71 protein-coding genes and 2 pseudogenes are annotated in these 88,255 nt (G+C 45.4%); 27 read left to right on the forward strand and 46 right to left on the reverse strand.

All coding sequences use genetic code 11. The annotated features are described in order from the left end of the window. A partial coding sequence (locus AB4384_RS16470) for a transposase domain-containing protein (RefSeq protein WP_214253394.1) occupies positions 1 to 144 on the forward strand: 144 nt, incomplete at its 5' end. A 34-nt stretch (positions 145 to 178) separates the two neighbouring features. Next, positions 179 to 721, forward strand: a pseudogene (locus AB4384_RS16475) (EamA family transporter); the annotation flags it as partial. 108 nt (positions 722 to 829) lie between these two features. On the opposite strand, the gene AB4384_RS16480 reads toward AB4384_RS16475, so the two are convergent. Genes AB4384_RS16480 through AB4384_RS16490 form a run of 3 tightly spaced genes read right to left on the reverse strand, consistent with a single transcriptional unit; the run spans position 830 to position 3,445 of the window. Then, entirely contained in the window at positions 830 to 2,011 is a 1,182-nt protein-coding gene (locus AB4384_RS16480; protein WP_372129825.1) for an MFS transporter, read from the reverse strand. Then, the gene (locus AB4384_RS16485) at positions 2,001 to 3,149 is read right to left on the reverse strand and encodes a phosphotransferase (RefSeq protein WP_372129826.1); all 1,149 of its coding nucleotides are present in this window, start codon (positions 3,147 to 3,149) and stop codon (positions 2,001 to 2,003) included. The genes AB4384_RS16480 and AB4384_RS16485 overlap by 11 nt, the downstream gene beginning before the upstream one ends. A gap of 11 nt (positions 3,150 to 3,160) precedes the next feature. After that, positions 3,161 to 3,445 carry a GNAT family N-acetyltransferase gene (locus AB4384_RS16490; RefSeq protein ID WP_004732803.1) on the reverse strand — a complete coding sequence of 95 codons (285 nt, stop codon included), beginning with the start codon at positions 3,443 to 3,445 and terminating at the stop codon, positions 3,161 to 3,163. Between the two features lie 274 nt (positions 3,446 to 3,719). On the opposite strand from AB4384_RS16490, the gene AB4384_RS16495 reads away from it, so the two are divergent. Then, positions 3,720 to 4,466 carry a flagellar brake protein gene (locus tag AB4384_RS16495; RefSeq protein WP_017065025.1) on the forward strand — a complete coding sequence of 249 codons (747 nt, stop codon included), beginning with the start codon at positions 3,720 to 3,722 and terminating at the stop codon, positions 4,464 to 4,466. Between the two features lie 163 nt (positions 4,467 to 4,629). On the opposite strand, the gene AB4384_RS16500 is transcribed toward AB4384_RS16495, so the two are convergent. After that, positions 4,630 to 6,990, reverse strand: coding sequence for a Lon protease family protein (locus tag AB4384_RS16500; protein WP_017061577.1), 2,361 nt, complete (start codon positions 6,988 to 6,990; stop codon positions 4,630 to 4,632). Positions 6,991 to 7,230: 240 nt separating this feature from the next. Between AB4384_RS16500 and AB4384_RS16505 the strand changes: the two genes are divergently transcribed. Continuing rightward, positions 7,231 to 7,725, forward strand: a complete 495-nt coding sequence (locus AB4384_RS16505) for a hypothetical protein (RefSeq protein ID WP_017068585.1) — start codon at positions 7,231 to 7,233, stop codon at positions 7,723 to 7,725. 12 nt (positions 7,726 to 7,737) lie between these two features. Continuing rightward, positions 7,738 to 9,366 carry an ABC transporter ATP-binding protein gene (locus tag AB4384_RS16510; RefSeq protein ID WP_372129827.1) on the forward strand — a complete coding sequence of 543 codons (1,629 nt, stop codon included), beginning with the start codon at positions 7,738 to 7,740 and terminating at the stop codon, positions 9,364 to 9,366. 196 nt (positions 9,367 to 9,562) lie between these two features. Here AB4384_RS16510 and AB4384_RS16515 read toward each other — a convergent pair whose 3' ends face one another. Further along, on the reverse strand, positions 9,563 to 10,576 hold the full coding sequence (locus tag AB4384_RS16515; RefSeq protein ID WP_372129828.1) for a LacI family DNA-binding transcriptional regulator: 1,014 nt from the start codon (positions 10,574 to 10,576) through the stop codon (positions 9,563 to 9,565). Positions 10,577 to 10,672: 96 nt separating this feature from the next. Continuing rightward, positions 10,673 to 13,747 (reverse strand): GH116 family glycosyl hydrolase, encoded by a 3,075-nt coding sequence (locus tag AB4384_RS16520; protein WP_372129829.1) that lies wholly within the window; start codon positions 13,745 to 13,747, stop codon positions 10,673 to 10,675. 64 nt (positions 13,748 to 13,811) lie between these two features. Between AB4384_RS16520 and AB4384_RS16525 the strand changes: the two genes are divergently transcribed. Continuing rightward, on the forward strand, positions 13,812 to 14,759 hold the full coding sequence (locus AB4384_RS16525; protein WP_372129830.1) for an aldose 1-epimerase: 948 nt from the start codon (positions 13,812 to 13,814) through the stop codon (positions 14,757 to 14,759). 46 nt (positions 14,760 to 14,805) lie between these two features. On the opposite strand, the gene AB4384_RS16530 is transcribed toward AB4384_RS16525, so the two are convergent. From AB4384_RS16530 to AB4384_RS16580, 11 genes are all read right to left on the reverse strand, one after another. Next, entirely contained in the window at positions 14,806 to 17,220 is a 2,415-nt protein-coding gene (locus tag AB4384_RS16530; protein WP_372129831.1) for a GH36-type glycosyl hydrolase domain-containing protein, read from the reverse strand. A gap of 108 nt (positions 17,221 to 17,328) precedes the next feature. Beyond that, positions 17,329 to 18,420, reverse strand: a complete 1,092-nt coding sequence (locus tag AB4384_RS16535; RefSeq protein WP_333008087.1) for a sn-glycerol-3-phosphate ABC transporter ATP-binding protein UgpC — start codon at positions 18,418 to 18,420, stop codon at positions 17,329 to 17,331. Next, complete coding sequence (locus AB4384_RS16540; RefSeq protein WP_261886635.1) at positions 18,420 to 19,769, reverse strand: GH1 family beta-glucosidase; 1,350 nt, start codon at positions 19,767 to 19,769, stop codon at positions 18,420 to 18,422. The genes AB4384_RS16535 and AB4384_RS16540 overlap by 1 nt, the downstream gene beginning before the upstream one ends. 17 nt (positions 19,770 to 19,786) lie before the next feature. Next, positions 19,787 to 20,635 carry a carbohydrate ABC transporter permease gene (locus tag AB4384_RS16545; RefSeq protein ID WP_017061568.1) on the reverse strand — a complete coding sequence of 283 codons (849 nt, stop codon included), beginning with the start codon at positions 20,633 to 20,635 and terminating at the stop codon, positions 19,787 to 19,789. Positions 20,636 to 20,681: 46 nt separating this feature from the next. Beyond that, the gene (locus AB4384_RS16550) at positions 20,682 to 21,668 is read right to left on the reverse strand and encodes a carbohydrate ABC transporter permease (RefSeq protein WP_102398449.1); all 987 of its coding nucleotides are present in this window, start codon (positions 21,666 to 21,668) and stop codon (positions 20,682 to 20,684) included. Between the two features lie 66 nt (positions 21,669 to 21,734). Next, a complete protein-coding gene (locus AB4384_RS16555) occupies positions 21,735 to 22,982 on the reverse strand; it encodes an ABC transporter substrate-binding protein (RefSeq protein ID WP_009846151.1) in 1,248 nt (415 codons plus the stop codon). Between the two features lie 18 nt (positions 22,983 to 23,000). Further along, the gene (locus AB4384_RS16560) at positions 23,001 to 24,008 is read right to left on the reverse strand and encodes a LacI family DNA-binding transcriptional regulator (RefSeq protein ID WP_012601182.1); all 1,008 of its coding nucleotides are present in this window, start codon (positions 24,006 to 24,008) and stop codon (positions 23,001 to 23,003) included. 435 nt (positions 24,009 to 24,443) lie between these two features. Continuing rightward, positions 24,444 to 26,462, reverse strand: a complete 2,019-nt coding sequence (locus AB4384_RS16565; RefSeq protein WP_372129832.1) for a methyl-accepting chemotaxis protein — start codon at positions 26,460 to 26,462, stop codon at positions 24,444 to 24,446. Positions 26,463 to 26,660: 198 nt separating this feature from the next. Beyond that, positions 26,661 to 28,001, reverse strand: coding sequence for a carbohydrate porin (locus AB4384_RS16570; RefSeq protein WP_372129833.1), 1,341 nt, complete (start codon positions 27,999 to 28,001; stop codon positions 26,661 to 26,663). A 373-nt stretch (positions 28,002 to 28,374) separates the two neighbouring features. Then, the gene (locus tag AB4384_RS16575; protein WP_372129834.1) at positions 28,375 to 30,435 is read right to left on the reverse strand and encodes a prolyl oligopeptidase family protein; all 2,061 of its coding nucleotides are present in this window, start codon (positions 30,433 to 30,435) and stop codon (positions 28,375 to 28,377) included. A gap of 11 nt (positions 30,436 to 30,446) precedes the next feature. Next, positions 30,447 to 31,364: a LysR family transcriptional regulator gene (locus AB4384_RS16580; protein ID WP_372129835.1), complete on the reverse strand. Its 918-nt coding sequence runs from the start codon at positions 31,362 to 31,364 to the stop codon at positions 30,447 to 30,449. A gap of 234 nt (positions 31,365 to 31,598) precedes the next feature. On the opposite strand from AB4384_RS16580, the gene AB4384_RS16585 reads away from it, so the two are divergent. The 3 genes from AB4384_RS16585 (at position 31,599) to AB4384_RS16595 (ending at position 37,650) form a co-directional block, all read left to right on the forward strand. After that, positions 31,599 to 33,293 (forward strand): L-lactate permease, encoded by a 1,695-nt coding sequence (locus tag AB4384_RS16585; RefSeq protein ID WP_017061561.1) that lies wholly within the window; start codon positions 31,599 to 31,601, stop codon positions 33,291 to 33,293. Between the two features lie 201 nt (positions 33,294 to 33,494). Then, positions 33,495 to 34,634: an FMN-dependent L-lactate dehydrogenase LldD gene (lldD, locus tag AB4384_RS16590; RefSeq protein ID WP_065583579.1), complete on the forward strand. Its 1,140-nt coding sequence runs from the start codon at positions 33,495 to 33,497 to the stop codon at positions 34,632 to 34,634. A 160-nt stretch (positions 34,635 to 34,794) separates the two neighbouring features. Further along, positions 34,795 to 37,650: an FAD-binding and (Fe-S)-binding domain-containing protein gene (locus AB4384_RS16595; RefSeq protein WP_372129836.1), complete on the forward strand. Its 2,856-nt coding sequence runs from the start codon at positions 34,795 to 34,797 to the stop codon at positions 37,648 to 37,650. Between the two features lie 134 nt (positions 37,651 to 37,784). On the opposite strand, the gene AB4384_RS16600 is transcribed toward AB4384_RS16595, so the two are convergent. The 7 genes from AB4384_RS16600 to AB4384_RS16630 all read right to left on the reverse strand — a co-directional run bounded on the left by AB4384_RS16600 (position 37,785) and on the right by AB4384_RS16630 (position 45,736). After that, positions 37,785 to 38,027 carry a hypothetical protein gene (locus AB4384_RS16600; RefSeq protein ID WP_102299817.1) on the reverse strand — a complete coding sequence of 81 codons (243 nt, stop codon included), beginning with the start codon at positions 38,025 to 38,027 and terminating at the stop codon, positions 37,785 to 37,787. A gap of 152 nt (positions 38,028 to 38,179) precedes the next feature. After that, positions 38,180 to 39,916: an ABC transporter permease subunit gene (locus AB4384_RS16605; protein WP_372129837.1), complete on the reverse strand. Its 1,737-nt coding sequence runs from the start codon at positions 39,914 to 39,916 to the stop codon at positions 38,180 to 38,182. Positions 39,917 to 39,920: 4 nt separating this feature from the next. Then, positions 39,921 to 41,432: an ABC transporter substrate-binding protein gene (locus AB4384_RS16610; protein ID WP_372129838.1), complete on the reverse strand. Its 1,512-nt coding sequence runs from the start codon at positions 41,430 to 41,432 to the stop codon at positions 39,921 to 39,923. Between the two features lie 48 nt (positions 41,433 to 41,480). Then, positions 41,481 to 42,332: an ABC transporter ATP-binding protein gene (locus AB4384_RS16615; protein ID WP_017065049.1), complete on the reverse strand. Its 852-nt coding sequence runs from the start codon at positions 42,330 to 42,332 to the stop codon at positions 41,481 to 41,483. Next, positions 42,329 to 43,087: an ATP-binding cassette domain-containing protein gene (locus AB4384_RS16620; RefSeq protein ID WP_372129839.1), complete on the reverse strand. Its 759-nt coding sequence runs from the start codon at positions 43,085 to 43,087 to the stop codon at positions 42,329 to 42,331. The genes AB4384_RS16615 and AB4384_RS16620 overlap by 4 nt, the downstream gene beginning before the upstream one ends. A 201-nt stretch (positions 43,088 to 43,288) precedes the next feature. Beyond that, entirely contained in the window at positions 43,289 to 44,623 is a 1,335-nt protein-coding gene (locus AB4384_RS16625) for an MATE family efflux transporter (protein WP_102561847.1), read from the reverse strand. Positions 44,624 to 44,866: 243 nt separating this feature from the next. Then, positions 44,867 to 45,736 carry a GyrI-like domain-containing protein gene (locus tag AB4384_RS16630; RefSeq protein ID WP_372129840.1) on the reverse strand — a complete coding sequence of 290 codons (870 nt, stop codon included), beginning with the start codon at positions 45,734 to 45,736 and terminating at the stop codon, positions 44,867 to 44,869. A gap of 115 nt (positions 45,737 to 45,851) precedes the next feature. On the opposite strand from AB4384_RS16630, the gene AB4384_RS16635 reads away from it, so the two are divergent. From AB4384_RS16635 to AB4384_RS16650, 4 genes are all read left to right on the forward strand, one after another. Further along, positions 45,852 to 47,000 (forward strand): PLP-dependent aminotransferase family protein, encoded by a 1,149-nt coding sequence (locus AB4384_RS16635; RefSeq protein WP_372129841.1) that lies wholly within the window; start codon positions 45,852 to 45,854, stop codon positions 46,998 to 47,000. 314 nt (positions 47,001 to 47,314) lie between these two features. Continuing rightward, entirely contained in the window at positions 47,315 to 48,304 is a 990-nt protein-coding gene (locus AB4384_RS16640; RefSeq protein WP_017089989.1) for a rhodanese-related sulfurtransferase, read from the forward strand. Positions 48,305 to 48,460: 156 nt separating this feature from the next. Then, on the forward strand, positions 48,461 to 48,718 hold the full coding sequence (locus AB4384_RS16645; RefSeq protein WP_010432560.1) for a YdcH family protein: 258 nt from the start codon (positions 48,461 to 48,463) through the stop codon (positions 48,716 to 48,718). 96 nt (positions 48,719 to 48,814) lie between these two features. Next, positions 48,815 to 49,339: an N-acetyltransferase gene (locus tag AB4384_RS16650; protein WP_108110861.1), complete on the forward strand. Its 525-nt coding sequence runs from the start codon at positions 48,815 to 48,817 to the stop codon at positions 49,337 to 49,339. Between the two features lie 44 nt (positions 49,340 to 49,383). Here AB4384_RS16650 and AB4384_RS16655 read toward each other — a convergent pair whose 3' ends face one another. After that, complete coding sequence (locus tag AB4384_RS16655) at positions 49,384 to 52,299, reverse strand: alkaline phosphatase family protein (protein ID WP_372129842.1); 2,916 nt, start codon at positions 52,297 to 52,299, stop codon at positions 49,384 to 49,386. A 398-nt stretch (positions 52,300 to 52,697) separates the two neighbouring features. On the opposite strand from AB4384_RS16655, the gene AB4384_RS16660 reads away from it, so the two are divergent. Then, on the forward strand, positions 52,698 to 55,379 hold the full coding sequence (locus AB4384_RS16660) for a hypothetical protein (protein ID WP_372129843.1): 2,682 nt from the start codon (positions 52,698 to 52,700) through the stop codon (positions 55,377 to 55,379). Between the two features lie 115 nt (positions 55,380 to 55,494). Here the strand turns inward: AB4384_RS16660 and manA are convergent, their stop codons facing one another. The 6 genes from manA to AB4384_RS16690 all read right to left on the reverse strand — a co-directional run bounded on the left by manA (position 55,495) and on the right by AB4384_RS16690 (position 62,736). After that, positions 55,495 to 56,700 (reverse strand): mannose-6-phosphate isomerase, class I, encoded by a 1,206-nt coding sequence (gene manA, locus AB4384_RS16665; protein ID WP_108117161.1) that lies wholly within the window; start codon positions 56,698 to 56,700, stop codon positions 55,495 to 55,497. Between the two features lie 295 nt (positions 56,701 to 56,995). Next, a complete protein-coding gene (locus AB4384_RS16670) occupies positions 56,996 to 58,336 on the reverse strand; it encodes an MFS transporter (RefSeq protein WP_017072383.1) in 1,341 nt (446 codons plus the stop codon). Positions 58,337 to 58,344: 8 nt separating this feature from the next. Next, positions 58,345 to 59,841: a signal transduction histidine-protein kinase/phosphatase UhpB gene (uhpB, locus tag AB4384_RS16675; protein WP_372129844.1), complete on the reverse strand. Its 1,497-nt coding sequence runs from the start codon at positions 59,839 to 59,841 to the stop codon at positions 58,345 to 58,347. After that, positions 59,841 to 60,449, reverse strand: a complete 609-nt coding sequence (gene uhpA / locus AB4384_RS16680; RefSeq protein WP_017061545.1) for a transcriptional regulator UhpA — start codon at positions 60,447 to 60,449, stop codon at positions 59,841 to 59,843. Before uhpA ends, uhpB begins: the two co-directional genes overlap by 1 nt. Positions 60,450 to 60,596: 147 nt before the next feature. After that, a complete protein-coding gene (uhpT, locus tag AB4384_RS16685) occupies positions 60,597 to 61,991 on the reverse strand; it encodes a hexose-6-phosphate:phosphate antiporter (RefSeq protein ID WP_017061544.1) in 1,395 nt (464 codons plus the stop codon). Positions 61,992 to 62,397: 406 nt separating this feature from the next. Next, complete coding sequence (locus tag AB4384_RS16690) at positions 62,398 to 62,736, reverse strand: DUF1840 domain-containing protein (RefSeq protein WP_017061543.1); 339 nt, start codon at positions 62,734 to 62,736, stop codon at positions 62,398 to 62,400. A 315-nt stretch (positions 62,737 to 63,051) separates the two neighbouring features. On the opposite strand from AB4384_RS16690, the gene AB4384_RS16695 reads away from it, so the two are divergent. Beyond that, positions 63,052 to 64,242 carry a GGDEF domain-containing protein gene (locus tag AB4384_RS16695; RefSeq protein ID WP_102321386.1) on the forward strand — a complete coding sequence of 397 codons (1,191 nt, stop codon included), beginning with the start codon at positions 63,052 to 63,054 and terminating at the stop codon, positions 64,240 to 64,242. A 25-nt stretch (positions 64,243 to 64,267) separates the two neighbouring features. Here AB4384_RS16695 and AB4384_RS16700 read toward each other — a convergent pair whose 3' ends face one another. Beyond that, positions 64,268 to 64,552 (reverse strand): hypothetical protein, encoded by a 285-nt coding sequence (locus AB4384_RS16700; protein ID WP_017061541.1) that lies wholly within the window; start codon positions 64,550 to 64,552, stop codon positions 64,268 to 64,270. 157 nt (positions 64,553 to 64,709) lie between these two features. Between AB4384_RS16700 and AB4384_RS16705 the strand changes: the two genes are divergently transcribed. Then, positions 64,710 to 65,582 (forward strand): pirin family protein, encoded by an 873-nt coding sequence (locus AB4384_RS16705; protein ID WP_372129845.1) that lies wholly within the window; start codon positions 64,710 to 64,712, stop codon positions 65,580 to 65,582. A 230-nt stretch (positions 65,583 to 65,812) separates the two neighbouring features. Here the strand turns inward: AB4384_RS16705 and AB4384_RS16710 are convergent, their stop codons facing one another. Further along, positions 65,813 to 66,094, reverse strand: coding sequence for a pyrimidine/purine nucleoside phosphorylase (locus AB4384_RS16710; protein WP_017089998.1), 282 nt, complete (start codon positions 66,092 to 66,094; stop codon positions 65,813 to 65,815). Positions 66,095 to 66,401: 307 nt separating this feature from the next. Here AB4384_RS16710 and AB4384_RS16715 point away from each other — a divergent pair, with 307 nt between their 5' ends. Both AB4384_RS16715 and AB4384_RS16720 read left to right on the forward strand, forming a co-directional pair. Then, on the forward strand, positions 66,402 to 66,866 hold the full coding sequence (locus AB4384_RS16715; protein ID WP_017094226.1) for a DUF2850 domain-containing protein: 465 nt from the start codon (positions 66,402 to 66,404) through the stop codon (positions 66,864 to 66,866). A 453-nt stretch (positions 66,867 to 67,319) separates the two neighbouring features. Beyond that, positions 67,320 to 69,854, forward strand: coding sequence for a glycosyl hydrolase family 18 protein (locus AB4384_RS16720; RefSeq protein ID WP_372129846.1), 2,535 nt, complete (start codon positions 67,320 to 67,322; stop codon positions 69,852 to 69,854). Positions 69,855 to 70,013: 159 nt separating this feature from the next. Here AB4384_RS16720 and AB4384_RS16725 read toward each other — a convergent pair whose 3' ends face one another. Together AB4384_RS16725 and AB4384_RS16730 are read right to left on the reverse strand one after the other, a co-directional pair. Then, positions 70,014 to 70,862, reverse strand: coding sequence for an alpha/beta hydrolase (locus AB4384_RS16725; RefSeq protein ID WP_372129847.1), 849 nt, complete (start codon positions 70,860 to 70,862; stop codon positions 70,014 to 70,016). 176 nt (positions 70,863 to 71,038) lie between these two features. Beyond that, positions 71,039 to 71,632, reverse strand: coding sequence for a TetR/AcrR family transcriptional regulator (locus AB4384_RS16730; protein WP_017072389.1), 594 nt, complete (start codon positions 71,630 to 71,632; stop codon positions 71,039 to 71,041). 161 nt (positions 71,633 to 71,793) lie between these two features. On the opposite strand from AB4384_RS16730, the gene AB4384_RS16735 reads away from it, so the two are divergent. Together AB4384_RS16735 and AB4384_RS16740 are read left to right on the forward strand one after the other, a co-directional pair. After that, a complete protein-coding gene (locus AB4384_RS16735) occupies positions 71,794 to 72,750 on the forward strand; it encodes an AEC family transporter (protein WP_017072390.1) in 957 nt (318 codons plus the stop codon). Between the two features lie 122 nt (positions 72,751 to 72,872). Next, on the forward strand, positions 72,873 to 73,913 hold the full coding sequence (locus tag AB4384_RS16740; protein WP_372129848.1) for an acyltransferase: 1,041 nt from the start codon (positions 72,873 to 72,875) through the stop codon (positions 73,911 to 73,913). A 125-nt stretch (positions 73,914 to 74,038) separates the two neighbouring features. Here the strand turns inward: AB4384_RS16740 and AB4384_RS16745 are convergent, their stop codons facing one another. Then, complete coding sequence (locus tag AB4384_RS16745; RefSeq protein ID WP_372129849.1) at positions 74,039 to 74,917, reverse strand: 6-pyruvoyl tetrahydropterin synthase family protein; 879 nt, start codon at positions 74,915 to 74,917, stop codon at positions 74,039 to 74,041. A gap of 232 nt (positions 74,918 to 75,149) precedes the next feature. Then, positions 75,150 to 75,604, reverse strand: a pseudogene (locus AB4384_RS16750) (helix-turn-helix domain-containing protein). A 110-nt stretch (positions 75,605 to 75,714) separates the two neighbouring features. On the opposite strand from AB4384_RS16750, the gene AB4384_RS16755 reads away from it, so the two are divergent. Next, positions 75,715 to 76,191 (forward strand): YHS domain-containing (seleno)protein, encoded by a 477-nt coding sequence (locus tag AB4384_RS16755; RefSeq protein ID WP_017067245.1) that lies wholly within the window; start codon positions 75,715 to 75,717, stop codon positions 76,189 to 76,191. Here AB4384_RS16755 and AB4384_RS16760 read toward each other — a convergent pair. Then, the gene (locus tag AB4384_RS16760; protein WP_017061529.1) at positions 76,188 to 76,310 is read right to left on the reverse strand and encodes a hypothetical protein; all 123 of its coding nucleotides are present in this window, start codon (positions 76,308 to 76,310) and stop codon (positions 76,188 to 76,190) included. The genes AB4384_RS16755 and AB4384_RS16760 overlap by 4 nt on opposite strands. A gap of 49 nt (positions 76,311 to 76,359) precedes the next feature. On the opposite strand from AB4384_RS16760, the gene AB4384_RS16765 reads away from it, so the two are divergent. After that, positions 76,360 to 76,995, forward strand: coding sequence for an START domain-containing protein (locus AB4384_RS16765; RefSeq protein ID WP_017065073.1), 636 nt, complete (start codon positions 76,360 to 76,362; stop codon positions 76,993 to 76,995). Between the two features lie 33 nt (positions 76,996 to 77,028). On the opposite strand, the gene AB4384_RS16770 is transcribed toward AB4384_RS16765, so the two are convergent. The 4 genes from AB4384_RS16770 to AB4384_RS16785 form a co-directional block, all read right to left on the reverse strand. Then, entirely contained in the window at positions 77,029 to 77,559 is a 531-nt protein-coding gene (locus tag AB4384_RS16770; protein WP_017094217.1) for a hypothetical protein, read from the reverse strand. 8 nt (positions 77,560 to 77,567) lie between these two features. Then, positions 77,568 to 77,954, reverse strand: coding sequence for an MAPEG family protein (locus AB4384_RS16775; RefSeq protein ID WP_004732742.1), 387 nt, complete (start codon positions 77,952 to 77,954; stop codon positions 77,568 to 77,570). A gap of 626 nt (positions 77,955 to 78,580) precedes the next feature. Then, entirely contained in the window at positions 78,581 to 79,048 is a 468-nt protein-coding gene (locus tag AB4384_RS16780; protein ID WP_004737023.1) for a YjiG family protein, read from the reverse strand. After that, on the reverse strand, positions 79,048 to 79,785 hold the full coding sequence (locus tag AB4384_RS16785; RefSeq protein ID WP_372129850.1) for a nucleoside recognition domain-containing protein: 738 nt from the start codon (positions 79,783 to 79,785) through the stop codon (positions 79,048 to 79,050). The genes AB4384_RS16780 and AB4384_RS16785 overlap by 1 nt, the downstream gene beginning before the upstream one ends. A gap of 529 nt (positions 79,786 to 80,314) precedes the next feature. On the opposite strand from AB4384_RS16785, the gene AB4384_RS16790 reads away from it, so the two are divergent. Together AB4384_RS16790 and nhaD are read left to right on the forward strand one after the other, a co-directional pair. Beyond that, positions 80,315 to 80,491 carry a hypothetical protein gene (locus AB4384_RS16790; protein WP_004732739.1) on the forward strand — a complete coding sequence of 59 codons (177 nt, stop codon included), beginning with the start codon at positions 80,315 to 80,317 and terminating at the stop codon, positions 80,489 to 80,491. A 298-nt stretch (positions 80,492 to 80,789) separates the two neighbouring features. Further along, entirely contained in the window at positions 80,790 to 82,229 is a 1,440-nt protein-coding gene (gene nhaD, locus AB4384_RS16795) for a sodium:proton antiporter NhaD (RefSeq protein ID WP_372129851.1), read from the forward strand. Between the two features lie 14 nt (positions 82,230 to 82,243). Here nhaD and AB4384_RS16800 read toward each other — a convergent pair whose 3' ends face one another. The 3 genes from AB4384_RS16800 to AB4384_RS16810 form a co-directional block, all read right to left on the reverse strand. Next, positions 82,244 to 82,630: a hypothetical protein gene (locus AB4384_RS16800; protein WP_017061522.1), complete on the reverse strand. Its 387-nt coding sequence runs from the start codon at positions 82,628 to 82,630 to the stop codon at positions 82,244 to 82,246. Between the two features lie 171 nt (positions 82,631 to 82,801). Continuing rightward, positions 82,802 to 83,284: a methylated-DNA--[protein]-cysteine S-methyltransferase gene (locus AB4384_RS16805; RefSeq protein ID WP_017061521.1), complete on the reverse strand. Its 483-nt coding sequence runs from the start codon at positions 83,282 to 83,284 to the stop codon at positions 82,802 to 82,804. Between the two features lie 25 nt (positions 83,285 to 83,309). Continuing rightward, the gene (locus AB4384_RS16810; protein WP_372129852.1) at positions 83,310 to 84,686 is read right to left on the reverse strand and encodes an AlkA N-terminal domain-containing protein; all 1,377 of its coding nucleotides are present in this window, start codon (positions 84,684 to 84,686) and stop codon (positions 83,310 to 83,312) included. 236 nt (positions 84,687 to 84,922) lie between these two features. Between AB4384_RS16810 and AB4384_RS16815 the strand changes: the two genes are divergently transcribed. Next, positions 84,923 to 85,126, forward strand: coding sequence for a hypothetical protein (locus AB4384_RS16815; protein WP_017061519.1), 204 nt, complete (start codon positions 84,923 to 84,925; stop codon positions 85,124 to 85,126). A gap of 183 nt (positions 85,127 to 85,309) precedes the next feature. Here AB4384_RS16815 and AB4384_RS16820 read toward each other — a convergent pair whose 3' ends face one another. Continuing rightward, positions 85,310 to 86,200, reverse strand: a complete 891-nt coding sequence (locus AB4384_RS16820; RefSeq protein WP_017061518.1) for a LysR family transcriptional regulator — start codon at positions 86,198 to 86,200, stop codon at positions 85,310 to 85,312. A 154-nt stretch (positions 86,201 to 86,354) separates the two neighbouring features. Between AB4384_RS16820 and AB4384_RS16825 the strand changes: the two genes are divergently transcribed. Both AB4384_RS16825 and nagB read left to right on the forward strand, forming a co-directional pair. Then, on the forward strand, positions 86,355 to 86,708 hold the full coding sequence (locus AB4384_RS16825; RefSeq protein WP_017061517.1) for a DUF413 domain-containing protein: 354 nt from the start codon (positions 86,355 to 86,357) through the stop codon (positions 86,706 to 86,708). 606 nt (positions 86,709 to 87,314) lie between these two features. Beyond that, positions 87,315 to 88,115, forward strand: a complete 801-nt coding sequence (gene nagB / locus AB4384_RS16830; protein ID WP_017057618.1) for a glucosamine-6-phosphate deaminase — start codon at positions 87,315 to 87,317, stop codon at positions 88,113 to 88,115. Positions 88,116 to 88,255: the final 140 nt, after the last annotated feature.

Here is an 88,255-nt window from a genome sequence, read left to right on the forward strand (position 1 = left end):
GCGAGCGCGATGCTTTACAGTATCGTCGAGACTGCAAAAGCCAACGGCCTTATCCTCTATGACTATATGGTCAAGTGCATGAAAGAGCTAGCAAAAGCAGAGCCCGATATCGATGCACTCCTGCCTTGGAACTTCAAACACTAGTAATATCGCCCTGTAGGTTCATGGGGCGGATACGATATTCGGGTTGATCGCTGCTGTTGTGAGCCTATGTCTAATCCTTGGTAATGAAATGCAGATGGGTGGCGATGACTACCTAATTGGCACGGTTTGCTTAGGCCTTGCTGTTGCGATTCACGCAGTGATGTATGTGCTGGTTCAAAAGCACTGCAAAGGCATTGAAGTACTAACCTACAACGCCGTACCGAGCCTAATTGCAGCTCTATTCTTGTTCGCTGTTTCAGCTATAGGTGAAAACGTGAATATTGAATCTTTCACTTGGGATTCAATCTCTGCTGTGGTTTACCTAGGCTTTGTGGCGAGTGTTGGCGGCATTGTTGCTTACTTTAAATTAGGTCAGGTTTCGACACCTTTCCAAGCATCTATCTGCTTCCTAATTTTCCCTGTGGTTGCACTACTGATCTCTTGTTACATCAATGGTGAGGTTCTATCTGAACAGTCACTTGTAATGATGATTCCTCTACTTTGCGGCATCCTGCTAACCAAAGCACCAAAGGGAATCTTCAAGCTGCGTACCGAATTAAAAACCGTAAGAAACTGATCCGCGTGAAACCTATTTTGCGGATTAGATATACATATCCCACATAAACAAAAAGCTCCAATATCACTATTGGAGCTTTTTGCTTATTTCATAATATCGAGACCAACATTAGCGCCAGCTAAACATTCGCACTTCGTTGCCCTCTTCAGGTTTCTTCGGAATGTTTAAAGATAGCGCTAGAGAAACCACGGCCATCACTGCACCAATATAGAAAACCGTTGCAGGAGAAGACAACCAAATCACACCAAACACCACTGGAATAACGACCGCTGCAATATGATTGATGGTGAAAGAGACACCAGCAGTTGATGCCATGTCTGCCGGGTCTGCGATTTTCTGGAAGTAAGTTTTGATCGCCAGCGCCAATGCAAAGAACAGGTGATCGATCACGTAAAGTGCCGCCGCCCATTCCGCGCTTTGCACCAAACCATAACCGACAAACACACCAATCAAGCCAACATACTCGAAGATCAACGCTTTACGCTCGCCAACCACACCGATAAATCGACCAATGCGCTTCGCAAACAAGAAGTTAAATAGGTAATTAACCAAGAACAACAATGTGACGTCGGCAGCCGAGTAACCAAACTTCTCTACCATCAAGAAGCCTGCAAACACAGTGAAGATTTGTCTTCTCGCACCGCTCATAAACGTTAGCGCGTAGTAGAGCCAGTAACGCTTTCGCAGCACCAACTTCTTATTCTGTGGCGTCTTGGTTTGAAATTCAGGGAAACCAAAGGTCATCACCAATATCAGAATAAAACCAATACCGCCAGTAATACCGTACACCCAAGCAAAGTCGAGCTTCAGCTGTTCTAGCATCACCCAGATAGATCCGTAAGTGATTAAGGATGCCAGTGCGCCGACTGAGATCATCTTACCTAGCATCTCTGGCGCTTCTTCTTTACTCAACCATTGCAGTGACAAAGACTGCTTCAGCGTTTCAAAATAGTGAAAGCCCGTCGACATTAAAATGGTAGTCAGCAACAATCCAGTGAGTGAGGGGAACAGACCCGTAATCGCGGTGCCTACAGTGAGCATCGCCAGCGATATCAACATGAAGCGTTGCTCACGAATGAATGCCAACACAAACACTACGGTAAATGCTAAGAAACCCGGGATCTCACGCACACTTTGCAGCAAGCCAATATCCGCACCATCAAAGTTCGCCTTCTCAATCACGAAGTTATTAAGTAAAGCCATCCAGCTCGAAAACGCGATCGGTACAACAATCGAAATCAGTAATAAAAAGTTTTGCGGCGTTTTCCAGCTCGCGGTTCTATCGAACATTGACGGACTCCTGTTCGTCTAATTGAGTGAGCACTCGTAAGGTCAACTGCTCAGTATAAGGGTTAATCTTCCAATGCTCTGGGCTCCAGCCTTTTACGAAACGTTGGAAATCGGCCCACGCCACGTAAAACATTGGTCGCCATGCTGCTTCTACCTCATCAAATGAAAGGTGTGGCTGATAGTACACCAATGCCTCTTTCAAGTAGTGGAAGTAAGCATCTAGTACTTCTGATTCAAGCTCTGCGCAATCTTGTGGCCTAATCGCGCTGCTCATGAACAAGGCGACGTCTTTCATCGCACAGCCGTAACCCACATATTGGAAATCGACCGCAGCTGCTCGCTCGCTTTCAGAATCAAAACAAAAATTGGCGAGCTTGGCATCGCCATGTACCAAGGTTTGATATGGACATTCTTTTAGTAAACGGTCGATGTGCTTGGCTTGGTTCTTCAATGGTAAATCAGCCAAGGCATTGAGCTCATCAGGACGTGTATCTAGATGCCAATAAGTACCGACTTGCCACAATGATGACAACTGCTCTTGATTGATATTGATGTGCTTTACGTGAAAGTTAGCGAGCCATTTAAGGCAAGCATTACGTTGTTTTTGCTCTTCTCGTGTGTAACTAGATACCTGATAGTCAGAAGCTGCAAGTACATCAAACTGAGAGGTTAACGGAAAACCTATATCCGCTAAGTCTTGCATCACTATCAGCCACTCATTCTCTTCTAGTTCACATTGCAGCCCAACAGGTACAGGGCAGCGCTCGTCCCATTGTTGGGTGAATGACTGATACCAAGCTGTTTCCACTTGGTAAGAGTGTACCTTTCGTTGGTGAGAGAGTTTGGTATTCCAACCCTTTGGGTGTTCAGCTTTATCTGGCAACGCGACATGTTTAACAATCACACTCTTGAGTTCCGCACTGCTTTCTTGAGAAAAGACTAAGCGAACTAACTCGCCATATCCACCCCATAGGCGTTGAATCACTTGGACATCAAACCCTTCATGACAACCCAGCGAGGTCGCTATTTTTTGATAAAGCTCATTTTGATAAAACTCTTGTTGATAAAGCTCTGGCTGATTTTGACTTGAACCCGCTTCAGGTTGAGCTCGATTATTCGACGATATTGATTGAGACATATTACTCGTTGTTATGCTTTATCGGATAGAAGGTGTGACCACTGTGGCTGCCTATTCATGTAGTGAACCACATAGCTACAAACCGGCACAATTTTGAAGCCCGCTTGTTCAATTTCAGGCAATACCGATTCCATCATCACCTTCCCAAAGCCCTTGCCTTGCAGTTCATCAGGAATGCGTGTCGACGTGATATGTAGTACATCTCCGTCCTTTTGATACTTAACGACCGCGAACTGGTTGGGTTCTAACTCTACCGTGATCTGGTTCACTTCTTGATCCCATTTTACTGCCTGCATTCTCAACTCCTGCAAATAATTGATACGACAAACAATAAAAGTTTGAAGTATGAGTTCCTTGTAATAGACTAGCGCAAGTGCATATAAATAAAACTAAGTACTTACAAACACAGCAAATAATTCAGTGCAATCGGCTTAATATAAAATCAGCAATGATAAAAGGCACTCTATAAATCTATGTGAGTACGTCCACTAAATCTAGCACGTAATAACCCCTTGTTAGCAAGTTACCAGTATAACTAACAGACGCATGTTGGCGCATGGAGAACATATAATGAACGCACCCCTGAAGAAGCCTTTGGAGCATAATCAGGCACTTCAAGACCCTCGTAATCGCACCGTTTCCACTATCAATAGCACTGATGCACTGGCCATGATTGAGCACGGCAGTGAGCTGACATTAAATGTCTCGACTCCCGTTGGCACGAAGTTTCTCGCCACCACCAAGTTTATCGGAACGCACAGTGATAACTGTATTGTGGTTGAGGTTCCCGAGGTATCCAATGAAGATCTGAACTTTTTCTTTCAAGAAGGTTTTTGGATGACCGCTCGTGCGTATTCTCTACGAGGTGAAGGCGCGCTTATCCACTTTAGAAGCCAAATTCACCATAAGATTGGTGAACCCTTCCCTATTCTAGTGCTGTCTACACCAAGCACGATGCAAGTGACACAGCTACGTAAAGAAACACGCTATGAAGTGAATCTGGCTTCAAGAATCATCTTCAACGACCAGCGAGCAAACTGTGAGATAAGAGACTTATCGAAAAGTGGTTGTCGTTTCGTTACCTCACCAACCTCTCGTGCTATTCAGATTGCCGATCGCGTGTCTATTGAGATAACCCCTGAGAACTACAACGGACCACTGATTCCGCCATTGCGCGGCATCGTCTGCAATCTACAGAAATCGACACACTACGCTCGATACGGTGTCGAATTTGATGATATTGGCCGAGCTAACGCCAAACACTTGTTGGCAAAACTGAAGTTCGATGGCACCAAGCTTTGCTTACGAAATGGGTAACGCCTTTTAACACGCGACTTTCACCGAATACAGCAAGCTGACCAACTACAATTAGTTCACTGGCAAACTAAACCTCAACCAACAAAAAAGCCATCGACTCTAGAATCGATGGCTTTTGCGTTTTGGCTGTTTGTTTATTTGTTTAGCTATCTAGATATTCAAACTATTTGCGCAGTGCGTTCAGTTTAGCTTGGGCGATACCAAAGATAGTATCAATTGGATAGCTACCCTCATCACTTGCTTCACCAGCGGCTTTGCCTGTGAACAGCTCAATCGCCTCTGTTACATGGTCAATCGCCCAGATATTAAACTCGCCCTTTTCAACCGCTTTCACGATATCGCTACGCAGCATCAGGTTGTGAACATTTGAACGCGGGATGATCACCCCTTGTTCGTTTGAACGCCCTTTGATTTCACACACATCAAAGAAACCTTCAATTTTCTCGTTCACACCACCAATTGGCTGAGACTCACCAAACTGGTTCATCGAGCCTGTAATTGCGATATCTTGACGGTTTGGTTGCTTAGAGAACGCTGACACCACCGCACAGAACTCGGCCATACTCGCACTGTCACCATCGACGCCACCATACGATTGCTCGAAGGTGATGTTAGTGGTGAGCGGGACTTTGGCTGTCTTACCAAATACGGAAGAAAGGTAAGCCGACAAGATCATCACGCCTTTTGAGTGAATACTGCCACCTAGGTCTACGTTTCTTTCAATATCAATCACTTCACCATCACCGTAAGCGGTGGTTGCCGTGATTCGGTTCGGCGCGCCAAACATATGATCCGTCGTGCTGAGTACAGACAGCGCATTCACTTGCCCAACCGCTTGACCATCAACATGGATTAGCGTTGTGCCGTTAGTGAAGGTTTCCATCACGCTGTCTTGCAGTCGTCCGACACGCATCTGTTGGTTAGATAACGCTTGGTCGACGTGCGTTGCACGAATCAGGTTCGATTTTGAGCCTCTCGCCACGTAGTTTGATTCACGAAGCAGATTAGCAATGTGAGCAGAGTGCAGAGACAATTTACCTTGGTCACCCGCCTGACGAGAGCTGTGCTCAATGATGCGAGCGATCGCTTTACGGTCACAATGCAGCATGTTGTTGTCGTGCACGATGCTCGAAATAAAGCGCGCGTAATGCATTTCAGAATCGGGAGTACGCTTCATCTCATCTTCAAAATCGGCCGTTACACGGAACAGTTCACCAAACTCTGCATCGTAGTGTTGCAGCAGTTGGTAAGTTCGGTAATCGCCAAACAGGATGATCTTAACATCCAATGGAATCGGTTCTGGATCAAGCGATACCGCCCCCGTTAAGGTCACCTCTTTTTCTAATGAAGTGAAGCTCAATTGACGTGAACGCAGTGCTCGTTTCAAGCCTTCCCAAACGTACGGCTGCTCAAGTACCTTCACCGCATCCATCAGTAATACGCCACCGTTGGCTCTGTGTAAGCTACCTGCACGAATCAATGAGAAGTCTGTAAAGACAGTGCCCTTGAACGTTGCCGTTTCTACATAGCCAAACAGAGAGTGATAATTTGGATTCTCTTCCACCACGATCGGCAGAGTCTCCTCCTTTTGGCTCACAATCACGTTAACCTTGTAGCGACGCGGCATTTTCTTATCCAAAGAAGCGGTTGCAACTTCTGCTTGCTCAGTGCTCTCTTCTAAGAAGATGTCAGCGTTGTCGACAATGTCTTTACGCAGTGCCGTTAGGTACTTTTTAATGTCTGGATATTGGCTGTAATCCTTCTTCAATTGCTTGATGAAGTGCGTGATCACGTCTCGCGCCGTATCATCATTCAGTTTTTGAATTTTCTCAGTGTACGTTTCTTCAAGTTCCGTCAACTCACGAGAAATGGTTCGCAGACCGACTTCCAATCCATCAATGGTTTTATCGAACTGGTCTTGCTCTTCTGGCGAAAGCAGATCGAAGCTCTCTTCGGTATGAAGATCATCCCCATTCATGGCCACAAACTGGTAATCACCCTGAGTGGTGATCGTCAGGTTAATGCCCTTGTCTTTCGCTTCTTGGCTAATGCTTTCTAACGCGGCTTGTTGCTTAGCTGCTAATTGGTTTTTAAGCCTATCAGCACGGCTAAAGTACATCTCGTTATCAAACGCTAGAGGCATACCTTTCAGCAATTTACGCATTAGCTTTTCAATATCTTGCTTTAAGCTGCTGCCAACGCCACGAGGTAATTTCAGTACCTTAGGTGTACGAATATCTTCAAAGTTCGCGATATAACACCAATCAAAAAGCTCCTGCACTTCTTGAGGGTGACGGTTCAGATAGCGCAAGATCATGGTGCGTTTACCCAGACCATTTCGCCCTATCGCATAAATGTTGTAACCCTTTTCCTTGATTGACATCGCGAACTCAACGGCTTTTTGTGCCCGTTCCTGCCCGACGATTTCGTCAATTGGAGCCAGTTCTTTGGTCGACTTACATGGTAGCTTGTCTAAATCCGCTACCTGATACAGCTGTTCTGTATTGAGTCTTTGCATCGCCATCGCCGCCTCCTTAGTCCTTCATTACTTGGGTGTAGATAAAATCAGTGTAGATGTAATTTCCTATAAATTTAGTGACTTACGCAACATCGCTGTTCAACTGAGCAAATAACGCACAATTTGAGCCATTTTTAAGAATAACCGGCCATTTTATTTGCCAACTTAACATGTCAATGATTTTAATTTGCATTTGATAATAAATATCATTAACATTTTCTGATATTATAAATTGAGGATGTGGATATGGAAATTGAACGATGCTGGATGCACTACCTAAAAGCTGAACAGTTAATGGAACAAGGTCACTGGCCAGAAGCACAACGCCTTTATGGTGATGTTCTAACCTCACTTCCTCATCACATCCAAGATGCAGCATACCAAAGCGATATCAAGCCTTGCCAATTTGCCTGCTTGCTTGCCGGGTTAAGAGACGCGAGCGTCGCTCAATCAGAGATACTCAACCGATTAGGTCAGCACCAACAAGCCTTCGATACCTTGAATCAATCTTACGCTCTGATGCAATTTATCTCTCTGGAGAACACTGAGCTGATTCAACGTACCTTTGGATTATTGGAAAAGCAGAGCGAAGGTTTGCTCAATCACCTGATCGCTTTTTGCAGCGCTCAGCGCAGTTCGCATTGGATGCTCGAACTAGAACAAATTCAACGTGCTCATCACCATTTTGGGCAACTTAAAACAACGTCAGAAGTTCAATCTTCACCTAATGTCTTAAATTGATAAGGATATATCATGTCGGACCGGGCTCTTCTTAAAGTCAATAACCTCTCCGTTAGCTTCAAAACCAACGATGGAATCGTTGATGCGGTGAAAAAGGTTAACTTTACCCTTAAATCCAGCGAAACCTTGGCCATTGTTGGTGAATCAGGTTCTGGTAAATCTGTCTCTTCCAACGCACTGATGCGTCTACTTCCAGACAACGCCATTATTGATCCGCAGTCTCAAATTGAGTTTGAAGGCGAGTCTGTTCTCGAAAAATCAGAGCGTGAAATGCAGTCGATTCGTGGCGACAGAATCGGCATGATCTTTCAGGAACCGATGACCTCTCTCAACCCATACCTGCGCGTGGGCACACAAGTGGCTGAAGCCATTATGTGTCACCGCAATGTATCGAAATCAAAAGCAAAACAGCGTGTGCTAGAGCTCTTCAATCTTGTGCATTTACCAATGCCTGATCAGGCTTACACCAAGTATCCGCATGAATTTTCGGGTGGTCAGTTACAGCGCATCATGATCGCAATGGCGCTGATCAATGAACCAGACATTCTGATTGCCGACGAACCCACCACAGCATTGGATGTGACTGTTCAGGCGGAAGTGCTTTCTCTTATCAAAGAGATTCAAGGCAAAATGGGCATGGCGATTTTGTTCATCACCCATGACCTAGGCGTCGTGAAACACTTTGCCGACCGTGTACTCGTCATGTGTAAAGGGGAGTTGGTTGAAGAAGGGCAAACACAAGAGCTGTTCGATAACCCTAAGCACGATTACACACGCATGCTAATTAACTCGATTCCTAAAGGCGCTAAGGTTCCTGTTGAGGCGTCAGCCCCAGAGCTATTGTCTGCTGACGACATCCGAGTTCAGTTCTTGGTTAAATCACATTTCATCAAGAGTAAAAGTCAGTACTTCGAAGCCGTAAAAGGCATTTCGTTGAATCTTAAACAAGGCGAAACGCTAGGCATTGTGGGTGAATCAGGGTCAGGTAAATCGACCCTTGGACGTGCATTAATCGGCTTGCTGCCAAGTACCGGACGTATTGTTTACAAAGGCCAAAACGTTAGCTTATTAAATGATAAAGAGCGTCACAAGCTCAAGAAAGATGTCCAAATGGTGTTCCAAGATCCTTATGGTTCTTTATCACCACGCATGACAGTTGGGGAAATCATCACCGAAGGCTTAACGGTGCATCAACCTCATCTATCCAAGCAAGAACGTTTAGAAAGAGCGCGCAAAGCATTGATTGAAGTTCGCTTAGAGCCAAATTCAATAAACCGTTATCCGCATGAGTTCTCTGGCGGACAAAGACAACGTATCGCGATTGCTCGCGCGCTGATTCTTGAACCTTCTTTCATTTTACTGGATGAACCGACTTCAGCACTCGATCGCTCAGTACAACTGACCGTGATCGACCTACTGAAAGACATTCAAGCTAAGCACAATATCGGCTTCCTATTCATCAGCCACGATCTCTCGGTAGTGAAAGCTCTGTCGGATCGAGTGCTGGTGATGCAGAAGGGCGAAGTGATGGAAGAAGGGTCTGCCGAAAAGATTTTCAATGCGCCGAAAAACGACTACACCAAGAAACTGATCGCAGCGTCATTCGACTTAGAAAATAAATCGAAAAAAAATGCGGCGTAGAGGGAACTAATCAACATTAACAGCGTCTTATGAGTACATTCTGAATAATCTCCTAATGGATTGAAATCTAGAATGGATATAGCAAAACTGGTTTGGCCGCCAAAAGAGAAATGTCGCATGGATGCGACATTTTTCGTTTCTGAAGGGAAATAATGTGTCTTTGACTGTAACTCCCTATGATTCAATCATTTCACAACTAACGATACAGAGACTTGGTCGACTCTCTGACGATTAAATCTATCGGTGGTAGTCGTGCTTCATGCCTCTCACCTGAAAGTAAGTTCAAAATCGACTGAGCACACACCTCTCCAATCTCTTCAATTGGCTGCCTTAATGTTGTTAACGCAGGTGTGAAATACTTAGACGTTGGCAAGTCATCAAACCCAATCACTGACACATCTTCTGGCACTTTGTAGCCGTGATCATGGAGCGCCTTAATCGCGCCGTAAGCCGTTTGATCATTGGCAGCAAACAGGGCTGAGAAGTGAATCTTAGATTCAATTAATTCCACGGTTTTCTCATAGCCAGTTTCACTACTGAAATCCCCTTGCTTGACGAGCTTTGGCATCACCTTAATGCCCGCCTCTTGCAGCGCTTTCTTATAGCCTTCAAAACGATTACCCGCATCTGGTTGACTCGAAAGCCCTTTGATATGGGCGATGTTCACATGCCCTTGTTGTAATAAGTGAAGCGTCGCCATGTAACCGCCTAGCACATTATCGATATTGATTGAACGAACGTTGTCTTCAGCGAAATCATAACCGACCGCGACAATCGGGATGTCTTGCGCGTACTTGGCAATATCCTCTTTGGTGATGCTGCCTGTTACGATGATCATTCCATCGACATTGCTCTTAGCCAGATACTCTAAGGCGTGTATCTCGAGCTTTTTTTGCCAATGCCCGGTTGCTATCACTAACGAATAGCCTTGAGCTATCAGGGTTTTCTCCATGTCATTGAGAATACGGCTGGTATAAGGGCTGTCAGGGTGTTGCACCAACACACCAATGGTGAGTGAACGTCGGTTGGTGTTTTCTTGCATTTGAAAATTAGGTTTGTAGCCAGTGTCTTTAATCGCTTGCTCGATGTTCTGGCTTTTATCATCCGACACATAAGTGGTTCGATTAAGAAAACGAGAAACTGTGCTGGGAGAAACACCAGCCAGTTTTGCTACATCGTATACTGTTGTTTTTTTTGTTTTAGTGCGCATCTCGAACCCCTAATCAAGTGACATTCGGGGAGCTTTAAGCTCCCCATCAGTTTCAACCTGCATACCACTGCTTTAGCTGAAAATCGTGTCATTAAGTTAATACAAGTAGGCGAAGATCATCCCCGGTCTAAAGTAACGACCAGCCGTATATTTCAAGCCAGTACTCAGTAACCATTTGTGTAAGCCTGCCAGCTTTTCTAACGGAATTTCACCGCTCACCATTTTAACAAAATTATCAGTATCTTTCGTCAATGTTGGATTGATCCGACCGTCAGACAGCACACAGTTTTGACATTTAAGTACACTTAGCCAGTTTTTCGCATCATTTTGCGTCAATTTAAAGGCTTCTATAAGATATTTCTCATTGACAGACACAGAGCAATTGAACCCTTCTGGCGCTGCAAATGGAATCTTTGAATAGTCATACAGCGCGGTGTACACAGTATCCATCAATGTTTCCGCTTGCTGAGACTTGCCCGCTAGGCTCAACGCTGTAGCGACACTAAACTGCACACCAATCCACACGTCTTGCGCCTGAAAAGCCTCATGTGGTGAACCATCCGCGAGCGTCATGTTCGCTATCCCAAGTTTAGGGCTGTTAATCTCGAAGTTATGTTTATAAACATAGTCCAATGCACGCTGAATGCGCTGTTGCGGGAAAATACCCTCTAGGCCAATCAGTTTGAGATAGCTGTCTGCAAGCAGTGCATCACCAAAGCTATTGTCTGAATCAGACACCAACTCTAGATATTCTTGCGTGAAAGCTTGAGGTGCTGTCTCACTCAATAAGCGTTTCTTAGAGGCTCTTTGAGATACCTTATTAATGTTAATGGAGGTATCGGTCTCATTGAGATAAGCATTGAGCGTATTCTTGTCAACAATCGCATCACCCGTTAAAGTCAGCCCGAGAGTTTCCAAAGCTTGATAGCCTTCGCCCGTTAGATGCTTAGCTTGAACGGGCGTGACGAAGAAGTGGTAGTAACCCTCTTTGTCATCCCACAAGCTTTGCTCAACTGTTGCTAACGCCTTTTTCGAACGCGTTAAGTAACCGCTAGCTAGTTCGCTTTCGCCCATCAATTGTGCAAGCTCGCTTGCTGCTTGTAGGCCAGCAACCCACAGGCTCGCACAGTAAATAGAGATGCCGTGAGACGCGAGGTTATCAAAGGTATCGTCTGTGCCACGGGTTAGTGGTAAATCGTCACCCTCAGCAATCAAGTTCGATAAGAAATCGATGCTCTCAGTGACAGCCTGCCAGCACTCTTCAACCACAGAAATATCTTGTGTCTTTTGATAGTGGCGGTACACCATCAAAATGTATTTCGGCGCCAAGTCCTTCCACTCTTTCACGTTGTGCCAGCTGTAAGCATCAGGCTGGATGTCGAATGGGCTGCCCAAGTCGTGGATTACCGCGCCTCGAATGGCACGTACGCCTTGGTACTTGTCATCAATCAATTCTGCATTAGGCGTCGCTTCGTATTCCCAGTATCGGCGCTCGGTAAAGTCTTCGGCCAAAATGGCTTTCGAGAACTCTTTCATCACACAGCCATCAAGCTCTGGCAGCAAGTAAAGCAGAGAGAATGAGCCGTAGAAATACACATCCAGAGAGTTAAAGAACGGGTAGTCGACACACTCTTTCACCAAGAACTTATCTTCTTTGTCCCATACCGTTGATTCAGCTAGGAAGGACAATGAATTCATCGCCATCGTCGCATAGCGCAGTGCCGATTCAGGCTGTGATATTTTGCGTTGAGCTTGCTCTAAGAAGGCAGTTTGTTGCGCGACGATCTGTTGTTCAATCGCTTCTAGCTCAGGCAACATGTCTTCTAACATAGGCAGAGCCGGTTGCGTTTGAGGGTAGAATTGCGTATAAGCCTTGTCCGAATGCCAGCCATTAAGCATGACTTTGCTGTGAGCCATCACCTGAGCAAAACGCAGATCAACAGACTCTCCAGGTTCTAACTCAACCTGAACCACAACCAATGCGCTCAACGCTTCACGCCCTGTGTAAATTCCTGTTTGAAATTCCGCGTTGGTACGGCCTGTTTTCAGTGCGAACTCTGTTTGTTCCGCTGTCTTAGAGGTGTAAAGCGTTGGCTTGACAGAAATCGAAACCTTGCCAGATTCTGTCAGTTGATTATCCGCTTGAACACCAAACACCACTTCACCTTCAATATCGCTTTGATAAGGCGATTGGCTGGTCAGTTGAACGCCAGTAAAGCTGCGACTTTCACCCTTTAAGTTAACCGTTTGATGCTGCTGAGCAATTGGGTTTTGAGACAAGGTACACGCCGAATCTTGAATGCCATCACGACCTTTTTGATAGGTTGAGCCAATCAAGTTTTGTAGCGGCTGAGCAAGCGTAATCACACGTGTTTGCGATGAATCATTGGTTAATTCAAAGTGATTCCAGTGCATCGGCAAAGAACACAGTCGTTTGTCCTCTTTAACGATCGGAGAGACTACCTTACGCTTTATTTTAATATCATCGAAGCTACTGTATTTATATTCAGCCCGTGGATATAAAGCTTGATATTCTATATCTCTACCATTAACACTACCTGTATCATTATTTTCACCCGCAGTAAGTGATAATAATCTCGTTGTATCATTAATTAATAAACCATTAAAGAAATCCAAGGCGACATATAATTGACAAATAATCGACGATGAATCTTCTTCAATCAATAATTGAGTCTTATTTGAAAACTCAACGTTCCACTTTGTAAAGTTAGATTTATTATCTTGGTAGAAGTGACCATTTTTCAATGCCGCACGAATGTGGTTAATCGCATTCGACATTTCTGAGCTTTCAATCTTCTTACCATCAAACAAAGCAGGATAGAAGTTTAGGTGAACACTCAGCTCTTGCTCATCAATGACTTGTAGCGTGTCGATGGTTGGCACATTCATCACCGAGGCATAAAAATCATTAAAATTAACCACTTGCTCTGAGCAATCAACAAATATACCTGGAATAAAACTGAAGTTCGGCGTGTTACCATTTGGCGTCAGTGTAAATGTGTTACCAATTCCACCTACCGCCATGCCAGTGTTTTCTGGCGTAGTAGAAATTGGCGTGTACCAAGGTTGAATAAATTCAACTGCATCACCTTTTTTGCAAAGGTGTTCTGAATTTCCTGAATAGCTTGTATATGGAATTTTATTATTCATTTTAAAACCGCCATTGAATATTTTTTTCTTCTTGTTAATATCTTTTTAAAATGGAGACATCAACATGTTTAAAATTATAAATGAAAAATTTGGAAATATTGACTCAGTCACATTAATAAACCACCAACATGGTATAGAACTTCAAATAATCAATGGATTTGGCGCTGTTATAAATAAATATATTGTCAACAACAGTCCATTCTCTTTTATTTGTGGTTATCAGAATTATGATGAACTGATCAACCAACACCCGTTCTTTTCCCGCAGTGCTAAATTATTCCCTTTTCCAAACCGTTTAAACTTAGGTCGTTACAGTTTCGATGACCAAAACCATCAACTCCCAGCTAACTTTCCTTGGTCTGATCACGCCGTACATGGCCTGCTCTACAACCAACCGTTTTCAATCACAAACAGCGTAGCCAATGAAGAGTCAGCCAGTGTGACGTTTCAGTATCAAACGTCGTCTTTGCATCCTGCTTTCCCGTTTGCTTTCAGCCTTGATGTCACCTTCACGATCGACGTCACGGGCAAGCTTACCTCTTCAACAACCGTGTCTAACCTTGGTGATTCAGCCTTCCCATTCGGTGATGCTTGGCACCCTTACTTTTCACTCGGTACGGAACTGGCACAATGCGAACTGTCCATGTCACCGTGTTCCGAAGTCATACATGTGAACGACCTACCCAATGGGGAAAAGCGCGCTTTTGACCGTTTGTCTTTGGGTGATTCATTCACCAATCAAAGCTTGAATCACTGCTTCGAATTTGATTCCAAAACAACCAATCAACTTACGTTTACACGTTCAGATTTGTCTGCCGCTATTCACTATCAACAAGATGCGAGCTACCCATTCGTTCAGCTATACACGCCCACGAGTGAGCAAAGTATTGCAATAGAACCAATGACTTGCCCTGCTGATGCATTCAATAACCAGATTGGCCTACTGACGCTTGCCCCGAACCAATCTCAAACCTTCATTTGGCAATGCCAAGCCACCTATCAACCAAAATAACCAAACGAAAGAGCAATAAAGGGCGCATAAAGCGCCCCTCTCTTTGTTAACCCAAAACCACTTCGATGATGTGCTCACCAGAGGTAAACACTGGCGCTTTATTACCTGAAATCAGGTCACCGTTAACCTTCATCTCAACCACACCCTTACACACGTTATTCGGGTTAGTGACATGAATATGATAAGTCGCACCACGGAACTGACGACGGACTTTAAATTCAGGCCACTCCGCCGGGATGCATGGGTCCACCAGCAAGCCATCCACTTCAGGTCGAACACCCAGAATCCACTGCGTACCCGCTACATATGTCCAAGATGAAGTACCAGAAAGCCACGCATTGCGTCCTAAACCGAACTGTTTATGCTCGTCACCCAAGATGTTTTGTGGGTAGCAGTATGGCTCAGACTCAAAGGTATCGATGTCGTCGTTCTTCGAAGCTGGGTTGATTTGACGGTAGTACTCGTAAGCACGTTCACCGTTGCCCATTTTAGCTTCTGCAATCATCACCCATGGGTTTGAATGGAGGAAGATTCCGCCGTTCTCTTTCGCGCCTGGTGGATACGTTGATACGCCACCTAGCTGTGGATCAAAACCGTTGTAGCCCGGTGTTGAAAGCTTGATGCCATTGGTGGTGTTTAGTTTGTTGTAAACCGAGTCTAGCGCTTGCGTTGCACGCTCTTGTGTGGCGAAACCAGAAATCACAGGCCAGCTTTGACCGTTGGTGTAGATCTGCCCTTGCTCATTTTTATGAGAACCAATCGGCAAGCCCTGCTCATCAAAATAACGAACAAACCATTCGCCATCCCAGCCACACTCATTCACCGTGCTCTGCATCTGTTGGTACTGATCTTTAAACTTAGCCATCAGTTGCGCTTCACCACGCAGCTCACACAAGTCCAACATGTCGAGCAATGCTTTGCCGTACATGTTCGCCACCATCATCGACTCAGCACCCGTTGGTAGGTTCACCGTGTCGTTCCAGTCAGCAAAACCTAGCAACGGTAGGCCATGCTCACCGGTGTTGGTGTACGTAAATTCAATCGCGCGGCATAGGTGATCCCAAACCGTTCCCGTTTCAACTGGGTTACCCGCTTTGTCTTTTTGATAGAACGGGATCTCTTTATTCAAGAAGTCTGCATTGCCCGTTTCTTTCACATATTGAGTCACCGCGTAGATGATCCACAGGTGATCATCACCGTAGTAATCAGGGCGATCTTCTTCTTCACGAGAGTCACCCGCGTTCGCTTCCATGGTTGATGGGAAGAACTGGTGCATCGCAGAACCGTTGGTGTTTTGCACAGACAACAGACGCTCGATAAACTCACGCGCCTCTTCCGGCATGTGAGTAATTACGCCTAAAGTATCTTGCGAAGAATCACGGAAACCGATACCTCGAGCACCATAGCCAAGCTGGTACAGAGACAGGTAACGAGACCAGTTTTTGGTTGTGTGGCATTGACGTGGGTTATGTACGTTAAGCATCGAGTTCATTGCCGGATCTGGCGTTTCAACCTGAACCGCTTGTAGGTAGCCATCCCAGTGTTCAGCCAGTTCAGCGAAAGCCGAGTCAACCACTTGGTGGTCGCGATATTTAGCTAATAGAGGCAATGCTACTTCTAGACTCTGTTCTTGTGCGATTTGTACAACAGTGCGTTCTGTCTGCTCCGGAGATAACCAACCAAGGCGAAGGTTAAGTGCACCAATGTTGTCGCCACGCAAACACTCGGTGTTGCCTAATTCATCATTGTTTAGTGCTTCTGGCGCTGCCCATGTACCGTAACCCAAATTGCCTAAGAACGATTGGCGATCACCATCAAACGACGTCGCAGGGCGATCCGCTGTCATCAGGTTTACTGCATAGTCACGCTTCATGAAAGCATACTGCTCAAGCACGGTATGGCCCGATTCTTGTTGGTGCGCTTTAAGCGTCATGGTCTGTGGAACCCAATCCGCATTCAATAGCTGCTTAAGTGCATCGAAGTGCGTGAATTCATACACAGGCACCACATCAACATGCAGCGCTTTGTCTGAAATGTTGGTGACCTTGATGTCTTGTAGCAGCACTTGGTCAGCTTTTGGTACAAAGAAGGTCGCTTCACAACGCACACCAAAGGCTTCTGTAATGATAGTGGTGTAAGACAAACCGGTGTGGTTTTCAAACTTATCAAGCGGCTTCAGAGTCGGCGTGTAAAAAGGTGAGAACACCTCTACGTTGCCCGCTTCATCACGCACTTTTAGGTAAAGGGTCGAGCCTTTAAAATCAGAGTTTGGCAGTTGTGCAATGTACTTAGTGATACGGTTGAGTGCCGGATCGCCCTTACACAACAGCACACCGCCGTTGCTATCAACAATGCCACCGAAATCTAATGTGCCGACATAGTTACACCATTTGATCGGTGTGCACGGTGTGGTTGCTACGTATTCTTTGTTTTTATCGTCAAAATATCCGAATTTCATCATCACTATCCCTAGCCCCTCCCAAATCAGGAGGAGCCAAAACAATTTGTCGTAAGTTAGTTGGTGTCAGCTCAATGGCTGAATTAAATTGACTGGCTAGCTTGTAATTGACTAGCTCGCTAGCGAGTTCTCACTCAGTGCGTCAAACAGGTGGAAAGCATCCAAGTCCAAGTAAAGTGTCAACTCTTTCACATCCACTTCAGCGGCTTGGGTTTCAACCATCAGCGGTTGACCACCAATTTCTGTTTTCAGAAGAATGCTCGCGCCAAGTAGTTCCTTGTCTTTAATTTTCACAGGGAATGGCAGTACGCGATCGTGGTCGACTTGCTCAGCACGAAGGTGGATATCTGTTGGACGAACACCAAAGTGAAGCGCTAAGTTTTTAGAGGCCAGAGACTTAAAGCGATCTGGCAGTGGGATATGAACATCGCCAAGTTCAACAAAGTATTCGCCTTCTTTTTCAATCAGTTTGGCTTCCAACATGTTCATTGATGGGTTACCAATGAATTGCGCGACAAACTTGTTAGCCGGGCGTTGGAACACTTCCGTTGGCGTACCAACTTGAGCAACATAACCATCTTTCAAGATCACGATGCGATCCGCCAATGTCATCGCTTCGATTTGATCGTGGGTCACGTAGATCGTGGTGGTTTTAAGCTCGCGGTGTAAGTGTTTGATCTCTTCACGCATCACGCCACGCAGTTTGGCATCGAGGTTAGATAGCGGCTCATCAAACAAGAACACTTTTGGTGTACGAACCATCGCACGGCCCATTGCTACACGCTGACGCTGACCACCAGAAAGCTCTTTCGGCTTACGACTAAGTAGTGGATCAAGCTCTAGCATTTTCGCCGCTTTTAAAACTTCTACGTCGATTTCCGCTTTCGGCATGCCCTTCAGTTTTAATGCAAAGGCGATGTTCTCGTAGACCGTCATGTGTGGGTACAGTGCATAGCTTTGGAATACCATAGCCAAGTCACGATCTTTAGCATCGACCTTGTTCATCACTTTGCCACCAACCACGATGTCGCCTGAGCTGATGCTCTCTAGGCCTGCAAGCATTCGAAGTGTGGTCGATTTACCACAGCCAGATGGGCCAAGGAAAACCACGAACTCACCGTCTTCAACCGTAAAATCAAACTCTTTTACAACCTCAACATCACCGAATGATTTCTTGATGTTTTTGAATTCTACTTTAGCCATTATCTGTTCTCCTCAGCGCGCTCTTGAAGCATGTTTCGGTACGCAATCGCGCTCTGTTTCAGTGTTCTTTCTTGGGTGGTGTAATCAACATGGACGATGCCAAAGCGTTGGCAGTAGCCGAATGCCCACTCAAAGTTATCCATCAGACTCCACGCAAAGTAGCCATCGACTTTCACACCCGCTTCAACTGCGTTGTGCACCGCTTCGATGTGGCCTTGGAAGTAACGAACACGTTGGTCATCCATCACTTGTCCGTTAACACGCTCGTCGTTACCTGCTGCACCATTCTCTGTAATGTAGATAGGCGGCATATTTTCGTAACGAGCATCCAGTCTTACCAATAAGTCGGTTAAACCTTGTGGGTTGATCTCCCAGCCGATGTAAGTGTGTTCAGCGTCAGTCTGTTTTACTGATTCAATGTCGCCGTTCTCGTTGAAGCGAGCGACATTGCGTGTGTAGTAATTGATACCGATGTAATCAACTGGTGCACTGATGATGTCTAGATCGCCTTCTAGAATCATCGGCATGTTCATCGCTTGGCGCTCGACAACTAGCTGTGGGTATTCACCTTTCAGTACAGGGTCGATGAACCAGTGGTAGTTCTCTGCTTCACAGTAGTCTGCAGCGCCTTGATCTTGCGGTGTCAGTGGGTAAGCCGGAGTCGCGTTAAATACCACACCATGCTTAGCATGAGGCGCGTTCTTACGAAGAATCGGCATTGCCAAACCGTGTGCCAGCATTAAGTGGTGAGACGCTAGGTAGCCCTCTTTCTCACCCTTGATGCCTGGCGCATGCTCGCCCCAACGGTAGCCCAAGAACGCAGACACAAACGGTTCGTTCAATGTTGTGTAAACATCAATCTTGTCACCAAAGTAGTTACTCACCACTTCTGCGTATTCTGCAAACTTGTAAGACGTTTCACGGTTCAGCCAACCACCTTTGTCTTCAAGGTATTGCGGCAGATCCCAGTGATAAAGCGTTACGTAAACCTTCATCCCACGAGCATGACACTCATCGATGATCTGCTCATAAAACTCTAAACCTTGCTGATTCACCACACCGTCTTGCGGCAGGATACGTGGCCATGCAATTGATAGGCGGTAAGCGTCAACGCCTAAGCCTTGAATCATCTCGATGTCTTGTTGCCACAGATGGTAGTGATCACACGCCACGTCACCATTGTCGCCGTTATCTACCTTACCCGGCTTCTTACAAAACGTGTCCCAGATAGACGGTGTACGACCGCCCTCTTCAACGCCGCCTTCAATTTGGTATGAAGATGTCGCGACACCGAATACAAATTCCTTACTGCGTAACTTTGAATCACTTGGAAGTTGAAATTTATTCATTGTTATAACCCTTAAACCTAACCTTTAACTGCGCCGGACGTTAAACCACTGATCATCTGTTTCGATGCGAACAGGTATGTAATCACAAGTGGTAAAATAGAAATTGTGGTACCTAGCATTACCGCGCCCCATGGCGTATTCGGAATACCTTGAACACTTCGTAGTGCTTGTGTGATGACGTAATTGTCAGGGTTGTTCAGCACCACAAGAGGCTGCATAAACATGTTCCAGAAGAAGACGAACTGCACGATAGCGAGTGTTGCTAGTGCTGGTTTCATCAGTGGCAGTACCACACTCCAGTACGTTCTGAACTCACCTGCGCCATCCAATTTCGCTGCTTCTAATAGCTCTTTAGGAATCGATGCAATCACGTGCTGACGCATCAAGAAGATGCCAAATGGCGTGGTTGTGAACGGTAGCCATACCGCCATGTGGTTATCCAGCAAGCCTAAAAATTTCACGATCATGAAGTAAGGGATCAGGCTAAGCACAGGCGGAATCGCCATTGAGCCAACCAGCATGCCGAACAACACGTTCTTTCCGCGGAACTTAAACACAGCAAATGCGTAGCCACCCATGCTACAAAACAGCAGCGAGATTGTGGTGCCTAAGAAAGCCACGTAAATCGAGTTAAACATCGCTTTCCAAAACGGCATGATTTCCAGCAGTTTTGCGTAGTTCACCATCAGGCTGTCGCCAATCGCAAAGCTGATGCCCGAGCCGAAGATCTCCGAACGGTCACGTGTTGAAAGCAGTGCTGACCACACAAATGGGAACACCGTAATGATTGCGGAAACAATCAGTAATATGCCGAGCATGACCATCAAGATCTTAGTCATGATGTACATGGTGCGTTCGCTTGGCATTAGGCCACTTAATGGTGAGGTATTTGTCTTAATTGATGTCGACATCTTAATGTTCCCCTAAGCCTTTCTTACCGAAGAATAAAAATTGAACCAAAGTACAAGACGCGATCAGTGCAAACAGAAGCCATGAAATTGCTGACGCTGTGCCCATTTCTAACCATTCCCAACCCACTTTGTAGAGGTACATAGAGATAGTTAAACCAGATTGACCCGTACCACCTGTACCACGCGTTAGAACGAACGGTTCTTCAAACATTTGCAGGTTACCGATGATGGTCATGGTGATTGCAAAGAAGATGAATGGACGAATCATTGGTAGTGAGATGTTCCAGAAGCGGCGGAAGGCATTCGCACCATCCATACGTGCAGCTTCTAAAATGTCTTTAGGAATCGTCATTAAACCTGTGGTGTAAAGGACGATGTTAAAACCGGTGTATTTCCAGAAAACCATGATCGCGATAGACGGCTTCACCATAGTGGCATCGTCTAACCAACGGATGGGTTGGAAATCGTTAACCCAAGCGAATGCCCAACCAAACAGCGTGCTATCGGCCAGAGCCATCAGCGTTTGGTTAATAATTCCTGAGTTAGGAGAGTACATATTGAAGAAAATCAGTGACGCTGCGACCGTTGATGTAATGAACGGTAGAAAGTACGCCGATGTTAGCCAGTGACGCATACGGTCACCCATTGAAACCAACATGTAAGCCACTGGAATAGCGACTAAGTGCTGAGCCACGCCTGAAGTGATTGCTAGCCAAAGCGTGTTCTTCAATGAACGCCATAGCCATGGGTCCGTTAAAGCAATGTGATAGTTCTCAAAACCAACGAACTCCATCGCATCCATGCCTCTTACTGGGTTCCACTCGTGGAACGACAGGTAAACAGAGAACAACAGCGGGAAGATCCCAAATACAGAAAAAATGATCAGAAACGGCAGAAGAAATCCATACGGTGTAAGCGCTTTCAAATTTAGACGAGAAAAAAGGCTTTTGTCCGCAGGTTCTATCGTTGTGCTCGCTGTATGATTCATAGTAACGACCTCTTAAAAAGGAAGCGCGTTATCCACGCTTCCTCACTTACTTAAAGTAAAAACAAATTAAAGATTACGCGTGCGACGCTTGATTAGACGCTCAGCCTCTTTAAGCGCTGTCTTGATGTCTTTGCCTTCATCAAGTACTTCCATCAAAGCGTTCTCTAAGATAATAGAACGTGCAACGTGGTCGCCTTGTGCTGGAGATACTGGTTTGATGTTCTGTGCCACTTCAGCAAACAGTAGACGGGCTTTTTGTCCGCCTAGGAATTCCATCTCTTCTTGGAAAAGCTCATCGTCATACGTGGTGATGTTCGCTGGGAAAGCAGCAATCGTTTCGAAGTGTTTAAGCTGTACTTCACGATCCGTCGTCATGTATTCAATAAGCGCCCAAGCTTCATCTGGGTTTTCTGATTGAGTTGGGATAGATAGGAATGAACCGCCCCAGCTGCCGTAGATACCATCAGGTAGGTTTTCTACTGCCCACTTACCTTTAGTTTCAGGAGCAATCCAGTTGTTTAGGTGACCAAGAAGCCAAGCGCCAGAAAGTTGAGTTGCAAATGTGCCGTTGCGGAAGCCTTCGTACCATTCGTTAGACCAAGCCAGAATGCGACCGTCTAAGCCTTTGTCGCGAATCTCTTTTGCTACTTCAAAAGCGTGAACAAAACGCTCTGATGTCACGACTGGGTTGCCATCTTTATCGAAGTACAGACCTTCACCTTCAGGAACCGTCGTAAAGATAATCGCTTGTGCCACGTCGGCTGCCGAAGCGATAAGTTGTACGTTTTGCTCTTTCAGTTTTTCACCAGCAGCGATGTATGAGTCCCAATCTTTGATTGCGTCTTCTACATTAATGCCTGCTTTTTCGAATACGTCAGTGCGGTAGTACATAACGCCAGGACCAAGGTCGACAGGGATTCCGTACATATCGCCATCAGCGCCTTTGCCCTGTGCCCATGCGTAAGGTGCGAATCGTTCTTCGTACTTATCTGCACCGTAGTTTTCAGACAAGTTAACTAGGCCGCCAGAACCCACGAATGGACCAATTTTCTCAACGTCCACAACAATCACATCACCCGCACCAGAACCCGTTGCAAGGTTCGTTGTCAGTTTCGTGTGGTGGTCACCGTGGTTGTTCATAAGGTAATCAACTTTGATACCCGTTTCCTTTTCGAAATCAGGCAGTAATACCTTCAGGCTGCTATCGAAATCAGGGAAACCGTCGAAACGAATTTCTTTGTCTGCTGCATTTGCAGCTGTTGTACCTAATCCTAAAGCAACCGCGCATGAAAGCGCTAAGGTCTTAAATTTCATGTTCTATCCTTAATATTTTTATAGGGTAACTGGTAAATCCGATACCGAGTTTCTAGTGACCAACGTCGGCAGCAATTTAAAGTTCACGTCATGTTTTATTTTCTTTAGCTTTTGCAGAGTGAGCTGCACAGCTTCAATGCTCATCTCTTCAATGGGGAAATTAATGGTGGTCAAACTAGGGGTCAGATAGCGCGCGAAGATGGTGTTATCGAAGCCCACCAGTGATACATCTTTCGGAACTGACAGCCCCTCTTGATGCAGCACCTCAAAGGCGCCAAATGCCATGTGATCATTCGAAGCAAATACTGCGGTGAAATGACACTTACGATTCATCAGCTTCTTCATAGCACTGATGCCCGTCTCTTCAGTAAAGCCCGCTTCCGAGACTAAGGCTTCATCGTATGGCACACCCGCTTCTTCCAAGGCCTTTCGATACCCCTGCAAACGCCCCCTAGCGTCTGCTTTATCTAAAGGCCCGGTAATACACGCGATATCTGTATGTCCCTTTTGCAAAAGATATTGAGTAGCGAGTAGCCCCCCGACTTCGTTATCAATATCAATGCAACTCATCGCCATTTCTGGGATGAAGCGGTTAATTAAAACCACAGGGGTCCCCTGTTCTTCCAATTCAATTAAATAGTCATCACTGAGCAGTTGAGTATGAAGAATCAAAGCATCGACACGACGCCCCAACAGAAACTCCACCGACTCGCGCTGCCCTTGTTCGGTGTTCGAACCCGCTGTAACCACTGCGTGGTAACCGAAGCGGCGTAGGTTTTCCTCTATGCAATGCAAGATGCCTGAATAGAAAGATCCGCCAAGTTCTGGAACAACAACGCCAACACTACCGGTACGACTTGACGCCAAAGCTTGAGCGATAGAGTTCGGGCGATAACCCAATTCTTTGATCGCTTTTTCAACCTTTAACTTCTTGTCATGACTGACTCTGCTAGTGCCATTAATAACTCTAGACACTGTCGCCTGAGACACACCTGCATGTTCTGATACGTGTTTAATTGTTGCCACTCGAACCTCGATACTTCATTAGCTTGTAACCGCTTACAAAACGATTATTAAGAAATTACGTTTTAGTTGAAGTGAGTGTCATCACACTAAAGTTGGAGGTAAAAAGGCCAGTTGTGGAAATCATGAAAGCGCTTACAGATTAACTTCACGCCATGAAACTGTTTCATGGGATTATTGTTCATATTATCAAGATGGCGCTCGGTTACTTGTTCGTCAGATCAAACAAGTCCGCCTAAATCCATTTTTTGAAAACGTCATTTGATGATGAATCCGCAACTGACGGCAATATACACGGGGAAAGTGACCTTGTTATTTCAATGGCCTTTCGAAATTGTATGAGAACATTTCATCTCATGAGCACTCACATTAATGCTCCGTTGACCCGACACAAAAATGCCCAGCAAAAGCTGGGCATGGAAGAGCGTAGAGTCTCCTCTAAACCGTATTTTCTGATTGATCGGCGAGCTTAAACTCTTGAGTTAGTGAGAATTGCTGTTGCGACATGATTTCTAATTGCTGACCGTGGGAAAAGAGTACCTGTGAACGCTGGGAGTTTTCTTCTGCCAATTCATGTATCTGGCTGATACTTTGCGTCACTTGGGACGCGACAACTTGATGCTCTGTGGTCGCCGTTGCGATCTGATGGCTTCTTTGTTCGACTTCATTGAGCAAGCCATACACGGTCGATATGGATTGATTCACTTCACCCGTTTGCTCAACACATTGCGCCATATCTGCAACGCACTGATTGATTTGTTCCACAGCCAATTTAGAACTGTTTTGAAGCCGTTCAATTTTATGGTGAATCTCTTGCGTTGATGCATTGGTTTTTGCGGCTAACACTCTCACTTCGTCGGCGACCACAGAGAACCCTCGACCTTGCTCGCCAGCACGAGCGGCTTCAATGGCTGCGTTCAATGCCAACAAGTTAGTTTGTTCTGAAATACCGGAGATCACATCAAGAATAGAACCAATGCTGGCACTCTCTTTCTCAAGTTTGTCGATTGTGCTTGTTGATTCTGCCAACTTACTTTCCAAAACGCCCATTAGGTCAACATTCTTGCCCATGGTTTGTTGCCCTGCGCTTGAACTGGTGACAGCCGATGTCACCAGTGTCAGGGTTTGGTTGGCCGCTTGAGTTATTTCAGTCACGGAACATTCGATCTGTTCCATAGCCGTAGCCACCATTACGGTTTGATTGGTTTGGTCTAACATCGCCTCACGCAATGAACCACTGGTACTTTGATTCTCTAGAGACGCTTCTTTTAAATGCAGCGATGATTGGCGCATGTTTTCAATCACGTGTGTTAAGTGGCTGATCACCAAATTGACCTTGTCACTCACTAAACCAAATTCATTATTGGCTTGATATTGAACCTGAGAACTTAGGTCTTTGTTGGCGACTTGGTCTAACGCACCTTGTACCAATTTACTTGGCTTACGGATGCCTTTTGCGATGTTAACGCCTATCAAAAGCGCAATCAGAACCGATGCAGTCGAAATAATTACCTGCATCAAAAGCGCTTGATTGGATGATTCCATCGACTCTTGATACAGGTTTGTTGCGGTGTGTTCGGCGTACGTAGAAAGTTCGTCGAAGTACCCTAGCTGCACATCAATCGCCTGTTCAACCTCAACTCTCTGTTCGGTTATCGACTCATGCAACTTAACGGTTTCCATGTGCGTCGACACTGAGCCTTGCGCTGAAAAGGCATGGGAAGCGAGCAGTGACAAAGACTGCTTGCTCCGCCGCACTAAAGCCGGATCCTGCGCCTCCAAATTGGCAACAGCCTCTTTAAATCGCTCGTGACGACTTTGTAGGCGACGCTCTACTCCACGAACTTCCGATGACGTTTGCAGTGAAAACGCCTCATTGGCTTCTGCCGCAATCAAACTCAATTGAACCAGTAATGCTTCTACTGCTTTTTGCGTTCCATCTGAGCTCGCGCTCGCCAGTTGATTCACCAAGGTATTGTTGAGTTGACCCACTACCGATTGAAATTGTGCCTGCTCCATCGAACCTAGGTCTTTAGTATCCAAATAAGAAACGTATAAGTTTAAGGTCTGGTCTATCTTATCGATGGTGGCAACGCCCGTTTCATCGATATTCTGGAGTATAGATTCAAGAGACGACCCTGTTGTGCTCTTGCCTTCAAACCAATTCAATTGCTGCTGATATTGCTCGATGTTGTTTACAACGACTTGTTTGAGTGGCTCTAACTCATCAACATAATCCGCGGATAAATAAGGAATGGAGCTTCGATTAATATCCAAAAAACGAATAGTAAGCGTGGAAGATTGGAGCATTAAAGGGGTGGCTTGTTGAGTGATGGTTTCGATGTGTGAGGTTATGTTCTTATTGCTGCTAATACTCAACCATGCGCTACCCAGCATGATCACGATCAGCGTGAAGAAACCTAAATAAACTCGAGACACAATGGAAGAAAGTCTCATCGTTATTCCTTGATCTAGTGGCGAAAAAAAGGGCACATAAAATGTGCCCAAGAATGGAGTTATTTAACGTGCCCTAATCAATCTGCCTTTAGGGCTAAAATGGACAGTATGTACTTACTATTTGTAATGTATGGCTATTTCAACATGAACGCTTTGAAAATATGCCTAATTCAAAGAGCTGCTGTTTCTAGCTTGTGATTACCACCAAGCTTCAAACATCGCACCGAATGACAATGTATCTACATTACCATTGTCTTTTGGAGCGCCTTTTGTCTCTACATCACCCACAGTTGTGTAGAAGCGAAGCATTGGACGACTCCAAGGTAAGCCACCTAGAGAAACGTTCTGAGACAGAGTGACTTTCCACGCGTTCTCTTCACCGCCGTCATCGTAATCAACCATACCGTAGCCAGCTTCTAACCATGTAGAGTGAACATCATCCCATTGGTATTGTGGACGAACGATACCCGCGTATTCCGTATTCTCACGATCTAAGTCTGAGCCAGAATTGTCTTTGTAAGACACTAAGTAATCGATGATGAACTGTTCAGATGCCGCGTAGCTACCCTCAACACTTGCATACAAAGTCTGGTAATCACCTTTAAGGTCATATACCGATGAATCTGCACCGTCACCGTACTTAACAACTAACTTGTTAGACGCACCCAAGCCTAATGTTGCACCTACTAGATATGCCGTTTCATCACTGACTTTTTGTCCTTGAGTCACGACAGGCTGCATTGAATCTGTCACAGGATCGTATACGTACTCAGTCGTCGTAGACGTATCCGCTTCGCTCGATGCAAAACCGTAGTTCGCGTAAAAATCCAGATTACCAATACCTGCGTCAATACTGTGTAGCTTCGCGGTTACAGCGTATCGACCATTATCATTGACGAGGCCGCCTTTCACTTGGCCAACAAAGCCCATGTCTAGCTTGGCACCGCCGAAATCTAGGTTGTTAAAACCAGCGCCTTGACCATCATGTGTCATCCAGAAGTAATCGTTCAAACCTTGTTGCGGACGTTGATGGAAGTCACGACCAGCCCACATGTACAGCTCAGGCTGGCTTTCAAATACATTGGTTACACCTGCGTACATTTTTTTCATGCTCAGGCCGCCGTCATCAGCCCAAGCGTCTGCTTCCCAGTGGTCAGCCATGAATACGATGTCCCAGATAGCGCCGTTGTCAGCTTGGAAAAGCTTAGCTAACTGAACCTCACCACCGTTGGCTTCGTTACCCAAGCGACCAACAGAGCGACCAGTTGAACCGATGTCTACGTAACGCTCATCACCGCTCTTGTAGTGAGCGCCGTAACGAGCATAACCAGAGAAGACGATGCCTTCTGGCACCTTAGTTTCTGCAGTTAGGACAGCGGGCTGTTGATCGTTAACATAATCAATATCCACAACTTTAGATTCTAACTCTTGAATTCGTTTTTCTAATGCTTCGATATCAGTATCAGCAGCAAAAGAAGAGAGTGAAGCAAGCGACGCCGCCACTGCGACTGTTATTGGCAAAAGCTTAAATTTTTGCATTGTAATTCCCTATTATTTTTTTGAGTTTTCATCGAACAGGGAAATATTAAGCAATGAAAGAGTTGAAAAGTTGGTCGCTGTTCACACTGATAAATCAGCTTAAATGCCATGAAACTTTTAGAAAATTCACGGAGAAAACTACTGCATTGAGATCAATAATTTATGAACAAAAATGCGTGAAATATCAGCTTGAAATCGCTTTCATTTCATCAGTAATGGTGGCGGCTATCACGGAAAACAGAGTGTGAAAGTGAAGGAAATACGATGCAGCTTTGATTGGTTTTCATATATATGAAAAGCCTCAAAATCTAAGGCGGATTTTGAGGCTTTTTGGTCTGAGTAAAATACCCAGTTATCTAAAATCAAGTATTCGCTAAAATGAATCTAGGGACTCAATTCCCATATTGAACAGGGTAAATGCGTAGATATCAGCAGTGAGATCGATCGCTTTACTCAGCGGCATTCCAGCACCATGGCCCGCATTAACATCGATACGAATCATCACGGGCGCTCCGCCTTCATGCTTATCTTGCAGCTCTGCAATGAATTTATAAGAGTGAGCAGGTACCACGCGATCATCGTGATCAGCTGTAGTAACCAATGTCGCAGGGTAATCCGTGCCACGCACCACATTATGAACCGGAGAATAGCCAAGCAGATATTCGAACATCTCTCTGTTCTGCGCTGATGTACCGTAGTCGTACGCCCAGCCTTCGCCAGACGTGAATGTGTGGTAACGCAACATGTCCAACACACCAACCGCAGGTAAAGCCACTTGGAAAAGCTCTGGCCTTTGAGTCATACAAGCGCCTACCAGCAAGCCTCCGTTAGAACCGCCGCGAATCGCCAACTTATCGCTACTGGTGTAGTTTTCTTCAATTAAGAACTCGGCAGCAGCAATGAAGTCGTCAAAGACATTCTGCTTTTTCTGCTGAGTTCCCGCTTTGTGCCACGCCTTACCATACTCACCACCGCCACGCAGGTTCGGCACCGCATATACGCCACCCAGTTCTAGCCAACTGCCAACCGTGCCCGAGAAAGAAGGCGTTAGGCTAACGTTAAAGCCGCCATAAGCGTACAACATGGTTGGGTTACTACCGTCTAGTTTTAATCCCTTTTTGTAAGAGATAAGCATCGGAACCTGTGTACCATCTTTTGAGGTATAGAAGACCTGTTTAGACTCAAATTTATCCGATTCAAACGGAGACTCAGAGCGCTGATAGATTTCAGAATTGCCTGATTCGACATCGAAAGAGAAAATCGTTGGCGGCGTTACATAGTTGGTAAAGGTGTAATAAAGCTGAGTTTGCTCGTTTTTTCCACCTAAGCCACTGGCCGTTCCCAGCCCAGGCAAATGAATGTCACGAACTAGGTTACCTTGGTAATCCAACTGCTCAACCTTAGACACCACATCCACCATGTAGTGAGCAAACAAGTAGCCACCACCCGTGCTGATATCCAATGGCTGTGGCTTTTCAGGGATGATTTCGAGCCATTTCCCATCGTGAGTATCAAAGCTCACCACCTTGCCATTAGGCGCATCAAGATTTGTGTATAGAATGAAGGTCTCATCTTGGTTATCAATGAGATAAGTGTCGCTATCCACATGATCAATCAACGTATTCAGCTTTTGTTCTGGTGAATTTAAATCGATATAGAACAATCTATTACCCGATGTCGACTCTCGCCCTAGAATGATCAAGTAACGGTCGTCTTCAGTGGTGTAGCCCGACACATAACGGTGTTGTTCAGCGTTGCTCTCACCAAAAATTACCTTGTCGCTAGCTTGCTCTGTACCCAATTCATGGAAGTAAAGTTTGTGCTGTTCGGTACGTGCAGAAAGCTGGCTGCCGTCAGGCTTGTCGTAGCTAGAATAATAGAAACCGCGATTGCCTAACCAAGAGATGCCGGTAAATTTGGCGTCAGTGATTTCGGCTTCGAGCTGCTGCTTAGTCTCGGTATCGATAACAAAGATCTTACGCCAGTCGCTTCCGCCCTCTGAAATGCTGTACGCCACCAAGCTGTAATCTTTAGAAAACGACACCGAACCCAGTGATGTCGTGCCATCTTCCGAGAAAGTATTCGGATCTAGGAATACTTCAACCTGCGAGCCTTCTTTCTCACGATAGAGAATGCTGTGATTTTGCAGGCCATCATTCTTATAGAAATAGGTGTAATCCCCTCGCACAAATGGCTGTGAGCTCTTTTTGTAGTCTTGCGCTTTCGCCAATCGATCTCGCAGTTCTGCGCGATACGGGATTTGAGCAAGGTAATCAAACGTGACTTCATTTTGACTTGCCACCCACTGCGCGGTCTCGTCACTTCTGTCGTCTTCTAGCCAACGATATGGGTCTTCGATTATCTGACCAAAGTAGTCATCGCTGACGATCTGTTTATTGGTGATTGGATATGGATACTCTTTTAAATAGCTCATCGTGATCCTTATTAAAAATAGTGAGAAATCGTCAAGTAGCGCGTTCTGATATGTTCAATCAATAACTTAATCTTGTTTGGTGGCTGGCGAGTAAAAGGGTACACCGCATAAATTCCCAACTTTTTGCCTACCAAATCAGGGAAGATATCCACCAGCTGACCATTGCGAATGTCGTGATAAACCAGACAACGTGGTACGTACGCCACACCATGCCCACCCAGCGCCGCTTTTCTTAACGCGGTCGCATTGTCAGTCGAAAAAGAGCCAGAGACGCGCACGATGTATTTGTCGTTGTCGGTACAGCCATCCTTACTGTGTAAAAACTGCCATTCACTGGCACCTGTCGTTTGATAAGCGTATTGCAAGCAATTGTGATCGACCAAATCCTTGGGCTGCATCGGCTTACCGTTCTTAGCGATATAAGATGGCGAGGCACACACCACCCATTGTGAATCCAATATATGACGGGCAATTAAGCTGGAATCTTCCAAGTAACCGGTTCGAATGACCAAGTCGAGACCATCCTCAACCAAATCAACAAATCGATTGTTAAGAGACATATCGACCGTTAAACCTGGGTGCATATTACAAAACTCGGCAACAGCGTCTGCGAGAATCAAATCTCCGGAGATAGTAGGTACTGACATTTTGATATGACCACTAACATTTTCACCAAAGCCTGAAACTGCGTCCATAGCCTCTTGAGCCGCCTGCTTCACATTTTTGGCCCCGTGTAACATTGCCTTGCCCGCCTCAGTCAAGGTCAATTTACGCGTGGTTCGATATAATAATTGCACGCCAATCTCTTCCTCTAAACGCGCAATTCTTTTACTAACTACCGAATTTGTAAGGTTATTTTGCTCTGCCACCTTACTGAAGCTGCCTAGTTCTACCACCTGTGAAAACAGGATCAAATCGTCTGCTCGCATCTGATTATGCCAATTTTGGAATTAATTATTTTCATTATTTCCCTATATCAATAAAAAATAAAGGGGTAAATTCACGCCAAATTAACAAAACAATTACAAAAACAGTCATTCCAATTACAAGATTCGCCTAAAGAAGGTTCCCGTTTAGAGGCCAAAGCGATTCAAATAATGACAAACCATAACGTGATCTTTACTTCAAACATGAACGTTTGAAAACAGTACGAGGAAGTACCCATGAGTGAAACTCTACTAGCCCTATTGGCATTTTCACCAATAGTTGTTGCAGCGATTCTGCTGGTTGGCCTTAACTGGCCTGCAAAAAAAGCGATGCCTGTGGCATTTGCCTTAACCGTTGCTATCGCCCTACTTGCTTGGGACATGTCTGGCACTCGCGTGCTGGCTTCTGTATTCCAAGGCTTCGGCATTACAGTGTCGGTTCTCTGGATTGTGTTCGGCGCCATCTTCTTATTAAACACTTTGAAACACACCGGAGCTATCACCACCATCCGCAACGGATTCACTGATATATCCGCTGACCGTCGTGTTCAAGCAATCATCATTGCTTGGTGTTTCGGTTCATTCATTGAGGGCGCATCTGGCTTCGGCACACCAGCTGCCATCGCTGCACCACTGCTGGTTGCTATCGGCTTCCCTGCGCTGGCTGCGGTACTGATGGGCATGATGATCCAATCTACGCCAGTATCATTCGGCGCGGTTGGTACACCTATCATCGTTGGTGTGAACAAAGGATTGGACACGCACAACATCGGTGAAAGCCTGATTGCTCATGGCTCAACATGGGATGCTTATCTACAACAAATCACGTCAAGCGTTGCGCTAATTCATGCTTCTGTTGGTGTGATGATGCCTGTATTGATGGCAATGATGCTGACTCGCTTCTTCGGTAAGAACAAAAGCTGGACTGAAGGTTTAGATATCCTGCCGTTCGCACTGTTCGCAGGTGCTGCTTTCACTATTCCTTACGCACTAACAGGTGTTTTCCTAGGCGCTGAATTCCCATCACTGATTGGTGGTTTGGTTGGCCTTGCGATTGTGGTTACTGCAGCAAAACGTGGCTTCCTCGTACCAAAATCAAAATGGGATTTTGAGAGCGAAGACAAGTGGCCTGCAGAATGGCTAGGTTCTCTGAAAATCGACCTTGACGACAACAATCAAGGCCATAAGAAGATGAGCATGGCGATGGCATGGGCACCATACGTGCTGCTAGCGGTGACCTTGGTTGCGAGCCGCGTGAGCCCTGAATTCAAAGGCCTACTGAAGAGCGTTAGCCTATCGTTCAGCAACATCCTTGGTGAAACCGGTGTGAGCACTGCGATTCAGCCTCTGTATCTACCGGGCGGTATCTTGGTCTTCGTCGCGCTGGTTGCTGTTCTCATGCAATCTCGCAGCGCAACGCCACTGGCTAAAGCCTTCGGTGAATCGAGCAAGACTCTGATTGGCGCAGGCTTTGTGTTGGTGTTCACCATCCCAATGGTTCGTATCTTCATTAACTCTGGTGTGAACGGCGCAGATTTAGCAAGTATGCCCGTAACCACGGCAAACTTCGCAGCTGACCTCGTTGGTAGCGCATTCCCAGCATTGAGTGCAACGGTTGGTGCGTTAGGTGCCTTCATTGCAGGTTCGAACACAGTTTCAAACATGATGTTCAGCCAGTTCCAATTCGAAGTAGCGCAGACTCTGACTATCTCTAGTGCGGTGGTTGTTGCTCTACAAGCCGTTGGTGCAGCAGCAGGTAACATGATTGCGATTCACAACGTGGTAGCGGCATCAGCAACTGTTGGCTTGCTAGGACGCGAAGGTGCAACCCTACGTAAGACAATCATTCCAACGTTCTACTACTTGGTGATGACAGGCATCATCGGCCTAGTGGTTATCTACGGATTCAAAATGACCGACGCACTTATGTAAACCATAAGTTGTTCAAAAGCACTTGGCGTTAATACTCAATTCCCCGACAGCGACACCGTCTAATAAGACAGTTGATGAGTTCCGGGATGGATACTAGAGCACATCAACACCCATGGGTATTAACGCCATTTTCCCGAATTAAAGCAGCCCAAACCAAGCTCTCAAAGAAGAGCAACATCCCAAGAATTTAGGACTGAAATTATGATCATATCCGCATCGACTGATTACCGCGCCGCAGCAAAAGCGAAATTACCACCGTTTCTTTTCCACTACATTGATGGTGGCTCTTACGGAGAACATACCCTACGTCGCAACACGGCTGACCTAGCTGAGATTGCGCTAAAACAACGCGTACTCAACGACATGTCGGACCTAAATTTGGAAACCGAACTATTTGGCGAGAAGCTAGCGATGCCAATCGCACTGGCGCCTGTTGGTTTAACGGGTATGTACGCAAGACGCGGTGAAGTACAAGCAGCAAAAGCCGCCGACAACAAAGGCATCCCTTTTACCATGTCGACCGTGTCGGTATGTCCGATTGAAGAAGTTGCACCTAAGATTGAACGCCCAATGTGGTTCCAACTTTACGTGTTAAAAGACCGTGGCTTCATGAAGAACGTTCTTGAACGCGCTAAAGCCGCTGGCGTCACAACACTGGTCTTCACCGTGGATATGCCCGTACCCGGCGCTCGCTACCGTGACATGCACTCAGGAATGAGTGGTCCAAATGCAGCAGTACGCCGCGTATTCCAATCTATGCGTCATCCTAGCTGGGCAGTTGATGTCGGCTTACTGGGTAAACCACACGACCTAGGCAACATCTCTACTTATCGTGGTTCTCCTACCAAGCTGGAAGACTACATCGGTTGGTTAGGTGATAACTTCGACCCGTCGATTTCATGGAAAGATCTAGAGTGGATTCGTGATTTCTGGGACGGTCCAATGGTCATCAAGGGCATTCTTGATGAAGAAGATGCAAAGGATGCGGTGAGATTTGGCGCAGACGGCATTGTGGTTTCAAACCACGGCGGCCGCCAGCTTGACGGCGTTCTATCAAGTGCCAAAGCGCTGCCTTCGATTGCTGATGCAGTTAAAGGCGACACCAAAATTCTGGTCGACTCTGGCATTCGTACTGGCTTGGATGTGGTTCGAATGATGGCATTGGGCGCAGACTGCACCTTGCTTGGCCGTTCTTTCGTTTACGCATTAGCAGCGCAAGGACAAGCCGGCGTTGAGAATCTACTCGACCTGTACGACAAAGAGATGCGCGTTGCGATGACATTAACAGGCGCGAGGACAATCAAAGACTTAACTCGTGAATCTTTGGTGGGGTTAGATTAAATCTCCACGATTCAGACTCATGCTTTGGTCTACTTAGGCTGAAGTTCAATCGGTGTCACAGCAATTCCACTGCCGTTGTGACACCGTTTAAGCACTGGAAAATAAAATAAAAAAACAAAAAAGCAAATCAGTGCCAAATAAGAAGCACAAGGAAGCAATGATGGAGACAAACACATCCCATGAGCGAGTAATAGACGCACAAGCTTATCAGCAGCTTGAAGCGATACTGGCTCAAAAAATAGAAACGGAACGCATTGTCACGCAAGAGGCAAAGCGATTGGCCTACGGCACCGATGCGAGTTTTTATCGCTTGGTGCCGAAAATGGTTCTAAGGCTTAAAAACTTAGACGAAGTGATATTCACCATTCAAAGCTGTCGCGAACTCGGCATTCACTTTACCTTCCGCGCCGCAGGCACCAGCCTGTCAGGACAAGCGGTTTCAGACTCGGTACTCATCACACTGACCGACGACTGGCGTGGCCATGAAATTGTCGACAACGGCAATCAAATCATTCTTCAGCCCGGTGTAATTGGCGCAGATGCCAACAAATACCTCGCCCCTTTCCAACGTAAAATCGGCCCAGACCCAGCCTCTATCAACACTTGTAAAATTGGCGGTATTGCCGCGAACAACGCCAGCGGTATGTGTTGTGGTACTGCGCAAAACTCCTATCGCACCGTCGAGAGCATGAAAATCGTATTGAGTGATGGCTCCCTGCTTGATACGGCTGATAACACAAGTGTTGAGGCATTCAAGCAATCGCACAAAGAACTGTTTGAAGGCATTGTTGAATTACATCAACAGACAGCGTCAAACCAAGAACTCGCAGACAGAATTCGCCACAAGTACCGCCTCAAAAACACCACTGGCTACGCTCTGAATGCCTTGGTCGATTATCAAGAGCCAATCGAAATCATTAAACACCTGATGATTGGCTCAGAAGGCACACTAGGCTTCATCGCCGAGATCACTTACAACACGGTGGTTGAACACCCGAATAAAGCTTCTGCTCTGCTGGTGTTTTCCGACATCGAGCAAGCCAGTAAAGCCGTGACTACGCTATCAAAAACACCGGTTGCTGCGGTTGAATTGATGGATGGCAGAGCACTTCGTTCAGTAGCTGACAAACCGGGCATGCCTGCGTTTATGCCGAGCTTAGATTTAGAAGCCGCGGCAATTTTGGTTGAATCACACGCCAGCTCCCAGCAGGACTTAGATTTACAATGTAAATCAATTTTGGGCGCATTGACTGAATACACGATTGTAGAATCGGTTCCTTTCACTTCTGATCCAAAGACAGTCGCAACCCTGTGGGGCATTCGAAAAGGCATGTTCCCTGCCGTTGGTGCGGTTCGTGAAGTCGGCACAACCGTTATCATCGAAGACGTGGCTTTCCCTGTCGAAAACCTCGCTAACGGCATTAGAGAGCTGCAAGAACTGTTCGACAAATACGACTACAGCGAAGCGATCATTTTTGGTCACGCCCTCGAAGGCAACCTGCACTTTGTATTTACTCAAGGCTTCGACAGCCAAACAGAAATCGATCGCTACGGCGGTTTCATGGATGACGTTGCCGAACTGGTTGCAGTGAAATACCAAGGTTCTCTGAAAGCAGAGCATGGTACTGGCCGCAACATGGCGCCTTATGTGGAATTGGAATGGGGCAAAGATGGCTACGCCTTAATGCAACAGATCAAAGCACTGTTTGACCCAGAAAGACTGCTCAACCCTGGCGTTATTATTAACGACAATCCAAATTCACACATCACAAATTTGAAGCCAATGCCTGCTGCTGATGACCTTGTCGACCGCTGTATCGAATGTGGCTTCTGTGAACCAGTTTGTCCGTCTCGCACACTGACCTTGTCACCTCGCCAACGTATCGTGCTGTACCGTGAGTTACAACGCCGCCGTGCTGCAGGTGAGGAAATAGAAGCAAGCGAACTAGAGAAAACCTTCGAATACCAAGGCATTGATACCTGCGCCGCAACTGGCTTGTGTGCCGAGCGTTGCCCGGTTGGCATTAATACTGGCGACTTGGTGAAGAAGCTTCGTATCGCCAAGTATCAGAAATTCACGCCAATCGCCAAGTGGACAGCAGATCATTTCTCGACCACCACAAAACTCACCAAGGCTGGCCTCAAAACCAACCAAGTGGCGAGCAAAGTATTAGGCGTAAACACAGTCGGCAAGCTAACCAATGGCTTGCGCTCGATGACCAAAGGCGCGACACCCGTTTGGATGCCAGAGATGCCGCAATCCAACAGTCATACACTGACCTCCTCCCCAATGACCGCAGAAAACTCAAGCAATCATAAAAAGGTGGTTTACCTGCCTTCGTGTGCCAGTCGAACCATGGGACAGCAAAGTGATGCGGGCGATCAACGTCCTCTAACTGAAGTGACCATGTCTTTGCTTAACAAAGCCGGATTTGAGGTTATTCTTCCGAAGAAGCTAGACGACCAATGTTGTGGCATGCCTTACGACAGCAAAGGGATGACCGATTTAGCCCAATCTAAAGCGCAACAACTCGAAGAAGTGTTATGGCAAGCCAGTCGTCAGGGTGAATACCCGGTACTGATGGACACCAGTCCGTGCGCCAAACGCAGTATTGAGCAGTTCACCAAGCCATTAGAGGTGCTAGAGCCGACAGGGTTTGTGAATCAATACTTGCTAGAGCACCTGACGCTTGAGCCACTGAAAGAAACCGTAATGCTGCATGTCACTTGTAGCTCTCGCCGAATGGGCTTAGAAAGTGCGATGCTAAACCTCGCTAAAGCCTGTACCGAAGAAGTGATTGTTCCAGAGCATATTCAATGTTGTGGCTGGGCGGGTGACAAAGGCTTCACTACGCCAGAACTAAATGAAGCGGCAGTCCACCCACTTAAAGAACAAGTACCGAGCAACTGTACTCGTGGTTTCAGTAACAGCCGAACCTGTGAGATCGGTTTGTCGCACCACAGTGGCATTCCGTATCAATCAATCTTGTACTTGGTGGACGAAGTGGCGCAGTAGCTTCACTCATACTGCGAGCAATGTGCTCTAGTTTAAAACGAAAAATGGCAGCCCAATCAGGCTGCCATTTCTTTATTCGGCTGAAATATATTATTGAAATAAATGCTATTAAGCGAGAGCTACAGAGCCTTATGTTATTGAGCTAAGCGCATCAACTCTTCTGGCGAGTAGTGTTCTGCCTCTGCACCTTTGGCGATTAGGTCAATCACTTGGAACTCGCTCATATCCCCAAACTCTTTGGTCAAGTAATCACGAAACGCTTTCTCATTCGGCCATTTGCCTCGCACGATATAGCCCTCTTCTTTGTCAAAATCTTCCGTTTCAAAGAATGAAAAGTCAGTCATACCAATATTGTGGCAATACAAAACGAGATACATGTTGAATCCTTTACACTTAACTAGGGCCTGTTTAACTTTCGAGCCGATCAAAAAGCGTCTCTAAAAAGCAGGGCTAAGGTTACAACATAAATGCTAAATCGAATACCCAATCGGATCGTCAATTTAGAAACCTCAGCGACCGGATCTTTACGTTAGTCATCAAACATCAAGTTAATGGCTGCACCCAACAAGATCAGCCCAACAATTGGCCCCATGACTGCTAATGGCGCGCGCTCAATGTATGGAAGGTTCTCTGCGATCATCAAACCCCATTCAGGTGTTGGTGGCTTTGCCCCTAATCCGATGAAGCTCAGCGAGGTCAGACTTAGAGTGATAACCGGTAGCCTCAACATCGCGTGTCTTAACAACGGTGGCAACACATACGGAAGCAAGTAGAAACGGAAGATTCTAAGCTTACTGGTGCCCCATAGTGGCGCGAGGTGTGTATAAGGTTGAGCCTTGGCTTCTACGATCAAGCTTGAGCAGTGTGCAGCTAGCGGCGCCCACGACACCAATACAATCGCGATTAATGCGCTGTTCGGATTCATCCCCGTTAAGCCTGCAACAAGCAAGCCTGCAATGATGTATGGGATACCCTTAGTGATCTCGATAAGGCCTTGGCTAAAGCGGGTGTTGAAACCCATGATGATGCCCGTCACCAAGCTCAAGAACGTTGCCAATATGCCGGCTTGGAAGGTCGCAATCATACCAGAACCAATTCTCGCCAGTAGGTCTCGACCAATGCCATCTGCGCCCAAAGGTGCTTGCCAACTCGGTGATGCCAAGCGTGCGAATTGGCTAGTGTATGGGTCTCGGAATGCAGCCCATACAACGATAGCAATTAGGAAAGAGAAGATCGCAAAAGCAGTGACACGCTTTGCGCGGTTCTGGGTAAAACGAAACGAAGAGTGGCTACTGATGAGCTTGCCGCTTTTCAGGCTGTGGCCAAGAATCAATTGCTGAACAAACAAGCTCATGCTGCTCACGGCAATTGAAAATAGCAGCAACACCAATAAGCCGCCTTGCAGCGTTGGTAAGTCTTGCGCCTTGGCTGCACCAAGAATCATGCGCCCGATACCAGGGATCGAGAAGATAAGCTCAACCGCGACTGCGCCACCAGTTAAGCCAATCACGATCATCGCGATTTGCGGGATCAGACTGCTCAGCGCTCTTTTCAGCGCAAAGCGAATAATTTGATTGGAATGAACGTTGGCACTGAGCCAAGTGATCACCCAAGGTTCATTGAGAACGCGTTGTAAACTGTCTCTGAGTAGACGACTAAACAAGCCACTTGCAGGCAGTGCGAGCGCTAAACTCGGTAGCCAGATATCTTGCCAACCTTGCCAACCATACGGTGGTAGCCAACCTAACCAGATAGAGAACACCAATATTAATACCGAGGCCACCACATACTCTGGTAACGATATTAATACGGTGCTTAAACTGCTGTAACTCTGCCCTAGTTTGCCCTTCTTCCAACTGCGTAAGGTAGCAAGTAAGCCTGCACCACACAGTACGAAAGTCATCACAAGTGCGCTAGACATCAAGAACAGAGACGTAGATGCTGTTTTTTGAATGCTTAATGCAACCGAGGAACCATCAATCCATGATTCACCTAGATCACCTGAAAAAGCATTTCCTACCCAGTCGAGCAGGCGCTCAATGGCTGAACGGTCAAGCTGAAGATCAGCGCGTACCGCCGCTAAAGCTTCAGGCGTAAGCAGGTGTTGTTGCCCCGCCCTAGCCCGCAGAATAGATTGGCTTGGATCGATGCCTGCAATGTCAGGCATCAAACCAACAAGAATCACCACCACAATCAGTGAGGCGATTCTTGATAGCCAAGGCGTCAAGATAAATAGAGTTCGACGCAGAGTCTCAGCAGATAACATTTATTTAGTTAACCTGTGTTGCCGCGTTAACTTGTGTCGTTTGATCAACCAAGCGACGTTCACTTGGGTCACGAACTACATTGCTTACACGCTCGCTCTCACCTTGAATCACACGTTCGTGAAGCAGTGGAATCGCAGCAAAATCGTTAAGGATTTTTTGTTCAGCTTCGATGATCGCTTGGTGACGCAGCGCACCTAGCGGTTGTAGGTCAGCGTGATTCAGTGCTTTATCTACCTCTTGAGAACAGAACTGGCCAAGGTTGAATGAACCCTTACAACCAAAGTCGCTCATCATGTAAGCCACTGGGTCACCCGAATCTAGAACCGTTGCACGAGAAAGGATAAACGCGTCGAACTTACCAGATAGCGCATCGTTCTCGATCTGAGCATATTCACGAATATCCAGCTCAACCTTGAAACCAGCCGCTTCAAGTTGTTGCTTCAGTAGCGCTGCCACTTCTGGAAGCTCTGCACGGTCGGTAAAGGTACCAATAACAATGCTTTCGCCGTTCGCTTTTAGCGTTTTGTCAACTGCCTGACCTTCAGGTCGAATTGGTTCAGCCCAAGCAAGTGCAGGACCTAATAGGCCTTGCGCGATATCCGCGTGGTTTTCATAAACAGTATTCACGATCTGCTCACGGTCTACTGCAGCTGCCGCTACCTTACGCAGTTCAATATCGCTAAATACGCCTGACTTGTTGTTCAGGTAAAGCGTATTAGTACGAGGCATTGCCACTTCGTAAAGTAGGTTCGGATCAATGGTCGCGATTTGTGAAACGGGTACCGCTTCAACGACGTCAGCCGTGCCGGTTCTCAGTGCTGCAGCACGAGCAAAACCATTAGGAACGTATTCTGCAATTACAGATTCTACTTGCGCTTTTTCGCCCCAGTAGCCGTCAAAACGTTTCAGTTTCGCGCTGGTTGTGCCGTTGATTTCAGTCAGCTCAAACGGGCCAGTACCTGCGCCAATTGGACTAACACGACCATCTTCTTGATAAGCACTTGCTGCTAGGATCGCTAATTGAGGGCTTGATAAACGGCTTGGTAGAAGAGGGTCATCAAAGCTGGTTTTGATCTCTACGCGGTAGTTGTCCATCGCTTTCACTTCTAGCTCTACGCCATCTAGGATGCGCGGCTTAGGTGCTGCTTCGAGCGCTTTTTGTAGAGAGTTCACTACAGAGTTTGCCGTTAATGTCGAACCATCATGGAATTTAACGCCTTGGCGAATCGTGAACTGCCAAGTCAGAGGATCAACATGTTTCCAATCCGTTGCTAGCATAGGTTCTGCTTCTGAGGTTGGGCTCAGGTTAACCAGAGTTTCTGCTGTGCTCCAACGAGATAACTTAAAAGCGTCATCAGAAAGTGGCGATAAACCCGTTCTTGGTGGTTGCATCATCGCAACTCGAATTTCAGATTTTACTACGGCATCGCTAGACCCTGGTTGAGAGTCAAAACAGCCCGTCAAAGGCAGAGCCAACGCAAGCGTGCAAGCCAGTTTGATTGAATTAAAACGCATAATTATTTTTTCTCTGTAGCTGTATTTTTTTAATAAATAAGGTTGTGTTTAACAAGTAGATTTCGAAAGAGGCTGAGACTCGATCAGCATCTGAGTCGCAGGATGAGCAGGTTTACTCATCACTTGATCGGTCGGTCCGTGCTCCACCATTTCACCATGGTCGAGTACCAGTATTTCTTCACAAAGGGCTTTTGCGGCACCTAAATCGTGAGTAACCAAAATAAGGCGCATATCGCGCTTCTTTTTTAATGAATTAACCAAGTCCAACAACCTTTGGCGATTCACTGGGTCAAGGCTGGCAGTAGGTTCATCGGCCACCAGCACTGCGGGTCTAACGACAAGAGCCCGAGCAATAGCCACACGTTGAGCTTGACCTGTAGAAAGCTGATTAGGTTTCAGTAAGAGCAAACTGGCAGGCAATCCAACGTCTGAAAGCGCCTCTTCAATGATGGCTTCATGATTACCCGAAACATCTAAGTTACTTAGAGGTTCGGCTAAGATCTGTCGAACGGTATAGTAAGGGTTGAGGCTAGTGTGGGGCTCTTGAGGCACCAATTGAATCAAGCGACACACCGTTGCTTGCGCTTTGCTATCGCGAATTGGGAGCGAATAACCGAACAAGTTTATTTGACCAACGGTTGGCGCTTTAAGGCCAAATAGCAGTTCAATTAACGTTGATTTACCGGCACCAGAACGCCCAACAATTGCTAGGCTTTTGTCTTCAACATTAAGGTCTATGTTCTGTAGCGCTTTGAACGCTTTACCACCCAACCAACTTGGTACGGAGTAGTAGTGAACACTCACATTGTCGAACTTAATCTCTATCGGTGTTTGTGTTTCTGAATCAGTCACTGGCATTAATGGCGAGGCTTCTGAGTTTAGTGATAAGGTCGAGCTCATTCGATTAAGTCTCTCAATGAACAGCAGAAAGCGTGAGAGCTCGACTCTAGTGCATGTTTCGGTGCACCGTAAGCCACCACACCACCATCATCGATGACTAACAGCTTGTCACACGCCAACGCGCTATGCAGGTCATGAGTAATCAACAAGCCACCGATTTTTCGCTGCTTAACATTGTCGCGAATCAGCTTAAGTATCTCTTGCTCTGTCACCGGATCTAACGCGCTGGTTGGTTCATCGGCGATGATGAGATCGGCGTTACTCAGCAAGCCAATCGCAATACAAATCCGTTGACGTTGCCCTCCCGAAATTTGGCTCGGATATAACGGCAAGATGGTTTCAGGGTTAGGAAATCCAAGCTGCACTAACAATTCAGTGAGTTTGATCTTGTCTTGTGATTTAAGCTTAGTGCGCGTCCCCGTCAATGCCAAACTGAGTTGACCTTCAATGGAAACCAGAGGATTTAATGCTTGAAGCGCATCTTGAAAGATAACTGCGGGGCGCTGTGCTGCGGTTCTTTGCAGCATAGGCAAACCACATACCGCTTCACCAGACAGAGAAATATGACCTTCAACCTCGACCGTTTCTGGCAGAAAACCCGCAATCGCACGTGAAAGCATCGACTTACCAATGCCTGACGGTCCCATGATCGCCAACAGCTCACCTCGATAAACATCGAAGTGGATATCTTGGAAAAGGGTTCTCGAAGAGGTTTTGATCGTTAGGTGGTCAACAGACAAAAGTGGGGTGTTCACGCAGATACTCACAGATAGATGTTATAACATAACAACTCTATCATTTAGCCGACATGATGAAAAGAGAACATTGAACTGCATCGCACTTTATTTGTTGTTTGATTGACCATTTTTACTAGGTCATTAGATAGAAAAAGCGCCCTTAGCATAATGCTGTCAGGCGCTTTCAAAAGTACTGGCAATAACGATTGTGTTTCTAACCTAATGACACGCCGCGGATGCACCTTCTGTTGGAAGGCACTTCTGCTTAACTTGTGCGATGAACGGATACAAGAAGGCAATACGTCCAAGATAAAACAAGGTAAACGCCAACCACAAGCCATGATTGCCCCACATATCGATTGATAATGCCTGTACCGCTAAGAAAACCAACAAAGTAGCTATGCTAGAGTCCCTAACTGGACGCGTGGTACCCGTTCCGGTAAAGATGCCGTAAACCGTTAAGCCAAAGCCAGACACCAGCGGGAACACAATCAACCACGGAGCCATCTCTTGATATAGAGCGACAAGCGTTGGGATATCGGTAAACAAGAAGACAATGCTGTCTTTGAATACCAAGGTGAGGAAGGTTAGTACGGCAATAAAGCTCGCCGTCCATTGGAAGTTAAGTCTTAATACACGATCCAACATTGAAGCATTTTTCTGACCTACCGCTTTACCCGCGAACACACTCGATGCATTGGCAATGCCGTCAAACATGTAACTGACAATGAAGGTCACCTGCATCAAGATCGCGTTAGCAGCCAGAACATCGGCACCCAGTTTAGAACCAGTACGCGCCATCATATTGAAGAAAACTAAAATACAGATGGTACGAAGTAAGAGATCAGTATTTGAAGAGATAATTGTCGATAGGTCTTTCTTGGTCATCTTCGAACCTTGTAGGAACTCAGAGATCGAGATATTGCTGGTCTTAATCACCAGTGTCATACCAATAGCGAAGGTGGTGACTTGTGCAATCAAACTTGCGTAGGCCACACCCGCAACACCCAAGTCGAAATAAAGTACAAACACCGCATCCAATACAATGTTCAACACGTTACCAAACACTTGTGTATAAAGAACTTCTTTGGCTTTCGCCTGCCCCATTAACCAACCAATAATGGTATAGTTGAGCAGTACAAAAGGTGCACCATAAATCAAAATACTGAAGTAGATGTGCGCGTGCTCAGCCACTTTCGCTTCAGGTTCTATCACCCACATCGCGCCTTGCCAGATGAGTGGTTGTATCAAGATAAAGATCAAACCCACCAAACCAGACAACACAAATGGACGCATCAAGCTGCCCGCTAAATCAGAACGATTCCCTTTGCCCAGTGCCATCGCACTTTGTCCCGTGGTACTAACACGGAAAAAACCAAACAGCCAATACATGGTGTTCATAATGATGGTGCCGATCGCCACGCCACCAATCAATTCAGCAATGCCAAGTTGGCCGATAACAGCAGTATCCACCGCACCTAACAAAGGCTGTGTCACCGTTGAGATGATGAAGGGGAAGGCGATTTTCAGATAATCTTTATGGGTAATGGTCATATATTCTAGCGAGTGATATTAAGAATTATTTGCAATTAGAACGGAATGCTATCGCTTAATCCGTACGTTGTCATCAATTACTGAGGTAAATTATCAACAAGCTTTCTCTTCATTACATCATCAACATAAGATGCCTTTCAGCCATTGAGTGAGCAAATTAGCCACAACAAATGAGTAAAGCCACACTCGACAAAACACAACAATACGTTACCGATACAATTCATTAGTTAGCCTAATAAAGACTCAGTAAAAACTCACAGGGAGGTAGAAATCAAGCTCAAACACCTCATCACTATTGAGAAAATGATTCTGATGATAATGCACATACGCGGGAGTCGAGCGCTGTTTGAAACCAGATGTGGGTAGCCACTTTTCTAACACCATACTGATCTGTGGTAGCAGTTCTCCATAGCGGCCATTTAGTCGAAACACAGCGTGTAAGCCGCCCGGAATCACCATCTGATTAACTACGCTACGATACTTAATCGGCTCATCAATCGCGATACACGCGACATAACGACACTGATCCATTTCAACCCAAGCAGGGTTTGAGTGATGCAAACCAAATTGGCTCGAAAAATCACGCTGTTCGGAATTCGCCCACGCTTTCAATATCAACCACGCATTGCGAATAGAGCGGTTATAACCCGTATGTCGAACATAGGCCGCCATGCGTTCAGGCACTTCAACGATCTTGGGTTCGGGCAATACTCGCTGCGCCACATTCAAATAGCCCGCCGCCACTTCGGGATCTTTCAAATAGGGTTTTTCTGCTACTTGTAAATCGTGTTTACGCCACTCGCCCGGAGACATATTAAAGGTCGCTTTAAATGCTCGACTAAACGAAGACACCGAGCTAAAGCCACATTTATGGGCGATCTCGACCACTGACGAGCTGATATCAAACATCAATTGGTTGGCTGCATACTCCATTCGAGTGCGTCGGATATATTGATGCAACGACTCCCCGACCACGCTTTTAAAGGTGCGATGAAAGTGCTGTTCTGAATAGGCCGCTATCTCAGATAACTCTTTGGCAGACAAAGGCTGACTGATGTCTTGGTGAATATGGAACAGGACATCATTGATTCGCGATATGTGTTGACGTGACATCGTTTAAATAGCATAAATGGACATGTTTAAGAGCATAAACGGACACGCTAGTTTTTACAATTGCCGTGTAATATCAAGCGATAGAATAAAAACGATAAACGACGAGACACAACACATGGAAATCGCACAGTCATTACAACAGATTCAATCTTCATACATTCGAGAGATCCTCGCAGCCGCAAGTGATCCAAATGTCATCTCATTGGCCGGCGGTTTACCGGACGAGAAAACATTCCCAATCGATTTAATGAAGCCAACGCTAGAAAACCTAGCGAACATGCCTGAAGTTTTCCAATACGGCTCTACTGCCGGTTACGGCCCGTTGCTTGACCACCTAACACAAAGCTACCAATTGCCAGAGTCACACACGGTAATGATTTGTACTGGCTCTCAGCAAGGTTTGGATTTGATTGCGCGTGCGTATGTCGATCCAGGTGATGTGGTTGTGATGGAAGCGCCAAGCTACTTGGGTGCGATGCAAGTGTTTGGCTTGGTTCAAGCAAACATTGTGACTGTGTCTCAAACCGAATTTGGCCCTAACCTAGATGAACTAGAAACGTGCTTTGCCGAGCAATCGCCAAAGATGTTCTACGCGGTGCCAGATTTCCATAACCCAACGGGCGTATGTTGGACAACAGAGACTCGCCAAAAAGTGGCAGAGCTGTGTATCAAATACAACGTTGCGTTCATTGAAGATGCACCATACCGAGAGCTACGTTTCACAGGCACAGAGCTGCCGTTGGTTTCGTCTTTCTGCCCTGATAACTCTATCGTTCTTCGTTCATTCTCTAAGATTGCATCACCTGGTTTACGCATCGGTGCGGTAACAGGCAAGCGCAGCTACCTTGAACCACTGATCAAAGTGAAGCAAGGCGCGGATTTACACTCAAGTGTACCTATGCAAGCGCTGCTTGTTGGTCTTCTAAAACATGAAGACTTCAACGTACACATGGAAAACATTCGCACACTGTACAAGTCTCGTTATGAAGTGTTGTTCTCAGAGCTAAAAAAACAACTGCCTGCAGATTGCGTGTTAAAAGCCGTAGATGGCGGGATGTTCATTTGGGTAGAAATCCCAGAGTGCGATACCTTCGAATTAGCTAAGACTTTGCTATCGAATGGTGTGGCGGTTGTACCAAGCCCAGTATTTTATCCAAAGGCCGATGAAGCAAAAGCCGCACTGCGCTTAAACTTCACTAACGCCAACCCAGAAGAATTAACAGAAGCGGTGAAACGCTTAGCGGAAGTACTTAACCAAGCGTAATCGCTGATTAAGTCAGACAGATTCAATACCAAGGCCCTGATGTATTTTTACAGCAGGGCCTTTTTGGTTTGGGAATACGTGTTGTAATTCGAACCAGATAAAACGGTTTAATTGCATTTCTTAGTCCAAAAGCCACACTAATAACAATGCTAAATAGCCCTACTTTTGGTTGGTTTTTGTCCTTCCTTGGCTTGGTTATACTGCGGCGGATTTTAATAAGCCAATATGGGCAAACCTGAGTAAATCAAACTCAGTATGTATCATAAAAGGCAACCGCTCTGGATTTACGTTCCAGCTCGCAGAAAGGAAAAACCATGTCTCAATATGTTGTATGTGCTCTGTATAAATTCGTAGCACTTGATGATTACCAAGAAATTCGCCAGCCACTCACTGACGTGTTAGAAGCCAACCAAATCCGCGGTACTTTGCTACTTGCGAGTGAAGGTATCAACGGCACCGTTGCAGGTAAGCGCGAATCTATCGACGCTCTTCTTCAATGGTTCAAACAAGATTCTCGTTTGGCTGATGTTGTTTACAAAGAGTCGTTCAACGAAGAACAACCATTCAACCGCACCAAGGTTAAGCTTAAGAAAGAGATCGTAACCATGGGCGTTGAGGGTATCGACCCACGCCACGTTGTCGGCACTTACGTGAAACCAAATGAATGGAACGCTCTGATTTCTGATCCTGATGTGATTCTGGTTGATACCCGTAACGACTACGAAGTCGATATCGGTACATTCAAAAATGCTGTAAACCCAAACACAGAAACCTTCCGTGAATTCCCTCAATACGTTGAAGAAAATCTCGATCCTAAGAAACACAAAAAAGTCGCGATGTTCTGTACTGGCGGTATTCGTTGCGAAAAATCAACGGCCTACATGAAAGAGCAAGGCTTTGATGAGGTTTACCACCTTGAAGGCGGCATTCTTAAGTACCTAGAAGAAGTACCAGAAGAAGAGAGCATGTGGGAAGGCGACTGCTACGTATTTGATGGTCGTGTTGCAGTAAACCACCAGCTAGAGAAGAGCGGTTACGATGTGTGTAACGCGTGTCGTCTGCCAATCACTGACGAAGACAAAGCCTCTGAGCACTTCGAGAAAGGCGTAAGCTGCCCTAAGTGTATTGATAAGCACAGCGACGAGCAGAAAGCCCGTTTCCGCGAACGTGAAAAGCAAGTTCAACTGTCGAATGCTCGTGGCGAAACCCACGTAGGTGGCGAAGCCGCTCACCTTATCGATCAGCGTAAGAAAGAAAAGCTTGCACACAAAGAGCAGCAACGCTCTGGTAAGAAAGCGAAGTAGTTTTTAATATTACTAAAATAACAAAGGGCATCAGCGAATCCACAATTGAACGTTTATGCCCTTTTTTGAGCCTGCTCTCGCTTTGTGTTTAGGAACACATTTATCTTCAAAAATAGGATCTATACTGAAGATAATTCGACTAGAGAGGAAGTGCCAATGCTCAATGAAAACCATGCCTTTATCTTAGATTTCCCAGATCTTAAATTAGACATTGTTCAGCTCAACCACGACGACGAAAAATTCAAAGCAGACATGCAGAAATACCACCAACTCGACTACGACATCCGTCAGCTAGAAATCTCTGGCAGCCCTATCGATGACGACAGCATGCACAACCTCAAAGTTGAACGCATGGCGCTAAAAGACTCGCTACACAAACAGCTCACGCGCCACCACGCACTTAAGATCGTATAGAAAAATCAGTCCAAAACTCTATTTTAAGCCATGCATCACGCATGGCTTTTTGGTTTCATCACATCGCAAATCTAAGCTAATTCGGCGCCTTCAATTATGTTACTGTTTGCTTATTCAAAGGCGTTTGATAAGGAAGCAAGCAAAGTGGCAAGACAAGAAGAGAATATACAATTCCAGCTCGTTTCAAATTCTGAATTCGAAGAACTATTTGCGAGTGTGAAACAAGGTATATTCATACACGTAGATGACGTTTTCGGTTGGGATGATGACTTTCAACGTCAACGACTTTTAAACGATTACCATCCCTCTTGGTTTCATTGGGTATACCGAGGAGAAGAGAGGATTGGACTTGTATGTTTTAAGCCTTATGACAACGCATACCATATTCATCTGCTGATCATTTCCCCTCAATACCAAGGTCATTCGCTAGGTAAACAAGCCATGTACCTCATACATAAGAGAGCCACGGAAGAGCGACGTGAGCAAGTCACCCTGTCGAGTTTTAGAAGTAACACTCGCGCCATTAGCTTTTATCAGTCACTTGGCTACCGAGTGGTTGATGAAGGAGATGATGATTTTGTGGGATTGGCTCTCAACCTAGCTAACTCTCAGCCTCGCTAACCATAGAGAAAATACAGATAGCGAGTAGGTAGAGAGCGTTTACTTTAGCGCGCGCTTGAAATATCTAATTTCTCAATCAACGACGGAAAACCCCAACCGTTCTCGCCTTCGACCACAGGTTCTCCGGTCAAATACTCAAACAGCGTTGGCGCTAAAGATCCGTTAGCTTCGATTTTCAATTGCTGAGAGTTATCGCCAATTGGCGCTCCCCAGAATCCGATGAAGGCATCTTTCTCTAAGTAATCCTCACCAGCATGACGCCCCGGTACCTTGGTGTTGTAGCCAATTCCCGCTTTAGGGAACAAGTTAACCGTGCCAGCCCTATCTTCAAGGTAGATATTAGCCAGTTGATTCACTGAATCTGGTCGAGGTGTTGGTTGCGTTAATGAAGTCCACTCAGCACTGCTACACCACGTTGTCACATCCGCCTTAACCGCTCGGTTAATACACTTTTCGACCAATTGAGAATACTGTGAAAAATCAGCTTCGCTTGGTGATGCTAGGTATGGATTTAACCTTTGCGTATTGAGCAAAATCGGCGCTCGGTTGTCTTCCAATGACTCATAGAAAAGCTTGTCACCTTCACGTGTGATCAATTCATCGACCCGTTTTAAATCACGATTGCCAATCACACGAACAGCGCAACGTTGTTGATCACATGTGCTTTCTCTTACGACCATATAATCAAGACTTTCAGGCAAGCGTTGCGCTATCTGATTAATGATGTCGATATTCTGACCAGCTGACGCTGCAATCGGAGACCACTGCGTGAGTTCTTGGTAAACAGGCTGAACCTGCCACCCTTGAGCCGAATTAAAGAAATCCATCATGAAGTTACCACCAGCCGTCGAGGCAACCACCACATCCAATTCTTTCGAGCTTGGGTAGCTTAGCGCATTGGTGATTTTAGGCCCTTCACCCTCGTCTGAAGATATCTTCTTAACCACAATTGGATACTCTAGCTCTGCTTGTAAGCCTTCAAATACCTGCTTTTCGGGATTGAGCGCGTAGAACACCGGCGTTAAACCATGATCCCCTGCCATGCCCCATAGCGTTTTATCGTAAACGCCGGCACTGCGGTAGGTCGCTTCAATCTGGCGAATCCAATAGTCCAGTCGGTTAAGCTCTCCAGTCGGCATCAGAATTTCGTCACTAAAAGGACCGGTAAAGTGTGCGAAGTGATCCGGCCATGGATTATAAACCAAGGTGTAGTCGGGCATCCCTTTTCCATCTAACTCGGCAAACTGAGTAATCAATTGTTTAACCTGAGCTCTCTTTGAAAACTTAGTGAAAAAATCAAAGCCAGATATAGACTGATACGCTTCAATATCTTCAATCAAGGCTTGACGCTTTTCTTGCAAAACCACTTCGACTTCTGAACGTTCTTGAAGCTCTTTAACGCAGCGTTTCTCACCATAATCACGCAGTGACTCACCCAAACCTAGGTTTACTAGCCCATCGTAAGTGGTGTGAGCATTCCAATCATATTGAGCGTTGCAGTTCAGCGTTTTGAGGTAATCAAGGCGATCAAACATGGTCTGCACCTTGTTGTTTGCCATCAACACATCCAACTGCAAGGCATCATTGCCGAAGAAGTAATACGCTCGGTCGATCTCTCGATCAACAAAGTGGAAATTAGGGATACCCGTGCCACCTTGACCCGATACTTTCGCGCCCGTTTTAATGATCGGTAGATTACGTACGCTGATCGTCGGAGTAGAAGAGATACCCACTCGGCTAATATTGTCTCGATGCTCTTGATAAAGTTTTTTGAAGAACGGAAGATAATTCGGATCACGGTAGGTTTGTTCAGACAGAACTTCCATGAACCTCACCTGTTGTTGATGTTCTGGCTCAATCACCGTTTCTAACTGAGGTTTATATTGCGCTCGGTTTTTATGGTTCTGATAAGCAACCGAAATGAAAGGTGAATCTTCATCGACCAACCCCTCGAGCAACCCTTGCTGTAAACCATCGACCGTCACTTGAACCGCAAAGCGCTTGTGCTGTTGGGATTCTAAGAATTGTATTAGCGCATCAGGCTGGTCACTGAACGCTTGCTGCATCCAATCATCAAGCGCCTCTGCACGTTCTTCTTTAAACACAAACTGTCGGTAGGCTTTCAGCAAGTTTAAGCGCACAAAATCAATAAGCGTGATGGTAAGAGCTTGTGCTTTGTTATTCGGCTTATCAGCGTTTTCTGGTTTACCATCTTCTGCAATCGCCAACATTGCAGATTTCATGTCGCCGTCATCCATTCCCAATGCCGCTTTACCGATCAAATCAACAATGATCGGTTGAATCTGAGCGATGATCGCTAGATCTTCAGGGCTATTGGTTAAGTATGTGTAATTCGCAGGGAGCGTGTCCATATCCTGCCAAACACCAATTTCGAATAACGCATCGTAGATAACCACCATGTTAGCAATGAACTGTTCATCGATACGAATACCTTCATGATGTCCCGTTGCTTCAGTCGAGGTATCTGGCTCGTGATGCTCTGAGGTTGGCTTATCTCCAACATGATAGAGGCTATGTTCAAAGCCCTTTAGCGCCTGCTTATCATAAACCGTCGACAAGTAAGATTTGAACACATCTTCACTGCCCAAGCCTGAATAGCGGTCGTAATAACTATAGAGAAAATAACCCAGAGGAATTGAGTACGTCGGGTTAGATAACTGAGCAACGACTCTGGCTTTTGTTTTGACATCTAAAGGGAGAGCGAGAATATACGCATCTAATGTAACGCCACCAATCGTGAAAAGAGCTGCATCACGAGTGAGTTTGGCAGAATAACTTAGGCTTGAAAGCACCTCATTTTTCAACACTTCACTGGAGCTAAAAACGCCACCAATGACGGGCGTTGTTGATATATCAGCGGCACTCGGAGCTGACGTAACCGCCAACGATAAGACACTGAATAAACTGGCGTAACTGCGAACGTGAGAATAAGAGCTCATCAAATTTCCTTTAGATCAACACACTTCTATAAATACGACTTATTGTTTCAGTTTCAACTGATTAGTCAACCTACGGCCACCTCTAAAGGTTATACAGACAACCAACACCTATAAAATATATATACATCTATAAATAATAACCACTTAGCCCAATCTGCAATTGACAGGAACGTCAATTACAAACACTAAACATTCACCATAGATATCACTCGCATATATAACTCAGCTAATTAGATATGTCTCTAGAATAAACACTCCTGCTATTTCCGCTATATACCGTTTTGATACATTTCTCATCAATGGCATTCAATTTATAAATAGTCATATTTATCAATGACATTCTCCCGATTGATTCCAGAGTAATAATTTTTTATCAATAACTTAATAGGAGAACTAACATGAATGGTCAACGTTCACTGTTAGCAGTGGCAATAGCCCTAGGGATAGCAGGATGTGGTAGCGACAGTTCGGATAGCTCTACAACTGATACTGGCGGTTCAACAGCAACTTCAGCGTCTTTAACAGCAAAAGCCGCTGATGGCTATTTGGTAGGAGCCAATGCGTGTTTGGATCTAAACAGCAATAAAGTTTGTGATAAGGATGAGCCAAGTGCCGTAACGGGTGACGATGGTTCGTTCACAATTGATAATCTAACTCAAGAACAACTTGAACAAGGTACTCTGTTGATCGAAGTGGTTGCTGGGCAAACCATCGATACCGATAACCCAGGTGTCGTTCTAAGCAAGAGCTATCGCTTAACTGCACCTCCAAAATCCGCATTTATTAGCCCATTAACGACTCTGATTCAAAATGAAATCGAGAGTGGTTCTTCGTTAGAAGAAGCCAAAACAGCTATTCAAGAGAAGTTGGGGACAACACTCGATTTAACGCAAGATTATATCGAAGCCAAAAACAATAATGACTTAGCCGATTCACAAAAAGCGGCCTTTGAAAACCTACACCGCGTAGCTCAAGTTACCGCTTCAGTCATGGCTGAGAACACTGATGCGTTATCAGAAACGGCAGCGGGCGCCGGTATTTCTGTAGAAGCACTCACCGCATTAATTGCAGAGGAAGTAACACGAGTTCTCGACGAAGTCGTTAAGAATATTGAAGCCGCTGGTGAAAACTTCGACCCAAGCGATATTGCGAACAATATCAATCACGATCACATCGACATCAATGACTCAAATCTCGAAGATAAAGTTAAAGAAAACGAAGCAAACAAAGGCTCTAAAAAAGCCGATCTCGCGAAGCTTATCAAAACAGACGGTATCAATTGGTTTGGCGGCGATAATGACACTGGCAAAGATTTAGTAGTTGCCTATGGAACATTGAAGTCTGATACAGATAACTCAGTTACCGATACCAGTTATATTTATGATTACTTTGCTGAGCAATTTGTTGAGTTTGAAGATACACCTGACACAAATAGCATGGTGTTAGGACAAAACGGTTGGGAAGCGAGCGATGACACCTTAACCAGCATTAAGCCGAACAAAGACGGCAGCTTAACTCTAGAATCTAGAAGCTCGATTTTTAGTGAAGTTGCTAGCGCTAAGCAATTAGATATCAGTGGGCTTAATGTTCGTTCCATCATGGATCAAACGGATGATGAGAACGTTTGGTCTAACATTATGCCTGTAGGTTTAAAATTCCCTGACAACACCACCGCATACAAATTGTCTATAGAAGATATCTACGACAATATTTATACCTTTTACAAGGGGGATTGGTGTGCTGAGTATAGCCCTGACCGCTATGAGGCACTCAATAACTCGTGCAACGGCATTAGCGCCTTTAAGAATGGCAGCGATACATGGCTTTCCACTTTGGCATCGACCATTGCTGAAGATGAATCAGACCGTCATGACACAGCGTCTAACAATCATGCTGACTTAATCCCAATGGCAGGTATGGAAAGTGCTGAAGTATTTGCACAGCTGCTTTCTAATGGCACCGTGGTTTATTATTCAAGAGCGTGGAATTTAGATTCTACATTATCCAAATTGTCAGAACTCGGTTCATGGAAAGATGTATCTTTGAACGGCGAGGTATTACGTCAGGTTACAATCCCTGAATCTATCCACTCGCAAGCTACATGGTCTAACTACCAAAAAGAAGATAATTCCGCTTACTTGTCTGTTGTCGAAGGCTTTGTACGTGTTACCTACAAGGAAGTTGAAGGTGCAGGCAGTGAGGCTTATGTTTTTGACGAAGCGACTAAGCAGTTCATTTTGGGTAACGCATTAACACCACAACCTTTACACCCTCTCAACCTACAGGCTTGTCTTGACTCGCTACCGGATGCTGAGTTCATTGCTACAGCTAATGACATCACGGTTTACGATGTACAACGCACGCCTATGTGGGAAGAAGCTCCTGTTACAGAGAACCTCACTTATGAGTTTACCTACTTGGGTGACACTTTCTCTTGGCTAGATAACGTTACGTTAGTTACTGGGCTTCCAAACTGGATTACTGACTTTACGGGAAGCCTAGAAAAAACGCGTATCGATATCAAAGATTCGGAAGATGTTTTAATGGGGTATGAGTACTCATATAGCTCTGAAGATCACTATCTAGGTCAAGAGGGCTTTAACTCTGATGATTCACTAGGTTGGGGGGCGGCTAAAGCAGTATTACCACTGACGATTACTGACAACCAAAAAATCATCAATCAAACGGTAGACTTTGGAACGTCAACTAACGCACCACTCGCCTCTCAGTTTGATTATTGGTGGGACCAAGGCAGCGGTGAAGAGTTCGAAATAGAGTACCCTGGATTAAGAACCGCTTCTGTAGAGACCTCACTAGACGATATTATCAACGGACAACCTTACTTTCTGCCCACTTTCAACTACCAAGAAACCTACTTAGGTAAAGAGGAAATCACGGTGCCAGCTGGTACTTTCGCTGCATGTAAAGTAACAAGTGAAACACAGTTCGAAAATGACGGGCCTCTTGACACTCAAACTACTTGGCTTACAAACCGAGGATCGATTAAATCCATTCGAGAGGAACAATCTTGGAGCATGTCGATTAATATGGAAGCAGCTAGCTTACCTTCTATTAAATAATCGATAGATAACATGAACAAGCCAATATGAGTTTGGCTTGTTCATTCTTCCATTAGTCTTTTAAGCCAACATCTTCATTTATCAAACTTGATAGCCTTTCCAACTAGCTACTTCGCTAATTAAACGCCCTAGCCACTCGCCCGTTGCTGCTCAATTCGTAATGGCCAATATAGGCTGGGATAAATACCGATTGCCCTTTAGTAAGGGTTAAATGCTCACCTTTCTGACTCATTAACGTTAAATCATCGTCAATCGCCATTAAGATTTCAGCACCGCTTGTGATGACTTCTTCTTGATGAGGGCGATGAAAGATATTGAAATCAAAATCACTGACAGGAATATCATAGCTATCACATTGCCCCAGTTTTGAGGGCGCTAACAACAAGCGATCAAACGGAATTGGCGTAAACTCTGTACACGCCACTAATTCAGCGACATCAATGTGTTTTGGCGTTAAACCGGCTCGTAGCACGTTGTCTGAATTTGCCATAATCTCAAGCCCGGTTCCCTTAATGTAAGCATGCGGAGTGTTCGCATTCAAATACATCGCTTCACCTGGCTTCAGTGTGATCAAGTTAAGCAGAAGAACACAAAACAGACCGATATCGTTCGGGTATTGCTGGCTAAGCTCAGTAACCAAAGCAAACTCAGCTTGGTCTTGATGAGATGCTGCGTAAGTCAGAAGTTGCTCTAATGCTCGGAGTTTACGTTGGTCATTCAACGTTAGCAGATCTCGGAAAAACGCTTCTAAGCCTAGAGAATCAAGATTGTTACCAAACTCTTCAACCAAACCAGCCAGTTCGCTCGAATCCAACTTTTTGAACAGACCTAATATTTCCTCGAACTCTCGAAAGCCATTCATCGCTTGGTATTCAGTGATCGCGTAAACCAATTCAGGTTTGTGGTTAGAGTCTTTGTAATTACGGTGCCCTGCGTTTAGGGGAATGCTTGCTTGCTCTTCTCTAGCAAAGCCAATTTCGGCTTGACGCTTGTTTGGATGAACCTGAACCGATAGTGCCTTTTCTGCTGCCAAGATCTTAAACAAGAAAGGTAGCTCACCAAACTCCTGCGCAATATCAGTAGATAAATAAGCCGGTTTATTCTTGTTAATCAGCTCAGATAGAGGCACCAAATGTTGGTCAAGTTTAACCATTGAGCAACCCTTCGGATGCGCTCCCATCCAAACTTCCGCTTGCGGCTCTTGTGTCTCATTCTTAAAGCCAAACAGCTCACGTATCGAAGAAATGCTCCCCCATGCATAATTTTGGATGGTGTTTTCCATTGGGAAAAATGAGTGTTCTGAGAAGTGGCTGAGTGACATGGCGTTTTCCGTAGTGAGCTCGTTGAACACAATTCAGAGAGCTGATTTCTAATAACGTAAATAATTAGAAAGACTACAGAGAGCAGCTAGAACCCACATGAGATGAGGTCTTAGACGCAATAGGAAAAATTCTTAGAAACAGGTGAGATCGATGAAAAGCGTGAAAAGAGTCACATTTGAATATCACGCGTAGAAAGCGCTGAGAATAAGATAGCGGCTTGTATCGCACCGGTTGCAATAGCGATGCAAGCAACAATACAAACACCAGCGACTATCTTGTTATCGGGAAGGATCCTTAAAAGCCAGAGCGAACCTCTGCACTTTTCTGAGGTGATTGAGCTTGTAGGAAAGGCAGTAACAGCAAGCCAATAACGGCCGCACAAGTAGAGATGGTAATGAAGAACCCACTCCAGCCGTAAGCTTCTAGAACGAGCGCTAATGGGTAACCAGAAAGTGCTGCTCCCATATAAGCAAACAAGCCAACAAAACCTGTCGCCGCCCCGGCAGAGTCTTTATGTGAACATTCCGCCGCCGCCATGCCAATAAGCATTTGAGGGCCAAAAACAAAAAAGCCAACGCAGAATAGCCCAGCCGCTTGAAACACAAAGTTGGTTAAAGGCATAAGCCATAAAGCCGAAACCGAAAGGAAGATGCCAATCGCAAACAAGATGTTCATTGGACCGCGGTTGCCACCAAACAACCTATCCGATCCCCACCCAGCAACAAGTGAACCAACAAAACCTCCTATCTCGAACAGAGACAAGGCAGCGTTGGCGTTGATCAAACTGTAATCGTGTTCTTCGGTGAGGTATAAATTGCCCCAGTCGTTAACTGCCGTTCTTACGATGTAAACCAACACATAACTAAAGGCGAGCAACCAAATGTACTTATTGCTGAACACATAGGTTTTCAGGATCTCTCGATAGCTTAACCCTTGCCCATGGCTCTCTTGCGCTAATTCCAGGTGATCACTGCGCCACTTCCCTACCGTCGGAAGTCCCATGGTGGTGGGCTTGTCACGTAAGCGCCAGCAGACAATAAGACCGATAAAAACACCAATCACACCCGGCCAGATAAACCCAGCTCGCCAACTGAACTGCAGCGTTAGATAACCCACAAGAATAGGGATAAGCGCTCCACCAACGTTGTGCGCTGTATTCCAGATTGCCCAGCGAAAGCCTCTTTCGGAGCGAGAATACCAAGTCGTCAATAACTTGGAACACGATGGCCAGCCCCAACCTTGGAACCATGCATTCAGTACCCATAGCGAGATAAAAGCCGCTAACGAACTCGAAAAGCCAAACGCGATGTTTATCAGACCAGTCGCGATTAGGCCAAGCCCCATGAAGTAACGAGGGTTCGACCGATCCGATATCGTGCCTGAGATAAATTTCGATAAGCCATAAGAAAGATAAAAGAGCGTGCCAATTAAGCCGATATCGCCTTTGTCCAAACCTAGATCGGTGATCATTGCAGGCGCGGCGTAATTAAAGGTTTTACGAGTGAAGTAAAAACCCGCATAGCCGACATACATTCCTATCATGATGTGAAGGCGCCAATAGCGATAACTCTGATTGACCTCATCATCAGTTAGAGCATCACTCTCTGACGTTGTTGAGCGCAGAAATCCAAACATATTCGTTCTCACACTTTAGGTAATGTAACGCTGATATTGGTACCCGAAGATGAGCCATTAGCGTTGATTGTCATCTTGCCGCCGAGCGCCTGAACACGCTCTTGCATACCGCGAACACCCATTCCTTTGAGAAGATCTTGCGCTGTAAAACCAATGCCATTATCTGATATCTGAAGATAAGCCTGGTCACCTAAAAGCAGTTCAATTCTGATTTCGCTCGCGTTGGCGTATTTAGAGGCATTGTTTAGAGATTCTTGGCACAGCCTGAAGATAGTGACCTTAAGCGTGTCACTCAAACACGAGTAATCACCTTGCCAATTTAACTGAATATCAACGCCGTGATCCGAAAACTCCATCTCTCGAATAAGCTGTTCCACGGAATCTTTTAGGTCCAGATCGTCCAGCATCTTAGGTCTTAATTTTGTAAGTAGACGTTTGGTGGTGTCATAAACATTCAAAGATAATGATTCAATGGTACCCGCACAGCGAACGCTCATCTCAGCCGCGTCGACACGTTTAATAATGCTTGCCTGAGTACGAATTGCCGTGATGTTTTGGCCGATTTCATCATGCAGTTCACGCGCAATATCACGACGAACCGACTCTTCAGCGGTAACTAACTGACGTGAAAGGTTTTGATTTCTGGAGAGTTCACTTCGCAATTTGGAGTTGAGATCTTTCTGCTTTTGAACCGCTAAACCAAGCAGTATACCTGTGATGGTTTGAGCAGATAGAGACAAGAGTAAGTCGGTAATTTCGAGTTTGGATGTTCCGCTGTGGGCTGCAATCAACGCGACACTATTTAACATTGTTGCAAGCAGAGCACCTTGCCATCCATAACGAACGGCCAGCAAGATAATAGGGATCGCCATACAGAATGGGGCAAAGCGCCTTAGCTCATCAGGCAAACTGGTTTGTATCAAAATACTGGCGACCAACAAGACGCTATATAAAGCGATGTGACGGATTTTGAACTCTACAACATTATGGATTAAGTAAGAGCCCAGTGGTGACCACTTGTTTTGGAATAGATAGTTCCAGACTAGATAACACATCGGCACCAGCATCAGTCCGCCAGTAATACTCACCAACCACACCATGTAAACAGCCGGAACATGAGAACCCACAACGGCAACATTAATGAATGCTGTGACCATGATTAAGCTCGCCATCACTAACAAGTGACGATTCTGGTCACCAGAATAATAACGCTTGGCAATTAGCGTGGCAGGAATACTCAATCCACTGGCGATGAGTATCGTCAGCCATTGAGGTTCATCAAGTAGCAGAGCTAAAGCGATCGCAAGCCCCCACTCGGCAATATAGATAGCAGGCCAATAGTGAGTGCGAGTGTGCAGCGTCATTCCCAATCGAAGTGAAAACGGGAAAAGCAGAATGGCTAACTCAGGGTCATTAATAAAATAGAAGGCAATAACCCACAAACAGAACCATGCACAACCAGCCATAAAAACCCCACACAGGGAGGTGGCTAGGTAAGAACGCATTAATACTGGTCTTGTGTAAACAATTTAGCTAACTCGACGTTGTTCTTAACATTGAGTTTGTCCATAGCATTGGCACGGTGTACATGCACCGTTTTATGGCTAACCCCTAGCTCTACGGCAATAGATTTTACATCGAGCCCTGTCGCCAATAACTGACACACTTCGCTTTCTCTGCGGGTGAGCTGATTTAAAGAGGCTTTATTCTTCATGGGCGTCGCAAGCTTTATGGCGATATCGGGCGTGAGATAACAGCCACCATTTGCGCTCGTGTGTACGGCTTGGATTAACTCATCAGGGCTACAGCGCTTGCTGAGATAACCTTTGGCTCCTAACTCTAATGACTTCTCAACCATCGCCGGCGAGTCATGAACGCTCAACATGATGCTGGCAATGCCAGATGGAATCTCTTCCAATAAGCTCAGGCCACTTTCGTCTTGCATTGAGATATCTAAGATCACGACATCAGGGTGACAACTTGGCAATCCTAGGCGCGCTTCTGCCGCAGAGTTGAATTCCCCCACGACCGTAATATCAGCTTCAAGACTGAGTAATTGAGCAAAGCCAGATCGAACAATGACGTGGTCATCAACAAGCGCAACATTAATCATGATATTAACCAAAATTAAGAGTAAGAAAGAAAAATAGCCCCAACAGGAGCTATCTAAAATTAAGTTTATTAATAGAGATGATACTGAATCGAACTAACGATTGGTATGATCTCACGTGCTTTAAACCAATAAAGCACGTGAGACTCGCTACGCGTTTTGAGACGCTAAGTGTATTTTCTTAGCGTGGCGAATCTTCTTCTCTTCCGCAACCGCAACGAATAGCAGTAACACGATACAAATGGCAGCTGACGTATCAAGCGCTGCGAACGTGCCTTTCCAACCCGTTAAGCCAAAAATAGGTGTGCCGTCTGCAATCATACCTAGGCCAAGTTTGGCAAAGCTGTCACCAATTAAGTAAGCAAATGTACCTTTCACGCCATCCGCAACGCTGATTGCTTTCTTAGGCACGAAACCTACTGCAGCAACACCAATCAGCAACTGAGGACCAAATACTAGGAAACCAAGCACAAACAGTGATGCTAGGTACATGAACTCACTGGTTGCATGCTGGTAGAACTCTAGCGAAACGATAATCAGGCCAAGCGATACACAAGCAACCAAAGCACGGCGTCCGTTCGCAAGGTCTGACAGATAACCCCACATTAACGTACCGACCAGTGCACCAACCTCAAACAGAGTGAAGCCTGAAATCGCGGTTTCTTTTGATAGACCTAGCTCTTGATACGCATAAACGGTAGACCATTGATCGATACCGATACGAACAATGTATAAGAAGATATTCGCGAAGCAGAGCAACCAGATCACTTTGTTTTTCAGGATGTATTCAACAAAGATCTCTTTCTTAGTCATTTGATTTTCTTCAGCAGCCGTATCTTCTTCGCTGACTTCTTCATCAAACAACTCTTCAACCGTACCTAGACCATAGGCTTCTGGAGAGTCATTACCAAAGCGCATACCAATAAAGCCAACCACAATCGCAATGATTGATGGGAACACGAACATACCGATCACGTTGCCATCAAAAAGGTAGTTAGCACCGAACAGAGCAACACCAGCGGCACCTGCGCCACCCACGTTGTGCGACATATTCCAAAGGCCTAAATAAGAACCACGCTTGTTACGAGGCGTCCATTTAGTGATGGTCGAGTAGCTTGAAGGACCGCCGGTACTTTGGAAGAAACCACTCAACGCATAGAAGGCAACCATCAAGAATAAGCTAGCACTGCCACCGCCCATACTGAAGCTGAAGCCCAACATAGCGATACCAGAAAGGACAAGCATGAATGGCAGGAACTGCTTGGTGTTTTTACCATCGGCATAATAGGAAACGACGGTTTTACCGATACCGTAAGTGATAGAGAAACCCAGACCGATAAGACCTAGATCCGTCATCGATAATCCATAAGTAGAAATCATGTCGTTTTGCGCGACATTGAAGTTCTTACGGATCAAATACATGGTTAGATAACCAATGAACACGACGAGGTAAGATTGTAGGAATGGTTTAAACCACATTTTTCTTCTAGTTTCGACCGGAAGATCCAGCGTCGGTTTTCGAACCTGATCTAGGAACTTTAACATTGTGAACTCTCTTATTTTTTGTGAGGTCTGCACGGCATAATTGCGGCCATACATTGTTTGTTAGTTGACCGTGAAATAATAAGGAGTCTAAAAATCGACCGCATGAGAGAGGGTCTTAGAATAACTAGGAAAAACTCTTAGTTCAGAATTGGGAGTCAAGAAAGCGTGAACAGCATCACTTTGTTTACGGTCTGTTATGGATTGATATTACGATAACAAAAGTCACTCATTTCAGGGCTGACGAACCTTGTAAATAAACAGAAACGAGTGGATTACTTCACTAAAAAAACACCAGTATCGGTTCATCACCATAAAACTCCATGGTCATGGTGTGTCCGATACTGGTTCAGCATTCATTCTGATTAAAATAGATTCAATAGGCTTGTTACGTTTCGCGTGAATCGTACTACAGTCGCTTGCCGCTACCGTCTTCCCACATTACTTCACATTCATCTTTGATGGCAGCTTTTAATAATTCAACCAGTGGGAACGCTCGACTACCGATATTAACAGGCGCTTCAACCACCTCTTCTTCATTGTCGTCATCAGTATTTTCATGCTCTACGGACTTGCTCTGCTCTGCTGCAATAGCAGCACGTAGATTATCCAGAGCTTGAGGAACCTCTGAAGCATCCATAGCACCTGGGATGGAGCCGCTATGCCCAAGCATCTTGATGAACTGGAGGCCGACTTCACCAAACATCGTGACACTAGCATGAGCTTTACAACTAAAGGTAATTAACATAATGAGCCTTTCTTAATTTTGGTCGTTTACAAACTATGTGGAGTAACTCTCTGGAAAGCAAGTAGATAAACATCAAACAACGGTTACAAGTTTGATGCTTAAATCTAATCTTCTAGAGATGACCAGCACCATCGGTGATATACATCACTATTTGGAATTGATTGAACAGCCTTTCATATGAAACCTTGATAGTAGTCACACTAAATAGACATCTAAGCCTCTGCATAGCTTGTTATTTAATCTACTATTAACACCATTATCAAAAACTTTGGCACAGATCACATGAAAAGGCTCGTCGGCAGGCACCTAGAAGAAATGGCGGACATACGATCCACCCGCAAGCAAAAAATTGTCCACTCCTTTTCACTGACTGCCGCTGCGTTATTCATTTTCTATACTTGGGCTTACTTCGAAGGCGAGCATTACACGCTGTCAATATTCGAATTGTGCTTCGCCATCATTGCCATTTCTAACGCTTTATATGTAAGAAAAGTCATCAATCCTGAGTATTCCGAATTGATTCTGAGTGGTGTTCTTCTAGTTCAGGGCGTCATCCTATTCTTGTACAGTCACGCCATCCCAGATCGCATCCTCTGGCTCTACCCAATTCTGGCCGCGGTCATTTTCATTAATGATTTCAGAATTGGCATAATCTTCAGCACCTCGTTTTGCCTGTTCATCAGCACCTTGATTACAGCAATGCCCAACAATTTTTCTTTACCATTTAACAGCACACACAGATTTTTCCTTAGCTTATTTACCATGAGCTTGGTGTGCCACACATCCGCCTATTACTACACAAAAGCCGTCAGTTATATTCAACGCCTGTATAAAGAAGGCATTGAAGATCTCGCTTACAGAGATCAGTTAACCGGCTTGGCAAACCGTTGGAGCTTTGAACGCTGGGCGACAGAAAAACTAGCCACCGTGGATAGTGAGCGATCACTTACGGCATTGGTCTTTTTGGATATAGATGACTTTAAAGGCATTAACGACAGCTACGGGCACGATGTGGGAGACAGTGTCTTACAGCATTTTGCCAATCGCTTGAGCAACAACATTCGAACCAGAGACAGAAAAAGCCATGAATACGATTATTCCATCGCGCGCTTTGCTGGAGACGAGTTTGTTCTGATGCTCTACGATGTGCCAACTCGTAAAGATCTAGACGGCATTCTAGATAGGATCTGCGGGCTGTTCGAAAGCGGCTGCCAAACAAACGAGAGAATCAAGGAATTGACGTTAAGTGTTGGGGTTGCTTTGTATCCGCAAGATGCCCAAGAATTACATGAGCTGACGAGATGTGCTGATAAAGCGATGTATGTTGCCAAGCATTCAGGAAAAAACCGATATGCTTATTATCACGACAACCCAGTATCGACCCTGATAGAAGAACTACCAACGAGCCTTGTTAGCTCAGCACCGGATTCATCTGAACTTGAAGATTGCTTTGAAGCGAAGATCGAAGGGAACAATGTTACGCTATTAAAAACGCGCCAACGCTAGCCATTCCTATAACGGAGCGGCGCTGCTAACCTGCAAGGTACATAAGCCAAAGACTCACTAACCCGATCATAATAATCCATATGACTTGACGTGTTCGGTTTGGGTTATTCCCTTTAGGTCGCCTCACCACGGTTTTAAAAGCGGCTTGCTTAGCTGACTGAATAAACGGCGCTTCTATCTCACGTTTTTTCACGCGGCGTTTAACTGCGCTGTTTGCAACCTCTGTAAAGCGCTGGCTTTGCTCCGTTGTAAAGTCGTTATCAAAACCTATCCGACCATGCCTTTCGCCATGTTTTTGCTGAACTGCCATAGCGGCCTCCTTGGCGATATACTCTCTATTAAGTATAGACATAATTTCATATTGTTACCTGTTCAAGATTTTCGAATAAGTCACTCAACGCTGTGCCATCTTCTTTTTAAATCAAATTACATAAACTACAGCTATTCAAGTTTATGAGGGTTTCAAAATGACGAATGTAAGAGCAGTAGATCATGTGATTACAGCACATGCCACCTCAGATGGTGATGGCGTCAAAATCCAACGACTCGCAGGTTTTAATAACGCACGTTTCTCTCCATTTTTAATGATTGATGAACTGAAGTCGGATGAAAGCAAAGACTATGTTGGCGGCTTTCCTCCACATCCTCACCGTGGGATAGAAACGCTCACTTACATGCTCCAAGGTCACTTCCAACACAAAGACCATATGGGGAATGTTGGAGAGCTACGCAGCGGTGGCGCTCAATGGATGGCCGCAGGCCGTGGTGTCATTCACAGCGAAATGCCAATGATGGAAGAAGGTGCGCTGCATGGTTTTCAGATTTGGATAAACCAACCTGCGACACACAAAATGCAGCCAGCTCAGTATCACGATTTCCAAAGTGAAAGCATCGCGGAGCATCAAAGTGAACAAAGTGGTTTGTTAAGAGTGATAGCCGGTGGGTTTGAACTGCATAACCAAACTAACGATGATTCAGAGGCTTTACGAGCGCAAGGTCCATTGCAGAAAACAGGTGTGCCATTAAGCGTTGCGGATTGGCGCTCTCATGCTGGGCAAAAAGTGACGTTAGGGACTAATGTTAATCACAATGCCATGACTTATGTGTACCGAGGCAGCATTAAGATCGGCGACAAAGTGATCAAGCAAGGTCAGCTTGCCCTGCTCACCAAAGCTGAATGGCTTTCTTTAGACAGCTTAGAAGATTCAGGTGTACTGGTTTTTTCTGGTGAACCGATTAATGAACCTGTTGTGCACTATGGTCCGTTCGTCATGAATTCAATGGAAGAGATTGAACAGACGATTCAGGATTACAACAACGGCGTATTTGAGACTTACTGATTTACAGATGTCTGTCTTTGAGATTTGAATTGAAGATTGAAGATTGAAGATTGAAGATTGAAGAGATTTTGCAACGAACAACGATTTGGTCATCCATTTGATGACTGCAAAAACAAGTGACACTATCCACTGCCGGTTACTATCACTTATTTAACCACGCTCCTAGAGCGTGGTTTTTTTCTATTAAATCAGAGACAAACGATTCCCTGATTAAACGAATTTAAAGCGAGTTACAGATATTCACACAGGTAAGCTGTCGCTTCTTTTACCTGTAAGTCGAATGAAGAATCACCCGCAACGTCAAAAGACTCACCAGATTGGTATGTCGTCCAGTCATCATCGCCAACACGCTTTACAATTAAAGCACCTTTAACAACGGTCATCTTTTCTGGAGCCGCAGTACCGAACGTGTATTCGCCAGCCGCCATCACACCAACACTCACATCAGCACCAGCTTGGTTAAACGCTAACGACTTAACGCCACCTTCAAAGTATGTGTTTTCTTTAATCATTGTACTTCCTTGTTATCTCAAAATTGCAATTATTGGACTCAACGAATGAGCCTATGCGTAAATCTAGGTGATAATTGTTTTAACCAATTCGAGACTGTCCTACAAGAAATAAATACGCATAGCTTAGGCATTTCTTGAATTCGCTTTCATTGATAACGTAAATACCAAGGAATCAGGCAAAAAATCGCCAACGCAACCAAATTTATTGGAACATTCGATCCTGCTTCTAACTCTTATAACAATTTTTGCAAACTAAGGTTTTAGTTAATAGAATCTAAAATAATATCAGTGGGAAAATGAAGAAATAATGGCAAAAAAGTCGATCAAAAGCAGAGATTTATTTGCCAACTCGTTACTCTACAGCTTCCTATTAGCTGGTTTTATGATTGCCCTCACCGCGGGCTATTTTGCTTACCAAGCCCACCAACAATCTGTCAGCCCAAGCAATGTCTATGGCACATGGATAGAGATTGCAGCACCACCTTACAATACTGATACCCTGACACTTTCAGATAATGGTGTGATGATGAATCATCGCCTCATTGCTACCTCGTTTGATTTTGATGGCAAGATTGTCACGATTAGCACAGGCTCTGGAACCACCGTTTACACCATCAGTGGTACTTACGATTCTCCTCGCTTGAAGCGACTAGAGCCAAGCGTACCATCTCAGCAATTTATTAAAGAAGGCTACGAGGATACTGCAGTTGGTGATACCCACAGTGTGATGCAACAAAGACGGGCTTCTTTAGCCGAGCAATTCAAAAGATAATCCCCTTCTCAATCTTCTTCAGTCGTCTAAATAACAGCCATCTAAATAATAGTCTTCTCCGTAAAAAGTATTCTCCGCATCACTACTTTCATATTTACCTACCGATCTGCACCGCTCACCCAGCACACTTCGCTTTGTGATACTGCTTCAACTTGCGATATTTTCTTATCGTTTGTCGCATCTTTGCATAACTTCATGTCGTGGATTTTCACTTATGAGATTTTACTTCTGAAGGGTGTTTTATTTTATAAAACATGGACTCAGCCTCTCACTCATTAAGCAACATAATTGTAACGAAATACTATTTTTTAGTTGTCCATCGAAAACGGATTTATTTTCAGTTATAAAATTAAAACTCTCTCGAATACTGACTGGGAAGCTCCTTCAAAACTGATTGGAGCCGTTTATGGGGCCATTGGGTTCTCGTAATCTTCAAGGAATGAGAGAAATAGTATGATTCGTATAAATACCTGTGCTGCAAGCATTGCTCTAGCGCTATCTGGTACAGCATTAGCTGCTCCAACAGCACCTAGCATCGACATGTACGGTTCCAACAACCTGCAATTTTCTAAAATTGAACTCGCGATGGAAACCACCTCTGGCTACAACCAGATGGTGAAATATCACGACAAAGCAAAAGTCGACGTTAAGTTCAACCAATGGAGCGGAACGTCAGGAAACACGTACAACATCTACTTTGATGGCGTTAAAGTAGCCACTGGCCCAATCACTGGCAGCCAAACCACGGCTTCATTCGAATATGGCCAAGGCGGCTTATTCGAAATGGAAATAGAAGCGTGTGACGAAACAGGTTGTAGCAAAAGCGCACCCGCTAAAATCACGATTGCCGATACAGATGGCGCACACTTAGCGCCACTTGCGATGAATGTGGATCCAAACAACAAGTCATACAACACAGATCCAAACACGGTAGTCGGTACTTACTTTGTTGAGTGGGGTATTTATGGTCGTGACTACACGGTAGATAACCTACCTGCTGATAACTTGACCCACATCCTTTACGGCTTCATCCCAATTTGTGGTCCTAACGAATCAGTAAAATCGGTAGGTGGAAACAGCTACAACGCCCTCATGACAGCTTGTCAGGGTGTTAACGATTACGAAGTGGTGATTCATGACCCTTGGGCGGCTTTCCAGAAAAGCTTCCCTCAAGCGGGACACGAATACAGCTCACCGATCAAGGGTAACTACGCAATGATGATGGCGCTCAAACAGCGTAATCCTGATTTGAAGATCATCCCATCGATTGGTGGCTGGACGCTGTCTGACCCGTTCTTTGATTTCACAACTAAAGCCAACCGTGACACCTTTGTAGCGTCTGTTAAGAAATTCCTTAACACATGGAAATTCTACGACGGTGTGGATATCGATTGGGAATTCCCTGGTGGTGGCGGTGCTGCTCCAGACCTTGGTGATCCTGTAAATGACGGCCCAGCTTACATTGCACTGATGGCAGAACTTCGCGTGATGCTAGATGAGCTAGAAGCGGAAAACGGTCGTACTTACGAGCTCACTTCTGCGATCGGTGTTGGTCACGATAAGATTGAAGACGTGAACTACGGCGATGCTATCCAATACATGGATTACATCTTCGCAATGACTTACGACTTCTACGGCGGTTGGAACAACGTGTTAGGTCACCAAACAGCACTAAACTGCGGTAACTTCATGCGTCCTGGTCAATGTGATGGCACAGGCCTTGATGAAAATGGCGAACAATACACAGGCCCAGCTTACACCACAGACAACGGCATCCAACTGTTGCTTGAGCAAGGTGTTCCAGCGAACAAGCTTGTGGTTGGTACAGCGATGTACGGTCGTGGTTGGGAAGGCGTATTACCATCATCACTCACCGATCCGAGCGACCCTATGACAGGCGTTGGTAACGGCAAACTGAAAGGCAGCTCTGCGCAAGGCGTATGGGAAGATGGCGTTATTGATTACAAAGGCATTAAAGCAAACATGCTTGGCGCGAATAACCAAGGCATCAACGGCTTCGAATATGGCTATGACGAAATGGCAGAAGCGCCTTACGTTTGGAACCGCACTTCAGGTCAGCTAATCACATTTGATGATGATCGCTCTGTAAAAGCAAAAGGCGCGTACGTTCGTAGCCTTGGCCTTGCGGGTCTATTCTCTTGGGAAATTGATGCAGACAACGGCGACATCCTCAACGCAATGCATGAAGGCCTTGCTGGCGGTACAACAGATCCTGTAAACCGTAAACCAACGGCAGCTGCAGGCGCAGACCAATCAGTTGAAGGCCCAGCCTCTGTTTCTCTAGATGGCAGCGCTTCAAAAGACAGCGACGGTACAATCGCGAGCTATGCTTGGTCACAAGTAAGCGGCACGGCAGTAACGCTGGCGAACGCGAATGCGGCTGTTGTAAGCTTCGATGTGGTTGAAGTCGCGCAACAAGAAGCACTCACGTTCAGCCTAACGGTAACTGATAACGAAGGCGCTACTGCAACTGACACCGTTGTTGTAACGGTAACTCCTAAAGACACAGGCCCAGTCAATACAGCACCAGTTGCTGTGGTTACGGCTCCGGCTGAAGTGAATGCAGGTGATGTAGTCGTGGTTGATGCTTCGGCTTCAAGCGATTCAGACCAAGACACATTGACCTTCACGTGGGATGTACCTGCTGGTATCGATGCAACGGTTCAAGGTGCTTCAGTGAGCTTTGTCGCGGCGGAATACACGCAAGATACAACGCTGAACTTCTCTGTAACGGTCAGCGATGGCACTGATACATCGGTTGCGGCTACTTCAGTGAAAGTTCTAAAGAAAACCACAGGCGGCGGTACGTGTACTAACGCTTGGGATTCAGGCGCGGTTTACACTGGTGGCGACCAAGTGACTCAAGGCGGTAAGATTTGGGAAGCGAAATGGTGGACAACCGGTGAAGATCCAACAACGACAGGCCAATGGGGCGTGTGGAAAGAGATTGGTCCTGCAAGCTGTTAACTAAAAATAGGGTTGAGCTAAACACCAACTAAGCATCAACTAAATCCCTAAAACAAAGGCCAACCAGATAATGTCTGGTTGGCCTTTTTAGTGTTTGTTTTCTTAGCTTTGAGCTTACGATCTCTTTACTGGCGTCCTACTGACTTGCGCTCGTTGTGCTTAGCCAATTAAGTTATCAAAGCTCTCGAACACTTGTGGGCACTTCATTACTCGCCCGTGGCCCTGTCCTTGAGTCGAAATCAAGGTAACGCGACCCATTTCATTAGCAGCACGCTGAGACACATCAAACTTAGTAAACTTATCTTGCTCATCATGTACGATGATCGTTTGAGACTCACGAAGCGCTAGCTTTCCATAGGGATCCACCGACTGAATTGGGTAGTTAAACTGCTCTTCTACTTCTCCAACTACCGCCTCAAACAGTTTCATTGAGTAACCAGAACGTGCGACGCTGCCAAATAGGTTTTCTAGATAATCCAGTACAGGTGCAATCAGCAATAGTGGCTTGTTTTCCAATTTAACGTGCTTACATTCCAACGCAGAAGCCGTACCCATGCTGTGGCCGACCAAACCAGCTACCTCACCTACCGAATCTAGAATCGCTTCAAGACCGTTCACAAACGCAGGAATATGACCATGTACACCATCGCTGCCACCATGAGCAGGATGATCGTAAGCCAGAGCCGTAAAACCTTTAGCAGCAATATGTTCCATCAGAGGGAAAAACTGACTCGCAGTGCCAGACCAACCATGAGTCAGCACCCAAACAGGTCCGGTACCTAAAGAATAGGTTTTTATAACGCCATCACGACCTTTGATTTCACTCTTGATAAGCCCTTGGGGATCGGCATTTTTTTGCTCGGTACGCATTGGCGTGAGCAGCAGCTTACGTGCGGTTTTCTTCGCATGACTCGGCGCTAGAATGTAATGCAGGTTGGTTGTTGCGCCAATTAAGCTGCGCTTGAAGCTGAATTTGTTCGATGTATTAAAGTAGATTTTGTCACTCATGACCGTTCCTTGTATCGCCATCATCATTGGCGGATCGAGCTCGGCCCTAAAAATCGAACGACCGTGCTATTTGTTAGTGTAAAAAATGGCGATAGCGCTTTTTATGGCTGCTTGCCGCCACTTCTCTTAAAATTTCTTATAAGCCTTAGTTAAACAAAACTCAGATGCTTTGCGAGCTAAACCTCTTTCCAGCTAGCGATTAAGCGCTGTACACCACTCCAAAAGTGGGTGTGGCTCGCTTGTTGGCCTCGTAACGAGTAGAACAAGTTGGCACTCAAGTAGAGGCCGTATAACTCAAAGGTTGCCTGTTTAGGATCTAAATCGGCTCTGAACTGTTTGCTCTCAACCGCTTTTGCTACCTGAATCGTCAAGTAATCAATCCACACTGAAATGGTTTTCTGCAGTGCTTTCTGAATCACAGACGTTTCACTGCCCGCATCTTTCCATGCATCAATAAACATGCAACTGCCTTGGAATGAATGGTTCCAGCCCAACCAATTGTCGAGCAGCTGTTTCAATTTCGCTTCAATATCACCATCTCCCAGCTCTCTTGCGGGAATGATGACTCTTTCGGTGAATATGGCGTTGGAATACTCGAGTACAGAGAGTTGCAGGTTTTCTTTAGAGTTGAAGTGTGCAAACAAGCCACTCTTAGACATGCCACACTGTTTGGCTAATTCGCCAATCGTCAAACTCTCAAGCCCGTTTTCACTCGCAAGTGCGAATGCATGACTCAAAATATACTCTTTGGTTATCTTTCCTTTACTCATTATTCACCAAGGACAAATCTGATACGTTATTTTTAGCACGTTCGTTCTTTTTTTCAAAGATTTTTACTTATCTATTGGGATTCAATTTCTCTTCTCAAAGAATTGTGGAAAAATGCGACAGTATTCAAAGGAAATTGAAATCGACTAACAAAGGAAAAACAATGAACACACTTTGGGAACAGTTTGCGTTTTCGGCGTCAGTAACAGGCCCTATCTGTTTAATGCTGTTTCTTGGTGTGATGCTCAAACGAATCGGCTTAATCAACGACAATTTCATTGATGTCGCATCTAAGGTGGTCTTTCAAGTCACCCTACCCGCGATGCTATTTCTGAGTATTGTTCAATCGAATCACAACTTTTCAGCCAGTAGCGCGTTAGTTGCCTTTGGCGTCATCGCTAACTTTATCTTTTTCTTGTTCACGATTTTCTCGACCAAGTTAGTATTTAAAGGTTCGAAAGATCAAGGTGTGATTGTCCAAGGTGGATTCCGCGCTAATACCGCGATCATCGGCCTCGCCTATGTAGCTAATATTTATGGTAACCAAGGCGTGGCATTGGCGGCTATCTATGTCGCATCCCTAACCGTGCTATATAACATTCAAGCCGTAATTGCACTGACACCCAAAGGCGAAGACACTGGTGCGAAAGCGATTAAAGTGATCGCTAAGTCGATTACCAAGAACCCATTGATCATCGCTATTTTCTTAGCGGTCGTCTTCTATGCGCTTTCGATTCCTATCCCAAAAATGGTCACTGATGCTGGTCAGTACTTTGCCAACATGACGTTACCTTTGGCACTGCTGTGTACCGGTGGGTCGCTGGACATCAGCTCGCTCAAACAAGAAAAGTTATCGACGTGGTTCGCCTCTAGCTACAAGTTAATTGCCTCACCGTTACTGATTACACTGGCGGCTGGGTACTTAGGATTTGAAGGGCTCGATCTCGGGCTTATCTTCTTGATGAGCGCAGCACCAACAGCAGCGGCAAGCTACGTTATGGCTCGTGCGATGGGAGGAAACTCAACACTGGCGGCTAACATCATCGCGCTTACTACTGTTGTTTCTCTTATCACTTGTACTCTCGGTATTTTTGTACTTACTGCAATGGATTTAATATAGCTGCGACAGGCTTCAAATAATCAATACAAGCCTTAAAACAAAGGTCGCAACCCTTGATTTAGCGCTAACTGATTCAATAAAAAGGCTGTTAGATTCTACGAAAATTTTCTTAGAGATCTGATATGTCTTCCGTTCAACATACGCCTTCACAACACATCGCCAGTATCGAGTTAGGCCGAGTGATTGCTATCTTGGCGATCATTGGTTTACACGGTCAAATGGCACTCACTTATTGGCAAATAGATGAAGTGCCTTGGATTGGCTATGTGCTTAACCAAGCCGCTCGCTTCGCTGTGCCTCTTTTCTTCCTTATCTCAGGTTATCTGATTCAACCTAAGCTCACTGCCTTACCTTGGACAACCGTGGTCAACTACTCGAAACCACTCCTCAAGGTTTGGGTGGTTTGGAGCATCATTTGCCTAGTCATGCCATTCAACCTCGCGAAGGTGGAAGAGTTCGGTTACTTAGGCGAACGCCAAGACTATTGGGGCTTTTTAATGAACACCCCGCTCAACTCTTTCTTAGAGGGTGGATTGGTTCATTTATGGTTTATTCCCGCTCTGGTTTGTGCCGTTTTGATCATCGCTTTGATAGTCGAAATGAAACTCGAAAAACTGCTATTACCAACGGCAATTGCACTTTACGTCTATGGTGTTTTAGCGGGCAGCTACGCGAACTTGACCGAACTCTGCGCACCTTTCTTTACTCGTAACGGCCCGTTCTTTAGCACGTTAATGGTGACCTTAGGTTTCCTCATTCGTCAGAATCAATGGAAGGTGTCATCCGCTAAAGCGCTGGCGTTATTAGCGTTAGGCATGTTGATTCACTTTGCTGAGGCGGCGTGGCTCACCACGTTCGACGTCGGATTCAACATGAATGATTTCTTGTTTGGTACGGCACTATGGGGAATGGGCGTATTTATGTGGCTTTTGGCTAATCCAAACATCGGCGACTATGCGTGGGTTCGCGCGATCTCGAATCGTATGTTAGGCATCTACGTTTGCCATTTACTGATCATTATCGTGCTGTTCAATGTCTGTGGAGTCTTAGGCATTACGGAATTGACAAAAGACGTTACGGTATTTTTTGGCACCGTATTGTTGAGCTTCGGGTTGGTTGTTGGAATCGAAAAAACACCACTGCGACGCGTGCTGCTTCGTTAGTGTTTGTGCCTAACATCATCAGCTAAATCAGTTTTAAAGAGTCACAAAAAGTAAAGGCAAGATAACGGATTATCTTGCCTTTATTTCATCATGTCAGTAATGAGACTGTGTCACTCGTTGAAGTGTTATCGGAACGCCATTGCGCCCTTGCCAACACCTTCATAAGCGACGATTTGTAGTGATTGGTTCTCTGCTAGGCTCGGTTCAACTTGATCCGCGATATAGCCAGCAAGTAATTCCACCGTGGTATCTGTCGGTAAAATTTCCGTCTCACTCTTAGCAATCGCTAGCTCAAATTCGCCTTGTGGCGCGGTGTAGCGGAAGCCATAGTGACTTTCATCATTAACACTGTTCGCGTTTTCACTCAGGTTAAGTGATGAAACTGAAACTTGGTCTTCTTTAGAACCTAAATAAATATCTTCCCAACGCTGAGCAAATGCTTGTTCACGTTGCCCGTCACGCTGACCATCGACCACGATTTCTACTGGAGAACGGTGACCATGCGCGATGCGCTGGCAGTTACCATCATGCTTTTTCAAACCGTGAGTATAGTGGTAGAACGCACCATTAATGTTTTCATGGCGAAGGGTAATCTCTAACCCTGTGACGTTACTTGGAAGGTTGTCGCGAAGAATATCATAAACATGAGCGGTCACACTCTCGATGGTGATCGCTTCAGCGTCAATCAGACAGTAAGCTTCATCAGGGCAGTGCAGGTGCAGGCTCTTGTCACCGCGCAACACATCTACCTTAGAGTAGCCCGCTTTGCTCGCTTGAAGAACAATTGCAGCGCTCTGCATTGGCAGCAGCAAACGATGATCAACATGCTCATCGACAAGCTGTTTGATCTGCTTTTTGACCTTGCTAAAATCCAGCACCATGCTCATTTCATTAAGTTCACCAGACATGGTGACATCTAAAATCCAACTATCTCCTACGACCCCTCTGTGTTCACAGATGTATGAAGAATCGATAACGGTAAGGTCTCTTACAAATAGGTTCAAGTTGAACTCCTTAATACTTTAATGAGATACGGGAGGCTGAATAATGTTCAGCAGGCACTTCGTCTCATTGGTGTCTAGATAAAATAGGACGGGCAGGATGTTACAACGAGCTTATAAAGTCCACCTTTTTACACCCTCTTCCGATAAAAGAACAAACTACATACAATTTCCGCTAAAACATAGACCAGCCAGATACGAATAGCCATAAATCGGGTGGGGATTGCCTGCCGTTTCACGACGCATTTTGCTTTAGCCAAAGGCGCGGCGACACTCCGGCAACATGTTGAAAAGCACGTGAGAATCCTGAATAACTGTTGTACCCCACTTCGTCCGCCACCCAATTGATGGGCTTGTTTTGTAACAGCAAAGACTGAGCCACAGACACACGCCACTTTTGGACATAATCACCCGGAGTTTCGCCCACCTCGCGCTTGAATGCTTCAATAAACTGAGTGCGAGACATCGCGGCCAGTGACGCCATTTCGGCAAATAAACAATGCAAGGCTGCGACAAATGCCTGTGTTCCGTGTGAGCGCTAGACAAGCTCAACTCCCCCGCGCTCAATACATGAAGGTGGCCCTCTTTACCTTGTTGCGCGTTAAATGACGATACTCCACACAGGTTTCCAGAATAGAAAACGCCAGTGCGTATCGAGAAGTGTTCCATTAGTTGTGAAAGCAGATCCATGCATCCTCCGAACGATTCGCTTAGTTTTTAGTTCTTTTGTCCCTCTATAGACCGGACGAGTGGGCTAAATTATTTCAAACAAGATAACCAACACTGACAAGGAACTTGATATGTCACACATGAAATCGACCAGTCAAAAAATCACTCTAATGGCCGCGTTACTAGGCACCAGCTTTTCGTTAATGGCAGCAGACCTTGATATGAGTGTCGACAGCAATAACCTCGCAATTAAAGGCTATGATCCTGTCGCTTACTTTGCCAATGAAGGTCCAGTAAAAGGCACATCTGAGTTCACAGCGACCTATAAGAATGCGATCTATAACTTTGCGAGCAGTGAAAACAGAGATGAATTTCGAGCCAATCCAGAAGCCTATGCCCCTCAATATGGCGGTTACTGCGCGTTTGGAGTAGCCATGGGTAAGAAGTTTGAAACCGACCCTCTCGCTTGGAAGGTGGAAGATGGAAAGTTGTATCTGAACTTAGACAAATCGGTTCAGAAACGCTGGCTGGAGAATACACAAGAGTTCATCCAAGACGCCAACAGCAACTGGACAACCATCAAAACCGTAGAAGCCTATAAGCTCTAGCCTACAGCGCTTATCCATTGCCCAAGAATAAAACGGAAGCGACCGAACGCTTCCGTTTTCATTGGGATTTTCCCCAAAGAGGCCAACCCAAAGCGATTGGCAACACCTACTAAGTCCATTTCTATTCTATACTCCTAGCAGATAAGCTTTTCTTTTTATGGAAGAATAATGACATTACCTAAGATTTTGGTACTCGGCCTCTGCGCCCTATCGACACTGACTTATGCCAACCCATGGCAGTTCGTCAAAAGTGAAGATGGCATCATGATTGATAAAAGGCCACACAGCGAAGGCTTGGTCGAAATACGAGCACAGATGCAAACGCCCACCACTTACTCCGGTTTTTTACTGTTATTGGAAGACAGCGAGAACGTGCCAAACTGGATAGACAATGTGTCGCAAAGCCGTGTCTTGATGCAGATATCTGAGGCAGAAAACATCGTCTATACCCAATTCAAAGCGCCTTGGCCTGCTAGAGATCGCGATATGGTGACCTACTCAAAGTACAGCATCGAGGATGGGCAGTTTGTCTTGTCGATAAAGGATGCGTCTAACTATTTGGCGAAAGAGTCGGGGTACATTCGAATTTACGATGTGGACGCACTTTGGACGCTGCAACCGCTCACTAATGGCAATACTTACATCACCTACACCGCATATGCGAACGCAGGTGGCATCTTGCCCAATTGGTTGATGAATAAGTTATCGATAGGCAGTGCGCTGAGCACGTTTAAGGGGCTGAAAGAACAGCTACCAAAATACCAAGGCCAGCAGCACCCCAACCTGCCAAGTGAGTCTCGTTAGCGGTACAAGTAAATAGGTAAATAAGGTTAAAGACTAAGGTCTTCTTGCTAGGTCGCGAGCTAAGATAAGCGCTAAACCAAACACCTGAAGAAACAGGGCGATGTTCTTATAGAAAGCCATTTTCTCATCAAGCCTTTGGATCAACTCAACCAAAGTTAGATTATCCAAATAGTAGTCATCAATTCGTGATCGTTGCGATTCTTGGGCATTGTTTATCAGCATCATAAGCTTAGGTAAATTAGCCAACGAGATGGCCGGCACCTCGTCACTCACCCAACTCCGAAGTTGTCCGCGAAGCGCTTCATCAAGAACTGTGGCAGGTTGAGCGATTTCTGGGGATAGCTTATCAAGGTGAATCAGAATCGCTTCACGCTTACGCTCTAAGGTTTCGATCGTATTCCAGGACAGTTGTATAGAGTACACATTACCGTATTTACGATCGTTGTATTCCGATTTCTCCGCTTCAATTTTGTCCAACACCAAGCTCGACATGACAATCGCCATGATGTTGAGTATTAGCCCTGCAAGGACAATCGCCCAAGCAGGAGGAAGGCGCAATGCCATAATGCTCCCTAGAACATTTTATCAAAAGGTAGGTAAGCTAAGTTTAGGACAATCAAAGAGATCATGCAGATAAGCGTTAACACCATACCCACTTTTCTGCCTTTGAAATTCTTCGCTAAGATCCCTTTAGCGTGAATCACTCGCCCCAGAATAAACGCCACACCAATGACATGAATAAGCCACACACCAGCCCCATTCATCTCTAGCAACCCCATCAAAATCACCGTGATTGGGATGTAATCCATCGCGTTACTTTGTGCCGAACGTGCTATCTGTAACGACTCAACACCGCCATCGGCATGAGCAACAAGATTGATTCGTCTTTGCTTAATAACTTCAATCGCCAACCAAATCATTACTACCGTCAGCAGAGCTGCGTAAAGTGCTGTAACCATCATATTTCCCTATTGTTTTGTCTTAACTCAGTGTTCTTTTCTATCTTTTCGACATTAACCGCCAAGATAAAATGATAATCACGCCCGAGCACTTGTAAGAGATCTCTCACACCGAACGTAAGAGATCACAATCAAGCTTCGCAGAAAATTCCTAAAATACAAACCCAACCCCTTGTTTTGTATGAATCCACGCATATTTCTTTCGATCAGTGGGTACATTTATTTCTTAGGGTGGATTGTGAGCAAAGCCTCTGCAGTGTTTAATACACATGTCGACAGGGAGTTGGCAGGAACAGGAAAAAGCCTAACGGATTAGGTATCTTCAGGATGAAGATTTGATGGCTTAGGATGAGTTATCAGCAAGGAAGTTATGCTCTAGGATAGAGTCGCTTATCAGGATGATGAGTTTGCAAGGACACCGCTAGGACGGCGATGAATTGGATAGGTTAAAGGATTTAGCCACGTCAAGGAACGATGCAGGGAGCACCAGTTACCTATTGAAAGATAAGTAACGCGCAGTAGCAGGATGGCTACGAAAAGAATAGACCCCGTTTGGTGAAAGCCAAACGGGGTTTCCTTTGTTGTAACGTCTGAAAGCTGTTCGCAACTAACCGTTCAAAGTCACGTTACAAAATAATGTTCATCAAGAACATTGCACCAAAGGCATTCAATACTGAAATCGCGATCATCACCGGGATGTAGCGACCTTCAGTACCAATTGGTCCCATAATACGGCCCATGTATTGCACCTGAGAGCCCATCAAGTAGATAGCTGGCGCCAAGATAGCTATATGGTTGCCGTTCAGAATACCTTGGTCAAACAGCGTGATAACCACGCCCACCGCGCCACCCATCGACATCCACGCACCGATCAATACCGCTGCCGCTTCGCCAGGTAAACCAAATACCGCCATAATTGGAGCAAATACACTGCCCATCAAATCCAGCGCACCCGTTATCTGCAATGCCTTGATGATCACAAACGCCATCAGAACATTCGGTACCGTAGAGGTAGTCGCAATAACCCAGCCTTTCTTAGCACCTTCAACGAAAATATCAGTAACCATTGGTTTCTTTGCTTTAACTTCGCTCATTATGCTACTTCCTCTTCCAGTTTTTGTTCTTTGTCTGATTTTGGTTTGTCTTCTTTGCCTTCAGTAATGTTGAGGTAAATACGGAACAGATTCGCGCCGACAAACTTAAAGATAAACATCACAGCGACAGCCAAACCAATTGACGATGTCACCGCTAAAGAGCCGTCCATCGCGGTTAGAGTGAACAGCACCGTACCTGAAGAGAAAAAGTTAACGATCGCCGCACCCGCCGTAAACTGGAACATGGTGAACACATCGGTTTCACGCTTAGTCAGATGTCCTTCGTCTTTCAGCTGACGTGTCATCGCTGCGCCAGCATCGGTACTTTGCAAAGAAGCGATCAGTGCCAAGCCTGAGTTACCCGGAATACCCATCAGAGGGCGAAGCAGAGGTGTCAGTAGTTTACGAGCCGCATCCAGTGCACCGTAGTGCTCAAGTACGTTGATCATACCCAGTGCAAACATCACGGTCGGAATAAGTGTCAAAGCAAAAATGAAACCGTCGCGAGCACCACTACCGCCTTTACCACGCAGTGACGTCGTTGCCGCTTGAATACCATCGGCCGTTTCACTCACATCGTAAGCGACCTTACCGAATGAACCGTTGAGCGTTGTAAAATCGAACACTCCATACCATTCATTGGACTGCATTAAGCCTGAAAAGAACACAATCGCGAACGCGAGTGCGATATAGCTGCCGATCGTGACTTTACGATCGGTTTTGGTTGGATTAGTCATAAGGACCTCTATACATCTCGCTTATATGGAACAGAACACGTATAGATAGTGCAAACTAATGTTCGAAAGGTTAATGACCAAAATCAAATAGCGTATCGGTTTAAATAAAAGAAACAAAGCAACATATAAAACTGTGATTTAGATTTATAAGCAGAACCATACACTAAGTAAATTAGAATATTTAACATACAAAACTAAACAAATATTGCTTCAACAGCGCAACCAAAAACGCACACAATCACCACACAAGTCTGGCTTCTAGTGAGAAGTTTTTACCTAGTGCGATCTCTGATAATGCTGTAAGAGATCTCTTACATTGTTTTTCTGGTCAATTTTAATTCGATTATAATACAGAGACTTAAAAAGTGATTTTGCTTCCAGAACGCAACCGTTTTCCCTTAGTTGATTGAGTTTTGAGCCAAGCGCAAACAGTGAGCCATTTTATAAAGAATTTGAGCTTAATTCGAAATTTCAGCCCTCAGAGGTGCTATAGACTTCGCGCTGCCAATATCGAAGGAGAACGGTGGTGATGATGATGGAAATGAGAACGCTTAAATATCAAGTAATGGGCAAAGGCATGTGGATCACTGCAACGGTATCTCGCGCAGTAGCGGACAAACTTGCGCTGGAATACCAATCCTACGGCTGGCCTGTTGAAGTATGTGCCGCAGAACAAACACTGACGTTTGATCTCAATGCTGCATAATATTGGCAATGGCGAATAAGCTCTATCGGTACTAAACCCGGTAGGGCTTTTTCCCTAACCTCTATAATCTCTATTTCTCTATTTCTCTATGATTAACGAGTTGCCGATGATCGACCGTTTTCCTATGAACGATGGGTTCCTATAATCGACGGCTTTCACTGTGACCTCACGTTTTCACCCAATCTACTGTTTTCTATATAATCTATTGAATTATTAAGATATCTATCACACTGCACATGGTTATTTAGGTCTACGCTTTTACCCGTGTTAATAACTTATTAACTTCGGAGCGTAATCCATGCTAGGTATCCAGCTTTCAGTTGTTCTCTCTTTCTTGTTTTTTTCTACGGTAGCAGGCGCTGCCACTTCTCAGTTGGGAGAGCCACTTAAGCTAACCAGTTCATTTGCTGGCTACCTATCGCTGACTATTTTCGTTGTCGCTTACATAGTTGTGATGATGGAAGAATACCTAAAGCTCCGAAAATCCAAGCCGGTTTTACTTGCTGCGGGCCTGATCTGGATCATCATTGGCTTCACCTACCAAGAACACAACCTCACTGAGGTAGCGAAACAAGCGCTCGAACACAACCTGCTGGAATACGCCGAGCTATTACTCTTTCTGCTCGTCGCCATGACATACATTAGCGCCATGGAAGAGAGAAGACTGTTTGATGCGCTGCAAGCGTGGATGGTAGGCAAAGGCTTCAATTTCCGCTCTCTGTTCTGGATAACCGGTATTCTGGCCTTCTTTATCTCGCCTATTGCCGACAACCTCACGACAGCTCTATTGATGTGCGCCGTTGTTCTAAAGGTTGCTGGCTCTAATCCTAAATTCGTTAATCTCGCTTGTGTGAATATCGTGATAGCCGCCAATGCTGGCGGCGCGTTCAGTCCATTCGGTGACATCACAACGCTCATGGTATGGCAGGCTGGTTATGTGAGCTTCAGTGAATTCATTCCCTTATTTATTCCTTCAGTGATGAATTACCTCGTCCCTGCAATGATCATGTCTTACTTTGTTCCCACAACCCAACCCGACACGGTGCATCAGCACGTTGAATTAAAACGCGGTGCAAGACGCATCGTGTTGTTGTTCATCATGACCATCGGCACTGCGGTTGCTTTCCATGCCGTACTCCACTTCCCTCCAGTAATGGGCATGATGATGGGGCTGGCGTATCTACAGTTCTTTGGTTATTTCTTGCGTAAGACCTTACCAAATTCACTGGCGAAGAAAAAAGCGGTGGCGATTGCCAACAATGATGGGGGGGCATTGAAGCGACTCGGTTCAGTCGTGCCCTTTGATGTATTCCGAAGAGTGTCCCATGCCGAATGGGACACTCTGCTGTTCTTCTACGGCGTGGTAATGTGTGTCGGTGGCTTGAGTCTACTGGGATACTTGGAGCTTGCCTCTGGCGTGATGTATAGCCAATGGGATCCAATTTGGGCCAACATCATGGTGGGGATCTTATCTGCGATTGTCGATAACATTCCGGTGATGTTTGCCGTGTTATCGATGGAACCTCAAATGTCGATGGGTAACTGGCTACTGATCACCTTAACCGCAGGCGTTGGCGGCAGCTTGTTATCTATTGGTAGTGCGGCAGGTGTGGCGTTAATGGGCGCGGCGCATGGCAAATACACCTTCTTTGGCCACTTGAAATGGATGCCAGTGATCATGATTGGCTATGCCGTCAGTATCGCTGCACACCTATGGCTTAATGGCGATCTTTTCTAATTCGGAGATCTTTTCTAGTTCGAACTGTCTTTCACAGGCTTATCTACAAGTGTCCAGACGTTACTCAATTGTATCGCTGGACATTGGTTGCAAGTTAGCATCTCGCCCTTCTGTTGAATGCGCATCACTAGTCTAGAGTCAGTTCGGCTGCTTCCAGAATTGAATTCAATGGTGATCAAGTCATCATCAACACGATAGGTTCGAGTCACGGAATTATCCGTTGTTTGATAAGTCACTTGCCCGGATTCAAAAAGTAGATAACTGTCATTATCTGCGTTCTCATACATACCTTTGAACAGAGCAAGCTGTGGAACCTCGAAAGGTCGGCTGGTATCAGTTAAACAACCTGTCAGCAATAATGCAGAGCTGCAGCCAGATATTAGTAAGGGGAATCTATTCATTTGGGCATCCTTGCCTAGAGAACATAGTCAAAGAATATGCAACCAAATCGATATTTCCCAGAAAGCGTTGATTTTAATGCAAAGTCATATTTTAAGAACCACTCGCCTTCACCATTAAGTAGTACGAGATATTCAGCCAGCATCTCGACAGGCTCATGGCTAAATCGCTTGCTAGTCTTGCTCTCTTCCCTCTATCACCAATAAGTGCTGTTTACGTTCTACGCCACCTGCATAACCCGTCAGTTTGCCGTTTTTACCAATCACACGGTGACACGGCACAATCACTGAAACCGGATTTTTGCCATTCGCCAAACCCACAGCACGAACGGCTTTCGGATTGCCTATCGCATCGGCCAGTTGTGCATAGCTCCAAGTCTCTCCATAAGGAATGGTCGTCAGCGCCTGCCAAACCGACTGCTGAAATGGCGTGCCCTTGGCTGCAATCGGCACAGAAAACTGAATAGCTTCGCCCGAGAAATAGCGATTAAGCTGCTCGATAGCCAATGCAAAGATCGGAAAGCTATCATCTTGAACACCCAACGGTTCCGGCTTGGTGGTATGTGTCTCGAACCAAAGGCCGAGCAAGCCTTCATCGTTCGCCTGTAACGTCACGGTTCCCAATGGGCTCTCATAGTAAGTAAAACGGTTGTCCATGATATCTCCTAGCTTAGTATTCCGATTAAGACTGATTCCAACAGTGGAACGTGGCGTAACTACCCCAAGGCGAAACACTCTCCGTGTTGATGGCGGGGCGATGCTCAATAAACTTCTTCACCACCAAGTCACCAACCAACAGATGATTAGGTTCGCTTAACCCGCGAAGCAGTGCATATTGAATAGTCCAAGGCCCAATCCCTTTTAGCTCAATCCATTTGGAAGGATGCTCAGCTTCATTGTCGACCATGTATTCGGCAAAACGCTTTAGGGTCTCTTTGCGGCTTCCCGGCATTCTCAAGAAGCTAACATCAGCGTCCGCTATCTGTTTTGGTGTTGGGAAGCTGGCTTTCTCATGTTCATCAGAAAGCTCTTTGACCAATAAGTTAAGCTGACCAATCGCCGCGGTTACCGAAACTTGCTGTCCTAGAATCGCTCTCACGCCTGCCTCCCAAGCACTCCACACGCCAGGAATACGGATACCACTCTTAGCCACCAAGTTAGGATCGATAGTCGTAAAGAACGTCTCAACCTTGGCAATATCGACATCAAGATCAAACATACGGCGGATATTCGCAATCAAGCTTCTTAATTGGCTTATATCATCCAACTCGAATTCAATATCCAAGCGGTTATCTTTGGCTAAAGTCGCCTTGAACCAACCCTTTGACCCGTTCACATTTACCGTGCGCTTATAATAATCTTCGCCAACGCCTTCTAAGCCCTCAATCATTCTTCGTCGATAAAACCTCAACAAGTGGTTCCAATCTAAGGGTCCATGAAAACCAAGCTGAATATGATTACTCTGAGTGTCACTTGGCTTCGCTCGCCTAATTTGGCTTGGCGAAAGCTGCAGCTCTTTTTGAAAGGCATCATTAAAACGGCGCGTACTATTGAAGCCACTAGCAAAGCCGACATCAGTAATGCTCATGCTACTGGTGTGCAGCAACTGCTTGGCAAACATCAATTGACTGTACAGACTATATTGCTTGGGTGACACGCCGATGTAATTGTCGAATAAGGTTCGTAAATAACGATCTGAAATACCTAACCGCGTTGCAAGGTCGACGATAGATCCTGAATTCAGAGCGCCAGTATCAATCAACTGCATCGCACGTAAGAAAGTGGTTTCGACGCCCTTCCAAGCCGGCGAAAAAGGTGCGCTGTCTGGTCGACAACGTAAACAAGGACGATATCCCGCTTTCAATGCTTGAGCTTGATGGGAAAAATATTCGACGTTTTCTTCTTTGGGTGGTGTGGCTGGGCAAATCGGGCGACAAAAAATTCCTGTCGTTTTCACCGCTGTAAAAAACATCCCATCAAAGCGAGCATCTCGTGCATATCGAGCCAAATGGCACTGCTCACTGGTTAAGCTGCTGTTGTGATTGATCTTTTTCGACATGCCGTACTCTTCCCACTTACCATAGCGTTTGATCCGATACCTAAAAGTTTACCGTGAACCACCATTGTCGCTAGCCACTTTCGGAAGCGAAGGTCAGATAAATCACAAAAAAGGGTTTTAATTTTATTCAATTCGACTAAATTTAACCTAGAGAGGGCATTCTTCTCACAACGTCAACGATCGGTACTTAGCACGCCAAGATGCAGAGACCTATCGAATATAAAAAGGAAAAGGCTATGGTTCTACACACATGTCGTATTGTTTTATCAAATCAACAGGTTCTCACCAGTCAATCAGTCGAGCAGTCTCTAAGCTTTCTTGAAGACAAAGCGGACAACGGGATTTCTATGATCGAGATTGACGCAACGGATGGCAATCAAATCCATTCGTACATGTCACACTCTCTTGAAGAGTCTATTGAGAATCTAATGAACCTATAGGGCTTTTAATAAAGGCTACACATACCAGGCTTAAACGATATTTATGGAATTAGAAACGATCTCTAGTTCCGAAAAGAAGTACATTTCTGGTTTAAAACAAAAATGGCTCCCAACTATACAATTAGTTGGGAGCCATTTTTTATTGAATCTAATCAGCAAAGCCACTGCTTACCGCGAATGCCGTTACTCAGGTGCTTGTTCAGCGGCTTGCTGCAATGTGTAAGCCGTCGATGGGTCAATCTCATTAACCAACTTCTCAACCTGCATGATCGCATCAACCGAGGTACTGCTTTTACGGTAGCTCAGATAAATTGGGAGATACCAGTCTTCAACCCCTTTCACCTTGTGCAGCTGACCCGAATCGATAAAAGGTTCGACTAGAGACACCGGAAGATACGCACTGCCGCCTTTCTCTAAAATGAAATCGAGGGCGATACGGGCTGTAGAGGTACGTAGGTACGGTGCTGGCACTTTAGGGTGACGTTCTGCGTGTTCAGAACCAAAGCGCGTTCCCCAATCCACATAAACATACTTATGTTGAAATACAGATTCCAGATCATCTTGCTGCGTTGATACCAACACCAAAACCAAGTCAGCGACTTTTTTACAGTTCAGCTCTTCTGCTTTGATCTGATCGAACGCGAAAGCCATATCTAAGGTTCGTTCTAACAAATTACGGTTCAGTTGCTCGCGCCCCATCACCTCTGCCATAAAGCCGTAACCACCAAAAGAGTCGGTTACCACACTTAAACAGTTTTGCAGATACGCATCCCAAATATTCGGCGTGCCGCCCAGCGTTAACTGCAAGGCTTTACCACTCTCTAACGACAGCTCAAATTTGGCTTGTTGTAGGGTGGACACCATCACTTCGGCATAACCAATCAAACGTTCACCGGAAGATGTGAGTTTGATGTTATTGCGGTCACGAATGAAGAGCTGAGTATCAAAATAGCCTTCAAGCTGTTTGATCCGCGCACTCACCGCCGCTTGTGTTAAATACAAGTTTTCAGCTGCACGCCCAAAATGGCGCACCCTTGCAACCTCAAGAAAGGTTCTAAATACTTTCACATCCATCAAATACATCTCTGTAATAAATCTGCTAACTAGCCGATCTAGGATTGTTTATCGTAAAGGCAAAAACATTTTGTTTCCTATTTTAGCCTTTTAACAATATTTTCGCGTGAGCAATAAACACTAATTTCTATCTAACCACATTACTGAGGCTGATATGTCTGAGACCGAATTCCGACACGGAAAAAAACGTTTTTATGACACCATTAAATTCCCGAGAGGGTTCGCTAAGTCGGGTGATTTTACTCTTTCAGAAGAGGAAATCCTAACCTTGTTTGGTGACACTATGCTTGCACTTGAAACTGGTGAACTAGCACCAATCAATGCAGAAGAAAAACACTTCATTAAAGTGTTGTCTCACCCTCATAAGGCAAAGTCCAAGTTAGAGCGTGTTTGGTTGAAGTACATTCAACTGGCTCGTGGACGCCGTCGCTTTCACACCCTAAACGGCTGCAAACGCGGCGACGTATCTAGGGAAGAATACGAAAGTGAGTTAGTGTTAGAAGATTAGTAAAATCGCTCAAAGTGATACCTCATCACTTTGGGCTTTTTTTTGCCTTCAAACACACATCTTCTTTGTAATTGGTAAGTTTAGCCAACCTATCCATTTTTACCAATATTTATATACGATTCATAGCGATAGCGTGACTAAAACACAGCTCTCGTTCAATCTTATGGGTATTCATCCCACTGAGATTCATCGTTCTTCATCCTGCCCCTGTCTTTTATCACGATAGCGCTCCATTGCCATCATTATTTTTCTAGTTTCAACTATACGCTCAACGCTTGTTTATACTCGAAACACGTTAATGCACCAAAATTCGTCAATGGTTCGAGCGATGCCATTATTGCAATAATCGTATCAAGGCATAGAAACACACCAACCCTTTCAGGTGCTGAATTAGATCAACATTGCTGTATATGACAAACGTATTAATCTTGTTTAACGCCACCAAATATCCATACAATAATTGTGCAATTTTGAGAGTTCCAGTCACAGTTACGACGAAAAAAGCAAAAACTTGACCTAAAACAATAGCGGAACTGGATAACTTATTTTATAATGCGAATTAATGTTTCAGAACACTATAAAATTTTATTTCTAGGGGCAAAATCAATGAGACTTATTCCATTAAGCAACAAAGCTAAAGTAGGTAAATGGGCTGCTCGTCATATCGCAGATTCAATCAACAAGTTCGCTCCAACGGCTGAGCGTCCATTTGTACTAGGTCTTCCTACTGGTAGCACACCTCTAACTACTTACGCTGAGCTAATTGAACTTTACAAAGCTGGCGAAGTTAGCTTCAAGCACGTTGTAACATTCAACATGGATGAGTACGTTGGCATCGACCCTAACCACCCAGAGTCTTACCGCACATTCATGCACGAGAACTTCTTCAACCACGTTGATATCCAAGCAGAAAACATCAACCTGCTAGACGGCAAAGCTGAAGATATCGATGCTCACTGTGCAGCATACGAAGAGAAAATCCGTTCATACGGCAAAATCAACCTGTTCATGGGCGGCGTAGGCATCGACGGTCACATCGCATTCAACGAACCAGGTTCTTCTCTATCTTCACGCACTCGTATCAAAACGTTGACTGAAGACACTCGTATCGCGAACTCTCGTTTCTTCGATGGCGACATCAACCAAGTTCCTAAATACGCACTAACTATCGGTGTTGCGACTCTTCTAGATGCAGAAGAAGTGATGATCCTTTCTCTAGGCCACAACAAAGCTCAAGCGCTTCAAATGGCTATCGAAGGTTCTGTAAACCACATGTGGACTGTTACAGCTCTACAGATGCACCGTAAAGCTATCATCGTTGCTGATGAGCCAGCTCAACAAGAGCTAAAAGTTAAGACTCTACGCTACTTCCAAGAGCTAGAAGCTGAGAACATCCAAGACCTATAATTCCTATAGTCTTGAATAGCAGGGCGTTTTTATAAAGAGAGCGTCTTGAATAGAAAAAGCCACTGAATGAACTGACCCCCAATAGTTGGACACCAATTATTGGGGGTCAGTTCATTCAGTGGCTTTTTCTATTCAAGACG

Origin of the sequence: Vibrio sp. 10N.261.51.A4 (assembly GCF_041471945.1) — a bacterium.
GTDB classification, from domain to species: Bacteria; Pseudomonadota; Gammaproteobacteria; order Enterobacterales; family Vibrionaceae; genus Vibrio; species Vibrio crassostreae_C.

Bases quoted from the DNA above. Each gene is read 5' to 3' on its own strand.
- AB4384_RS16480 (WP_372129825.1), bottom strand. From the start codon at position 2,011: ATGTTCGATAGAACCGCGAGCTGGAAAACGCCGCAAAACTTTTTATTA.
- AB4384_RS16485 (WP_372129826.1), bottom strand. From the start codon at position 3,149: ATGTCTCAATCAATATCGTCGAATAATCGAGCTCAACCTGAAGCGGGT.
- AB4384_RS16490 (WP_004732803.1), bottom strand. From the start codon at position 3,445: ATGCAGGCAGTAAAATGGGATCAAGAAGTGAACCAGATCACGGTAGAG.
- AB4384_RS16495 (WP_017065025.1), top strand. From the start codon at position 3,720: ATGAACGCACCCCTGAAGAAGCCTTTGGAGCATAATCAGGCACTTCAA.
- AB4384_RS16500 (WP_017061577.1), bottom strand. From the start codon at position 6,990: ATGGCGATGCAAAGACTCAATACAGAACAGCTGTATCAGGTAGCGGAT.
- AB4384_RS16505 (WP_017068585.1), top strand. From the start codon at position 7,231: ATGGAAATTGAACGATGCTGGATGCACTACCTAAAAGCTGAACAGTTA.
- AB4384_RS16510 (WP_372129827.1), top strand. From the start codon at position 7,738: ATGTCGGACCGGGCTCTTCTTAAAGTCAATAACCTCTCCGTTAGCTTC.
- AB4384_RS16515 (WP_372129828.1), bottom strand. From the start codon at position 10,576: ATGCGCACTAAAACAAAAAAAACAACAGTATACGATGTAGCAAAACTG.
- AB4384_RS16520 (WP_372129829.1), bottom strand. From the start codon at position 13,747: ATGAATAATAAAATTCCATATACAAGCTATTCAGGAAATTCAGAACAC.
- AB4384_RS16525 (WP_372129830.1), top strand. From the start codon at position 13,812: ATGTTTAAAATTATAAATGAAAAATTTGGAAATATTGACTCAGTCACA.
- AB4384_RS16530 (WP_372129831.1), bottom strand. From the start codon at position 17,220: ATGATGAAATTCGGATATTTTGACGATAAAAACAAAGAATACGTAGCA.
- AB4384_RS16535 (WP_333008087.1), bottom strand. From the start codon at position 18,420: ATGGCTAAAGTAGAATTCAAAAACATCAAGAAATCATTCGGTGATGTT.
- AB4384_RS16540 (WP_261886635.1), bottom strand. From the start codon at position 19,769: ATGAATAAATTTCAACTTCCAAGTGATTCAAAGTTACGCAGTAAGGAA.
- AB4384_RS16545 (WP_017061568.1), bottom strand. From the start codon at position 20,635: ATGCCAAGCGAACGCACCATGTACATCATGACTAAGATCTTGATGGTC.
- AB4384_RS16550 (WP_102398449.1), bottom strand. From the start codon at position 21,668: ATGAATCATACAGCGAGCACAACGATAGAACCTGCGGACAAAAGCCTT.
- AB4384_RS16555 (WP_009846151.1), bottom strand. From the start codon at position 22,982: ATGAAATTTAAGACCTTAGCGCTTTCATGCGCGGTTGCTTTAGGATTA.
- AB4384_RS16565 (WP_372129832.1), bottom strand. From the start codon at position 26,462: ATGAGACTTTCTTCCATTGTGTCTCGAGTTTATTTAGGTTTCTTCACG.
- AB4384_RS16570 (WP_372129833.1), bottom strand. From the start codon at position 28,001: ATGCAAAAATTTAAGCTTTTGCCAATAACAGTCGCAGTGGCGGCGTCG.
- AB4384_RS16575 (WP_372129834.1), bottom strand. From the start codon at position 30,435: ATGAGCTATTTAAAAGAGTATCCATATCCAATCACCAATAAACAGATC.
- AB4384_RS16580 (WP_372129835.1), bottom strand. From the start codon at position 31,364: ATGCGAGCAGACGATTTGATCCTGTTTTCACAGGTGGTAGAACTAGGC.
- AB4384_RS16585 (WP_017061561.1), top strand. From the start codon at position 31,599: ATGAGTGAAACTCTACTAGCCCTATTGGCATTTTCACCAATAGTTGTT.
- lldD (WP_065583579.1), top strand. From the start codon at position 33,495: ATGATCATATCCGCATCGACTGATTACCGCGCCGCAGCAAAAGCGAAA.
- AB4384_RS16595 (WP_372129836.1), top strand. From the start codon at position 34,795: ATGGAGACAAACACATCCCATGAGCGAGTAATAGACGCACAAGCTTAT.
- AB4384_RS16600 (WP_102299817.1), bottom strand. From the start codon at position 38,027: ATGTATCTCGTTTTGTATTGCCACAATATTGGTATGACTGACTTTTCA.
- AB4384_RS16605 (WP_372129837.1), bottom strand. From the start codon at position 39,916: ATGTTATCTGCTGAGACTCTGCGTCGAACTCTATTTATCTTGACGCCT.
- AB4384_RS16610 (WP_372129838.1), bottom strand. From the start codon at position 41,432: ATGCGTTTTAATTCAATCAAACTGGCTTGCACGCTTGCGTTGGCTCTG.
- AB4384_RS16615 (WP_017065049.1), bottom strand. From the start codon at position 42,332: ATGAGCTCGACCTTATCACTAAACTCAGAAGCCTCGCCATTAATGCCA.
- AB4384_RS16625 (WP_102561847.1), bottom strand. From the start codon at position 44,623: ATGACCATTACCCATAAAGATTATCTGAAAATCGCCTTCCCCTTCATC.
- AB4384_RS16630 (WP_372129840.1), bottom strand. From the start codon at position 45,736: ATGTCACGTCAACACATATCGCGAATCAATGATGTCCTGTTCCATATT.
- AB4384_RS16635 (WP_372129841.1), top strand. From the start codon at position 45,852: ATGGAAATCGCACAGTCATTACAACAGATTCAATCTTCATACATTCGA.
- AB4384_RS16640 (WP_017089989.1), top strand. From the start codon at position 47,315: ATGTCTCAATATGTTGTATGTGCTCTGTATAAATTCGTAGCACTTGAT.
- AB4384_RS16645 (WP_010432560.1), top strand. From the start codon at position 48,461: ATGCTCAATGAAAACCATGCCTTTATCTTAGATTTCCCAGATCTTAAA.
- AB4384_RS16650 (WP_108110861.1), top strand. From the start codon at position 48,815: ATGTTACTGTTTGCTTATTCAAAGGCGTTTGATAAGGAAGCAAGCAAA.
- AB4384_RS16655 (WP_372129842.1), bottom strand. From the start codon at position 52,299: ATGAGCTCTTATTCTCACGTTCGCAGTTACGCCAGTTTATTCAGTGTC.
- AB4384_RS16660 (WP_372129843.1), top strand. From the start codon at position 52,698: ATGAATGGTCAACGTTCACTGTTAGCAGTGGCAATAGCCCTAGGGATA.
- manA (WP_108117161.1), bottom strand. From the start codon at position 56,700: ATGTCACTCAGCCACTTCTCAGAACACTCATTTTTCCCAATGGAAAAC.
- AB4384_RS16670 (WP_017072383.1), bottom strand. From the start codon at position 58,336: ATGTTTGGATTTCTGCGCTCAACAACGTCAGAGAGTGATGCTCTAACT.
- uhpB (WP_372129844.1), bottom strand. From the start codon at position 59,841: ATGCGTTCTTACCTAGCCACCTCCCTGTGTGGGGTTTTTATGGCTGGT.
- uhpA (WP_017061545.1), bottom strand. From the start codon at position 60,449: ATGATTAATGTTGCGCTTGTTGATGACCACGTCATTGTTCGATCTGGC.
- uhpT (WP_017061544.1), bottom strand. From the start codon at position 61,991: ATGTTAAAGTTCCTAGATCAGGTTCGAAAACCGACGCTGGATCTTCCG.
- AB4384_RS16690 (WP_017061543.1), bottom strand. From the start codon at position 62,736: ATGTTAATTACCTTTAGTTGTAAAGCTCATGCTAGTGTCACGATGTTT.
- AB4384_RS16695 (WP_102321386.1), top strand. From the start codon at position 63,052: ATGGCGGACATACGATCCACCCGCAAGCAAAAAATTGTCCACTCCTTT.
- AB4384_RS16700 (WP_017061541.1), bottom strand. From the start codon at position 64,552: ATGGCAGTTCAGCAAAAACATGGCGAAAGGCATGGTCGGATAGGTTTT.
- AB4384_RS16705 (WP_372129845.1), top strand. From the start codon at position 64,710: ATGACGAATGTAAGAGCAGTAGATCATGTGATTACAGCACATGCCACC.
- AB4384_RS16710 (WP_017089998.1), bottom strand. From the start codon at position 66,094: ATGATTAAAGAAAACACATACTTTGAAGGTGGCGTTAAGTCGTTAGCG.
- AB4384_RS16715 (WP_017094226.1), top strand. From the start codon at position 66,402: ATGGCAAAAAAGTCGATCAAAAGCAGAGATTTATTTGCCAACTCGTTA.
- AB4384_RS16720 (WP_372129846.1), top strand. From the start codon at position 67,320: ATGATTCGTATAAATACCTGTGCTGCAAGCATTGCTCTAGCGCTATCT.
- AB4384_RS16725 (WP_372129847.1), bottom strand. From the start codon at position 70,862: ATGAGTGACAAAATCTACTTTAATACATCGAACAAATTCAGCTTCAAG.
- AB4384_RS16730 (WP_017072389.1), bottom strand. From the start codon at position 71,632: ATGAGTAAAGGAAAGATAACCAAAGAGTATATTTTGAGTCATGCATTC.
- AB4384_RS16735 (WP_017072390.1), top strand. From the start codon at position 71,794: ATGAACACACTTTGGGAACAGTTTGCGTTTTCGGCGTCAGTAACAGGC.
- AB4384_RS16740 (WP_372129848.1), top strand. From the start codon at position 72,873: ATGTCTTCCGTTCAACATACGCCTTCACAACACATCGCCAGTATCGAG.
- AB4384_RS16755 (WP_017067245.1), top strand. From the start codon at position 75,715: ATGTCACACATGAAATCGACCAGTCAAAAAATCACTCTAATGGCCGCG.
- AB4384_RS16760 (WP_017061529.1), bottom strand. From the start codon at position 76,310: ATGGACTTAGTAGGTGTTGCCAATCGCTTTGGGTTGGCCTCTTTGGGG.
- AB4384_RS16765 (WP_017065073.1), top strand. From the start codon at position 76,360: ATGACATTACCTAAGATTTTGGTACTCGGCCTCTGCGCCCTATCGACA.
- AB4384_RS16770 (WP_017094217.1), bottom strand. From the start codon at position 77,559: ATGGCATTGCGCCTTCCTCCTGCTTGGGCGATTGTCCTTGCAGGGCTA.
- AB4384_RS16775 (WP_004732742.1), bottom strand. From the start codon at position 77,954: ATGGTTACAGCACTTTACGCAGCTCTGCTGACGGTAGTAATGATTTGG.
- AB4384_RS16780 (WP_004737023.1), bottom strand. From the start codon at position 79,048: ATGAGCGAAGTTAAAGCAAAGAAACCAATGGTTACTGATATTTTCGTT.
- AB4384_RS16785 (WP_372129850.1), bottom strand. From the start codon at position 79,785: ATGACTAATCCAACCAAAACCGATCGTAAAGTCACGATCGGCAGCTAT.
- AB4384_RS16790 (WP_004732739.1), top strand. From the start codon at position 80,315: ATGATGATGGAAATGAGAACGCTTAAATATCAAGTAATGGGCAAAGGC.
- nhaD (WP_372129851.1), top strand. From the start codon at position 80,790: ATGCTAGGTATCCAGCTTTCAGTTGTTCTCTCTTTCTTGTTTTTTTCT.
- AB4384_RS16800 (WP_017061522.1), bottom strand. From the start codon at position 82,630: ATGAATAGATTCCCCTTACTAATATCTGGCTGCAGCTCTGCATTATTG.
- AB4384_RS16805 (WP_017061521.1), bottom strand. From the start codon at position 83,284: ATGGACAACCGTTTTACTTACTATGAGAGCCCATTGGGAACCGTGACG.
- AB4384_RS16810 (WP_372129852.1), bottom strand. From the start codon at position 84,686: ATGTCGAAAAAGATCAATCACAACAGCAGCTTAACCAGTGAGCAGTGC.
- AB4384_RS16815 (WP_017061519.1), top strand. From the start codon at position 84,923: ATGGTTCTACACACATGTCGTATTGTTTTATCAAATCAACAGGTTCTC.
- AB4384_RS16820 (WP_017061518.1), bottom strand. From the start codon at position 86,200: ATGGATGTGAAAGTATTTAGAACCTTTCTTGAGGTTGCAAGGGTGCGC.
- AB4384_RS16825 (WP_017061517.1), top strand. From the start codon at position 86,355: ATGTCTGAGACCGAATTCCGACACGGAAAAAAACGTTTTTATGACACC.
- nagB (WP_017057618.1), top strand. From the start codon at position 87,315: ATGAGACTTATTCCATTAAGCAACAAAGCTAAAGTAGGTAAATGGGCT.